Below are 108,009 nucleotides of genomic sequence, written 5' to 3' on the forward strand. Positions count from 1 at the left end.
CCGCCGTGCGCGAGGTCACCAAGCTGCGCGCCCAGGTCGAGCTCGTCCAGCCAGGCTCCCTGCCCAACGACGGCAAGGTGATCGAGGACGCGCGCAGCTACCAGTAGGAAAAGCCCCGCAACCATCGCGGAACTGACGCCAAACTGACGCCAAAAGTGCGCCAACGAGGGTTTTCCCCGGCCCGGAGCTAAGTAATTTCCGCGATACGGACAAGGGATGGCGGGGCTACGATCGCCCGGTAATCAACCTCTCAAGGAGCATCGTATGAAGAAGATCCTCGCCCTGGCGGCCTTGGCTGCAAGCATTTCGTCAGGCGCCTTCGCGCAGGGCTTCCCCAACAAGCCCATCTCCTTCGTGGTGCCCTTCGCCGCGGGCGGCCCGACGGACCTGGTGGCACGCCGTCTCGCCGAAGCCATGCGCAAGCCCCTGGGCGGCGCCAACATCGTGGTGGAAAACGCCGCCGGCGCCGGCGGCACCATCGGTGCCACCAAGGTGGCCCGGGCCGCGCCGGACGGCTACACCCTGCTGGTCTGGCACATCGGCATGGCCGCCACCACCAGCCTGTACCGCAAGCAGACCTTCAAGCCGCTCGAAGACTTCGAGTACCTGGGCGCGATCAACGACGTGCCCATGACCCTGCTGGGCAGCAACAAGCTCAACGCCAACACCTACCGCGACTTCGAGGCCTACATCCGCGCCAACGGCGGCAAGCTCAACCTGGCCCACGCCGGCCTGGGTTCCGCGTCACACATCTGCGGCCTGATGTGGCAGTCCGCCATGAAGCTCGACAAGTCGCTGACCACCATCCCCTATGGCGGCACCGCGCCGGCCATGAACGACCTCATCGGCGGCAACGTCGATGTGATGTGCGACCAGACCACCAACACCACCTCGCAGATCGAAGCCGGCCGCGTGAAGGCCTTCGCGGTCACCACCGCCAAGCGCCTGGACAACCACAAGCTGCTCAAGGACTACCCCTCGCTGCAGGAAATGGGCCTCAAGGACTTCAACCTGACCATCTGGCACGGCCTGTACGCCCCCAAGGGCACGCCGCCCGATGTGACCAAGAAGCTCAACGAAGCCCTGCAGGTGGCCCTGAAGGACCCGGCCTTCATCAAGAGCCAGATCGACCTGGGCGCCATCGTGGTGACCGACAACCGCGTCACGCCGGCCGGCCACAAGGCCTTCGTGGCCAGCGAAATCGCCAAGCTCAAGGCCGCCATCGACGGCGCCGGCCAGTACGCCGACTGATTTCGTGCCGCACGCCCGAAAGGGCGGCTCCATGCAAGCCGCCCTCGGGCGGCTTTTCTTTTTGCCACCCAAGGAGACATCGCATGGACGACAAGCCGTTTTCCGCCTCGCGCCGCCACCACCTGCGGACCCTGGCCGCCGCCACCGCCGCCCTGGGCCTGCCAGGCCTTGGCTGGGCGCAGGCCGCCTGGCCGAGCAAACCGGTGCGCATCGTCGTGCCGTTCGCGCCCGGTGGCACCACCGACATCCTGGCCCGTGTGCTGGCGCCCGAGCTGAGCAAGACCCTGGGGCAGTCCTTCGTGGTGGAAAACCGCGCCGGTGCCGGCGGCAACATCGGCGCCGAGGTGGTCGCCAAGTCGCCGGGCGACGGCTACACCCTGCTCATGGGCACGGTGGGCACGCACGGCATCAACAAGTCGCTCTACGACAAGCTGCCCTACGACCCGCAGAAGGACTTCGCGCCCATCACCCTGGTGGCCGGCGTGCCCAACGTGATGGTGATGGGCACCAAGCGGGCGCAGGCCCTGGGCATCACCAGCGTGGCCGACTTCGTGAAGTACGCCAAGGCACACCCCGGCCGGCTGAACATGGCCTCCAGCGGCAACGGCACCTCCATCCACCTGGCGGGCGAGCTGTTCAAGTCGCGCACCGGCATCTTCATGACGCACATTCCCTACCGTGGCTCCGGACCGGCGCTGACCGATCTGCTGGCGGGCTCGATCGACGTGATGTTCGACAACCTGCCCTCGGCGATGCCGCACATCCAGGCCGGCAACCTCAAGGCCTTCGCGGTGACCAGCGCGGTGCGCTCATCGGCCCTGCCCGACGTGCCCACGGTGGCCGAGGCCGGCAACCTGCCCGGGTTCGAAGCCAGCTCGTGGTTCGGCCTGCTCGCGCCCACCGGCACGCCGACCGAGGTGGTGAACCGGCTGCAGCAGGAGACCGCCAAGGCCCTGAACCTGCCGGCGGTGAAAGAGCGCCTGGTGGCCCAGGGCGCCATCCCCAGCGGCAACACGCCGGCCGAATTCGCGCGCCTGATCGACGCCGAGACCACCAAGTGGGCCGCCGTGGTCAAGGCCTCCGGCGCCCGCGTGGACTGAAGAACCCGCGCAGCGGCGCGGCCCGCAACGAAAGAAGTGCACCCTCCAGAGGCATCAAGGGTCCGGCTGCGCCGGCCCGAGATGCCGTCCCCCTCGAAGCGCCGAAGGCGCGCCACGGAGGGGGGAAGCCGCGCAGCGGCGCAGGGGGGTGTTTCTCCTCACACTCCCCAGACGATCTCGACGTTCGCCTTCTCGCAGCGCTCCAGCATCTCGATGAAAGGTGCGGCGCGCATGCGCAGGCTCACCGGGTCGACCTGCGCGTCGTCGTGTTGGCCTTCCGCTTCCGCTTTCTCTTTCTGCTTCTGACGGGCCGCGTCGTCCGCCGCCACGGCGGCCCGGATCTTCTGCACGGCCGCGTCCATTTCGCCGGGCTGGATGATGCCCGGGCCCGACAGACGCTTGCCCAGGATCTCCAGCATGCGTTGGCCGTGCTGCTGCAGCATGACGAGGTCGCCCGTTTCGCGGGACTTGAATCGATACACAGACATGAGTGCCTCCGGGGGTGGTGAGGTAAGGCCATTCTTGCACCTACACGCCATGGAAAACCAGGGGATTTGTAGGAAGGACGTCCCGACGGATGTAGGACGCATGGCCCGGGGCGTCGCCGCAGCCGAATGGGCTACGGGTTTACCCGATTGGAGTTGTATATTTTAAACCTAAACTAATTAGGCATGAAAACATCCGTTCCAGCGCTTCGGCGCATCCTGTGCATCGGTGGCGGCCCGGCGGGCCTGTACTTCGCTCTGCTCATGAAGCGGCGCGACCCCTCGCTCACCGTCACGGTGGTCGAGCGCAACCGGCCGTTCGACACCTTCGGCTGGGGCGTGGTGCTGTCGGACCAGACCCTGGGCAACCTGCGCGAGGCCGACCCCGAATCGGCCGCGCTGATCGGTGAAGCCTTCAACCACTGGGACGACATCGAGGTCTTCTTCAAGGGCGGCCGCGTGCGGTCCGGCGGCCACGGCTTCTGCGGCATCGGCCGCAAGAAGCTGCTCAACATCCTGCAGGAGCGTTGCCTGGCGCTGGGCGTGAACCTGGTGTTCGAGACCGACGTGACCGACGACCAGGCGCTCGCGGCGCAATACGAGGCCGACCTGGTGATCGCCAGCGACGGCCTCAACAGCCGCATCCGCACGCGCTACGCCGACACCTTCCAGCCCGACATCGACACCCGGCAATGCCGCTTCGTCTGGCTCGGCACCAAGAAGACCTTCGACGCCTTCACCTTCGCCTTCGTGCAGACCGAACACGGCTGGTTCCAGGCGCACGCCTACAAGTTCGACGGCGAGACCTCCACCTTCATCGTGGAAACGCCCGAGGAGGTCTGGAAGGCGCACGGCATCGACCAGATGAGCCAGGAAGACGGCGTGGCCTTCTGCGAGAAGCTGTTCGCCCCCTACCTCGACGGCCACGCCCTCATCAGCAACGCCTCGCACCTGCGCGGCTCGGCGATCTGGATCCGCTTCCCGCGCGTGATCTGCCACACCTGGGTGCACTGGCAAGAGATTGCTCGCCCCCACGCTCCACCGCTGCGCGGGTCGCTGCCCCCCGAGGGGGCTGATCCGGCTTGGGGCGGCCCGGCGCCGGATCACGGCGGCCGCAAGACCCCCATCGTGCTCATGGGCGACGCCGCGCACACCGCGCATTTCTCCATCGGCAGCGGCACCAAGCTCGCGCTGGAAGACGCGATCGACCTGGCCGACGAGTTCTCGCGCCACGCGAATGCCGACGTGGCCGAGGTGCTGCAGGGCTACGAAGCGCGCCGCAGCGTGGAGGTGCTCAAGATCCAGAACGCCGCGCGCAACTCCACCGAGTGGTTCGAGAACGTGGACCGCTACACGGGCATGGAGGTCGAGCAGTTCGCCTACTCGCTGCTCACGCGCAGCCAGCGCATCAGCCACGAGAACCTGCGCCTGCGCGACGCGAAATGGCTCGAAGGCTATGAGGCCTGGCTGCAGACCCAGGCCCAACCCGGCGTGCCGGTGAAGAAACACCCCACGCCGCCCATGCTGCTGCCGCTCACGGTGCGCGGCCTCACGCTGAAGAACCGCATCGTGGTCTCGCCCATGGCGCAGTACAGCGCGGTCGACGGCGTGGTGGGCGACTACCACCTGGTGCACCTGGGCGCTCGCGCCATGGGCGGCGCCGCGCTGGTGATGGTGGAGATGACCAGCCCCACGCCCGAAGGCCGCATCACCCCCGGCTGCCCGGGCCTGTGGAACGAGGCGCAGCAGGCCGGCCTGAAACGCATCGTCGATTTCGTGCACGGCCACAGCAGCGCCAAGATCGGCCTGCAACTGGGCCACAGCGGCGCCAAGGGCTCGACCCAGCTCGGCTGGGAGCAGATCGACGAGCCCCTGCCCAGCGGCAATTGGCCGCTGCTCTCGGCCAGCGCCGTGCCGTATGGCGAACAGAACCAGGTGCCGCGCGCCATGACGCGCGCCGACATGGACGCCATGACGGCGGCCTTCGTCGCTTCCACCCAGCGCGCGGCCGAGGCCGGCTTCGACTGGTTGGAACTGCACGCGGCCCACGGCTACCTGCTGTCCAGCTTCATCACCCCCCTCACCAACCAGCGCACCGACGACTACGGCGGCTCGCTCGCCAACCGCTGCCGCTACCCGCTGGAGGTGTTCACCGCCATGCGCGCGGCATGGCCGGCCGACAAGCCGTTCAGCGTGCGCATCTCCGCGCACGACTGGGCGCCAGGCGGCAACACGCCCGACGACGCGGTCGAGATCGCGCGCCTCTTCAAGGCCGCCGGCTGCGACCTGATCGACGTGTCCTCGGGCCAGACCACGCGCACGGCCAAGCCGGTGTACGGCCGCATGTACCAGACGCCGTTCGCCGACCGCGTGCGCAACGAGGCCGGCATCCTCACCATGGCGGTGGGCGCGATCACCGAAGCCGACCACGCCAACAGCATCATCGCGGCCGGCCGCGCCGACCTCTGCGCCGTGGCGCGCCCGCACCTGGCCGACCCGGCCTGGACGCTGCACGAAGCCGCCAAGCTGCAGACCCGCGCCATCGAATGGCCGCGCCCCTACGAGAGCGGGCGCGACCAGCTCTACCGCGAGATCGCCCGCCAGCAAGCCCTCAACGCCCCTACACCATGACCCCTCCTTCACCGCTCGACCTCGAAGCCCGCGCCCACAGCGAACACGCGCACGAGCTGCGCCTGTGGCTGCGGCTGCTGACCTGCTCGCAACTGATCGAGAAGCGCGTGCGCGCCGGCCTGCGCGAGCAGTTCGACACCACGCTGCCGCGCTTCGACCTCATGGCCCAGCTCGAACGCCACCCCGACGGGCTGAAGATGAAGGAGCTCTCGCACCGGCTCATGGTCACCGGCGGCAACGTCACCGGCATCACCGACCAGCTCGTCAACGAAGGCCTGGTGGAGCGCATGGGCGTGGACGGCGACCGGCGCGCCTTCCGCGTGCGCCTCACGCCGCACGGCCGCGCCAGCTTCGTCGAGATGGCCCAGCAGCACGAGAGCTGGATCGTCGAAGCCTTCGAAGGCCTGAGCCCGCGCGACCTGGACAGCCTGCACAAGCTGCTGGGCAAAGTGAAACAGCACCAGCTCGAACTCAACCAGCGGATCGACGAAGAATGAAACACCCCATCCCCGACCACAACCCGATGCGCGGCCAGTACGGCCCCAAGGCCACGCCCGCCCCCACCCACTTCGCGCTCCGCGTGGGCGACGACGGCGTGGCCACCGTCACGCTCAACCGGCCCGAGCGCAAGAACCCGCTGACCTTCGACTCCTACGCCGAGCTGCGCGACTGGTTCCTCGGCCTGCAGAAGGCCACCGACGTGCGCGCCGTGGTGCTCACCGGCGCGGGCGACAACTTCTGCTCGGGCGGCGACGTGCACGAGATCATCGGCCCGCTCACGAAGATGAGCATGCCCGAGCTGCTGGCCTTCACGCGCATGACCGGCGCGCTGGTGAGCGCCATGCGCGCCTGCCCGCAGCCCATCGTGGCCGCGATCGACGGCGTGTGCGCCGGTGCCGGCGCGATGATGGCGCTGGCCTCCGACCTGCGCCTGGGCACGCCGCTGACGAACACCGCCTTCCTGTTCACCCGCGTGGGCCTCGCGGGCGCCGACATGGGCGCCTGCGCGCTGCTGCCGCGCATGATCGGCCAGGGCCGCGCCAGCGAGCTGCTGTTCACCGGCCGCGCCATGAGCGCCACCGAAGGCCATGCCTGGGGTTTCTTCAACGCGCTGCACGACAGCGCCGCGCTGCTGCCCGCCGCGCACAAGCTCGCCGCGCAACTCGCGCAAGGCCCCACCTTCGCGCACGGCATGACCAAGACCATGCTGCACCAGGAGTGGGCCATGACGCTGGACCAGGCGATCGAGGCCGAGGCCCAGGCCCAGGCCATCTGCATGCAGACGCAGGACTTCCGCCGCGCCTACGAGGCCTTCGCGGCCAAGCAGCGCCCGGTCTTCGAAGGAGATTGACGTGGTCGCCTTCGAACACCCGCACGGCCTGCGCCCACCCCAAGCGCAGTGGGAACTGCCTTTCTTCGACGCCCACCACCGCGAGATGGCGCCGCGCCTGGCCGACTGGGCCGCGCTGCAGGGTGTCGATGAAACCGACGACCGCGCCGCCTGCCGCGACTGGGTGGCGCGCCTGGGCCAGGACGGCTGGCTGCGCTACTGCGTGCCCGGGGCCCACGGCGGCGCCCTGCCCTCGCTGGACTCGCGCTCGCTGGTGATCCTGCGCGAAACCCTGGCCTTCCACTCGCCGCTGGCCGACTTCGCCTTCGCCATGCAGGGCCTGGGCAGCGGCGCCATCACGCTCGCCGGCACCCCGGCCCAGAAGGCGCGCTACCTGAGCGCGGTCGCCAGCGGCCAGAAGATCGCCGCCTTCGCGCTCAGCGAGCCCGACGCCGGCTCCGACGTGGCCGCCATGGCCACGCGCGCCACGCAGGCGGCGGGCGGCTGGGCGCTCGACGGCAGCAAGACCTGGATCAGCAACGGCGACCTGGCCGACTTCTACGTCGTCTTCGCCAAGACCGACCCCGAGGCCGGCGCGCGCGGCATCAGCGCCTTCATCGTCGACGCCCGGCAACCCGGCCTGGACAGCAGCGAACACATCCACGTGATGGCCCCGCACCCGCTGGCCACGCTGCGCTTCAGCGGCTGCGCCGTCGGCCCCGACGCCATGGTCGGCCCGCTGCACGGCGGCTTCAAGCTCGCCATGCAGACGCTGGACATCTTCCGCGCCTCGGTCGCCGCCGCCGCGCTGGGCATGGCGCGGCGCGCCTTCGCCGAAAGCGTCGCGCACGCGAAGCAGCGCAAGATGTTCGGCCAGACCCTGGCCGACTTCCAGCTCACGCAGGCCCGGCTCGGCGAGATGAGCGCGCTCATCGACGCCGCCGCCGTGCTCACCTACCGCGCCGCCTGGCAGCGCGACTGCAGCGCCACGCAGGGCGCGGGCACGCCGGCCTACACCACGGCCGCGGCCACCGCCAAGCTCACCGCCACCGAAAACGCGCAGCGCGTGATCGACATGGCGCTGCAGATGTTCGGCGGGCGCGGCGTGCAGGTGGGCCAGAAGGTCGAGAGCCTGTACCGCGACATCCGTTCGCTGCGCATCTACGAGGGTGCGAGCGAGGTTCAACTGTTGATCCTTGGCAAGGCCGCATTGAAATGAGCACCCCCGCCGCGCTTCGCGCGACCCCCTCAAGGGGGCAATGCCTGCGGCCCGGCAAAGCCGGTTCCGCGGCATTTCTGGTTCAAGGCACTTCGCGCCGACGTCACTGGAATGAGTGAATGATGAAAATTGCCATCCCGTCCGCCCAGCCCGACCACTTCGTGCACGACCGCCTGCCCCCGCCGGCGCAGTGGCCGGAACTGCGCTTCGACCGGCCCGAGCTGCAACTGCCCGCGCAGGTCAACGCCGTGCACGCGCTGTTCCAGCGCGCCATCGCGGCGGGCCATGGCGACCGCCCGCTGTTCCGCAGCGAGGAGCGCACGCTGACCTACGCGCAGGCGCAGCTCGAGGTGAACCGCATCGCCAACGCGCTCACGGTGGAGCTGGGCCTGGTGCCCGGCAACCGCGTGCTGCTGCGCGGCGGCAACTCGGTGGCCATGGCGCTGGCCTGGCTGGGCACGGTGCAGGCCGGCCTGATCGCGGTGGCCACCATGCCGCTGCTGCGCGCGAAGGAGCTCGGCGCCATCCTCACCAAGGCCCAGCCCTCGGTGGCGCTGTGCGACGTGAAACTGCAGGACGAGCTCAAGGCGGCGCTCGCGGCCGATCCCGCCATGGCCGGCATGAAGCTGCTGACCTTCAACACGGCCGAAGGGGAGGCGCCACACTCGCTTGAAGCCCTGGCGCGGCGCCAGTGCGAACACGGCACGCCCTGCCCCACCGCCGCCACCGACATCGCGCTGCTGGCCTTCACCTCGGGCACCACCGGCACGCCCAAGGCCGCCGTGCACACCCACCGCGACGTGCTCGCCGCCTGCGAGACCTGGCCGCGCCACGTGCTGCGCGCCACGCCGGACGACATCGTCATGGGCTCGCCGCCGCTGGCCTTCACCTTCGGCCTGGGCGGTCTGCTGGTCTTCCCCATGTGGGCCGGCGCCTCAGTCTACTTCCCGTCCATCCCCTACACGCCCGAGGCCATGGTGCAGCTCATCGGCCGCGTGGGCGCCACCATCTGCTACACCGCGCCCACCTTCTACCGCCAGATGGCCGCGTTCGCGCGCCAGCACGGCATCGGCCGCCTGCGCATCAGCGTGAGCGCGGGCGAGGGCCTGCCCGATGCCACGCGCCAGCTCTGGAAGGAAGCCAGCGGGCTGGAGATGCTCGACGGCATCGGCGCCACCGAGATGTTCCACATCTTCATCTCCTCCCCGCCCGAGGCGGTGCGTCGCGGCGCCATCGGCCAGGTGGTGCCGGGCTACGAGGCGCGCGTGGTGGACGACGAAGGCCGGCCGCTGCCCGTGGGCGAGGTCGGCAAGCTCGCCGTGATCGGCCCGACCGGCTGCAAGTACCTGGACGAACCGCGCCAGACCCAGTACGTGCGCGACGGCTGGAACTTCCCCGGCGACGCCTTCCGCCAGGACGCCGACGGCTACTTCTTCTACCAGGCGCGCACCGACGACATGATCATCACCGCCGGCTACAACGTGGCCGGCCCCGAGGTGGAGGCCGCGCTGCTGCAGCACCCGGCGGTGGCCGAGTGCGGCGTGGTCGGCAAGGCCGACGAGGAGCGCGGCCAGATCGTGCTGGCCTATGTGGTGCTCAAACCCGGCGAAGCCGCCGACGCGGCGCAGGTCAAGGCGCTGCAGGAGCACGTGAAACAGAACATGGCGCCCTACAAATACCCGCGCGAGGTGGTCTTCGTGAACCAGCTCCCGCGCACCGAAACCGGCAAGCTGCAGCGCTTCGCGCTGCGCCAGCAAGCCCAACAACATCGAAGCCAACCGACATGATGAAACACCTGCAACCGCCCGGCTGGGCAGCACCCAAGGGCTACGCCAACGGCATCGCCGCGCGCGGCACCCACGTCTACGTGGGCGGCCAGATCGGCTGGAACGCCGCCCAGGTGTTCGAGAGCGACGACTTCATCGCCCAGACGCGCCAGACCCTGCTCAACGTGCGCGACGTGCTCGCCTGCGCCGAGGCCGGGCCGCAGCACATGGTGCGCATGACCTGGTACGTGATCGACCGGGTGGAGTACAACGCGCGCCTGCGCGAACTCGGCGAGGTCTACCGCGAGGTGATGGGCCGCCACTTCCCGGCCATGACCTGCGTGGAGGTGAGCGCGCTCATGGAAGCGCGCGCCAAGGTGGAGATCGAAGTCACGGCGGTGGTGCCGGACTGAGCCGGCGTGCACGCTGCAGTGCACCAAGACAACGACAGCGCAGGGGACTCCTGGGTGCGGCCGCGGGTTTGATTCCAGAATGGCCGGTTCCGAAGGATGGTCCTTCGGGATTCACCCCTCGGAGGAGACCCATGAAAAGCACACGACTGTGGATGGCATTGCTGGCCTGCGGGTTGGCGACGGGCGCGATGGCGCAGGCGGGCAAGGACAACCTCGCCACGCTCAAGCAGATGAAGGTCTCGGGCGTCGACCTGAACATTCCGCCGGTGCCCCAGGAAGGTCGCAATGCCGAGGCGATCCGCGCCAACCTGCGGTCCGTGAAGCTGCCCCCGGGGTTCAAGATCGAGCTGTACGCGGTGGTGCCCGACGCGCGCCACATGGCGGTGGCGCCCAGCACCAACATGCTGTTCGTGGGCACGCGCAAGACCCGCGTGTGGGCCGTGACCGACCGCAACGGCGACGGCACGGCCGACGAGGTCAAACCCTTCGCGCCTTCGCTCAACTTCAAGGTGCCCAATGGCGTGTGCTGGACCAAGGACGGCTTCCTCGTCGTGGTCGAGCACAACCGCGTGCTCAACTTCCCGGCCGCCGAGTTCTTCTACGAAGGCCCCGACGTGGCGGTGATCGAGGTGGTGGGCCAGGGCAAGCTGATCCCGGAGGAAGAGGAGTCCTTCAACCACGGCGCGCGCGTGTGCCGCGTGAGCGACGACGGCAAGCTCTACATCACGCTCGGCCAGCCGCACAACGTTCAGCCGGCGGGCAAGGTGGCGCTGTACGAGCAGGTCGGCATCGGCGGCATCGTGCGCCTGAACCCCTTCGACGGCTCCGGCCGCGAGGTGTTCGCGCGCGGCGTGCGCAACTCGGTGGGCATGGACATCAACCCCAAGGACAAGACGGTGTGGTGGACCGACAACCAGACCGACGGGCTGGGCGACGAGGTGCCGCCTGGCGAGCTCAACCGCTCCACCGCCGCCGGCCAGCATTTCGGTTATCCCTACTGGAACGGCAAGTTCAAGGTGGCCGGCTCGGCCGCCGCGCCCGACCTCAAGGACATGAAGGAGCCGGCCAACGCGGTGTTCCCGCAGGTGGAGTTCCCGGCCCACCAGGCGCAGCTGGGCATGGCGTTCTACAACGGCGGCATGTTCCCCACCAAGTACCGGGGCGGCATGTTCGTGGCGGCCCACGGTTCCTGGAACCGCACCAAGGCCACGGGCGCGCTGATCAACTACGTGCCGGTCAATGCCGATGGCACCGCCGGCAAGGCCGAGGTCTTCGCCGAAGGCTGGCTGGACGCCAACGGGGTCTACAAGGGCCGGCCGGTGGACGTGGCGCCGATGAAGGACGGCTCGCTGCTGATCTCGGACGACTACGTCGGCGCGATCTACCGCGTGACGTACTCGAATTGATGGCACACCCCCCTGCGCCGCTGACGCGGCTTCCCCCCTCCGTGGCGCGCCTTCGGCGCTTCGAGGGGGGACGGCAGCTTGGGCCGGCGCAGCCGGACCCTCGCTGCCTCTGGCTGAGGCTGTTTCACTCGGTGCGGATCGCACTTCTGCTCATGGTCGTGGGCGGCGCGGGCGCTGCCGCCACTGCCGCCGACCTCGAGGCGGGCAAGGCCCGCGCGGCCACCGCGTGCGCGGTGTGCCACGGCCCGGTGGGCCTGTCGATGCAGCCCAACGTGCCCCACCTCGCGGGCCAGCCGCTGTTCTACCTCACGGAACAGCTGCGGAACTACCGCAGCGGCAAACGCGCGAACGAGGTGATGTCGGTGATCGCCAAACCGCTGACGGACGCCGAGATCGACAACCTGGCGCTCTGGTACTCGTCCTTGCAGGTGCGGGTGGACGCGCCCTGAGGCCGGCGCGGCCGCGGGCGCGGGCGCGTCACCAGAGCGCGGAGTCGCGCATGTCGTCGAGCTTGCGGCGCTGGCGCTGCAGGCGCGCCTGCACGATCACCGCCACCACCACGCCCAACATGCCGCCGAGCAGCACCGTCTCGGCGATGGAGAGCGCGCGGCCAAGCCAGGCGGAAACGACCCAGGCGACGCCTGTCAGGCAGGCGGCCCACCCGGCAGCGGCGGCAATGATCAGGGGAAGGTGGTGGGGCATGGAGGGCAAAAGGCGGGCGTCACGGGGAAATCATTCTCGCATTCCCGCCGCCGTTTGGGGACTCTACACTGGCGGCCTCTCCAACACCCCGTTTCGGCCATGGAAATTCTGACCCTGGTGCTGGCCTTTTTCGCCGGCCTCGCTTTTCTCAATTCACTGGACCAGAAAAAACGCATCGAGCTGCTGCGCAAGCACCTGGGCCCGTACCAGATCGACGTCATGCTGGAAAAACTCGCCGAAGGCTACGAGCGGGCCCTGGCGGAGCAAGACCCCGAGCGCCGGGAACAGATCTGGAGCGTGCTGGAAGGGGCCGAGCGCTCCATCGCGAAGCAGTTCACCCGGTTCGTGCACTTTTTCGTCGATGTCGAGGCGGCCGCCACGCGCGTGAGCAAGCTGCCCTTCGCCCTGCCCTGGGCGCACCGCTGGTGTCACCGCGCCACGTTCGACCTGCGCGCGGCCTTCATGGTCCACGCGTACGCCATCACCGAGGCGGTCGACAACAACGCCCAGCGGCCGCCGCGCGACAAGGCCTACCTCATCCTGGCCGAGCTGTTCCTGATGCAGCACACCTGCCACTGGTTCTGCCGCTCGTTCAGCACCGCGTCGACGCGCCTGGTGCGCAGCCACAAGACCGGGTACCGGCAGGTGCTCGCGGCGGTCTCCCCCTACACGCGGCGGGCCTACGGCGAACTCACCAGCCTCTGAACGCGGCCGGCGGCCGGGGCATCAGCCCACGGCGTCCCGGTTGCATTTCTTGTTGAAGCTGGTCTTCGCGGCGCCCGCGAGTTTCTTCTCGGCCGCCGCCATGTCGCAGCTGGCCGCCGCGTCGCGCGTGCATTTCTTCAGGAACGAGGTCTTGGCCGCGCCGGCGAGTTTCTTCTCGGCGGCGGCGGCGTTGCAGCTCGGGCCCTCGGCAAAGGACGCGATGGGCATCAGGGCGGCAACGGCGAAAGAGCACAGGACAACAAGGCGCATGAACATCTCCAGGGACGAAAGCCCCATTGAAGGCGCTGGCGGTGACGCTGTCAAGAATACCCCCCAGGGGTAGACCACCCGACAAACCCTTAGGGTGACAGGTTCACGCTGGCGAATCCAAGCGACTACCTCGCAGGCGCATGGGTCTCAGGCGCTCTGCTCCGCGGGTGTCCCCCGGCGGCTGGTGCCGCCTCCTCCTTTACCCCGCTGCGCAGAACGCCTGAGGCCCATGCGCCAGAAGGGATGCTGGATCGCCAACGGACCGAGTGCCAATGAGGTCATCGGCGCCCAGGGGGAGCGGCGCAGCGAAGTAAAGGAGGAGGGCTGGGCGAAGCCCAGACCGGGGGACATGAGCGGAGCCGCTCCCCCTGGGCGCCGATGACCGGTGCAACGCAAAAAAACAACGTCGACCCGCCGACGAACCAGCGCCGGCCCACGAAGGAAGGGGGTCTCAATGGGAAATCATCCAGGGGCGCTTGCTCGGAAAGGCCTTCGCGCCGTTCGGCGCCGTCACCGTCGCCTTGCTGCGGCCCGAGCTGCAACAGCCGCAGCTCGCCGGGTGCTTGAGGCGCTGGTAGTCGCGCGAGGTCTTGGGTTCGTGGCGCGCGCGCTCGTTGATGCCGATGGCGGTGCGCGTGCCCCCGTCCATGAGCGCCAGCCGCGGCGCGCTCACGAAGACGCGTGCCGAAGCGGTGCCGCAGTCCGGGCAGGCGGCGGGCTCGTTGCGCTCGCTCAAGGAGCGGAACGCATCGAAGCCCCCGCAGGACGGGCAGTCGTAGTCGTAGGTCGGCATGGCGAGGGCCTCAGAGGTCCGGCGACAGCGGCATCACCACCGAGCCGTCGAGGTGCTTGATCGGGCCGCTCGCGTTCGGGTTGATGTCGAAGTCGAAGATCTGCGTCGGCAGCCACAGCGTGGCGCAGGCGTTGGGCACGTCCACCACGCCGCTGATGTGGCCCTGCACCGGCGCCGTGCCCAGGATGGAGTAGGCCTGCGCGCCCGAGTAGCCGAACTTCTTCAGGTACTCGATGGCGTTCAGGCAGGCCTGGCGGTAGGCCACGTTCACGTCCAGGTAGTACTGCTTGCCGCTCTCGTCCACGCTGATGCCCTCGAAGATCACGTAGTCGTTGTAGGTCGGCGTGATCGGGCTGGGCTTGAAGATCGGGTTCTTGATGCCGTACTTGGCCATGCCGTCCTTGATGATGGACACCTTCATGTGCACCCAGCCGGCCATCTCGATGGCGCCGCAGAAGGTGATCTCGCCGTCGCCCTGGCTGAAGTGCAGGTCGCCCACCGAGAGGCCCGCGCCGTCCACGTAGACCGGGAAGAACACCTTGGAGCCGCGCGAGAGGTCCTTGATGTCGCAGTTGCCGCCGTGTTCGCGCGGCGGCACGGTGCGCGCGCCGGTGGCCGCCGCCTTGGCCTTGGCTTCGCCCGTGAGCTTGCCCATGTGCGCCGTGCCGGCGAAAGGCGGGTTGGCCAGGCCGCTGGTGGCCGGGTCGGAGTCGATCAGCGCCTGCTCGCGCGTGTTCCAGGTCTCCAGCATCTTGGGGTCGGGCAGGCAGCCGATCAACCCCGGGTGGATCAGGCCGGCGTACTTCACGCCCGGCACGTGGCGCGAGGTGGTGAACATGCCGTGGAAGTCCCAGATCGATTTCTGCGCCTGCGGGAAATGCTCGGTGAGGAAGCCGCCGCCGTTCTTCTTGCTGAAGAAGCCGTTGAAGCCCCACAGGCTGTCGTCCTTGGCGCCGATGTCGAGTAGCTCGACCACCAGCAGATCGCCGGGCTTGGCGCCCTTCACGCCCACCGGGCCACTGAGGTAGTGCACCGTGGTGAGGTCGATGTCGCGCACGTCGTCGGCGCTGTCGTTGTTCTGGATGAAGCCGCCGGTCCAGTCGTAGGTCTCGAGCACGAAGTCGTCGCCCGGGTTGACCCAGCAGGCCATCGGGATGTCCGGGTGCCAGCGGTTGTGCACCATTTCGTTGGACGGTGCGGGGGCGTTCAGATCGACTTTGATGAGGGTCTCGGGCATGGCTTGTGCTCCTGGGGTGGACGGGAAAGGGAAAGGGGGGAATCAGACGGAGAGGTAGGACTTGATGCGCTGCTGGTCGGTGTCGGCGCGGTCGGTCTCGTGCACCAGGCGGCCGCCCTCGATGACGAACAGGCGGTCGGCCACGTCCATGGCGAACGAGAGCACCTGCTCGGAGACCACGATGGTGATCTTGCGCATCTTGCGGATCTCGTTGAGCGCCTTGGCGATGTCCTTGATGATGGACGGCTGGATGCCTTCGGTGGGCTCGTCGAGCAGCAGCACCTTGGGGTCGGTGACGAGCGCGCGCGCGATCGCCAGCTGCTGCTGCTGGCCGCCCGAGAGGTTGCCGCCCTTGCGCCGGCGCATGTCCCACAGCACCGGGAACAGCGCGTAGATCTCTTCGGGGATGGTCTTGTCCTTGGCGTTCTCCAGGCCGGTCTGGATGTTCTCTTCCACCGTGAGCGTGGGGAAGATCATGCGGCCCTGCGGCACGTAGGCGATGCCCTTGGCCACGCGCTGGAAGCTCTCCAGCTGCGAGACCTCCTGGCCGGCCACCGAGATGTGGCCGCTCTTGACCGGCAGCACGCCGATCAGGCTCTTGAACAGCGTGGTCTTGCCCATGCCGTTGCGGCCCATGATGGCCACGGTTTCGTTCTCGCGGCCTTCGAACGAGATGCCGTGCAGCGCCTGGCTCTGGCCATAGGCGACGACGAGGTCCTTGACTTTCAGCATGGTGGTGACTCCTTCAGTGGCCGAGGTACACGTCGATGACCTTGGGGTCGGCCTGCACCTGGTCCATCGGGCCTTCGGCCAGGATCTTTCCCTGGTGCATGACGGTGACCTTGTGCGCGATCTTCTTGACGAAGTCCATGTCGTGCTCGATCACGATCACGGCGCGGTTCTGGCAGATGCGCTGCAGCAGCTCGGCGGTCAGGTCGCGCTCGCGCGCGCTCATGCCGGCGATGGGTTCGTCCAGCATCAGCAGCTCGGGCTCCTGCATCAGCAGCATGCCGATCTCCAGCCACTGCTTCTGCCCGTGCGAGAGCAGGCCGGCTTCGGTCTCCAGCTTGTCGCCCAGGCCGATGTCCTCGGCCACCGCCTTCACGCGGGCCTGGATCTCCTCGGTGGCGGTGAAGGCCAGCGCCCCCCAGACCGAACGCCCCGAGGGAAAGGACACCTCCAGGTTCTGGAACACCGAGAGGTTCTCGTAGATCGACGGCGTCTGGAACTTGCGCCCGATGCCCTTGCGCACCCGCTTGTGCTCGGGCACTTTGATGATTTCCTCGTTCTTGAACTTGATGCTGCCCGCGCTGGCCTTGGTCTTGCCGCAGATCAGGTCCAGCAGCGTGGTCTTGCCCGCGCCGTTGGGGCCGATGATCACGCGCAGCTCGTTCTTGTCGACGTAGAGCGTGAGGGCGTCGATGGCCTTGAAGCCGTCGAAGGAAACCGTCAGGTCTTCCACGGAGAGGGCGAAGTCGGTGTTGCTCATGAGGTTCTCCGTGGGCTCAGACGCCTTGGCTTCGGGTGCCGTCGGGCAACTTCACCTCGGCCTTGGGTTTGGCCATCGGTGCATGAGGGGGCGGCGAAGGCGGCTGGGGCCGCGCGGCCGAGGCCTCGCGCAGCGCGGCCTGGCGCGACTTCCACCACGGCACGATCCTGCTTTCCCACAAGCCGGCCAGGCCCATGGGGAAGGCCATGGTCACGCCGATGAAAAGGCCCGCCATCAGGAACAGCCAGAGGTCGGGGAAGCTTTCCGAGAAGAAGGTCTTGCCGGCGTTGACCAGCAGCGCGCCGTACACCGCGCCCACCAGGCTCATGCGCCCGCCCACGGCGGCGTAGATCACCATCTCGATCGAGGGCACGATGCCCACGAAGCTGGGCGACATGAAGCCCACCTGCAGCGTGAACAGCGCGCCACCGATGCCCGACAGCGCGGCCGCCAGGCAGAACACGAAGATGCGGAAGTCGGCCACGTCGTAGCCCGAGAAGCGCACGCGGTCTTCCTTGTCGCGCATGGCCAGCAGCAGGGTGCCGAGCTTGCTGGTCTGGATCCAGCGGCAGACCACGATGGACAGCACCAGCAGGCCCACGCAGACGTAGTACAGGATGTATTTGGCGCTGTCGGTGCGCGTGTCCCAGCCCAGCAGGGTCTTGAGGTCGGTCATGCCGTTGACGCCGCCGGTGTAGCCCTGCTGGCCGATGATGAGCACCGTGAGGATCAGCGCCACGGCCTGCGTGATGATGGCGAAGTACACCCCGCCCACGCGACGCTTGAACATGGCGAAGCTGACGAGCCAGGCCAGCAGCGTGGGCACCACGATGACGGCGGCCAGCGCGAACGGAAAGCTCTTGAACGGCACCCAGAACGAGGGCAGCTCGGTGAGCTGGTTCCAGTCCATGAAGTCCGGGATGCCGGGGGTGGACTGGATCTTGGTGGCCTCAGGGTCGGAGGCCTCCAGCTTGAGGAACATCGCCATGGCGTAGCCGCCGAGGCCGAAGAACACGCCCTGCCCCAGGCTGAGCACGCCACCATAGCCCCACAGCATCACCAGGCCGATGGCCACGAAGGCGTAGGTGAGGTACTTGCCGACCAGGTTGAGGCGGAAGATGTCGAGGCTGAGCGGCAGCACCACCGCGAGCAGCACGGTGAGCAAGACCAGGCTGGCGAGCTGGTAGCGGGTGATCCAGGCTTTCAGGGCGTTCATGACGGACTCCGGGAGACAAAGAAATCAACGACGCACCTTGGATGCGAACAGACCCTGAGGCCGCAGCATCAGGATCACGACGATCAGCGACAGCGTGAGCATCTTGGCCATGGAGCCGGCCATGAAGAACTCGGTGATCGACTGCGTCTGGGCGATGCCGAAGGCCGAGACCACGGTGCCCAGCAGGCTGGCCGCGCCGCCGAAAGTGACAACCAGGAAGGCGTCGACGATGTAGAGCGAACCCGAGGTCGGGCCGGTGGAGCCGATGGTGGTGAAGGCCGCGCCGGCCACGCCGGCGATGCCGCAGCCGATGGCGAAGGTCAGTCGGTCGGTCTTCCTGGTGTCGATGCCGATGGCGTTGGCCATCACGCGGTTGCTCACCGTGGCGCGCACCCGCAGGCCCCAGCGGCTCTTGTGCAGCGCGACCAGCACGCCGGCGGTGACCACGATGGCCAGGGCCAGCACGAACATGCCGTTGATGGGGATGTCCAGCCCTTCGGCCGGTGCCCAGGAGCCCAGCAGCCAGTCGGGCAGCGTGGGGCTCACTTCCTTGGGGCCGATGAAGGTGCGGAAGCACTGCTGCAGCGCCAGGCTGATGCCCCAGGTGGCCAGCAGCGTGTCCAGCGGGCGCTTGTACAGGTGGCGGATCAGCGCCCACTCCACCAGCCAGCCCGCGATGAAGGCGAAGAAGAAGGCGGCCACGATGGCGAACGGAAAGTACGCCGCCACCGCGCCGGGGCTGATCGCATTGGCCAGCGTCGAGCCCAGGAAGACGGTGTAGGCGCCGATGGTCATGAACTCGCCATGCGCCATGTTGATCACGCCCATCTGCCCGAAGATGATGGCCAGGCCCAGGCCCATGAGCAGCAGCACCGCGAACAGGCTCAGGCCGGCGAAGCCCTGCATCAGGCCGATGTTGAGCAGGTCGTTGAAACTCATGTTGAAGACTCCAGGGCAAGAAGGGAGGCGGCCGCGGCGTGGGTGCGCCGCGGCAGGGTGGGTCAGCTCACTGGTAGCCTTTGGGGAACGGATCGGGTTTGATCAGTTCGGGTGACTCCGCCACCACCTTGAAGGTCGCGTCCGGCATGCCCATGGCGATGCGCGACTTGCTCCACAGGTGGTGGTTCGGGTCGAGCTTCACGTAGCCCTCGGGCGCCGTGGTGAGCTCGATGCCGGTGCGCGAGGCGGCCACCACCTTGTCCACGTCGAAGCTCTTGGCCTTCTCGACCGCGGCCTTCCACAGCCAGGGGCCGAGGTAACCTGCCTGGGTCACGTCGCCGATCACCGCGTCCTTGCCGTACTTGGCCTTGAAGGCGGCCACGAACTTCTTGTTGTTCGCGTTGTCCAGCGTCTGGAAGTATTTCATCGACGAGTAGAAGCCGGCGAAGTTCTCGCCGCCCACGCCGGTCATTTCGTCCTCGGTCACCGAGAGCGTGACCAGCAGCTGCTTGTCGCCGGTGATGCCGGCGGCCTTGAGCGCCTTGTAGAAGGCCACGTTGGAGCCACCCACCACCGCGCAGAAGATGCAGTCGGGCTTCTGCAGCTTGATCTTGTTCATCAGCGAGCCGAAGTTGGTGCTGCCCAGCGGGTAGTACTCCTCGCCGACGACCTTGCCCTTCTGGAAGTTCTCGATGTGCTTGCGCGCGATCTTCATCGAGGTGCGCGGCCAGATGTAGTCGGAGCCGATCAGGAAGAAGGTCTTGGCCTTCTTCTCCTTCTGCGCCCAGTCCAGGCTGTAGAGGATCTGCTGCGTGGCTTCCTGGCCGGTGTAGATCACGTTCTTGGACTGCTCCAGGCCTTCGTAGAAGGTGGGGTAGTACAGCAGGCCGTTTTCCTTCTCGAACACCGGCAGCACTGCCTTGCGCGAGGCCGAGGTCCAGCAGCCGAACACGGCGGCGCAGCGGTCGTTGATCAGCAGCTTCTTGGACTTTTCAGCGAAGGTCGGCCAGTCGGAGGCGCCGTCTTCCTTGATCACCTTGATCTTGCGGCCCAGGATGCCGCCCATGGCGTTGATCTCGTCGATGGCGAGCTGCTCGGCCTGGATGGAGCCCGTTTCCGAGATCGCCATGGTGCCGGTGGACGAATGCAGCTGGCCCACGGTGACTTCGGTGTCGGTCACGGCCAGCTTGGTGGTGTTCACCGAGGCCGTGGGCTGGCCGAAGCTCCAGGCCGGCAGGCCGGCCAGGCCGGCGACGCCCAGCATCTGCAGCACGCGGCGGCGGCTGGCTTCCGGGGTTTCGAGACATTCGGACGGCTGGGCATTCGGATCGGAAGGGTGCTTCATGGAGGACTCCTGGGACGTTTGGGGCGGTGGAACCGGCGGTGTGCCGACTGGGGTGAAGACTAGGGAAAGCCCTTGATCCGGCCCATACGTCAAATAACGTAGAGGCCCCGTCTGGTGGGTAGGGCCGGTTCTTGCTAGCGTCCCGGGCATGCCCTCGCCCGAGCCCGCCCACCCCGTCGCCACGCAGAAAATCTTCCGGTTCCGCCGGGAATACAACTCGTGGGTGGCCGACGAGACCATGGAGGACTACGCCCTGCGCTACACGCCGCGCAGCTTCCGCAAATGGAGCGAGTGGCGGGTGGCGAACACCGCCTTCGGCTCGCTGTCCTTCCTGGCGCTGGAGGCCATCGGCGGCGCGATCGCGGTGAACTACGGCTTCGCCAACGCCATGTGGGCCATCCTGGTGGTGGGGCTGGTGATCTTCTTCACCAGCCTGCCCATCGCCTACTGCGCCGCGCGCTACGGGCTGGACATGGACCTGCTCACCCGGGGCGCCGGCTTCGGCTACCTGGGCTCGACCATCACCTCGCTGATCTACGCGGTGTTCACCTTCATCTTCTTCGCCATCGAGGCGGTGATCATGGCGCTGGCCCTGCAGATGGCGACCGACTGGCCGCTGGCCTGGTGTTACCTGATCTCGGCGGTGGTGATCATTCCGCTGGTCATCCGGGGCATCACCCTCATCTCCAAGCTGCAGGCCTGGACGCAGCCGCTCTACCTGTTCCTGCTGGTGCTGCCCTTCGTGTGGATCGGGCTCTCGCAACCCCAGCTGTACCGCGACTTCACCAGCCTCACCGGCATCCGCTCGGGCAGCAGCGAGTTCCACCCGCTGATGTTCGGCGCGGCGGCGGCCGTCATCTTCTCGCTGGTGGTGCAGATCGGCGAGCAGGTGGATTTCCTGCGCTTCATGCCCGAGCGCAAGCGCGAGAACCGCTGGCGCTGGTGGGCCGCGGTGCTGATCCCGGGCCCGGGCTGGATCGTCATGGGCATGCTCAAGATGGTGGGCGGCGCCTTCCTCGCGTTCGCCGCCATGCAGTTCGAGGTGAACCCCGAGCGCACCACCGAGCCCACGCAGATGTTCCTGGCCGGCTTCACCGAGGCCGTGGGCCACCCCGGGCTGGCGGTGGCGATGACGGTGGTGTTCGTGATCCTGGCGCAGATCAAGATCAACGTGACGAACGCCTACGCCGGCTCGCTGGCCTGGTCCAACTTCTTCGCGCGCGTCACGCACAGCCACCCCGGCCGCGTGGTCTGGCTGGTGTTCAACGTCTGCATCGCCACGCTGCTGATGCTGCTGGGCGTGTTCGCCGGCATCGAGAAGGTGTTGGGCGTCTACAGCAACGTGGCGATCGCCTGGGTCGGCGCGCTGGTGGCCGACCTCATCATCAACAAGCCCCTGGGCCTGAGCCCCAAGGGCATCGAGTTCCGGCGCGCCTACCTGTACGACTTCAACCCGGTGGGCATGGGTTCCATGATCATCGCGGCGCTGGTGGCGAGCCTGGCCTACGCGGGCGTGATGGGCGAAGTCGCGGCGGCCTTCTCGCCCTTCATCGCGCTCGGCCTGGCGCTGCTGCTCTCGCCCCTGATCGCCTGGGCCACCCAGGGCAGGTACTACCTGGCGCGCACGCCCTCGGGCGGCTGGGCGCCCGGCGAGGCGGTGCGCTGCTCGGTGTGCGAGAACCAGTTCGAGTCGGAAGACATGGCCAGCTGCCCGGCCTACCAGGCGCCCATCTGCTCGCTGTGCTGCTCGCTCGAGTCGCGCTGCCACGACCGCTGCAAGACCAACTCGCGCGCCATCGATCAGGTGCGCGCCGCGCTCGCCGCCGTGCTGCCGCAGGGCGCGATGGTGCGGGTCAACTTCCGCGCCGGCCAGTTCCTCGCGGTCTGGTTGTCGCTGAGCGCGGTCATGGCCTTCCTGATCGGCATGGTCTACCTGCAGGAGAGCCTGCACGCGCCGGCCGAGGCCCTGCAATCGCCCTTGCTCAAGATCTACGCCTTCCTGGTGCTGCTGGCGGCGGTGTGTTCGTGGTGGGTGGTGCTGACCACCGACAGCCGGCGCATGGCGCAGGACGAGTCCGAGCGGCAGACGCAGCTGCTGATGCGGGAGATCGACGCCCACCAGCGCACCGATGCCGAGCTGCAGTCCGCGCGCGACCGCGCCGAGACCGCCAGCCAGGCCAAGACGCGCTACGTGGCCGGCATGACGCACGAGCTGCGCACGCCGCTCACCAGCATCCTGGGCTATGCGCAGATCCTGCTGAAGAACAACGAGATCTCGGTCTGGGTGCGCGAGACCATCGCCACCATGCAGCGCAGCGGCCAGCACATGCACGCGCTGATCGACGGTTCGCTGGACCTCGCGCGCATCGAGGCCGGCCGCCTCAAGCTCGACCCGGTGCCGCTGCCGCTGGGCCAGCTGCTGGAAGACGTGGAGCGCATGGTGCGCCCGCAGGCCGAGGCCAAGGGCCTGCGCTTCGTGGTGCAGCAGGAAGGCGAGCTGCCGGCCTGGGTGCGGGCCGACGCCAAGCGCCTGCGCCAGATCCTGATCAACCTGCTGAGCAACGCGGTGCGCTTCACCGACCAGGGCGAGGTCACGCTGCGGCTGGACTTTCGCCAGCAGGTGGCGCGCATCGACGTGATCGACACCGGCATCGGCATCGCCGCGCAGGACCAGAAGCGCATCTTCCTGCCCTTCGAGCGCGGCAGCGCCGGGCGGCGCGCGGCGGACACCGGCACCGGCCTGGGCCTGACCATCACGCACCTGCTCACCGACATGATGGGCGGCGAGCTGCTGCTCAAAAGCCGCCCGGGCCACGGCAGCACCTTCTCGCTGCGCCTGTACCTGCCGCCCATCCCCTCGGACCCGAAACACCCGCTGCCCATCCCCTCCACGCTGCGCGCGGTCACCGGCTACCTCGGCGAGCGCCGCACCCTGCTGGTGGTGGACGACCAGCCGCTGCACCGCCAGCTGCTCGCCAGCATCCTGGTGCCGCTGGGCTTCGTGGTGCGCGAGGCCGCGAGCGGCCAGGAATGCCTGGAGATCATCGAACAGCACGCGCCCCACGGCCTGCTGCTGGACCTCACCATGGACGGGCTCGATGGCTGGCAGACCGCCGCCGCCGTGCGCCAGCTGCTGCCCGCCTCCCGCCTGCCCATCGTGTTCGTCTCGGCCAACCTGTTCGACAACCGGCCCGAGCAGCTGACCGCGCTGGACTGCCAGGGCTTCGTCGCCAAGCCCATGATGGAGTCGGAACTGCTCGACGCGCTCCAGCACGCGCTGGCACTGGAGTGGGTGACCGAGCAGGCGCCGGCCACCCCGCCGGTGAGCTTCGTGCGCCACCGCGTCACCGGCCTGCCGCTGCCCGAAGACCTGCGCGAGGAGCTGCAGCGCCTGGCCCGCCAGGGGCAGGCCGCCGCGCTGCGCCAGCGACTGTGGCAGGCCCAGACCGCCGAACCCGCGCACGCCGCCACGCTGGCGCTGCTGCAGTCCTGCGCGGACCGCTTCGATTTCCAGACCCTGATCGAGTACCTCAGAGACACCGCGGAGCTGACGGAAGATGACATCGACACCTGACCCCATGGCCCCTGTGCCGCCGTCGGTCACGCCCCCCGTGATCCTGGTGGTGGACGACGCCGTGGACACCCTTCGCATGCTGGGCGACGCGCTGGTCGCCGAGGGCTACGTGGTGCTCGCCGCGCGCGACGCCGACGAAGCCCTGGAGCGCTTCGAGGTCGCCGTGCCCGACGGCGTGCTGCTCGACGCGGTGATGCCCGGCATGGACGGTTTCACGCTGTGCGAACGGCTCAAGGCCACGCCGGCCTGGTCGCACGTGCCCATCGTCTTCATGACCGGTCTGTCCGAAAGCGAGCAGATCCTGCGCGGCTTCGCCAGCGGCGGGGTGGACTACGTGGTCAAGCCGCTGCGCATTCCCGAGGTGATGGCGCGCCTGGCCACCCACGTGCGCAACGCGCGCGTGACCCGCCTGGCGCAGGAAGCGGTGGACGTGGCCGGCATGGGCACGGTGGTGCTGGACACGCAGGGCCGCCTGGCCTGGCGCTCGCCCCAGGCCACGGCCTGGCTGGCGCTGGCCTTCGGCCAGGACGCCGCCGCCGGCCAGCGCGCGCGCGAATGGCTGGGCGCCTCGCTGAACCAGCGCGAGACGACGCGCGACCTCGGCCGCCACGGCCGCCTGCTGGCGCGCCACATGGGCCAGGGCAACCTGGGCGAAGCCATGCTGCTGCTCACGCTCACGCCGCCCGACAGCGACGCCGCGCAGCGCCTGCGCGACATCGCGCTCACGCCGCGCGAGACCGAGGTGCTGTCGTGGCTGGCCAAGGGCAAGACCAACCGCGACATCGCCGACATCCTGGGCATGAGCCACCGCACGGTGAACAAGCACCTGGAGCACGTTTTCGAGAAGCTCGGCGTGGAGACGCGCTCGGCGGCGGCGGCGATCGCGGGCAAGCTGCTGCCGCAGGATTGAGCCTTGCCAGGGTCACGCGATCGCCGTGACCTCCCGCATCGCTGGAAGCCTGGCCGTGAAACAGGTGCCCGCCTCTTTCGACGAGCTCCGAAATCTCGAACCAGTTCAGGTCCAGGTTTGCAGCGACCTCGACGGACGACGGCTCACCGCCGTGCACGATCGCGTTGCTAACAGATTCGACAGCAGTTGCTGGACACGCCCGACATCGCACGCCACGGACCCGGACAGGTGGTACCGCTCGACGACGGTGGACGCCGGGTGCGCATCCCGCAATTCCGCCACCACGTCCCGAAGCGCGGACTCGATGTGGGCCACGGGTTCGATGTGGATGCCCATGCCGGACCCAGCCGCCCTCGGGTGAAGTCCAGCACATCGTTGATGAGCTTGGACATGCGCCGGGTAGCCCGACGCGGCACGCAACGGCGCAGAAAGGAGACCGTCCGCAGGCACACGCGGTCGAGACGCCAGGTCTGTGCGCCAAAGCACCGACGCGGCCGGGCCGGCGATCCATGCTGGAGGCGGCCCAGATGCCGCCTGCAGAAAACCCCTTCCGCCCCACCCGAGAACACCATGAACCAGCCCCTGAAACCCCTCGACATCACCGAACTGCGCCAGTCCGCGCGCCAGCACATCGAAGAGGGCGCCGTGACCGCCGGCTACAGCGCCAACCGCCAGGAAGTCATCGACCTGCTCAACGAGGCACTGGCCACCGAACTGGTGTGCGTGCTGCGCTACCGGCGCCACCACTTCATGGCCAGCGGCATCCACTCGCAAGCCACCGCGGCCGAGTTCCTGGTCCATTCGAACGAGGAACAGGGCCATGCCGACCAGCTGGCCGAGCGCATCGTGCAGCTCGGCGGCGAGCCCGACTTCTCGCCCGACACCCTGACGAAGCGCAGCCACGCCGAGTACGTCGAAGGCGCCACGCTGGGCGACATGATCCGGGAGAACCTGGTGGCCGAGCGCATCGCCATCGACAGCTACCGCCACGCGATCGAGTTCGTCGGTGCGGACGACCCCACCACCCGCCGGCTGTTCGAGTCCATCCTCGAGGTGGAAGAGGAACACGCGGACGAACTGGCCGATCTGCTGACGCAGGTGCCGGACAAGCCCCGCGCCCTCTGATCCACCACGAGGCCGGCGCTACCAGTCGAAGCCTTCGCGCTCGGCGACCGAGCGCGGGTCGCTGCTCCACACGTGCAGCACGAAGTCCGCCTCGCGCACTTCGCACAGCGTGGGCAGCCCTAGGCCCCGCGCCAGCCGCTCGTGCACGGCGTCGCCGTCCAGCGCGCAGCCATCGATGGGGCGGCGCCAGTGACACGCCAGCACCGTGCCGCCGGGCAGCAGGGATTCGCGCGCCTGCCCGGCGATGGCATCGAGCGAGGCCACGTCCACGAAGTAGCCCAGTTCGCTGATGGCGATCAGGTCGAACCGGCCCACGGGCCAATCGGCCGGCAGGTGCGCCCGCACCACCTCGACGTGGGGAAACGCGGCCAGCCGGGCGCGGGCGAGCTCCACCGCACGGGCCGACACGTCCGACACCCGCAAGCGCTCGCAGCGTTCGGCCAATTGCGCCGAGAGTTCACCGTTGGCGCACCCCGGCTCGTACCCGCTGGTGTAGCGCTGCGTGGGCAGGCAGGCCACCGTCAGCGCGCGCTTGCGCGCCTCGTACCAGCGCGATCGGAAACCCCAGGGGTCGTCGTTCTGCCGGAACAGCTCGTCGAAGTGCCACGGGCTCGGGACGTTGGGCATGGTCAGACGAAGAAGTATTCGTGGCGCCACGCCGCCCGCGCCAGCAGGTGGGGGCCCAGCACCGCGCCCACGCTGGCGCTGCGCGGCGTGAGCTGCGTGACGTGGGCCGCCAGCGCCGCCTGCTTGCGCGCGCAGGCGTCGGTGCTCAGGGCCAGGCGGCGCAGGCGGTGCCAGGGCACGCGCGCGTCGGCGGGGGCGGCCCAATGCCACATCCACACCGGCGCCGCGAGGAAACGACAGCCCACGCGCAGGCACGCGCCCTGGGTGACGCGGCCGGTGCTGTCGTGATCGGGATGGCCGTCCCCTTCCCAGGTGCTCACCACCACATCGCCAGGGCGCAGGAAGAACAGCAACCAGCCGCGCAGCAAGCCGCCTTGGGCCTGCACGTCGCCGTCCGGCAGGGCCAGCATGTGCACCTGCGGTTCCGCGATGCCCAGCCGCGCCAGGCCACGCAGCCGCTCCGCGCGGCGCTGCGCCGCCAGCTCGCAGCGGCCCGGCGGGGACAGCCCGGCGTGGCTGGCCTCCCCGTCGGTCACGGCGACGAACACCACCTCGCCCCCGCGCGCGGCATGCATGGCCACCAGCGCACCGCAGGCGAGCACCTCGTCGTCGGGATGGGGCGCTACCACCACGAGGCGCTGCGACGGCGCGAGCGCCTGCGCCATCGACAGCTCCGAGCACGGAGTGGCGGCCAGCCAGCGTTGCCAGGTGGGTTCGCTGGTGCCCTCGCCTTCGATCCGCCGAGGCGTTTCTACAGCGACCATGGCGCGCCCTCCGCTGCGGCCGTGCGCTCGCCCAGCGCGGCCAGGTCGCGTTCGGCGTGGCTCTGGCGCAGGTAGACCGGCAGGTCCGCCGCCATGCGCGCGAAGCGCCGGTCACGGCAGAACGGCGTGGCGCCCAGCGCGCGGCCCGCTTCGTCCAGCACCAGGGTGGCGCTGCGCTCGGCGCACAGCCGCACGCGCAAGGCCAGCGCGCTGGCGTCCCGCGCGGGGTGCTCGTCGATCCACCTCGCAGCCTCGCGCAGCAAGGCGGCCGTGGATTGCAAGGCCACGTCGACCCGGCCCAACGCGGCCATCCGGAAGGCGCTGCGCTGTTCGGGAGGCGCTTCGGCAATCGCCCGGCGCAAGGTGTTCGCCAGCGCGAGGGCTCCGCCATGCCAGCAGGCGGCGATGCCCGCGCCGCCCTGCCAGAAACCCGGGCGCTGCAGGTAGGCGCCTGCGTCGCCCACGCGGTGGCCCACCGCGTCCTGGAACGTGATGTCCCCGCTGGCGCTGGCCGCCATGCCGACCGCCTGCCACGCGGCGTCCGACACGCACACGCCCGGCTGTGCCATGGCCACGCGCACCAGTTGTGGCTTCGTGCCATCGGCGGACCAGGCGGTGAGCACACCGTGGCTCAGCCGCGCGGCACCGGAGCACCAGGCCTTGCGACCGTTCAAACGCACTTCGTCCGCTGCGCAGGCCTCGAAACGGGTGCGCCCGCCCGGCGCCTCCGAGGCCCACATGCCCCAGGTGGAGCCGACCGGCCGCGGCGTCCCGGGTGCGACCTCCGCCAGCACGGCCAGGGCATCGAGGTGCCCTTCATAGAGCTTGGCCAGCGACAGGTCATGCTCGGCGACCGCACACAGCAGCTGCCACCGCATCAAGGTGCGGCCCTGGGCAGGCAAAGGCACCTCGTCCAGGCCCTGGTGCACCAGTTCCGCCAGCCCCTGCGCCGGGCCGGCGTCGGGGTCCAGCCGGGCCAGCGCGCCGCTCAGTCGCGCGCGCAGGCATGCGCGGGCGCCGGGAGGGCTCATGCCCCACGCTCTGAGGACATCGGCAGGCGACCCTGGGCCAGGGCAAGCAGGGTCGAACCGAATCCGCCGGGCGCGCGGAACAGCTTGCGCGCGCTGGTCACGACGCGCGGCGCGGCCGACCACGCGATGCGCGCGCCCACCGCTTGCAGCGCCAGCACGAAGGCCACATCCTCGCGGGTGGCGAGCGGCTCGAAGCCTCCCGCCCGGTGGTAGGCCTCGGCGCTGACGCCCAGGTTGGCGCCATGGATGTGCTGGTGTCCATCGGCGTCGGTGTAGGTGGCATCGAAGTGGCGGCGCATGGGATCGCCATAGACGCCCCAGTCGGTCACGCTCACCGTGCCGCACACCGCGTCGCTGTCCAGGGCCATCTGCTCGTGCAGCCATTCGGGGGCCACGGTGGTGTCGGCATCGGTGAAGGCGAGCCAGCGCGCGCCCAGGGCCAGGGCCAGGCGCGCGCCCGCCGCGCGGGCCATGCCGACGTTGCGCACGTCGACCGAGGTGGTGACCGCGCCGGCCTCGTGGGCGATGGCCGCCGTGCCGTCGGTGCAGGCATCCAGCACCACGATGGTCAGCACCTGCTCGCCCGCCAGTCCCGGGCAGGCGGCGGCGGCCGACACCGAGCGCAGGCAGACGCCGATGGCCTCTTCTTCGTTGTTCGCGGGAATGATGATGGCCAGCAAGGCGTGCTCCGGTGCCGGAAGGCACGATGGGCCATTACATCGGTGGCGGCCCTGCGGGTCTGTTCGGTACCGCGCTGTGCCCGGCCCGGGCGGCGCGTCAGCGCGGCGACCAGGCGCCCTGGGCCGCCGCGTCCCGCGCGAAGTCCGCGAAGTCGCGCGGTGCCCGGCCCAGGGCGCGCTGCACGCCGTCGGCCAGGTGGGCGTTGCGGCCGTCCAGCACGTCGTTGAACAGGTAGCGCAGCAGCTCCACCACCTCCGGCGGCTCGCCCTGCGCCGCCATCGCGTCGGTGAAGGCGTCCAGCGGGATCGGTGTGCAGCGCACCGGCCGGCCGATGGCGCGCGCGATTTCCTCGGCCGCCTGCGCGAACGTGAGCAGGCGCGGGCCGGTCAGCTCGTAGACCTGCCCCCCATGGCCGTCCTGCGTCAGCGCGGCCACGGCCACGTCGGCGATGTCGTCGGCGTCCACGAAGGGCTCGGCCACGTCGCCCACCGGCAGCGCCAGTTCACCGGCGAGCACGCCGTCGAGGAAACCGCCTTCGCTGAAGTTCTGGTTGAACCAGGTGGCGCGCACCACGGTCCAGTCGGCGCCCGAGGCCTGCACCGCCTGCTCGGCCCGTTCCGCGCCCTCTTCCCCGCGCCCGGACAGCAGCACCACCCGGCGCACGCCGCGCTGCACGGCCAGCCGCGCGAACGCGCCCACCGTGTCCGCCGCGCCGGGCACGGCGAGGTCGGGGAAGTACGAGAGGTAGACCGAGCCCGCGCCTTGCAGGGCCGGTGCCCAGGTGGCGGGGTCGTCCCAGCTGAACGGGGGCGTGGCGCTGCGCGAGCCCATGCGCCAGGGCCGGCCGAGCGCGCTCAGGCGCTGCGCGACGCGGCGGCCGGTCTTGCCGTGGCCGCCGAGCACCAGGGTGGGTGAGGGGGTGGTCATGTCGAATCTCCTTGGGATCGGTGCCGACGAATGTGCCGGCTTGCCAGGCGTCCAGTGTCCGCAGGCCACGTGGGATCAACAATGATTCAGAAGCGCTCTTTCATGACCATTCGTCCAGGTGCATTGGACGATGGCACCGCACCGGCCGATACTCCCCGGCATGAAAGCCAAAGACCTCTGGCCCGCCATCGACCCGCTCGGCGAGGCCCTGCATTTCCTGCGCATGAGCGGCAGCTTCTATTGCCGCTCCGAGGTCACGGCGCCGTGGTCGGTGGCCTTGCCCGCGCTCGACGACTGCCTGATGTTCCACGTCGTGACGGCCGGCGAATGCTGGATCGCGGTGCCCGGTGTGGCGCCCCGGCTGCTGCGCGCCGGCGAGTTCGCGCTGGTGCCGCACGGCCAGGGCCATGCCTTCTACAGCGGCCCCGACGTGCCCACCGTCGCGCTGTTCGACCTGCCGCGCCAGACCGTCAGCGAGCGCTATGAAGTTCTGCGCCACGGCGGCGGTGGTGCGCCCACCAGCATGGTCTGCGGCGTGGTGCGCTTCGATCACCCGGCGGCCGAGCGGCTCGTGAAGCTGCTGCCGAAACTGCTCTGCGTCGACAGCGCCAGCGCGGGGCAGCACGAGTGGATGCAGCACAGCCTGCGGCTGATGATGTCGGAGGCGCGAACGCTGCTGCCTGGGGGCGAGACCATCATCACGCGGCTGGCGGACATCCTGGTGATCCAGGCCATCCGCAACTGGATGGCGCAGGACCCGGCCGCGCAGACCGGCTGGATCGGCGCGCTGCAGGACAAGCAGATCGGCCGCGCGCTCGCGCTCATCCACCTCGACCCCGCCCGGCCCTGGACGGTGGCCTCGCTGGCCTCGGAGGTGGCGATGTCGCGCTCCGCGCTCTCGGCCCGCTTCACGGCGCGCGTGGGCGAGCCGGTCATGCAGTACCTCGCGCGCTGGCGCATGCACCTCGCGCTGGCGCAACTCAAGGAAGACGACGCGCCGCTGGCCGACCTGGCGAGCCGCCACGGCTACGAGTCCGAGGCCGCCTTCAGCCGCGCCTTCAAGCGCTGGGTCGGCACCTCGCCGGGCGCGGCGCGGCAGGCCTCACGCCGCGCGGCCCGGGCCTGAGGGGCCGCCGCCGCTCAGTCCCACACCGGCGCCAGGCCGTCGGGGTTCACCAGGCGCTCGCCCCGGTCCAGCGCGTCGATGCGCGCCAGCTCGCTGTCGCTCAGGCGCAGCGTGGGCGCGAGCAGGTTGCCTTGCAGGTTCTCGCGCTTCGTGGACGAAGGAATCACCGCGAAGCCGCGCTGCAGCGCCCAGGCCAGCACCACCTGGGCCGGTGTCCAGCCGCGCGAGCGCGCCAGCTCGGTGACCACGGCATCGCCCAGCACCTTGCCGTAGGCCAGCGTCATGTACGAGGTGAGGTGGATGCCCTGCTCGCGCGCGAAGGCCACGAGTTTCGGGCTTTGCAGGTAGGGGTGCAGCTCGATCTGGTTGGTGGCGATGGCCTTCGCGCCCACCACGTCGATCGCCTGGCGCAGCAGCGGGATGGTGAAGTTGGAGACGCCGATGTGCGCCGTCAGGCCCTGGGCCTGCGCGGCCTGCAACGCGTGCAGCGAATCCGCCAGCGGCACGGCGCCCGCGGGCGAGGGCCAGTGGATCAGCGTGAGGTCCACCTGGTCCAGGCGCAGCTTGCGCAGGCTCTCCTGCAGGCTGGGCACGAGCTTCTCGGCGGCCAGGTGCTCGGTCCAGACCTTGGTGGTGACGAACAGCTCGCGGCGCGGCACGCCGCTCTCGGCGATGGCCTGGCCGACCTCGGCCTCGTTGCCGTAGATCTGCGCGGTGTCGATGTGGCGGTAGCCGAGTTCCAGTGCCTGGCGCACGGCGTCGATGACGACCTGGCCCTGCAGGCGGAAAGTGCCGAGGCCGAAGGAAGGGATGGGGGTGTTCATGGTGTGTCTTTCAAAAAAAAGGGAGTCAGTGACCAGCGTACGCCGCTGTGCGTCCGCCGCTGCGGGCCGGTGCCGGGTCGCGCGCGTCGAGGCGGCCGCTCCACACGGTCAGGCCGAACGCGCCGAGCACCACCAGCGCACCGATCCAGGGTGTGTGGCGCAGGCCGATGCCGTCCACGATCCAGCCACCGCCCCAGGCGCCGAGCGCGATGCCGAGGTTGAAGGCCGCGATGTTCAGGCCCGAGGCCACGTCGATGGCGCGCGGCGCGAAGCGCTCGGCCTGCTGCACCACATAGACCTGCAGGCCGGCCACGTTGCCGAAGGCCACGGCGCCCCAGGCCAGCACGGTCAGCACCATGAGCCAGGGGTTGGAAACGGTGAAGGTCAGCACCAGCAGCACCAGCGCGAGCAGCGAGAAGATGATCTTCAGCGCGGGGATGGGGCCCTTGCGGTCGGCCAGCCTGCCGCCCCAGAGGTTGCCCACCGCCACCGACAGGCCGTAGGCCAGCATCACGCCGCCGACCGCGCTGGCCTGGAAACCGGTGACCTGCTGCAGCATGGGCGCGAGGTAGGTGAAGGCCACGAAGGTGCCGCCGTAGCCCACGGCCGTCATCGCGTACACCAGCAGCAGGCGCGGTTGCCTGAGCACCGCCAGCTGTTGCAGCAGCGAGGCGGGCTGGCTGTGCGCGAGCTTGCGCGGCACGAACAGCAGGCTGCCGACGATGGCCACGATGCCCAGCGCGGCGACCGCGAGGAAGGTGGCGCGCCAGCCGAAGTGCTGGCCGATGAAGGTGCCCAGCGGCACGCCGGTGACCAGCGCCACGGTGAGGCCGCTGAACATGGTGGCGATCGCGCTGGCCGCCTTCTCCTTGGACACCAGGCCGGTGGCGATGGTCGAACCGATGGAGAAGAACACACCGTGCGCCAGGCCGGTGAGCACGCGCGCGGCGATCAGCGTCTCGTAGCCCGGCGAGAGCCAGGCCAGCAGGTTGCCGACGGTGAAGAGCGCCATCAGCGAGAGCAGCAGCGTCTTGCGCGGCAGCTTGCCGGTGAGCGCGGTGAGCACCGGCGCGCCCACGGCGACGCCCAGCGCGTACAGGCTGACCAGCAGGCCGGCCGAGGGCAGGCTCACGCCGAGGTCGGCCGCGATGGTGGGGATGAGGCCGACGATGACGAACTCGGTCGTCCCGATGGCGAAGGCGCTGATGGTCAGCGCGAGCAAGGCTAAAGGCATGAAACCACTCCGAAGGGCTGGAAAGGTTCGCAGTGTGGGCCGGTTCTTTCTTGAGAAAAAGCGGTTGCCTGGAACAACATTTGTGCCGAAAATTCAAGAATGAAGACCACCCTCGACGAACTGCTCGCCTTCAGGACCGTGGTGGACACGGGCTCCATCAGCGCCGCCGCCGAGCAGCTGGGCCAGACCAGCTCGGGCATCAGCCGCGCGCTCAGCCGGCTGGAGCAGAAGCTCAACACCACGCTGATGCGGCGCACCACGCGGCGCCTGGAGCTGAGCGAGGAAGGCCAGCTGTTCCTCGCGCGGGCGCGCGAGATCCTGCAGTCGGTCGAGGCCGCCGAGGACGAACTGGCCTGCCGCCACCTCAAACCCGCCGGCAAGCTGCGCGTGAACGCGGCTTCGCCCTTCATCCTGCACGTGCTGGTGCCGCTGGTGAACGACTTCCTGGCCGAGTACCCCGACATCGAGCTGGAGCTGCACAGCGGCGACAGCATCATCGACCTGATCGAGCACCGCGCCGACGTGGCGGTGCGCATCGGCACGCTGCGCGACTCCACGCTGCACGCCAGGCCGCTCACCTCGTACCGCCTGCGCCTGTACGCCAGCCCGGCCTACCTGAAGAAGGCCGGCCGGCCGACCAAGGTGGAGGACCTGATGCGCCACGCGCTGCTGGGCTTCACCCAGCCCGAGGTGCTCAACACCTGGCCGCTGCGCCACCCCGACGGCGACGGCCTGGCGATCACGCCCACCATCGCCGCCTCCAGCGGCGAGACGGTGCGCCAGCTCGCGCTCGCGGGCGCGGGCATCGCCTGCCTGTCCGACTTCATGACCGGGCCCGACCGCGCCCGGGGTGACCTGGTGCAGGTGCTGATGCGCGACACGCTGGAGCAACGCCAGCCGGTGCACGCGGTCTACTACCGCAACACCGAGCTGGCCTCGCGCATCCGCTGCTTCGTGGACTTCCTGGCGCTGCGCCTGGCCAGCGCCTGAACGCAGCCGGCAGAATCCACCGCATGCCGCCACCACCCTACAACGCCCCCCAGGACATGGAACGCCGCGACTGGATCGCCGGCCTGGAGAAGGGCCTGCACCTGATCGAGGCCTTCGACGCCGAACACTCGCGCCTGACCGCCAGCCAGGCCGCGCAGCGCTGCGGCATGACGCGCACCGCCACCCGCCGGTACTTGCTCACGCTGGTGCACACCGGCCACGTGACCACCGACGGCAAGCTGTTCTGGCTCACGCCGCGCGTGATGCGCCTGGGCCAGGCCTACCTGGAATCGGCGCGCCTGCCGCGCGCCGTGCAGCCCTACCTGCAGCGCGTGACCGCCGGCACCGGCGAGGTCGCCTACAGCGCCGTGCTGGACCACGACGAGCTGGTCTACATCGCGCGCAGCGGCACGCAGCGCCACCTCAACACCGGCTACATGCTGGGCTCGCGCGTGCAGCCGCACCTGACGGCCGCCGGCATGGTGATCCTGGCCGCGCTCGGGCCGGGCTTCTGGGAACCCTGGCTCGCGGCGCAGACGCTGCGCCCCTTCACCTCGCACACCGTGCTGGACAAGCAGCAGCTGCAGCAGAACCTGGTGCAGGCGCGCCAACAGGGCTGGGCCATTTCGGAGCAGCAGCTGGAGATGAACTACCGGGGCATCGCCGTGCCGCTGTGGGACCACAACGACGAGCTGCTGGGCGCGATGAGCGTGACCATGCCCATGAACAACGAGACCAGCGAACTCGCGGTCAAGCGCATCCTGCCGGTGCTGCAGGACACCGCGCGCAGCGCGCGGCCCCTGCTGTGAGCTCAAAGGCCCTGCCTTACTCCTTCGGCATCCTGGCCGCCAGCGCCTCCAGCATCGGCAGGCTGGCATCCAGCGAACGCTGCCACTCGGCGCCCGGCAGGTAGCTGATCACCGACGCATAGGACGACGCGGTCTTCAGGAATTCGGGATCTTTCAGGCTGCTCGCGATCGCCTGTTGCAGCCGCGCCTGGATGTCGGCCGGCACGGCCTTGGGCGCGGCGAACCCGCGGTCGGACGGCATCACCACGGCAATGCCCTGCTCCTTGGCCGTGGGCACGTCCTTGATCGCCGGCGCGCGCGTTTCCATGAACTGCGAGACGATGCGCAGCGGCACGGCCTCCTTCTCGGGCGCGGGCACCGCGGTGAGGCTGGTGAACATGAAATCGGTGTGGCCGCCCAGCAGCGAGTTCTTCGACTGGCTGGAGCCGTTGAACGGAATGTCGTTGAGTTTCACGCCGGTGGCCAGTTGCAGCTGCAGCATCGCCAGGTGGCCGTTGGTGCCCACGCCGTTGTAGCCGAAGGTCAGCGAGTTGGGCTTGTCCTTGAGCGCGGCCACCACCTGCGTGAGCGAGGTGTAGGGGCTGTTGGCGCGCGCCACCAGGAAGGTGGGGTCGCTCACCACACGGGCCAGCAGCGAGAGCTGTTTCGGGTCGTACTGCGCCTTCTTGGTCAGCGGCACGAACAGCAGCGGCGGCACATTGACCACGCCGAGGGTGTAGCCATCGCCGGCGGCCCGCTGCACATAGGCGTTGGCGATCTCGCCCGAGGCGCCCACCTTGTTGATGACCACCAGGTTCGCCTTGCCGCCCAGGTGCTTCTGGATGAAGGGCGCCAGGCCGCGCGCCATGATGTCGGTCTCGCCGCCAGCGGCGAAGCCGACGACGATTTCAATGGGTTTGTCGTCGGGCCAGGCGGCGTGGGCGGTGGTCAGGGTCGAGGCCAGCATCGCCGCCAGCACGGCGGTGCGCTTGAAGGTGTTGAACATGGGAAGAATGTCTCCGTCGGTGTTGTGAGGAAAAGGAAAGGATCAGTCGAACAGGTCCGGGTCCGAGCGGCAGATGGCGTCGTAGATGGGCTGGAAATGCAGCCACGCGATGAAGGGCGTGCCCAGGTGCGTCGACGAGTGGGCCACCGCCTCGGCGCCGATGTGCTGCAGCGGATGGCCCGTGGCTTCGGCCTTGAGCTGGATTTCGCAGGCCCGCTCCGCCGCGATGAACCACCAGGCGGCTTCGTCCACGCTGTCGCGGCCGGCCGAGAACAGGCCATGGTTCTGGTGAATGGCGATCTTGTTCTCGCCGAACGCCGCGGCCACGCTCGCGCCGGCGCTGCGCTGCACCACCACGGCACCGGCCTCTTCGGCGATCAGCGCGTGGTCGTTGTGGAAGCTGGCGGCCGTCTGCGTGATCGGGTCGAGCTTGCGGCCGAGCGCGGCCCAGGCCATGCCGTTCGTGGTGTGCGCATGGCACGAGGCCACGATGTGCGGGTTGGCCTCGTGGATCGCGGCGTGCAGCACGAAGCCGGCCCGGTTGACCGCCCAGCGGCCTTCCAGCACCTTGCCGTCGTGGTCGACCAGCAGCAGGTCGGACGTGCGCACACGGCCGAAGTCCATGGCGAAAGGATTCGTCCAGTACAGGTCCGTGTGCTCGGGGTCGCGCACCGTCACATGGCCGGCAAAACCGTATTCGTAGCGGAACCGGGCGAACACGCGGCACACCGCCGCCAGGCGTTGCTTGCGGTGCAGGCGTTCCTCGGCGAAGGTCGCGAATTGCGGCGGCTGGGGGAAGTACAGGCCTTCCTGTTCGGGTTGGTAGACGGATCGGCCGGCCTGCGCCGGCGGGTGGGTGTTCATGGTGGGTCTCTGTCCAGGTCGGGTGTTCTGGCTGGGCAGTCTATGAAGGACCCGCCGTGGGCGCCAATCACCAATCGGGCCCAGGCCATAAGCCCGCTTTATGCCCGGGGGACCCCTGGGCTCAGTTCGGGGCCGCCGCCTTGCGCAGGTGGGGCAGAAACTTGTCCAGCAGGACCGACGAAGGCGCCGTCTTGTGCCGCAGCAGCAGCGTCCGCACTTCGAGCCGGGGCAACAGGGGCCGCGCCACCAGCCCTGGCAAGGGCAGCGAGGCCAGCAGTTGCGGCTCGACGAGCGCGATGCCCGCGCCGTGGTACGCCAGCGCGATGCCGGTGATCGACAACCCCACCTGCACGCGGATGTCCGGCGTGACGCCGGCCTGGCTGAAGGCGCGGTCCACATAGGGGCGCAGCACCGCCTGCGGCAGGTAGGTGATGAGGCCGTGCGGTGCCAGTTCCTCGATGTGGATCTCGGGCCGCGCCGCCAGCGGGTGATCGCTGCGCATGACGCAGGCCACGCTGTTGTGCACCAGCACCTCGGTCACGACTTCGGAGTGCAGCACCGGTTCGTAAGCCACGCCCAGCTCGGCCTCGCCGCTGGCCACGCGGTCCAGCACCAGAGGCGAAGCGAGGGACTGCAGCGTGACGCGCGCACCCGGGCTGTCGGCGATGAAGGCCGCCACGGCAGCGGCCCCGTACCCGTTGGCAATCGGCGAGGAGGCCGCGATCGACAGCGTGCCCAGCCGCCCGCCCGCCAGGTCCTGCGCGAGCCGCTCCATCGCGTCCATGCGGCCATAGATGCCCGCCACATCGGGCAGCAGCGCCCGCGCTTCGGGCGTGGGCAACAGCCGGCCACCGGCGCGCTCGAACAACTTCATGCCCATGCGGCTTTCCATGTGCTTGAGCGTCGCGCTCACGGCCGGCTGCGTCACGTTCAACATGCGCGCGGCGGCCGTGACCGTGCCGCCGCGCATGATGGCGTGGAAAACCTCGATGTGCCTCAGGCTGAACATGGGCCGACCGCTCAACCGGCCAGGGGCAGCGCGGTCTTGTAGCGCACCTGCTTGAGCGCGAAGCTCGAGCGGATCTTCTCCACCTGGGCGATCGGCGAGAGCTGCTCCAGGATGAAGCGCTCCAGCGCCGGCATGTCGGGCACGGCCACGCGCAGCAGGTAGTCGGCGTCGCCCGTCATCAGATAACACTCCATCACCTCGTCGCGGATGCCGATGCGCGCCTCGAATTCCTCCAGCGCCTCGCGGCTCTGCTGCTTGAGGCTGATGGAGATGAACACGTTGAGGTGCAGCCCGAGTTGCTTCGCGTCCAGCAGCGCCACGTACTGGCGTATCAGCCCACGCGCCTCCAGCGCCCGCACGCGCGCCAGACAGGGCGATGGCGAGAGGTGCACGCGCCGCGCCAGCTCGACGTTGGACAGGCTGGCGTCGTTCTGAAGCTCTTCCAGAATCTTCAGATCGGTGGCATCGAAGTGGTTTGTGCCGTCTGTCTTCATGATCGAAGCATTTTATGCCTACCGACCACGTGGCCGTGCATCCGATCGACACCAACTGCCAGCGGGGCGCGCCTACAGTGCCTGATCCAGGAGAACCCACCATGAACGACGTTTCGAAGCAGCTGCATTTCAGCGAGTCCCTCTCTACCGATCCGGACCCACAAGAGACCCTCGAATGGCGCGATGCCCTGCTCTCGCTGGCGGCCAGCCAGGGGCCGGCGCGCGCGCGGCAGATCCTCGACGAACTCGCGCGCCTGGCGCGCCAGCAGCGCATCGGCTGGCAGCCCGAGCTGAACACGCCGTATGTGAACACCATCGCGGTGGAGGACCAGCCCGCCTTCCCCGGCGACCTCGCGGTCGAGGAGCGCCTGGCCTCGCTGATGCGCTGGAACGCGCTGGCCATGGTGGTGCGCGCGAACCAGGCGTACGGCGAACTCGGGGGGCACATCGCCAGCTACGCGAGCGCGGCCGACCTGTTCGAGACCGGCTTCAACCACTTCTTCCATGCGCGCAGCGAACAACACGGCGGCGACCTGGTGTTCTTCCAGCCGCACAGCGCGCCCGGGGTGTACGCGCGCGCCTTCCTGGAAGGCCGGCTCAGCGAAGCCGACCTGCTGCACTACCGCCAGGAGATCACCGCACCGGCCAGCGGCGCGCGCGGCCTCTCGAGCTACCCGCACCCCTGGCTCATGCCCGACTTCTGGCAGTTCCCCACCGGCTCCATGGGCATCGGTCCGATCAGCTCGATCTACCACGCGCGCTTCATGCGCTACCTCACGCACCGAAACCTGCAGGACTGCGCGGGCCGCAAGGTGTGGGGCGTGTTCGGTGACGGCGAGATGGACGAGCCCGAGAGCATGAGCGCGCTCACCCTGGCCGCGCGCGAGAAGCTCGACAACCTGGTGTGGGTGGTCAACTGCAACCTGCAGCGCCTGGACGGCCCGGTGCGCGGCAACGGCCGCATCATCGACGAGCTGGAAAAACTCTTCGCCGGCGCGGGCTGGAACGTGATCAAGCTGGTGTGGGGCAGCGACTGGGACGGCCTGTTCGCGCGCGACGTCACCGGCGCGCTGGTGCGCGCCTTCGCCCACACGGTGGACGGCCAGATGCAGACCTTCGCCGCCAAGGACGGCCGCTTCAACCGCGACAACTTCTTCGGCCAGAACGAGGAACTGGCCCGCCTGGCGCAGGGCATGACGGACGAGCAGATCGACCGCCTGAAGCGCGGTGGCCACGACCTGGTGAAGATCCACGCCGCCTACGCGGCCGCCGCCGCGCACACCGGCCAACCCACGGTGATCCTGGCGCAGACCAAGAAGGGCTACGGCATGGGCAGCGCGGGCCAGGGCAAGATGACCACGCACAGCCAGAAGAAGTTCGACGGCGCCGACCTGATCGAATTCCGCAACCGCTTCAACCTGCCGCTGAGCGACGAGCAGGCCACCGGCCTGGCCTTCTTCAAGCCCGCCGACGACAGCGCCGAGATGCGCTACCTGAGCGAGCACCGCGCCCGCCTGGGCGGTGCCATGCCCCGGCGCGAGACCGCCTGCGAGGTGGTGCCCGTGCCCGCGATCGACGCCTACGCCGCCTTCGCGCTCAAGGCCGACGGCAAGGAGATGAGCACCACCATGGCCTTCGTGCGCATGCTCGGCGGCCTGCTGAAAGACGGGCAGCTGGGCCCGCGCATCGTGCCCATCGTGGCCGACGAGGCGCGCACCTTCGGCATGGCCAACCTGTTCAAGCAGGTCGGCATCTACAGCAGCGTGGGCCAGCGCTACGCGCCCGAAGACATCGGCTCGGTGCTGAGCTACCGCGAGGCGCTGGACGGACAGATCCTGGAAGAAGGCATCAGCGAGGCCGGCGCCATCGCGAGCTGGACGGCGGCGGCCACCAGCTACAGCGTGCACGGCCTGGCGATGCTGCCCTTCTACATCTACTACTCCATGTTCGGCTTCCAGCGCGTGGGCGACGCGATCTGGGCCGCGGCCGACCAGCGCTCGCGCGGCTTCCTGCTGGGCGCCACCTCGGGGCGCACCACGCTGGGCGGCGAAGGCCTGCAGCACCAGGACGGCAGCAGCCATCTCGTGGCCGCCACCATCCCCAACTGCAAGGCCTACGACCCGGCCTTCGCGGGCGAACTCGCCGTCATCCTGGACGCGGGCATGCGCGAGATGCTGGTGGAGCAGCAGGACGTGTTCTATTACGTCACGCTCATGAACGAGAACTACGCCCAGCCCGACCTGCCCGAAGGCGCGGCCGAGGGCGTGCTCCAAGGTGCGTACCGCTTCGGCCGTTTCGGGCCCGACAACGCGGCGCAGCAGGTGACCCTGCTGGGCTCGGGCGCGATCTTCACCGAGGTGCTCAAGGCCGCCGCGCAACTGGCCGAACAAGGCATCGGCGTGCACGTGTTCAGCATCACCAGCTGGAGCGAGCTGGCGCGCGACGGCGTGGCGCGCGGCGAGCGCTCGCACCTCACGCAACTGCTGGCCGACAGCGCGGGCCCGGTGATCGCCGCGACCGATTACGTGCGCACCGTGCCCGAGAGCGTGCGCGCCTTCGTGCCTGAAGGCCGGGCTTTCCACACGCTGGGCACCGACGGCTTCGGCCGCAGCGACACGCGCGCCGCGCTGCGCGCCTTCTTCCAGGTCGACGCGGAGCACATCGCGCGGCAGGCGACGGCGGCGCTGGGTTAATCCGAACCTTCGCCCATGCCGAGCAGGAAGACCGCGTGCGGCCGCCCGGCGCGAGCGGCCTGCTCCAGCCAGGCCGTGGCGCGCGCCACGTCGCGCGGCACGCGCGGACCGTAGGCCGCCGGTCCCTGCATCAGCATGAAGCCCGCGCGCTCGGCGGCTTCGGCATCGCCCAGCGCGGCCAGTTGCTCGTAGAGCGCGAGCGAGCGCTCGTACTCGGCGATGTAGTGGGCGTGGTGGGCCCGCTCGATACCCATGGGTTGCGCAACGGCCGGACCGGCCGCCGCCAGCAGGAGGGCGGCGTGGAGAAGAAATCTGCGTGACATCAATGACTCCTTGTGAACGGTTCAGGACAACAGCGGCGCCAGCGCCGCCTGGATGCGCTGCTGCTGGGGCGTCGTGGTCATGGCCACCAGCAGTTGCCGAAAGCGCGGCGACTGCAGGCCCGAGCCGATGTACTGCCAGCGGTAGGCGCCCAGCAGGCCGGCGGCGAGGCGGGCGTCCTGTCCCGGCGCGAAGCGGCGCGGGTTGGTGTCGGTGAAATAACGCGCGTCGGCGGTGGCCTGTTGCCGCAGGATGCCGTCGATCGCGCCCAGCAGGCCGATCAGGTCGTCCACCGCCACGTCGCGCTCGCGCGGCGTGAGGCGCCCGTGTTCGCGCTCCCACTCCAGCTCGTCGAGGATGGCGTGCTGCGACTCCTCCTTCCAGTGGAAGAGGAACACGTCCTTGTAGAGCCCGGCGATGTCTTCCATGGGCTGGATGCTCTGGCGGTAGTGCACCTGGGTGAACAGCTCGATGTGGCAGGTGAGCGCGAGCACCGCCCAGGTGGACGCCTCCAGCACCTGCGAGGCCACGGCGTTCGCGGTGGGCAGGAACTCGTAGCCTTCGGCCATGCCCGCCGCGGCCAGGCGCTCGACGCGGCGGAACAGCTCCTGGTGCTTGAGTTCCTCGTCGGTGAAGCGCACCAGCGCCTCCAGCGCGACCTGGTCGCCGAACCAGTGGTGGCGGCTGCACGAGAGCATCTGGATGCCGATGAAGCGCTCGACCAGGCCGAACATGTTGGCGTAGGTGCGGCCCTGCACCTGGCTCAGCCGCAGCTGCTCGGCGGGTTTCAGGAAATCGAGCCGGCTGATGCGCGAGAGCCCGTCGGGCAGGAAGGGTTTGCCGAAGTCGAGCCGGCGGGCGCGGATCACGTCGTGCTCGATGTCCCAGCGCACGCGGCGCGAGGCGGCGATGCAGTGGGCGTAGCGCTCGGTGTGGACGGTGGTGTGGGTCATGCGTCTGAGTTCCATGGGGAGGGGTTCATTCAATGAAGGTCAGCTCGCGCTCGGGTGCCTGCGCGGCCTCCAGCGCGGCCACGATGTCGAGCAGCCGCGCCTCGGCCGCGCGCCAGCCGGCCTCGAACAGGGCCGGCATGGCGGCGGTCTCCCACAGGCCGACCGGGCGCTCCAGGTCCAGCTCCAGGCCGATCAGCTTCTGCCCCCGGGCCTGCGCGGCCTCGGTGCGCGCCTGCATCAGGTTGTTGATGAGCGTGGTGCTGGTCTGCGCCACCAGGCGCGAGACGCGGTCCACCCGGCGCGGCAGGCCGCCGAAGAAACCGAGCGAGAGCACGACGCGCGCATCGGCCGCCGCCGCCAGGGGCAGCGGGTCGGAGAGCACACCATCGACCAGGCGCCGCCCGCCGATGGCCACACTGGGGAACAGGATGGGCACCGCCATGCTGGCGCGCAGCGCGTCCACCAGGCGGCCTTGCGTGAGCACCACGGCCTGGCCGGTGGCGGCGTCGGTGGCGGCCACGCGCAGCGGCGTGGGCAGGTGCTCCAGGCGCGCGTCGCCGAAGGCGTTGCCGATGCGCTCGGCGATGAGGCGGTCGTCGCGCAGCGCGAAGCCCTCGCCAAAGCCCGCGAGCCTGGGCGCGATGAGCTGCAGGTAGGCGCGCCAGCGGCGCTGCTGCGTGAGCTCGGCCGACCACAGCGTGGTGGCCAGGCGCACGGCCTCTTCGCCGTGCATACCCTGTGCCACCTGCGCGCCGAACAGCGCGCCCGAGCTGCAGCCCACCACCAGATCGGGCCGGATGCCCTCGCGCGCCAGGCGCTCGGCGATGCCCAGCGCCGCGATGCTGCGCACACCGCCGCTGCCCAGCACCAGGGCCAGCCGATGGGGGAACGAGGAGAAAGGCGGGTTCTGCATGGCCACCTCCTCAGTGCGCGAGGAAATCCACCACGCGGCGGATCACCTCGGGGTTGCGCGCCACGCGGTGGTGCCCCAGGCCGTGCGTGGCCTTGAACTGCGTGCAGGGCATCGCGGCCGCGAGCGAGAGCCCGTGCTCGAACGGAATCTCTTCGTCGGTCTCGTCGTGCACCAGCAGCGCGGGCAGGCCGGCCTGGCGCGCCATCTCCAGCACCGACATGCGCCCCCAGTCGAGCCGGCCGCCGTAGCGCTGCACGAAAAGCTCGCGCACGCGCCCCAGCACCTCGGGCGTGAGGCCGATGTGCCGCGCGAACATCTCGACGAACCAGTTGCAGTGGTTGAAGGAGCTGATGAGCACCAGCCGCGAGGTGGCCACGCCCCAGTCGCGCGCGGCGAACATCGCCATCGCGGCGCCGAAGGAATGGCCGATGACGGCGTGCAGCGGACCGGCGTGGCGCGCCACGGCCGCCACGGCGTTGGCGAACTCCACCATGTCGGTGCGGTGGCCCGACGAGCGCCCATGCGCCGGCGCATCGAAGGCCACCACGCGAAAGCCCGCGTTCAACAGCGGGCCTACCATGCGACCCAGGTGCATGGCGTTCGAGCCCCAGCCATGCACCAGCAGCACCGCCGGCCCCTGCCCCCACTCGTACACCGCGAGCTCGCCCGCGCCGCACGGCAGGCGGCGCGGGCGCGTCTGCTCGCGCACCGCCAGCGGCCACTTGCCGAGCGCCGCGCGCGGCGGCGTGGCGAGCTGGCGGTAGGCCAGGCGCGCGGCCACGGCGGGCGCGCAGCGGCACAGCCAGCCGTAGGCGCGGCGCAGCGAGGGCGTGCCGCGCGTTTCGGCAAAACGGCCCACGCGCGGTGGGCGTGGGCTCGGCACCACGGCGGGGGCCGCGTGGGGCGATTCGAGATCGGGCGAGAACTGGTGTCTCATGGGGGTTCCTTCGGTCGGGCCCGCCACACGGGCGGCGTGGCAGGGTTTTGAATCTACCGACGCACCCCGTTCGCAACCACGTGAAATTGGTCATGTCCCGAAGGACATGGGCACGCGCCTACAGCCCTTGCAAGGCCGCGAGCAGCTGCGCGCTCGACACCGGTTTGATCAGCAGCGGCAGGCGGTGCCGCGCGGCCGATTCGCGCAAGGCCGCGTGCGTCTCGCCGCTGATGAGCAGCACGCGCTGGCCCCGCTCGCGCAGGGTCAGCGCGAGGTCCAGGCCCGAGGCCGCGTGCGGCAGCCGAACGTCGCAGATGGCCACGTCGCCATACGCCGCCTGCGCCAGCGCCTCGGCCGCCGTCTCCACGTGCAGCACCTGCAGGCCCCAGCCCACGAGCTGGTCGCGCGTGGCGCCGGCCACCAGCGAGTCGTCTTCCACCAGCAGCACGCGCTCCACCGCGAACGCGGGCGAGGGCACGGCGTGCTCGGGCAGGGGCAGCAGCGCGCCCGGCATCGAATGCGCTTCGTGCGCCGGCGCCGGCGCGGCCTCGGGTGGTGGTTCGGCGCGCGGCAGGCTCACCGTCATGCAGCTACCTTGCCCCAGCGCCGAGCGCACCGCGATGTCGCCGTTCATCAGCAGCGCGAGCCGCCGCGCGATCGCCAGCCCCAGGCCCAGGCCCTGGCGGCGGTCGCGCGCCTCGTTGTGCATCTGCACGAACTCTTCGAAGATGCGCGCCTGCGCCTCGGGCGCGATGCCCAGGCCCGCGTCGCGCACTTGCAGCCGCCAACACCCACCGTCACCCCAGCGCAGCGCCACCAGCACGGTGGCCCCGGCGGGCGAGAACTTGATGGCGTTGTCCATCAGGTTGGAGAGCACGCGCACCAGCATCAGCCCATCGGCCAGCGCGAAGGCCTCGGGGCGCGCCAGCGCGACGAGGCGCACGCCCGCCGCCTCGGCCACGGCGCTGTGCTGGCGCACCAGGCTCGCCACCAGCGGCGCGAGTTCGGTGGGCCGCAGCTCGGCCTGCACCACGCCCGAGTCCATGCGCGTGAGGTCCAGCACCTGCGACAGCAGGTCGTCCAGCGCGCGCCACGACTGGCCGATACCGTCGATGGCGCGCAGGGCCGCGCGGTCCTGCGCGCGCTCGGCCAGGCTCACCAGCGGCGCGAGGTACAGGCCGATGGCGTGCACCGGCTGGCGCAGGTCGTGGCTCACCGCTGCGAAGAAGCGCGACTTCGCCAGCCCCAGCGCCGCGATCGTGTCGGCCGCCGCCTCGGCGCGGCGCCGCTGCTCCACCTGGCGCATCACGCCGATCTCCTGCGCGCGCGAGAGGAACACCATGGTGATGGTCATGAGGATGCCGCCGATGCCCATCAGCACCAGCAGCGTGTGGCCGCCCAGGCCGTCGACGATCAGGCGCACCGAGGTCGGCAGCACCGCCAGGCACAGCGCGATGGTGGTGCGCACCACATCGCCGGTGAGGCGCACCGCGATCAGCGTGGCATTGCCCAGCAGGTAGCTCATGAGCACCGCGAGCATGGGCACGTTGTCGGGCACGTAGAGGAACCAGCAGGCGCTGCCCACGAAGGCCATCAGCACCCACATGTAGAGGCGGTACGCGCGCTGGCGGCGCGCCTTGGGCAGGGCGCGGAACGCCGGGCGGTTGACGTGCCACCAGCGCAGCAGGCCCATGCCCGCGATGACCGAGAACCACGCGGCCGGCTGCTGCCAGGGCAGGGCGGTGGCGAACATGAGCGCGCACAGCAGCTCGCAGGCGCGCAAGGCCCAGAGCGAGGCCACCGTGTGGGCGCTGTCCTCGGGGTCGGGCTGATCGTCCCGGCGCGCGCGGGGGGAAAGGGCGTCCCGGTGCATGCCGGCATCTTGCGCACCGGCGGGCCGCCTGTCTTCGCAATGCGCGCGCCAACGCCTGGCATGGCGTGCGAGGCCGTCAACACACCGTCATCAAAAGGTCGCACCGCTGTCATGGCAGGGCGGCAAGCTCGGCCCCGATCCGCGTCCATTGACCCCAACGAAGGCACCCTCTCATGAAGCTGCACCCCCCTGCCCTGCTCGCCCTGGCCGTCGCCAGCCTGAGCCTCTCCGCCCAGGCCCAGACCGCTTACCCGGCCACCCTCGCCGGGCACGCCTTGCTGCCCGCGCAGACCCTGATCGCCGCGCCCAAGGACGCGCCGGCCGATCTGCGCGTCAGCGGCAAGTTCACCACCGACCGCCGCGTCGAGGCCATCGGCAGCGTGGAAGGCCTGTCCGCCGGCCGGCCCACGGGGGTGTCGCTGCCCTTCAAGGGCCAGCCTGTTCAGGGCCACTCAGGCATCAAGCGCATGGCCGACGGCAGCTACTGGCTGCTGACGGACAACGGCGCCGGCGCCAAGGCCAACTCGCCCGACTTCATGCTGTTCCTCAACCACTACCGGGTGGACTTCAAGAGCGGGCAGTTCAAGCGCCTGGGCACCGTGTTCCTGCACGACCCCGACAAGAAGGTGCCGTTCCGCATCGTGCACGAGGGCACGGCACAACGTTACCTGACGGGCTCGGACCTCGACACCGAGAGCTTCCAGATCGCGGACGGCCACTTCTGGATCGGCGACGAATTCGGCCCCTACCTGATCAAGGCCGACATGAAGGGCCGCGTGAAGGCGGTGTACGAAACCCAGGTGGATGGCAAGACCGTGGTTTCGCCCGACCACCCGGCGGTGAAGACGCCCGGTGCGCAGGGCGGCGAGGTCAAGTTCCAGGTGCGCCGTTCCAAGGGCTTCGAGGGCATGGCCTCATCGCCCGACGGCAGCAAGCTCTACCCCCTGCTGGAGGGTGCCGTGTGGGACGAGGCCACCAAGGCGCCGGAAGCCATCGACGGCAGGCAGTACCTGCGCGTGCTGGAGTTCGACGTGAAGACGGAGAAGTGGACCGGTCGCCACTGGAAGTACGTGCTGGAGGCCAACCACCACGCCATCGGCGACTTCAACATGATCAGCCCCACCGAAGGCCTGATCATCGAGCGCGACAACGGCGAAGGCACGGCCGACAAGGCCTGCCCGGAAGCCACGAAGCGCGCCGATTGTTTCCACGACCTGGCCAAGTTCAAGCGGGTCTACAAGGTGGAGCTGAACGAAGCCCACGTGGGCGGCCCCCTGCGCAAGATCGGCTACATCGACCTGATGAACATCGCCGACCCGAACCAGCTGGCCCGCAAGCCGCTGAACAACGGCGTGCTCACCTTCCCGTTCTTCACCATCGAGAACGTGGACATCGTCGATGCGCGGCACATCGTGGTGGGCAACGACAACAACCTGCCGTTCTCCAGCAGCCGCGACCCCAACAAGGCAGACGACAACGAGCTGGTGCTGCTCGAAGCGGGCGACTTCCTGTCGGCGCGCTGAGCCCGGCCCGAGCGGGCTTCACAGGCGGTCGGCGTCGAGCTGCGCCGCCTGCGTGCGGTTGGACACCTGCAGCGCCTTGAAGATCTCGCTCATGTGGTTCTTCACCGTGCCCTCGCTGATGCCCAGCGTGCGCGCAATGAGTTTGTTGCTCATGCCCTGGCGCAGCAGCTGGCGCACCTCTTCCATGCGCGGCGTGAGCACCACCTCGGGCCGCCGCGCTTCGGGGGCGCGGTGCGCGAAAGGCAGCTTTCGGCCCTGCAGCGCCGCGCCGATCGCGGCCATGATCTGCGCCGAGGGCGCGCTCTTGGGCACGAAGGCGTGAACGCTGGGAATCTCCAGCGTGCGCCGCACCACGTCGGGCGACGTGAGCGCCGAGATCACCACCAGCGGCAGGCCCGGGTGGCGGTGCGCGAGTTCGGCCAGGCGAAAACCGCGCTCCATGCCGGGCATGTTCAGGTCCACCAGGGCCAGCCCGGCCGCCGGGTGCGCCTGGGCCGCGCGCATCAGCGCGTCGCCATCGCCCACCTCCAGGCAGACCACCTCGCCGAGCAGGCCGGCCACGAGGCCGCGCATGCCGTCGCGCACCAGCGCGTGGTCGTCGGCGATCAGGACCGTGGTGGGTGGCGGGGTGTCGCAGCAGCGCGAAGGGGAGGAAGCGTCAAGGCACACACCGCCATCTTGCGCAGACTCAGGCCAGCTGTCTTCGCAAACCGCGCGCCAAGGCTTGGCAATGCGCGCGCGAAAAGCTCATTCAGGCCGTGCTCATGTGTTCAACGGCGTCGATGCCGGCCAATCCAGGGCCTGATCCGGTCGGTCCACCAGGAGCTGGCACAGCACGCGGGCCAGGGGTTTCTCCGAGGCGGTCTTGGGAATGGCATCCAAGGGCAGGACCTGCTGCAGGACCACGGGCCGGGTCAAGGCGGCGTGGAGCGCCGCGACAGCGGGTTCCCGCTGGACAGGCGCTCCCGGCTTGAAGACGACCGCCGCCACCACATCCGATTCGCCGGGAACGCGGGACGCGGCAGGCACACCGAACACGAAGACGTCGTCCACCAGCGCGGTTTCGGCCAGCGCCTTTTCAATGGCCGCGGCGTCGATGAAGTCGCCATTGCGGCGGATGCCGTGACCCAGGCGAAAGTCGAAGAACAGCCAGCCCTGCGCATCGGCGTGCACCACGTCGCCCGTCCACAGCCAGCCACCGCGGCACTTGGCTTCGGACGCGTCGGGGTCGTCCACATAGGACACCTGGAAAGGCGTGCCGTCCGAGGAGCGGATCAGCAGTTGGCCCCGCTCGCCGGGTGCCACGTCCTGCCCCGCGCCGTCCACGATGCGCGTGCTCAGCGAAGGTGGCGGCTGGCCGATGCTGCCGATGGGCCCGACCCCGGCGGGCTTCATCGTCAGGCCGCCCTCGGCGGTGCCGTAGAACTCCAGCAGGCTCACGCCGAAGCGGTGTTCGAAGTCGTTCCAGATGGCCGCCGGCATGCCGGCGGACACCACCAGGCGCACCTGGTGGTCGCGATCGGCCGGCGTCGCGGGGTCGCAGTAGATGGCGGTGGTCATGCCACCGAGCAAGGTCAGGCTGGTGCAGCGGTGCTCACGCACCGTGCGCCACATCCGGCGCTTACTGAACCGCCGCGAGAAGACCACGGGCAGCCCGCGGACCAGGGCCGCGCCCAGGGTCACCAGCTGAGCGTTGGCGTGGGTCAGCGAGAGTCCGGAGTACAGCCTGTCGCCCGGGCCGTACCCGAAGGCCGTGGCGGCCATGCGGGCCGTGTCGGTGAACTTGCGGTGGCTGTACACGATGCCCTTGGGGTTCCCGGTGGTGCCCGAGGTGAAGAGGATCTGCATGTCCTCGTCGGCGGGGCGCCGAAGGGCGGCAAGCGCGGGCGACCCGGTGGCGGCGGGCAGGCTGTCGTAAGGCACCACGCCCGCGACCAGGGGCGCGGCGGGGTGGCCGAGCACCGCCATCAAACGCAGGTCGGGGCAGGCGCCACGCACCGCCAGCGCTCCCTGCAGCGCTTCGGGCTCCGCGATCAGCAGCGAACAGCGCGTCTTGGTCAGCATGTAGGCCAGCCGCTCGGGGGGCGTGCGAGGGTCCATGGGCACCAGCGTGAGCCCGGTGAGGCCGCTGGCGACCAGCATCTCCACGAATTCCGGGTGGTTGGCCATGAGAAGGGCCACCCGTTCACCGGGGCGAAAACCTTGCTGGCTCAGGCCGGTGGCAAGGCGTGTGGCGGCCCGCCACAGCTGCGCATAGGTTCGGCGCTGGGTGCCTTCCTCCTCCTTCGCCACGGCGTGGTCGACGAAGGTCAGGGCCAGATCGTCGCCGCGCTCGCGCGCCAAGGCTTCCACCAGATCGGCGATCGTGTGCGGGGTCGCGGGTGCCATGCTCAATCCGCCTTGATGCCTTTTTCCCGGATCAGCTTGCCCCACTGCGCGGATTCCTGGACGGTCAACTGGTCGAGCTCGCCGGGCATCGAGCCCTGGGGATCGATGCCCATGTCACCGAGCCGCTTGCGCAGTTCGGGTTCCTGCAGCGTGGCCTGGATGGCGCGGGACATCTGGTCCACCGCATTCGCCGGTGTGCCCGCGGGGGCCCAGACGGCGTTCCAGCCGGTGAGCTCAAAACCGGGCACCGTCTCCTTCAGGGTGGGAACTTCCGGCAGCGCGCTCATGCGGGTGCCCGTGGTGACCGCCAGGGCCTTCACCTTGCCACTGCGCACCAGCGGAACGGCCGAGGACTGCGTTTCGATCTTGACGTGGATCTGGTTGGCCATGAGGTCGGTGTTGGCCGCCGCGCTGGTGCGGTAGGGCACGTGCAGCAGATCGATGTCGGCGCGCTGCTTGAGCAGCTCCATGCCCAGGTGGGGCGCGCTGCCATTGCCGAAGGACGCATAGACCAGGGCGCCGGGATGGGCCCGCGCATGTTTGATCATGCCCGCCACGTCATCGAAAGGCACCGACGGGCTGGCGAGCAGCACATAGCCCCCCTTGGAGATCAGGCTCACCGGCGCGATGCCGCGCACCGGGTCGTAGGGGAGCTTGGCGTAGATGTGCGGATTCATGGTCATCAGCTGGTTGAATCCGAACAGAAAGGTGTAGCCGTCCGGTGGCGCGTTCAGGGCCTTGTCGGCCCCCAGGATGCCGGAGGCGCCCGGGGTCGGTTCGACCACGATGGGTTGGCCCAGGCGCCGTGCCAGCCGATCGCCGATCAGGCGCGCCATGACGTCCGGGCCGCTGCCCGGGCTGGCGGGCACCACCAGCCGGATGGGTTTGCTGGGCCAGGGGGTTTGTGCCCACAGGGGCGATGCCACCGCGAGGCTGGCCAGGCACGCCAGCGCGTGGCGGCGGGGGATGGGGGTTCGTTTCATGTCAGGGTTCCTTTGGGTGTTCAAGCTCGTCTCTGGCGGCCGGCGCCAAGGAGGGTGACGCAAGCGACGGCCTCCTCGTTCTCGATGAATCCGCCACCGTTCTCCGCGAGGGCCACGCGCGCACCCGCGACCTGTCGCGGGCCCGCCTGCCCGCGCAGCTGCTGCGTCAGCTCGGCGATCTGCATCAGACCGGTGGCGCCGATCGGATGGCCCTTGGATTCGAGTCCACCCGAGACATTGATGGGCAGCGATCCGCCGAGCGCCGTCGCGCCGGATTCGGCAAACACGCCCCCTTCGCCGCGGGCACAAAAACCCAGCGCCTCGGTCTGGAGGATTTCGCCGAACGCGGTGGCATCGTGGACCTCGGCCACGTCCACGTCCTCGGGCCCGATGCCCGCGCCTTCGTAGGCGGCCAGGGCGGCCCGGCGCGTGATGGCGAGGTCCACGTCGTCGTCGTGGCGGGGAAGACCGCTCACCAGTTGGCAAGCCAGCACATCGACGGGTGCCGCGCCGGACAGGCGCCGCAGTCCCGCCGCGTTGCAGACGAGCACGGCCGCGGCCCCGTCCCCGATCGGCGCGCACATCGGCAGCGTCAGGGGGTCGGCGATGGCACGGGCGGCCAGCACCTCGTCGATGGACCACGCATCGCGGTATTGCGCGAGCGGGTTGTGCACCGAGTGCGCGTGGTTCTTGGCCGCCACGGCCGCCAGCTGGCGTTGCGTCAGGCCGTGGCGCTGCATGTGGTTCACGGCCAGCGCCGCGTAGATGTCCATGAAGACACTTCGCTGCGGCGAAGAAGCCGCCGGGTCGGCCGGCGCGCCGGCCGCGCCTTTCAGGCGCTCCAGGTAGGCCAGCAGCTCGCCCTGGCGGGTCACATCGAAGCCGCCGCCGAAGATCTCGAAGGACTTGGACTTGTTCGCGTCGTACAGCTTCTCGGCCCCCACCGCGAGCGCCATGTCGGCGCTGCCGCTGCGCACGCTCTGGCACGCCAGCCAGAAGGCCGTCGAGGCGCTGGCACAGGCGTTCTCGACGTTGACGATGGGCACCCCGGCGATGCCGAGTTCGCGCAGCACGACCTGGCCGGCCACCATGTGCTGGCCTTGCAGGTAGGAAGCCGCCACATTGGAAAAGTACGCCATCTGCACCTGCGCCCCGGTGGCCCCGGCATCCGCCAGCGCCGCGCGCACCGCCGTGGCGGTGAGCTGGTGCAGCGTGGCATCGGCGAACTTGCCGGTCGGTGTCATGCCGACGCCCACGATGTAGACGGCAGAGCTCATGCGCCGCCTTTCAGGGCAGCGCCGGACGCGACGATGGTGTTCTCCAGAATGCCGATGTGCTCGGCCTCCAGCTCGATGCGGTCCCCGGGCTGCAGCAGCCGGCCGGTCTCCACGCCACAACCCCGCGCGAAGGTGCCCGAGGCGAACACCTCCCCGGCGTGCAAGGTGCAGGACCGGCTGGCGTAGGCGATCAGGTCCTCGAAGCCGATTTCCATGCTGGCCGTGCTGTCCACCGTCTGCGTCTCCCCGTTGAGCCGCGAGGTGACGCGCAGCTTGTACAGGTCGGGCAGCTCGTCCAGCGTGACGATGCAAGGGCCCAGCGCGTAGGCGCCATCGAAGTCCTTGCTCTTGCCCGCGGGCTGGCCTTCGGCCGCCTGCACGTCGCGGGCCGTGAAGTCGTTGAACAGGGTCACGCCCAGGATGAAATCGCGCGCCCGGTGCTGGGGAATGTCCCTGCCCGTGCGCCCCAGAACGATGGCGAGTTCCAGCTCGTAGTCGAGTTTCTGCGCGAAGGCGGGCCATTCGATGGCCTGGCCGGGCCCGGCCAGGTTCAAGGGGTTGGCGGTGTAGAAGCGCGGCACGCTGAACCAGTTGGCGGGCAGATCCAGCTGGCCTTCCTGGCGCGCCGCTTCCAGGGCCGCCGCGGGATCCGGGCTGGCCTGCGCGCGCTGGCGCGCGCGCATTGCCAGGAAGAACTTCGGGTGCGCCGTCATCGTGCCCCAGTCGCGCATCAGGGGTGGGCGTTCGAGCGGGGTCAACAACCCATAACCGCCGGGTGGCACTTCGTTCGGATGCCCGGGGCGGTGGGCCTCGGCATCCCGGCGCGCCTGCGCGAGCGCGTCTTCGCCTGCCGCGAGCAGGGCGGCCATGGACGAAAAGCGGGCGTCGCCCGCATGCCGGCTGGTCAGGCACAGGAGGGCGCCATCGCCCTGGAGAACGCCGAGCCGGGGCGGCTGCGTGGGCGCGGATCGGTAGGTGACGAGTTTCATGGCGTCTTCAGGAGGTCGGGAAGGAAGGCGACGGCGCGGGCGGGTGCCGCGCTGGTGCGCGCCAGCTTGATCGGAAAGAAGCCGACGTGGAAACCGCTGGCCGGCAGCGCTTCCAGGTTGCAGAGCTGCTGGACGATGAAGGCTTCGCACTCCGTGATGGCCTTGTGCGCGTCCCACAGATACCGGCGGTCGCCGGTGCGGCGGAAATCGGCCGCCATCGTGGGAAACGGCCGGTCCCAACCCACGGCGTCGGTGCCCAGCACCTTGGCGCCCAGGCCGGTGAGATGGAGCGTGCTTTCGCGCGTCATGCCCGGGTACTGGAAAAAGCCCGGCTCCCCGATCCGGAAGCGCTCCTGCCCCGTGCGCAGCAGCACCGCGTGGCCGGCGATGTCGCCCACGCCGGCCGTGCCCAGGGCCTCGTTCAGCATGGCGGGGGTGATCGCGCCACAAGGCTCGACCATGGCGCGCAAGTCGAGCACGACGCCCGGGCAATAGAGCTCGTCCAGGGCAATCTGATCGATCGTCCGGGCCGGTTGGCCCGCGCAGCGGGAGCCGCTGTGCATCGGCGCGTCCACGTGCGTGCCGCAGTGCGAGGACATGTCGGTCAGGACTTCCGACCCCCAGCCCTCCCCGTCCGGGAGGTCTTCGTGGGTGCAGCCGAAAAACGCGCAGAAGCGGTCCTTGCCTTCGGCTTCGTCGGGGCGCTGGTATTCGATCCGGGGAGCGACAACGCCGGCCGCTGCACTGAGCGATGGCGGCAGAAGGTCTCGGTCCTGGGGGTCCAACAAGGTGCTGAGGTCGATGAGTTTCATGTTTATACGTTCGTGTAATTTGAGTTTATACGCACGTATGACTTTATGTCAACAGGCACAATGGCCGAACCGATTTGAGCGCTCGACGGCGGGCGCGGGAGAGCACATGGCCACGAAAAAGTTGAGTCCGACCGGCAGGCGCCCACGCGCCGAGGCCGTGGGCGAATCAGAACGCCCCAACACGCAGGCGCTGATCCTGGACGCGGCGGAGCAGCTGTTCGCGGCCCAGGGCTATGGCGGGACGAGCATTCGCCAGATCGCGGAAGCCGCCGGGGTCAACCTCGGCATGTTCCATTACTACTGGGGCTCCAAGCAGGCGCTGTGTCGCGCCGTGCTGGAGCGCCGCCTCGGGCCCATCATGGCGGAGCGCATGGCCCGGCTCTCGTCCGCCGTGGAGACGAACGCCCCCATCGAGGACCTGCTGCTGGCCGCCATGGAGCCTTCGCTGCGTGTGGCGGGCGCCGCCGCGGAGCAGCGCGACGCGTTCCGGAGCTTCTATGGCCGCATGCTGGCCGACCCATCCCCCGACGTGCGGGAAGCGATGGGATCGATCGTGGACGGGTTCGCCAAGGACTTCATGCAGGAGCTGCATCGGCGTTGCACGCACCTCGACGACAAGGAGTTCTACTGGCGCATGGTGTTTCTCTTTGGCGCCTTCTTCTACGCCCACAACGCCCACGACCGGATCCTGACGCTGCTGGGTGCGGAGTTCACCGCCCCACCGATTGAAGATGCCGCGAAGTACCTGGTGCGCTTTGTCGTGGGCGGCCTGCAGGCCACGCCGCTGGCATAGCCTGCCCGGGCCGTGCCCGGCTTCCTGAGCACAAGCCGCTCAATCGATTCGCTTCTGTTCATATTCCCGCGATATTGTTCGTTTTGATCAAAACGCTGGATACTGGCAGCCGTCCCAACCAGGAGGCAGTTCCACCATGCTCACGGAGTGGTCCACCGACAGCGTGCCGGCCGCCACGCGCTTCGACGAATGGCGCGAGGCGTGTTGCGAGCACGTGTACGCGCTGACGCCGCAGCGCCAGCCGGCGGTGCACCCGCGCCCACCCTTCCATGGCGCGATCGCGCGGCGCCACCTGGGCGCGCTGGACGTGACCGACATCGTCTGCGACGGCCACCTGGTGCAGCGCCGTGAACAGGACATCGATGAGTGCCCGGGCGACACCTACTACGTGTACCTGCAGCGGCAGGGCCGCGCGTGGTTCGAACAGCAGGGCCAGCGCTGTGTGGCCGAGGCCGGCGACATCGTGATCGCCGACCCCAACCTGGCCTTTCGCACCGGCACCGACGGGGTGTTCGATTTCCGCCTCTGGCGCATCGAGCGCGCGCGGCTGCACCCCTTGCTGGCGCTGCGCTCGGGTGAGCGGCTGCCCATGCACCACATCGACCGCGCGCACACCGAGCGCGAGCTGATCGCGAACTGGCTCGACGGCCTGTTGCGGCACCACGCGGGGCTTTCCGCCACGAGCCGGGACATGGCCCTGGGCACGCTGTGCGCGCTGGTGGCGGGTGCGGTGGGGGCGGGCCCCGATCAGCACGAGCCCACGCGGCTGGCGCGGCGGCGCGCGCTGTTGCTGCGCGTGCAGCAGCAGGTGGAGCAGCGCTCGAGCGAGATGGACCTGACGCCCGAGCGCGTGGCGCGGGCGTTCGGCGTGTCGCTGCGCACGCTGCACCAGCTGTTCGCGCTGTCGGACGGCAGTTTTCACGAATACCTCACGCGCGCCCGGCTGGCGCGCGCGCACGCGCTGTTGCGCGACCCGGCGTCGCGCCACCTGGGCACGGCCGAGATCGGTTTCGCGGCGGGCTTTGGCGAGGTGTCGACCTTCTACCGGCGCTTCAAGCAGCGCTATGGCGTGGCGCCGGGGGAGTTCCGCGCGGGCTGAACGGCCCACAGGCCGGTCAAGTTCGCCCGGGAGCGGCCGATACAAGGGGCATCTTTTCTCCCCGCTTGGAAGCCCCATGGACGTTTCTCCCGCCGCCCTTGTTCACGCCGTCGCCGACATGAAGCGCGATCAGGTCACCAGCGAAGTGCAGATCCAGGTGCTGAAGAAGGCGCAGGACATCCAGTCGTCCAGCGCCATGGCGATGCTCAACGCCTTGCCGGCCGCCCTGCCGCTGGCCAGCGGCGGCTCGCTGGGCACGCAGGTCAACGCGCTGGTCTGAGCGCCCGGCTCAGGCCGCTCCGCTCGTCGCGGCCTGCCGCATCAACTCGATGAAGCGCTTGGCACCGAGGCCCATGGGCCGGTCGGTGTGCCACACCACGTCCACCCACACGCGCAGCTGGTTGCTGATGTTGTTGAAGCGGATTTCCGTCAACGTGCCGGCCGCCACCATGGGCGCGATGAGGCTGCGCGGCAGGTAGGCCCAGCCCAGACCGGCCTGCACCAGGCTGAGCGTGGCGAGGTGGCTGTCGGTGCGCCAGATGTGGCGCGAGAGCAGCAGGCGGGGGTCGCGCCCGCGCGGGTCGCGGCTGACCACGGCGATCTGGCGGATGTCGATCAGGTCGTTCAGCTGCAGCTGGCCCTGGCGCGCCCGCACCTCGGGGTGAGAAGGTGAAATCACCGCCACCAGGATTTCCTGACCCAGTTCCTGAAAGCCTTCGCGCTCATCGGTGCCCGGGCGCTCGAACACGAGCGCGAGCTGCGCGTCGCCCGCGTGCAGCATGCGCAGCGCATCGGCCTGCGGGGCGGACAGCACTTCGACGATGAGCGCGGGGAACTCGGTGGCCAGCACGGCCAGCGGCTGGCTCCAGGGTGCGGACAGCAGCTCGGGCGCGATGGCGATGGTGAGCTGGCGCTCCAGCCCCTGGTGCAGGCCTTCGGCGTGCGCCTGCAGCTGGCGCAGCTGGCTGGCGAGCTGCCGGGCCTGCGGCTCCAGCGCGCGCGCCACGTCGGTGGGTCTGGGTTCGCGCGCGCTGCGGTCGAACAACACGAGATCGAGCTCGGCTTCCAGGTGGGCAATGGTCATGCTCACGGCCGAGGGCACGCGCCCGAGCTGGCGCGCGGCGGCCGAAAACGAGCCGGCGTCGAGCACCGCGAGGAAGACGCGCACGTTGTCGCTGGAAAAGGCCATGGCGGCTAACTTATCAGATTTTCTGAAAGTATCTGACTTTTATCGTCAGCCAAGCCGACCTACCATGCGCTCATTGCCTCAGCCACACTGGCCCGGAGGCCAGGAAAATCGGAGTTCGCCATGCAAGGCATCAAACGCAAAGTCGTCTACATCACCCTCTACGAGATCATCGCCATCACCATGTCCACCACGGGCCTGGCCCTGCTGTCGGGCGCCAACATGGGCCACGCGAGCGTGGCGGCCATTGCCGCCTCGGCCATCGCGGTGATCTGGAACCTGGTCTACAACACCTTGTTCGAGCGCTGGGAGGCGCGCCAGGCCAAGCGCGGGCGCAGCGTGCTGCGCCGCGTGGCGCACGCCATCGGTTTCGAAGGGGGCCTGGTGATCACGCTGGTGCCGCTGTTCGCCTGGTGGCTGGACATCTCGCTCTGGCAGGCCTTCGTGCTGGACCTGGGCCTGATCGTGTTCTTCCTGGTCTACACCTTCGTGTTCAACCTGGCGTTCGACAAGATCTTCGGCCTGCCGGCCTCGGCCCAGCCCGCGCCGCAGGGCGCCTGAAGCAACGCCCACCAGAGGCATCGAGGGTCCGGCTTCGCCGGCCCAAGATGCCGTCCCCCCTCGAAGCGCCGAAGGCGCGCCACGGAGGGGGGAAGCCGCGCAGCGGCGCAGGGGGGTGCTTCTAGATCGTCTTGAAATCGCCGCTGCGGCCCAGGCCGGCGGCGAAGCGGCCCGCGCCGTCGGCGCCCTGCTCCCAGTGCGCCTCCACGCCGTTGTGCCATTCACGGCGCATGGCTTCGCGCAGGGGCAGGCCGTAGGTTTCGTGCACGGTGCGGCGGTCGGCGCGCACAGCGGCCTGCGGGAAGCGCGCGATCTCCTGCGCCATGGCCTCGGCGGCCGCGCGCGCACCGCCCTCGCCCACCACCTTCTCGCACATGCCGATGGCCAGCGCTTCGGTGGCCGGCACCTTGCGGCCGGTGAGGATGATTTCCATCGCGCGGCCCTGGCCCACGAGCCGGGGCAGGCGCACGGAGCCGCCGTCCAGCAAGGGGATGCCCCAGCGCCGGCAGTAGACGCCGAAGTAGGCGGTGTCGGCCATGACGCGGATGTCGCACCACAGCGCGAGCTCCATGCCGCCGGCGACGGCCGGGCCTTCCACGGCGGCGATGACGGGTTTGGAGAGTTCGAGCCGCGTGGGCCCGAGCGGGCCGCGCGGCGCGTCGTTGGCGCCCATGGGGAAGGCCAGGCCGCGCGAGATGTCGGCGTCGAACTTCTCGCGGTCGTTCAGGGTGCTGGCGTACTTCAGGTCCCAGCCGGCGCAGAAGGCGCCGCCCTCGCCCCAGAGCACGGCCACGGAGGCGCTTGAGTCCTTGTCGAAGGCCTGCAGCGCGGCCACGAGGGCATCGGCGCTCTCGGGGTCCATCGCGTTGCGCGCTTCGTCAAACCGGCTGTGGACGATGGTCCAGACCGGGCCGTTCTTTTCGGTTCGCACTGCCATGTGTCATGTCTCCTGCTGTCCGGCGGCGCGCCGGCGGGTGGTCAATGAATGCTCGATGAGCTGCCTGGGGGAAAGCTTGGCGAATTGCAGGCGCCCGGCCTGGTGCAGCACCAGCGTGCCGATGAGCTGCGCGAAGGTGGCCATGGCCTCGGCGTCGGGCGGGCTGTGGCGGCTGCGCCGGGCGTGCGGCGAGAGCAGCACCAGGGTGTCCATCAGCGCCTTGTTGAGCGCGAGGTCGTGTTCCTTGCCGACGCCGAGTTTCTTCAGGCCGTTGAAGGCGTAGAGGCCGAGGTTCACCTCGTAGGGGCGCGCGAGGTAGTGGTCGAGAAAGGCCTTGGCGGCGCGCTCGTGCGGCAGGCCCGCGCCCGCGCCGCTGGCGGCGGCGGACACGTGGGCGTGCAGGTCGGCCAGCGAGGTGGCGAGCAGCTCGGCGTAGATCAGCTCCTTGCTCGCGAACAGCGGGTAGATGGCGCCGGTGGTGCAGCCGGCGCGCTGCGCGATCTGGCGCATGGTGGCGCCCTGCAGGCCCTCTTCGCCAAACACCTCGCTCGCGGCGGCGAGGATGGCCACGCGCTTCATGTCGCGCACGCTGGACGCCCAGGGGCCGGTGGAACTCGATGGGGGAGGGTTCATGTATCAACGGTACGTTTCAGTAACGTTGTTATATTACCGCCGAAAAAAGAGCCGCGCAAGGGCCGCGCGGCGGGTGGGGTGGGCTCAGGCGTCGAGCACGAGGCGGCCCGAGCGGCAGCGCGAGACGCAGACCATCATGGACTTGTTGGCCGCGCGCTCCTGCTGGGTGAGGATGAGGTCGTGGTGCTCCACGTCGCCCGAGATGACCTTGGTCTCGCAGGCGCCGCACACGCCTTCGCGGCAGCTGTGGTCCAGGGTCACGCCGGCGTCGAGCAAGGCGTCGAGCAGCACCACGCCGGGCGCGACCTGCACGGTCTTGCCGGACTTGCGCAGTTCCACGCTGTAGCCCACCGCGGCCGTGGTGTCGGCCACGGGCGCGCCGGCGGCGAAGCGTTCCAGGTGCACGTTCGCCTGGCCCAGTTGCGCGCAGGCGCGTTCGTAGGCGTCGAGCATGGGCGCGGGGCCGCAGGCGTAGAAGTGGGTGTCCTTGGCGTGGCCGTCGAGCAGTTGCACGAGGTCGGGTGGCCCGCCGTGTTCGTCGTCGAAGTGGCAGCGCAGCGATAGGGCGGGGTGCGCCCGCACCAGGGTCTCGATGTCGGCCACGAAGGCCGCTTCCTTGCGGCTGCGCGCGCAGTAGATGAGCCAGGCCGGGCGCTGCAGTTCGGCCAGGCGCTGGAGCATGGCGAACACCGGTGTGACGCCGATGCCGCCGGCCAGCAGCACGCTGCGCGGCGCGTCTTCCTGCAGCCGGAAGTGGTTGCGCGGCGCACCGATGGCGATGACCTGGCCCACGCGCAGCTGCTCGTGCACGTAGCGCGAGCCGCCCCGGCTGTGCCGGTCGTTGAGCACGGCGACCACGCAGCGGTGGCTCTCGCCCGGGTTGGTGAGCGAGTAGCTGCGCACCAGGCCCTTGCCCAGGTGCAGGTCGATGTGGGCACCGGCCTCCACCACGGGGAAGGCGGTGCACGGCGCCACGGGACGCAGCTCGACGCTGACGATGCCCGTGGCCTCGTGCCGGAGGTTGTGGACCAGGGCCTGCAAGGGGATGGACGACATCGCTGGCGCCTCACATGATGTGCAGCCCACCGTCGACCATCAGCGTGGTGCCGGTGATGAAGGACGCTTCGCCCGAGGCCAGCCACACGATGGGCCAGGCGATTTCTTCGGGCGAGGCCCAGCGGCCGATCAGCGAGCTGTCCTTGCGCTCTGTCTTGAGCTGCTCGACGCTCTTGCCCGCGCCCTGCGCGCGGCCGACGTGGAAGTCGGTCAGTGTGGAGCCGGGGCAGACGGCGTTGGCGCGCACGCCGTGCGGCGCTTCCTCGAAGGCCAGGCTGCGCGTGAACGCGAGCTGAGCCGCCTTGGTCGCGTCGTACAGCGCCATGCCCTTGCGCCCGGTCACGGCGTAGCAGGACGAGACGTTGACGATGGCGCCCGCGCCGCTGTGCCGCAGGGCCGGCAGGGCCGCGCCGCAGTAGTTGGACATGCCCACCAGGTTCACGCCCACCATGGCCTGCCATTCGGCGGCCGTGGCGTTGGCGGCGGCGGTGTAGTTGCGCATGGCCGCGTTGTTGACCAGGATGTCGAGCCCACCCCATTGCCCGGTGCACTGCGCCACCGCCGCTTTCGCGGCGGCCTCGTCGGCCACGTTGGCGGCAACGGTGCTCACGCGCGCTTGCGGCATGGCCTGCAGGATGCTTTCCTGGGTGCGCGCCAGGGCCTGGGCGTCGGCGTCCACCAGCAGCACGGCCGCGCCTTCGCGGCAGAACAGCCGGGCCGCGGCGGCGCCGATGCCGGCGCCCCCGCCGGTGATCAGCGCGGTCTTGCCCGCCAGACGGGGTTCGCGTTGGGGTTCGCTCATGGGTCGCTCACTCCGCCTTGGCGCCGGTGGCCTTGATGACCTTGCCCCAGCGCACGATCTCGGTGCCGATCCAGTCGCTGAACTGCTTGGGCGAGCCCGCGATGATGTCGAACTCCATCTCGTGCAGGCGCTTCTGGATCTCGGGCGAGTTCAGGATGCGCACCATCTCTTCGTTGTAGCGGTTGATGATGGCCGGCGGCGTGCCAGCGGGTGCGAGCAGGCCGATCCACGAGGTGGCCTCGAAGTCCTTCAGGCCGGACTCGGCGAGCGTGGGCACATCGGGCGTGCTGGGAAAGCGCTTGGGGCCGGTGGAGGCCAGCAGCTTGAGGCGGCCTTCCTTCACGAAGCCCTGCACGTTGCCCGGCACGAAGAAGCCGGCCTGGATGTTGCCCGCGATCAGGTCGGTGACGGCCGGGCCCGCGCCCCGGTAGGGCACGTGCGTCATGTGGAAGCCCGCCGCCGACTTCATCATTTCCATGGTGAGGTGCGAGGCGCTGCCCATGGCGATCGAGCCGTAGGTGTATTTCGTCGGGTTGGCCTTGGCCTTGGCGATGAAGTCCTTGACGTCGGTGAAACCGGAGGCGGGGTTCACCGCCAGGTATTGCGGCGCCTTCACCGCGAGCGTGATCGGGGCCAGGTCCTTCACCGGGTCGTAGGGCATCTTGTCGAACAGCGTGACGTTGATCGCCAGCGGACCGTTGTAGCCGATCAGCAGCGTGTGCCCATCGGGCGCGGAGCGCGCCACTTCATAGGCGCCGATGTTGCCGCCCGCGCCGGGCTTGTTCTCGACCACGAAGGGCTGGCCGAACGCCTTCTGCAGCTCGGGGCCGATCAGGCGCGCGAGCACGTCGTTGGTGCTGCCGACGATGGGCACGATGATGCGCACCGGCTTGCTCGGGCGCCAGTCGGCGCCTTGCGCCCAGGCCGAGGTGGCCGCGCAGGCCGCGAGCGCGACGGCGGCCGCGAGTTTGAGATGGGACTTCATGGGTGTCTCCTGTGTTGGTCTGTCGTGGGGGAAAAGGGGAAGCCGCTCAGAGGCTGAAGACCGGTTTCTTCGTGGCGTCGGCGAGTTCCTCGCGCGCCCAGGCCACCGGGTCCTGCTCCTTGGGCAGCAGCACGCCGGCGGGGCGCACGTGCTGTGCGCTGGCGTCGAGCGCGGGCGGCGTCTGGCCCTGCTCCAGGCCGAGCGCGGCTTCGTGCAGCATGCGGCGCGCCATCACGATGGCCTTGTCGGTGGGCAGCAGTTTCTCGGCCTCGTGGTCCTGGATGGTGCCCATGCTTTCCTGCAGCGAGTAGTCCTGCGCGGAGAAGCCGAAGACGCCGCTGTAGGAGCGGTCTTCGCGCTGGGCCACGCGGTCCATGCCGTAGTCGTTGTCGCGGTTCTGCTTGGGGATGAAGCTGCCCGGCGCCTCGTACTCGACGTGGATGCCCTTGCCCTCCTGCATCGCGGTGCGCTCTTCCTCGGTGAGCGGCTGGCCGGGTTGCCAGTTGATGCTCCAGGCCCAGCAGTTGTGGTCGTCGATCGGCACCCACACATGGCCACCCAGCGCGTGGTCGCCGAACGGCGCGATGAGCGTGAACCAGGGGAACAGCCACTGCGTGATGCGCCAGTAATAGGAATCGGGCTCGCCGTTGCGGCGGCCGAACAGGCTCAGGCCGAAGGGCGTCTGCTCGATCTCGAACTTCACGTTGCCGTCGGCCTTGATGTAGTCCAGCGCCTTGACGCCCTGGTGCATGGGATCGGTGTCGACCTCGAAGCGGTGCACGTAGGACACGTGGGCGGTGTCGATGCCGCCTTCCATGGCCTGCAGCCAGTTGCTGTATTGCAAGCGCTTGGAGACGAACACGTGTTCGGGCGGCAGCGTGCACCACTCCAGCTCGGGCGGAGCGGGCTGCTGGTCGGCCGGGCCCATGTAGGTCCAGACGATGCCGCCGCGCTCGACGCAGGGATAGCCCTTGATGTGCATGCGCGCGCAGGCCTGCGGCGCGGAGGGCACGTCCACGCACTGTCCATCGCCGTCGAACTTCACACCGTGGTACGCGCAGCGGATGCCGTTTTCCTCGTTGCGGCCGAAGTAGAGCGAGACGCCGCGGTGCGAGCAGAACTCGCCGATCAGGCAGGCCTTGCCGTCGGTGTTGCGAAAGGCCAGCAGCTTCTCGCCGAGCAGCTGCACGCGCACCTGCGGCCCGTCGGCCTCGGGGATTTCGCTCGATGCCAGCGCGGGCACCCAGTAGCGGCGCATGAGGTTGCCCATGCGGGTGCCGGGACCGACGCGGGTGAGCGTTTCAGACATTTCCTTGTTCACTGGGGGACTCCGTGGGGTGGGTTGCTTGTACGTCAGGTGAGACAGATGTCCATTTTTAAATGGCACTTGATCCATGTCAAAGAAAATGAGCCGACTGTCCATCAGGCGGACGCATTTCATACAATGTGGGCTCCAACACCCGGGAGATGGCGATGAGCATCGACAAGAGCAACGAAGGCGTGCGCGCCGTGGACCGCGCGCTGGACATCCTGATGGCCTTTCGCGCGGGCGACCGGCAGCTGAGCGCGAGCGAGCTGCTCAAGCGCGTGGACCTGAGCCGCCCCACGCTGTACCGGCTGCTGCGCACGCTGGAGCTGCGCGGTTTCATCGTGTCCGTGGGCGAGCCGCAGCGTTTCCAGCTCGGCCCGTCGGTGGCGCACCTAGCGCACATGTGGACCTCGGGCCTGGACCTGGCCACGCTGTCGCAGCCCATGATGCGGCGCCTATGGGAGCAGACGGGCGAGACGGTGGCGCTGCTGGTGCACCACGGCGAGGAGCGGGTGTGCGTGGCGGAGATGCCGAGCGCGCAGCCGCTGAGCTTCAAGCGCGGCGTGGGCCACAGCGAGAAGGTGATCCTGGGCGCGAGCGGGCGCGCCATTCTCGCGTTCGCGCCCGATGCGCTGCACTACATCGAGGGCCGCATCCCGAAGGCGCGCCAGAAAGCCTACCTGGACGAGCTGGTGCGCATCCGCGAGGCCGGCTACGCGATCAGCCGCGACGAGCTGATCCGGGGCGCGGTGGCGATCGCCGCGCCGTTTTTCTCGGCCGGCTCGAAGGTGGTGGGCTCGCTGGCGGTGTATGGCCCGAGCGCGCGCGTAGACGATGCGCAGGTCCAGCACATCGCCCAATGCCTGCTGGAGGCCGCCCGGGATCTCTCGCAGAAAGCCGGCGCCGGCCCATAGCGCCCGGGCCTATCATGGCCGCTTCGTGCCCCCGAGGAAGGAACCGCCCATGAAAGCCATCGCCGCCCTGTGCAGCGTCTCTGTCCTGCTGGTGTTCGCCGCGCCGACGTTCGCCAACGAATCCCCTTCCGCCTGCCAGGCCAAGCGCCGCAACATCGAGGCCCAGCTGGCCAACGCCACCGAGCACGGCCGCAAGCAGGAAGTGGCGGGGCTGAAGAAGGCCTTGCGCGCCAACCAGGCCAACTGCACCGACGCGTCGCTGGAGAAAGAGCGCGGCGCCGAGATCAGACAGGCGCAGAAGAAGGTGGCCGAGCGCGAGAAGAGCCTGCGCGAGGCTCAGCAGAAAGGCGACCCGAAGAAGCTGGCCGAGCGCCAGGCCAAGCTGGACGAGGCGCGCCGTGAACTGACCGAGGCCGAGCGTCCGATCGAGCGCTGAACGGCCTGCGCGCCGCCGTTCAGACGGTGGTTTCCATCAGGCAGCGGGTGACGCGCGGCGGTTCGTCGCCGAGGTGAAAGGCGAGCTTGCGGTCGCGCAGCGCGACGTCGGCGGCGGTGACGCGGTCGAAGCGGCGCAGGTGGTCCGTCCACGACTCGTCGACGATGACCTCGACGAAGCGGCCCGGGTCGTTGATGTCGTGCAGCAATTCCCAGGACAGGGCGCCGTGGCGCAGCCGGCCGCGCCGGCTTTCGTTGAGCATCAGCAACCGGAATTCCGCCGCGCGCGCGGGGTCGACGCGGTACTCGATGCTGACCATCACATGGCCATGCCCCGGCGGCTCGGGGGTCGACGGGGCGGGGAAGATGCGCTTGGGGGTGAGGTCGTCTTCCAACCCGGCGTCGGGCATCCAGCGGTTGACGGCCGCCATGGCGCTGATGCCGCTGACGGCGGCGATGCCCAGGCAGATGGGCACGCTGGTCCAGGTGGCGACCTGGCCCCAGAGCGCGGCGCCCGCCGCGCTGCCGCCCATGATGGACATCTGGTAGATCGACATGCCGCGCGCGCGCACCCAGTCGGGCAGGCCCATCTGGATCGACACGCTGAGCGTGTTGGCCACGGTGATCCAGGCCGCGCCGCCGAGGAACATCGCGGGCACGGCGATCCAGAGCTGGTGGGTCACGGCCATGACGGCCATCGCCGTGGCCTGCACCGCGGCGCCGCGCAGCACCAGGCCGTCGCGCGAGTAGCGGCGGCGCAGGCGCGGCAGGAAAGCGGTGGAGGTGATGGCGCCCGCGCCCATGGCGGCCAGCAGCAGGGTGAAGGTGCCGGCGCCGCCGTCCTGCATGCCGCGCGCGATCAGGGCCAACAGGGCCATCAGCGCGGTGGAGTGGAAGAAGAAGATCGAGATGCGCAGCAGCACGCCCTTGAGCAGGTAGGACTGCGCCACGTATTGCAGGCCCACGCGCATCGCCGAGCCCAGGCGCTCGCGGCCCAGCGGGTTGGGGGTGTGCTCGCGCTTCCAGCGGCTGATGATGATGGCCGCCCCGATCGACAGCAGCGCGTTGAACAGGAAGACCCAGGCGCTGCCGGCGCTGGCGATCAGCGCGCCGGCGACCAGCGGGCCGATGATGCGCGAGGCGTTCATCGACACGCCATTGAGCCCGAGCGCCGCCGGCAGCTGCGAGCGGGGCACGAGCTCGGGCACGATGGCCGAGAAGACCGGCCAGCGCATCGCCATGCCGATGCCGTTGGCGAAGATCAGCACCAGCAGCAGCGGGGGCGTCATCACGTCGAGGAAGATGACCACGCTCAGCAGGCTGGCCACCGCCGCCACCCACAGCTGGGTGAAGAGGAAGTAGCGCTTGCGGTCCAGGTTGTCGGCCAGCGCCCCGCTGGGCAGGCCGAGCAGGAACACGGGCAAGGTGGCGGCCGTCTGCACCAGCGCCACCCACAGCGGCTTGGTGGTCAGCGAGGTCATCATCCAGGCCGCCGCCACCTCGCTCATCCACATGCAGATGTTGGCCATGAGCCAGGTGGTCCACAACATGCGGAACACCGGCAGACGCAGGGGAGCGATGGGCGAGAGGCTGTCGTCGTCGGCTTGGGACATGGTGGGGCCACTGTAAAGGACAAAGCCAGGGCCGCTGCGCCCGGGAAAGGGGTTCTTACAGCCCTCTTTGCGACACCACGCCCGGTCGGGCCGAGTAGCGGACCAGGCCGTCCAGGGCCTCGATCTCCACGCGCGCCTGGCGCCGGCCATAGACCTCGGCCTTGAGCCATTCGAGCTCGGCGTCCAGGCGTTCCTGGTCGGCCAGGGTGCAGTACCAGACCTTGGCATCGCCGTCCCACCGGTAGCCCCGGGCCTTGAGCAGGTCCTTGGACTCGAACGGCGAGCCGGTGGCGCGCAGCTTGAAGCTGGCCTGGGCCGCCACCGAGATCAGCCGGTTCAGGCCGGTGGCCGGGCCCTGCGGGCCCACGGGCCGCGAGAGCACCTGCAGCAGGGCGTGGCAATCCACCTGCGCGCGGTGGGCGTCGTAGAACCAGCCGTGGTTCTGCGCCAGCGCGCTGAGCTTGGCCGACTCGGCGCCCGCGGCCTTCCAGTCGATGTCCGCGAAGGAGCAGGCCCAGGCCTTGGCCGCGAAGCCGGGGAAGCGCGCTTCCACGAAAGGGCGGTCGAAGCCGGCGTTGTGCGCCACGATGAGATCGGCCCGGGCCACCAGGGCCTCGACCTGCGCATCGTCCAGCCGGTGCCCCGCCACCATGTCGTCGCTGATGCCGGTCACCTGCTGGGCCACGGCCGGGATCGGCATGCCCGGGTCTTCAAAGCCTTCGAACAGCGTCACCGGCCCGAACGGCAGGCCCGAAGCGAGGTCCACGTCCACCAGCAGCATGGCCAGTTCGATGATCTTGTCGGCCTGGTGCGACAGGCCGGTGGTCTCGGTGTCGAGCACCAGCACCCGCCGGACCTGCGCGGCCAGCGGCGGGGGGCCGAAATCCATGAGGGGGACGAGTCGGCGCAGGACGCGGAAGTCGGGGTCCTGCTCCAGCCGCCGGGCCATGTCTTCCAGCGTCAGGGCCGACGCTGTCGGCGCTGTCGGCGCTGTCGGCGCTGGCCGCCTGGCGCGGGATGGAGCGGGGGCGGGGACGGGCGCAGGTTGCGCCTCGCCCGGCGCGTCAAATTCAAAACTGGATTGGTTCATCAACGAAGGCCATCGCCCGGCGCCCGGACTGGGGCGCCATCGCAAAGCCCCCATTATCGTGAGCTTCGCCGACCCTCGCCTGCCGTGCGCTACCCGGCCGCCCGTTCGATCAGGCCCCGGTACCGTTCCCCGAACCCGGCCAGTGCCTGCAGCAGCCGGTCGATGTGCGCCTCGGTCATCGGCAGCGAGAGGTAGATGTCGCCGCGCGCGCAGACCAGCACGCCTTCCAGCTGCAGCGCGCGGTGCAGCAGCTTGCCGATGGCGGCGCTGGCGGCCGGGATGTCGCCCGGCGAATGGATGGGCGCGCTGCCGCAATGGGGCGAGAGGATCGACCCCACGCCCGTGGCCTGCATGGGCAGGCCCATGGCGCGGTACTGCGTGTTGATGCGTTCGCGCACGGCATCGCCCCAGTCGGTGAAGCGGGCCGCGCGCTCCGGGGTGTAGACGGTGCCGATCCCCGCCACGCCGGCGTGCAGCGAGAAGACGTTGTTGTTGAAGGTGCCGGCGTGCTTGAGCCCCTGGGCGTCGGCGGGGTCGAAGCGGCGCATGATGTCCGCGCGGCCACCGAAGGCGGCCAGCGGCAGGCCGCCGCCGAGGTATTTGCCCAGGGTGGTGAGGTCGGGCGTCACGCCTTCGCGGCCCTGCATGCCACCCGGCCCCAGGCGCGAGGTCTTCACCTCGTCGAAGACCAGCAAGGCGCCGGCCTGGTCGGCCAGGCGGCGCAGGCCGGCGAGAAAACCGGGCAAGGGGGCGATGTTGCCCCCCGCGCCCAACATGGGCTCGACGATGATCGCGGCCAGGTCCTTCCCCACTTCCCGCGCGCGCGCGGCGACCGAGTCCAGGTCGTTGAAGCGCGCCAGCCGCACGTCGAAGGGCACGTTCATGGGCGAGGCGCGGTCGGAGAAGGTCAGCACGCCGCCGTGGTAGCCCTGCTCGAAGGCCAGGATGGTGGAGCGGCCGGTGACGGCGCGGCAGGTGACCAGCGCGAGCAGGTTGGCTTCGGTGCCGGAGTTGCAGAAGCGCACCTGTTCGATCGATGGGAAGCGCGCCGCCAGCAGCGCCGCGAGCCGCTGTTCCTCGGCGATGGGCGCGGCCATCACCCAGCCGCGTTCCAGCGCGGCCTGGACCGCCGCGCGGATGACCGGGTCGCTGTGACCGAACAGGCCGGCGGAGAACTCGCCGACGAAGTCGACGCAGCGGTGGCCGTCCACATCGATCGATTCCGCGCCTTCGGCCGAGGCCATGTAGACCGGGTAGGGGTCGGCGTGCAGCACCGAGCGCGTATTGCCGCCCGGCAGGTGGATGCGCGCGCTCTCGGACAGCGCGCGGCTTCGCGGCGTGCGCGCGAGAAAGGCGGGCGTCAGCGCCTCGCGGGCAGCGTGGATGTCTTGGTGGAGCGAGGAGAGTGAGGGCATGGTCCGTCCGGTTCAGCGCAGGTTTTCATCAACGTAGTCGGCCAGCCGGAAGGCCGTGCCCACCATGGGCAGGAACCAGGGCTTGCCGCGGTAGAAGGGTATGCGGGGCAGCGTCACCCGGTCGAAGTCGGTCGGCCCCTTGATCGCACCGGCGATCTTCAGGCCCACCTGTGTGCCCAGGTAGGGCATCACGGTGATGCCGCCGCCGCAGCAGGCGGCCACGTAGTGCACGCCGTCGAACTCACCGGCGTGGGGCAGCGCATCGCCGCTGAAGGCCACGTTGCCCTGCCAGGCGCGGGCCACGCGCACCTCGGCCAGTTCGGGAAAGCGGCGCACCAGGCCGGCGTGCAGCAGCCGGGCGTTGAGTTCGAAAGGCGTGGTGGTGAAGCGCGAGCGCCCGCCGAAGAGCACGCGCCGGCCATCGGGCGTGAGCCGGAAGTAATGCATGATGCGCCGCGTCTCCGAGAAGGTGCGGCCGTTGGGCGAGATGCGCCGCGCCAACGCGGGAGGGATCTCGTCGGTCACGATGATGTGGCTCGCCACGGGCACCAGGCGGTGGTGCAGGCGGGGCACGAGGTTGTCGGTGTAGCCGTTGGTGCAGACGGCCACCTGGCGCGCGCTGAAGCGGCCGCGCTCGGTGTCGAGCGCCCAGCCGCTGCCGTCGCGAGCCAGGCGCTGGACGCGGCTTTGATCGACCAGGGTGATCGCCGGATGGCGCTGGCAGGCCCGCAAGTAACCCTGGTACAGCAGCGCCGGATGCAGCTTGGCCGCCGCGTTGAAGACCAGGCCGCCGTGGTAGTAGTCGCTGCCGATCTCCTCGCGCTGCTGCTCGCGGCCGATGAGCCAGCAATCTTTCGCGCCGCTGCGCTGCAGCTTGTCGAAGCGCGCCTGCAGCCACTGGTAGTGGTGCGGCGCGCAGGCGCCCAGGAAGCGGCCGCGCCGCTCGAAGTGGCAATCGATGTTCTCCCGCTCGATGAAGCGCTCCAGGTGCGCGAACGAATCGCGCGCCCAGCCCACCACCATGTCGACCACCTCGGGCGGGTAGTCGAGGGCCTTGCCGGTCAGGCTCTTGCCGATGCTCAGGCCCGCGCTGAGCGCGCCCCCGCTGCGGGTGCTGGCCCCGTCGCCGAACAGGCCGGCTTCGAGCACCACGACGGACAGGCCGTGCCGCGCGACTTCGAGCGCGACGGCCAGTCCGGCGTAGCCGCCCCCGACCACGGCCACGTCGTGGCTGCGCCCGGGATCGCTGCCCTGCAGGGGGGCGGGACGGAACTCATTCCACCAGTACGGTTCGGCGCGGAAATCGGTGGTGAAGAGGTCGTCGCTGCGGTTCATGCGGTTCGTGTGGGTGGACCCCGAGGGGCGATGCGCCTATTGAAAGGCCGCCGTCACGAGGCGTCAAAGTCCGATTGGCGCGGAGTTGATGCCTCAACGTTATGGACGCCAGCGCGCCGCGCGGCTCATGCCACCAGGGAATGAAGATGCTGCGAATTAACATTTGCCTGGGGCTTGCCCCTGCGGGGATGATCCGGGCACCTGGCGCGGCCAGCGCGCCCGGCCTGTCCTGGAACCTTTCACGGAATCGATGCATGAACCAAGCCCTGTACCAATGGAGTGCCACGCAGATCGCGCAGGCCGTGGCCCGGCGTGAGCTGGGCGTCCGCGAAATCACGCGCGCGGTGCTGGAGCGCATCGAGGGCGTCGACCCGAAGATCACGGCCTACGCGCGGGTCGATGGCGAAGGCGCGCTGGCCACGGCCGACCAGCTGGACGCGCGCCTGGCGCGCGGCGAGCCCCTGGGCCCGCTGGGAGGCGTGCCCTTCAGCGTGAAGGACCTGCTGGCGACGGCCGGCCTGGAGACCGCCTTCGGCTCGCACCTGCTCGCGGGCAACGTGCCGGCGCGCGACACGGTCGCGGTGGCGCGCCTGCGCGCGGCCGGCGGCGTGCTGCTGGGCAAGACGACGACGCCGGAGTACGGGCACAAGGCCCTGACCTCCAGCCCGCGCCACGGCCACTCGCGCAACCCCTGGCACTTCGGGCATTCGCCGGGCGGCTCCAGCGGCGGCTCGGCCGCGGCCGTGGCCTCGGGCCTGGGCCCCTTGTCGCTGACGACCGACGGCTCCGGCTCGGCGCGCATCCCGGCGTCGGCCTGCGGCGTGCTCGGGCTCAAGCCCACGCTGGGCCGCATTCCGAACGAGAACGCGGTGGAGCTGTTCACCAACTTCATCACCCTCGGGCTGGCGACGCGCACGGTGGCGGACCTGGCGCTGGGCCTGCAGGTGACGGCGGGCCCGGCGGCGGAAGACCCCTGGTCGCGCGGTGCGCCCGCGCCGGACTTCCTGGCCTGCGCGCAACGCGGGCGCGAGGGATTGCGCGGCCTGCGCGTGCTGGTGATCGAGCGCATGGGCAACGAACGCATCTCGGCGGGCATGGCGGCGGCGCTGGAGCGCACGGTGCGGGCGCTGGAGGACGCGGGCGCCACGGTGCGGCGGCACGAAGCGCCGGTGGACAACGGCCGCCAGCTGCTCGTCACCATGATGCGGGCCTACCAGAACATCCGCCTGCGGCCCATGCTGGCCACGCACCGCGACCTCATGGACCCGACCCTGGTCGAGGCGCTGGAGGAAGGCGCCTCGCAGACGCTGGCCGACGTGCAGCGCGCGCCGGCCGATCGCAGCGCGCTGTACCGCTCGGTCGAAGTGATGCTGGCCCGGCACGACCTGCTGCTCACGCCCACCGTCTCGTCGGCTGCGCCGCGCGTGGACCAGGGTCAGAACGAGCCGCTGGTGATCGACGGTGTGGCGGTGGGCGCGCTGCGCGCGCAGTGGTATTGCTACACGGGCCTGTTCAACCTCACCGGCCACCCGGCACTCAGCGTGCCCGCGGGTTTCGACGCCGACGGCCTGCCGCTGGGCATCCAGCTCGTGGGGCCGTGGAACGGCGAAGCGCGGCTGCTCGCCGCCGCGGCCGGCCTGGAGGCCGCGATGCCCTGGGCCGCGCACTGGCCGGCGCTGGACGGCGCGGGCGGCCCCCTGCCCTACCCACCCGCGCGCTGAGGCCTCAGGCGGCCAGCACCGAGGCAGCCCTGGCCGCGCCACCCGGCGTGTGCGCCACGCCGAGCGCGGCCATCGCGCCTTCCAGCGCGCCGAGCACGCCCAGCGTCATGTGCATGTTCACGTGGCCCATGTGGGCGATGCGCAGGAAGCCGTCGGCCCCGGGATCGCCCTCGGGCACCATGCCGATGCCCACGCCCAGCGTCACGCCCGCGTGGGCCTGCAGCCATTGGCGCAGCCGCGTGGCCATGGGGGTGGGGAAGTGCACGGTCGTCACGGCGTGCGAGCGGCTGTCGGGGTCGGGCACGTTGAGCCAGATGTCGGCCGACGGGTCCGCGCCCCAGACCTCGAAAGCGGCGGCCACCGCGCGCGCCAGGCGCGCATGCCGCCGCCACACGGCCTCCAGCCCTTCCTCGTGCAGGATCATGTCCATCGAGGCGCGCAGCGCGAACAGGTGGTGCGTGGGCGCGGTGCCACCGAAGCGCTGGTAGAACAGCTCGGGCTGGGTGCGCAGCGTCCAGTCCCAGTAGGGCGTGCGCCAGCCCGACGACTGGCCAGCCAGCCGCGCCTTGTCGCTGAGCCACACGAAGCCCAGGCCGGGGGGCGCCATCATGCCTTTCTGGCTCGCGCCGACCAGCACGTCGATGCCCCAGCGGTCCATCTCGACCACGTCGCAGCCGACGGAGGCGATGCCGTCGACGGCGAGCAGGGCCGGGTGGTCCGCCGCATCGATGGCGGCGCGCACCGCTGCAATGTCGTTGCGCACCGAGGTGGTGGTGTCGACGTGCGACATCAGCACCACACGGATGCGGCGCTCGGTGTCGGCGCGCAGCGCGGCCTCGACGCGGGCCGGCTGCACGGCGCCGCGCAGGCCGAAATCCAGGCGCGTCACCGCCACGCCCAGCGCCTCCGCCGTCTGCGCCCAGCCTTCGCCGAAGCGGCCCGTCACCAGGGCCAGGGCGGCGTCGCCCCGGCTGAAGAGGTTGGTGTTCGCCGCCTCCCAGGCGCCATGGCCATTGGCGATATAGACCGCCACGTGGTGCCGCGTGCGCACCAGGGCCTTCAGGTCATCGTAGAGCGCGGGGACCATCTCGGGCAGGGCGCCGGCGTAGATGTCGGGTGCGGAGCGGTGCATCGCGTTGAGCACGCGGTCGGGGATCACCGAGGGTCCGGGAATGGCGAGGTAGTGGCGGCCAGTGTCGGGCATGGGCAATGAAGGTGAGGGGGAACTCAGTCGGTGCGGGTCGCCGCCGCTCGCTCGCGCGAGGGCAGCCGCAGGGCCAGGCGCGGCAGGTCCGTGGCACGGCCTTCGGCGATGTCCGCGACGCGCTGGGTCAGGATTTCCAGGAAGCGGTCGCTCAGGCGCGCGTTGCCGCGCTCGCGCGGACGCATCCACGAAAAGGTGAACTCGATCGAAGGCACGAAGGGGATGCCCACCACGCGCGGCCAGTGGCCGCAGTGCACGTTGATCGGCTCGACCAGCGCCACGCCGCAGCCGCGCGACACCAGGGCATTGGCTTCGGCCGACGAGAACACCTCCATGTGCATGCGCCGGCTCACGCGGCTCTGCTCGAACACGGCGTCGGTGATGTGGCGCATGCGGCTCTCGCGCTGGAAGGAAATGAAGTCCACGCCGTCCAGGTCTTCCGGCACGATGCGCTCGCGGGTGCTGAGCGCATGGCCCTGCGGCACGACGCAGATCGCATCGGTGTGGAACAGCGGCGCGCTGTGCAGGGCCGGGTGATGAAACTGGGTGACCGAGAAACCGATGTCGACGTTCTGAGCAAGCAGGTCCTGTCCCACCGAGGAGGAGGTTTCGAGCGCGACGTTGACCTCGGGGTACTCGCGCGAAAAGACCTCCACGGCGTCGGCCACCAGCGTGTGGCCGAGCGAAGCGGCGGTGACGATGCGCAGGTCGCCCGCGCGGATGTTGCGCAGGTCCTGCGCGAAGCGTTCGATGGCGGTGACAGAGGTCAGCAGGCGCCGCACCTCCTTGTACAGCAGCCGCGCGTCGTCGGTGGGCGTGAGCCGCTTCTTCTCGCGCACGAACAGGGTCAGGCCCAGGTCGGACTCCAGCGCCGCGAGCATCTTGCTCATCGCGGGCTGGGTCACGTACAGCCGCTCGGCGGCGGCGGTCACGGTGCCGGACTCCATGAACTGCCGGAAGGCTTCCAGCTGGCGGTGGTTGATGCGCATGTCGTGTCGTCTCCCTCGTTCTTCACGCCCACGCAGCGCGGTGGCGGCTGCTCACGAAGGCATGGCCCTCGCATGTTGCCATCCCGTGGGCCATTCCACACAAGGCCAGTAGTCGCCATCGCGCTGGCGGTAGGGCGAGACCGGGCCTTCGAACGGCACCGCGCCCGAGCTGCGCACGTACAGGATCTCGCCGGCCAGCGGCGCAAAGCCGGCATGGAAGTGCTGCGTGGATTTGAGCACGATGAGCGGACAGTCCGCGCAGTGAACGCCCACGCCGGCGAAGGCGTCGGGGTGGAAGGTCTGCGTGCGCACGTCGTTGAGCACGATGCGCACGCCCTCTTCGGTTTCGAGCAGCACAAGGTTGCCCACCGGCATGCGCTGGCCCGCCACCGTGGTCTGCTGCTGGTCGCGCGCGATGCGTTGCACGCGCACGCGCAGGTCCAGCGGCGTGCCCGAGCGCGGCCCGAACTTGCCGCCCACGCGCAGGTGCAGCGCGGCGCCCTCCTCCACCCCCAGGCACAGCTGCACGGCCATGGGGTCGTACAGCAGCCCGATGAGCGCGCCCCGGGCCCGCTGGCGGATCAGTTCGACCAGCAGTTCGGTGTGGTCGGCGCCCGCGCCGATGCCGGGGTTGTCGGACACGTCGGCGATGACGACCGGCTTCGCGCCGCTGCGCGCCAGGGCCTGGGCCACGCCGTCGGCGGCGCCCAGCCAGCGCGTGCGCGTCTGCTCGCGGATCGACCAGATGCGCTGGGCCATCTGGTCGGCCAGCGCCTGCGCGGCCGCCACGTCGCCATCGGCATAGACCAGCATGCGCGAGCCCAGGCCGGGCACGTCGCCCAGGGCGAAGGCATGGCAGAAGCTGACGGACAGGATGCCGTCGCGCTGCTCGGCGGCTTTCATCTCGCGCACGAAGTCGTTCATCGGCGCGCGCGTGGTGTGCCAGACCGACAGCATGTGGCACTCGGCGCGCGCGGCCACGGGGCGCACCTCGCCGGCCAGGGTCCGGGCCGCGAGCCGCCACAGTTCGTCGGCGCACGCGACGATGTCGGTGTGCGGGTATTCCTTGTAGGTGACGATGAGGTCGGCGTGATCGACCATGCGGTCGGTGACGTGGCAGTGCGGGTCCAGCTCGCAGCCGATGACGGCCTGCGGCGCGATCTCATGCGCCGCCTGCAGCAGCGCGCCTTCGCAGTCGGGCTCGCCGTCGGCGATCATGCCGCCGTGCAGGTTGAGCAGGATGAGGTCGAGCGGGCCGGCCTCGCGCAGGTCCTGCACCAAGCGGTCGCGCAGGCGGGCCCAGGTGCGCGCGGTGGTGACGCCGCCCGGTTGGGCGCTGGCCATCAGCCCTTCCACGACGGTGTGCCCGGCGGCCTCGGCGTGCGCGCGCCACTGGTGCAGCGGCGCGGTGAAATGCGCCGGCGGGTGGCGCGTGGCGTCGCCATGGAAAAGGCCCCCTTGCTCGAAGTCGGCCATCACGGTGGGCACCGCGGCGAAGGAGTTGGATTCGGTGGCGATGCCGCCAATGAAGACTCGGCTCATGGGAGGTGCCTCCATTCAAATGTCGACCTGGATCAGCAGGGGGCCACGCGCGAGCAGGCCTTCGGCCAAGGCCGCGGCCAGCTGCGCGGCGTTGTGCACGCGGCGCCCCGGCACACCCATGCCCTCGGCCAGCTGGACGAAGTTCAGATCGGGCGCACCGATGTGCAGCGCGGCTTGCATGGCCGGCCCCGGTGGGTGCACCTGCATGCGCGCGGCCTCCAGCTCCAGGATGCGGTACGCGCGGTTGGCGATGATCAGCGTGATCACGGGCAGCTGCTCGCGCGCCTGCGTCCACAAGGCCTGGATCGTGTACATGGCCGACCCGTCGCCGATGAGGGTGATCACCGGGCGACCGCCAGCGGCCAGGGCGGCGCCCGTGGCCGCCGGCGCGCCGTAGCCGATGGAGCCTCCCATGTTCTGCAGGCACAGGTGCGGTGGCGCCGACGCGGTGGCCGAGGCAATGGCCACCGCATGGGTCAGGGCCTCGTCGACGACGATGCACCCCTCCACCAGCGAGGACGCCAGCGCCTGGCCGATCCAGCTGTCCCCGCCGGGCGCCGGCTCGGCCTGGTGGCGCCGCACGCCCGCCGCCGAATGCGCGCCGAGGCGATTGGCCAGCGCGAGCAGCGCCGCCTGCGCATCGGCGTGCGGCGCCGCGAGCTCCACCAGCGCGCAGCCGGGCGGCCAGAGCCGGCCGGGTTGATCGGGCCGGGCGAAGAAGGCCACGGGCGCGCGCGCACCGGCCAGCACCATGGCCGGCACACCGGCGAGGCGCCGCAGCGCGGCATCGGCGGCGAACGGCAGGCGCTCCACGCAGACCCGGCCCAGGCCCCGTTCGAGCACCGGGTTGGTGGTCTGGCCGACCAGGGCCGCCCCCGTCGCGGCGGCGATGCGCCCGGCCGCTTCCAGCGCCTCGCCGCGCACCGCGCCGAAGCCGAGGAACAGCACGGCGCCGGGCAAGCGCAGGGCTGCGGCGGCCGCGTCCAGCGTGGCGGCATCGGGCAATGAGGGCGGCGGCTCCGCGGCCCGCGCCGCCACGGGCCGCTCGGTGGCCTCGGACCAGGCGGTGTCGGCCGGCAGCAGCAGCGTGGCCACACCCGGCACGGGCCCGCGCGCCTGGGCGATGGTCGAGGCGGTCTCGGCCGCGATGTCCGCGCCGGGCAGCGCGGTGCGGGTGGCCACGCCCACGGTGCGCGCGAGCGCCTCGATGTCGGAGGTCAGCGGCGCGTCCAGGCGGCGGTGCGCCACCGCGTGGTCGCCGACGATGTTCACGACCGGCGAGAGCGCGCGGCTGGCGTTGTGCAGGTTGGACAGCCCGTTGGCCAGACCCGGCCCGAGGTGCAGCAGGGTCGAGGCGGGCCGGCCGGCGATGCGCGCGAAACCGTCGGCGGCACCGGTCGCCACGTTCTCGTGCAAGGCGAGCACCGCGCGCAGGCCGGGTTGCGTGTCCATGGCCGCGAGAAAGTGCATCTCCGAGGTGCCGGGGTTGGCCAGGCAGAGGTCTACCCCCTGCGAGACGAGTGTCCTGACGACGGTCTCGGCTCCGTTCATGTGGTGGTCTCCTGGGGGCTTGGTTGAGCGCGGTTGGGGGGCGCCGCCATGCTAGGCGCAGCGCTTTTCAGGGGATAGGGCCGGGGCGAAGGTATTTGATTCAAAAAAGTTATGTTCGAGTGGGCGCAAGGGCGATCCGGCAGCCCGCGCAGCCTCGGACGGGGTGGACCGACACATGGGGAGAACCCTAGCTCCTCTCCTCGGAGAAAGGGCTTTTGGCGGGCGACAACGAGGCTGCCCCGGGCGTCGTGGCCGCCCTCGCAAAAGATCATGAAGAATAATTATGAAATCAGCCCGCAAAGGAACTTTACAGAAGCTCGCCCGTTCGCGGACAGTGACGCACCGCCTCCGCTGCTGCGAAGCGGGCCAGATCACTCACATGGAGACATCGATATGCGCGCCAGACTCAGCTTGTTGCTCATTGGCTTGACCACGTTGGCCTCATCCCCGCCGCTGCTGGCGGACGTCGTGCACGCCACCTGGGGAGGTGGCGGCGCGAAGATGCTGCGCGAGAAAGTCCAGGAGCCCTTCACCAAGGCCACCGGCATCGCCGCCCGCATGGTGGAGGTGCCGAACACGGCCGGGGCCGTGCGCTCACCGGCCGCCAAGCAGTACAGCGTGGTGGATGTGACCTTCTTCGAAGGCGTCGCCATGGCCGACACGGACCTGCTGGAGCCCTTCACCGACGAGGAGCTCCCCGAGGTCAGGAACCTCACGCCCGAGACGGTCCTGCGCAACAAGGACGGGCGCATTGTCGGCGTCTCGACCTACTACTCCTACTACGGCATCGCGTACAACGCCAACTTCGCCAAGGCCGAGGACTTCAGCTCCTGGAAGAACCTGGCCGACCCCAAGTGGAAGGGCAAGCTCAGCGTGACCCGCCCGGTCTACGGCTCGGCCTACGACCTGACCATGATGGCGCGCGCCAACGGCGGCGACGCGGCCAACATCGAGCCCGGCATGCCCCTGCTCAAGGGCCTGATCGACAACGCGCTGACCACCTACACCTCGCTGGCGCACGTGAACACGCTGCTGGGCACGGGCGAGGTCATCGCGCTGCCGATGTACTCCACGCGCATCTGGCACCTCAACCGCGAGGGCATGAAGCATCTGAAGATGGTGATCCCCAAGGAAGGCGGGCTGATGCTCTCCTACCTCGCGGTCTCGCCCAAGGGCTCGGGCAACCGCAAGGAAACCATCGCCTACCTCAACAAGCTGGTCAGCGCCGAGTCGCAGGTCGCCACCGCGATGGCGGGCGGCAACCTGCCGACCAACCGCAACGCCAAGCTGCCGCCGGAGTACGTGGAGTCGCTGGGCACCACGCAGGAGGAACTCAAGACCCGCCTGTACGTGCCGGACTGGCGGCAGATTTCGACCCACCACGAAGAGCGCATCAACAAGGTCGAGCAGTTGATGTCGCGGGCGGGCAAGGCCCCCAAGTAAGCCCGCCTTTCAGGCGGCCCAGGCCCGTGCCCGGGCCGGCGCGGGGCAATGCCAGCGCCGGTCTGCGTGCGGACAACAGATGTCCCAACCAGTACAGGAATGCGGTGAGTGCTCAATTGAATGAACGCCAGATCGGCGCCATCCGGATCGAAACGGTGGCCAAGTCGTACGGAGACACGGAGGTGCTCTCGGCCGTGGATCTGTCCATCGAGCCCGGCAGCTTCGTCACGCTGCTGGGTCCTTCCGGTTGCGGCAAGACCACCTTGCTGCGGCTGATCGCGGGATTCATCTCGCCCAGCCGCGGGCGCATCTGCATCGATGGCGCCGACATGGCCGGCATCCCGACGCAGCGCCGCCCCATCGGCATGGTGTTTCAGAACCTCGCCCTGTTCCCGCACCTGAACGTGTTCGAGAACATCGCTTACGGTCTGCAACTGCGCCACCGGCCCAAGGACGAGATCGCGCGCCGGGTGGCGCAGTTCATCGAGATCGTGGGGCTTGCCGGCCTGGGCGAGCGCCGCATCGCGCAGCTCTCGGGCGGGCAGAAGCAGCGCGTGGCGCTGGCGCGCTCGCTGGTGCTGGAGCCGTCCATCCTGCTGCTCGACGAACCGCTCTCGGCGCTGGACCTGCAGCTGCGCAAACAATTGCAGGTGGCGCTCAAGGACATCCAGCGCAAGCTGGGCACCACTTTCGTCTTCGTCACGCACGACCAGGAAGAGGCCACCCTGATGTCCGACACCATCGTGGTCATGAGCCAGGGCCGCGTTCAGCAGGTGGCCAACCCCTCCACCATCTATGCCGCGCCGGCCAACCTGTTCGTCGCCAAGTTCGTCGGCGAACTCAACGAGCTGCCCGCCCGCGTCACGGCCGTGGGCACCAGCCTCGCGCTGCAGACCGAGGCAGGTGAGATGAGGGTGCCGGCATCGGCCGCGCAGGGGTTCACACCCGCCGTGGGCGATGCGGCCGCGCTGTGCCTGAGGCCCGAGAGCCTGGTGGTCTCCAGCGGCGAGGTGCCCGCGCACCATGTCCGGCTGCCGGCGCAACTGGTCGATGTGATCTCGCTGGGCCCGGTCTCGCGCCTGGTCCTGCAGGCCGCCGGGCGCCGCCTGACTTCCATCGTGATGTCCGAACAGCGGCCACGCGACCTCGCACCAGGATCGGCCTGCCACCTGCACTTCGATCCGGACAAGGCGCGCGTGTACGCACCGCTGGCCGGTGCCAGCGCCCGGGCCTTCGGAGAGGCCGCGTGAACGCCAGCGCCGAACGCCTGCCGCCCTCGCGGCTGTTGCTGCTGCTGCCGGTCGCGATCGTGCTCGGCCTGTTCTTCACCTCGGTGGTGATGCTGTTCTCGAACGCCTTCATCGAGCGCGGCACGGTGTCGCTGCGCTACTTCCAGCAGATCCTGGACCGGCCCGACTACCAGCTGGCCTTCGCCCGCACGGTGCTGTCCTCCATCCTGGTCTCCTTCTCGGCGGTGCTCCTGGCTTACCCGATCGCGCTGCTGCTCTGGCGCGCGGGCGACCGCTGGCGCAACCAGCTGCTGATCGTGGTGCTGGTGCCCTGGCTCGTGAGCCTGGTGGTGCGCTCCTACGGCTGGATCATCCTGCTGGGCCCCAAGGGCTTCATCAACGCCATGCTGGCCTGGATCGGCGTGCTCGACGAGCCCTTGCCGCTGATGTTCAACGACTTCGGGATCATCGTCGGGCTCACCCACGTGCTGATGCCCTTCGCGGTGATCTCCATCCTGTCGTCGCTGCTGGCGATCGAGTCGAACCTGGAAGAGGCCTCGAACGCGCTGGGCGCCACCGGCCTGCAGACCTTTCGCCGGGTGGTGCTGCCGCTGTCGCTGCCCGGGGCCTTCACCGCTCTGATGGTGGTCTACCTGGCCTGCATCGGCGCCATCGTCACGCCGCTGCTGCTGGGCGGCGTGACGCAGAAATTCGTGGGCTCGCAGATCTACCAGGAAGTCATGTCGACCTACAACATGAACAAGGGCGCCGCCTGGTCGCTGTGCCTGCTGGCCATTTCCTTCCTCTCGCTCGTGCTCTTCAAGGCCATCGAGCGGCGGGCTTTGCGCGGACAGGCATGAGCATGACGGACAACCACCGCTTCACCCGCTACCTCGGCATCGCGCTGCTGCTGGCCTTGCCGCTGCCGATCTTTATCGTCTTCGGCGCCTCGTTCAACGGCACGGGCTACTTCCAGTTCCCGCCGGAAAGCCTGTCCTGGCGCTGGTACATCGAGGCGCTGACCGACCCGCGCTGGCTGCGTGCCGCCTGGACCAGCCTGTGGATCGCCGCGGTCGCCTCGGTGGTGATCACCGCCGTCAGCTTCATGACGGCCTACTTCACCATCCGCTACGCGCCGCGGCTCAACCACCTGCTGGAGCTGCTGATCTTCGCGCCGCTGTTCTTTCCGCACGCGGCCATGGGCGTGGCCACCGTCGTGCTGCTCGCCAAGTTCGACATCGTCGGCACCTCGCTGGCCATCGTGCTGGCGCACCTGATGGTGGTGCTGCCCTTTTCCTACCGCCCGGTGCACATCGCGCTGCGCTCCATCGACCCGGACCTGATCCGCGCGGCCGAAGTCATGGGGGCGTCCGAGTGGCGCGCGCTGTGGGACATCGTGCTGCCGCTGTGCCGCTCCGGCCTGCTCACCTCGCTGCTGTTCTCGGCCATCATTTCCTTCGACGAGGTGACCGTGACCATGTTCCTCGTCGGTCCGAACATCACGACGCTGCCGGTGCAGATCTTCACCTTCATCCAGGACGAGGCCACGCCCGTGCTGGCGGCGATCTCCACGCTGTCGGTGCTGGTGACCTTCCTGGCGATCCTGCTGCTGGAACGGGTCGCGGGCCTGACCTTCTTCGTGCAGCGGGACGCGGGATGAAGGTCCCTCCTCAGTCTTCCCGGATCGCCGCGCCGCGCAGCCGCAAGGCGTTGCCGATCACCGAGGCCGAGCTCAGGCTCATGGCCAGCGCGGCGATCATGGGCGACAGCAACCAGCCCGTGAACGGGTACAGCAGGCCCGCGGCCAGCGGAATGCCCAGGGCGTTGTAGAGGAAGGCGAACGCCAGGTTCTGCTTCATGTTGGCCACGGTCGCGACCGAGAGCGCGCGGGCCGTGGCGATGCCGCGCAGGTCACCCTTGACCAGGGTGAGCTGGGCGCTGTTCATCGCCACGTCGGTGCCCGTGCCCATGGCGATGCCCACATCGGCGCGGGCCAGGGCCGGCGCGTCGTTGATGCCGTCGCCGGCCATGGCCACCACGCGGCCTTGCGCCTGGAGCTGTTCCACCAGCTGGAGCTTGTCGGCGGGTTTCACTTCGCCGTGGATCTCATCGATGCCCAGGCGCTGTCCCACCGCGCGCGCGGTGGTCAGCCCGTCGCCCGTGGCCATGATCACGCGCACATTCGCCCGACGCAGCGACTTCAGCGCATCCGCCGTGGTGGCCTTGACCGGGTCGGACACGGCCAGCAGGCCGGCCAGCGCCTGGTCCACCGCCAGGTGCATGACGCTGGCGCCCTGCGCGCGCAGCGCTTCGGCCTCGGCGGCCAGGGGCGAGGCGTCCACGCCCAGCTGTTGCATCAGCGCGGTGTTGCCCAGGGCCAGGCCCTTGCCGCCCACCACTCCCCGCACCCCGATGCCGGACTCGGAGTCGAACTGCTCGGGCTTGTCCAGCACCAGGCCCTGTTGTTTCGCGGCGGTCACGATGGCGTGGGCCAGCGGGTGTTCGCTGCCCTGGTCCAGGCTGGCGGCGAGGCGCAGCACCTCGTCCTCGGAGAAGCCGCCATGGCCCACGGCGCGTTCGAAGCTCGGGCGGCCTTCCGTGAGGGTGCCGGTCTTGTCGACGATCAGCGTGTCCACCTTGCGCAGGTTCTCGATGGCGGCGGCGTCGCGGAACAGCACCCCGTGGGTGGCGCCGCGCCCGGTCGCCACCATGATGGACATGGGCGTGGCCAGGCCCAGCGCACAGGGGCAGGCAATGATGAGCACGGCCACCGCATTGATGAGGGCATAGACCCAGCTCGGCTCGGGGCCGAACAGGCCCCAGCCGAAGAAGGTGAGCAGCGCCGCCGCCACGACGCCCATTACGAAGTAGCCCGCCACCTGGTCCGCCATGCGCTGCATGGGCGCGCGCGAGCGCTGAGCCAGAGCGACCATCTGCACGATCTGCGAGAGCACGGTGTCCGAGCCCACGTGCTCGGAGCGCATCACCAGGGCACCGCTGGTGTTGAGCGTGGCGCCGATCAGCTTGTCGCCGGCCTGCTTGCTCACCGGCAAGGGCTCGCCGGTGAGCATGGATTCATCGACCGAGCTGCGGCCCTCGACCACGGTGCCGTCGGTGGGCACCTTCTCGCCGGGGCGCACGCGCAGCAGGTCGCCCACGTGCACGTGGGCCAGCGGCACGTCTTCCTCCTGCCCTTGGGCCGTGATGCGCCGCGCGGTCTTGGGTGCCAGGCCCAGCAGCGCGCGGATGGCGGCCGAGGTCTGTGACCGCGCCTTGAGTTCCAGCAGCTGGCCCAGCAGGGTCAGCGAGATGATCACCGCCGCCGCCTCGAAGTAGACCGCGACACGCCCCATCGAAACAAAGGAGTCGGGGAACACCTGCGGCGCCACCGTGGCCACCACGCTGTAGACGAACGCCGCGCCGGTGCCCAGCGCGATCAGCGTCCACATGTTGGGGCTGCGGTTCATCACCGACTGCGCGCCGCGCACGAAGAACGGCCAGCCGGCCCACAGCACGATCGGGATGCTCAGCACCAGTTCGATCCAGCTCTGCGTGGCCATGTCGAACCAGCCGAGGTTGTGGCCGAACATCGCCAGCACGGCGACCACCACCGTGAGGGGCAAGGTCCACCAGAACCGCCGCTGGAAGTCCACCAGCTCCGGGTTCTCGTCGTCGTCCAGTTCGGGCAGGACGGGTTCCAGCGACATGCCGCACTTGGGGCAGTTGCCCGGGTGGTCCTGCCGGATCTCCGGGTGCATGGGGCAGGTGTAGACCGTGCCCGGCTTGCCTTGCGCCACGGGCGCAGGCGCGGGCGCCGCGGGGTGGTGGTGATGTGCGTGCTGGTCCATGTCGGTTCCTCCTGAAAATTCGAATCCCTGGTGTTGGTCCGGTGCTCAGCGATCGGGCTGGCCGGCCTGGTGCACCTGGACACCGCGCATCCAGGCCATGAGGTCGATGGGGCTGGAAGAACGTTCGCCGGCGACCTCGTCGCGCGGCAGGCGCCCCTTCCGGAGTTGGGGCTTGTGCTCTGGCTGGTGCTGGGCCGGGCTGTGCAGCGAGAGCTTGTCGAGAATGGCGCAATGGGGCTGGTCGTTGCCATGGCAAGCCTGCACCAGCACCGACAGCCCGTCCATCATCTGCTCGATCTCGCGCCGCTTTTCTTCCAGGTCGGCCAGGTGGCGTTGGGCCACGGCCTTGACCTCGCGGCTGCTTCGCCGCGAGTCGCTCCACAGGCCGATGAGCTCGGCGATCTGCGCCACCGAAAAACCCAGCCGGCGCGACTGCCGGATGAACCGCAGCACCGAGACCTCGCGCTCACCGTACAGGCGGTAACCCGATTCGCTGCGCTCGGCCGCGGGCAGCAGGCCGATCTGTTCGTAATGGCGGACCATCTTGGCCGACACGCCGGCCGCGGCGGCCGCTTCGCCAATGTTCATCAAGGGGGTCATGGTGTGTTCCGTGAGGTCGGGTGGGGAATGGAATGTGGAATGAAGGGAGGATGCAGCTTGACACCGTGGGAAGGTCAAGGCCCCCACCGAGGGCCTTGACGAACGGTCGTCAGGCCGGTGGGTAGCCGGCTTCGCTGAGCGCGTCGATCAGCGCGGCGCGGTCTTCGTCGCTGCGCACCTGGACCTTGCGCTGCGGCAGATCGAGCTGGATGTCACAGGCCGCGTCGAGGCGCTTGAGGGCGATGCTCACCTTGGAGGCGCAGTGGCCGCAGGTCATTTCGGGGAGGTGGAACTCGTGCATGGAAGACTCCGTGAAAGTTGAGGGAATCCGCACTCTGGGCATTGCCACGGAGGCAAGGTCAAGTGGCGCCGGTGGTTGACCTGACCACCGTGTCAAGGCTGAGCATCCGAGGTCTCAACCTACCGGAGACCCCCTTGAACACCACCACCCTTGCGCTCACCGAGCACCAATTTCCCATCGAAGGCATGACCTGCGCCTCGTGCGTGACCCGCGTGGAGAAGGCCTTGGAGGCCGTTGCCGGCGTCAGCGAAGTCAGCGTCAACCTGGCCACCGAACGGGCCACCGTGAACGCCACCGCCACCACCACGGGCGCCAGCCTGGCGGCTGCGGTGCAAAAAGCCGGGTACAGCATGGGCGCTGAAACCTTTGAATTGACGATTGAAGGCATGACCTGCGCTTCGTGCGTGGGCCGCGTCGAAAAAGCCCTGAAGGCGGTGCCCGGCGTGCAGGCCGCCGAAGTCAACCTGGGCACCGAACGGGCCACCGTGGGAGCGGTGGGGACGTCACCCAATGCCCTGGTCGCCGCGGTGGACGCGGCCGGCTACCACGCCACACCGTTCGAGGAAGGCGCCGCCGCACCACCCGCGGCCCGCCCAGGCGAACCCTGGTGGCCCGTGGCGCTGGCCGCCGCGCTCTCGTTGCCCCTGGTGCTGCCCATGGTCGGCATGCTGTTCGGCGCCGACTGGATGATCAATGGCTGGCTGCAACTCGCGCTGGCCACGCCCGTGCAGTTCTGGCTGGGCGCGCGCTTCTACAAGGCGGGCTGGAAGGCCGTGCGCGCCGGTGCCGGCAACATGGACCTGCTGGTCGCCCTGGGCACCAGCGCGGGCTATGGTTTGAGCCTGTACCTGCTGTTCAAGCACGCCGAGCACGGCACCCCACACCTGTACTTCGAAGCTTCGGCCGTGATCATCACGCTGGTGTTGCTGGGCAAGTGGCTGGAGGCCCGCGCCAAGCGCCAGACCACCGCCGCCATCGCGGCCCTCAACGCCCTCAAGCCCGACGTGGCGCGGGTGCGCATGCCCTACGGCGATGTGGACGTGCCCATGGCGCGCGTGAAACTCGGGGACATCGTGGTCATCCGCCCGGGTGAACGCATCCCGGTGGACGGGATCGTCACCATTGGTTCCAGCCAGGTGGACGAATCGCTGATCACCGGCGAGAGCCTGCCGGTGGCCAAACACGCGGGCGACAAGGTCACCGGTGGCGCGGTCAATGCCGAGGGCCTGTTGCTGGTGGAGACCACGGCCGTGGGCGCCGAGTCCACGCTCTCGCGGATCGTGCGCATGGTCGAATCGGCCCAGGCGAAGAAGGCCCCGATCCAGCGCATCGTGGACCGCGTGAGCGCGGTCTTCGTGCCGGTGGTGCTGGTGATCGCCGCGATCACCCTGCTGGGCTGGGGCCTGGCCACGGGCCAGTGGGAGCAAGCCATCCTGAACGCGGTGGCGGTGCTGGTGATCGCCTGTCCTTGTGCGCTGGGTCTGGCCACGCCCACCGCCATCATGGCCGGCACCGGGGTGGCCGCGCGCCACGGCATCCTGATCAAGGACGCCGAGGCACTGGAGGTGGCGCACCGCATCGACACGGTGGCCTTCGACAAGACCGGCACGCTGACCGAAGGCAAGCCGCAGCTGGTGTCGGCCCTGCCGGCAGCCGGCCATGAGGCGGCGCTGCTGTCGTGGAGCGCGGCCATCCAGGCCGGCAGCGAACACCCGCTGGCGCGCGCCGTGATGGACGCCGCGAAAGCGGCCGGCGTGCCCACGCTCTCGGCCGCCAAGGTGAGTGCCGTGCCCGGGCGCGGCATGTCGGCCGAGGTGCAGGGCCGCGCACTGCGCCTGGGCAGCCCGCGTTACATGCAGGAGCTCGGCGTGGACACCACCGCGCTGGCCGGGCCCTCGCAGCAGCTCCAGGAAGAGGGCCGCACGGTGTCCTGGCTGGCCGACGTGACGGAGTCGCCGGTGCTGGTGGGCCTGCTGGCGTTTGGCGATGCCCCCAAGGTCAGCGCCATCACCGCGGTGAAGAGCCTTCAGGCCATGGGCGTGCGCACGGTGATGCTCACGGGCGACAACCGGGGCAGCGCGGCGGCGGTGGGCGGTGCGCTGGGCATCGACCACATCGAGGCCGAGGTGCTGCCGGCGGACAAGGCAGCGATCGTGAACCGGCTCAAGGCCGGCGGCCGGTCGGTGGCCATGGTCGGCGACGGCATCAACGATGCGCCGGCCCTGGCGGCAGCCGATGTGGGCATCGCCATGTCCACCGGCACCGACGTGGCCATGCACGCGGCCGGCATCACGCTCATGCGCGGCGACCCGGCGCTGGTGGCCGATGCGATCGACATCTCGCGCCGCACCTACCGCAAGATCCGCCAGAACCTGTTCTGGGCCTTCGCGTACAACGTCATCGGCATCCCGCTGGCCGCGGCGGGCTTGCTCAATCCGGTGGTGGCGGGTGCGGCCATGGCGCTCAGCAGCGTGAGCGTGGTGAGCAACGCGCTCCTGCTGCGAGGCTGGCGCGCGGGCAACGATCGCGCTTCGTCTGTGCGTTGACCATGGAAGTCGGGGCGCACCGTGCGGTGCCACCGGCTTCGCTCAAAGCCTCGACAGAAACAAAAAAGCCCACGTGACCGTGGGCTTCAATGACAAGCAAACGCTTGGTTTTTTGGTTGCGGAGGCAAGATTTGAACTTGCGACCTTTGGGTTATGAGCCCAACGAGCTACCAGGCTGCTCCACTCCGCGTCAAGCCTTGTATTCTATCACGCTTTGTCAGCGTCGGCCGCCGGGGCGGCATCTTCTGCACGATCCACCAGTTCGACCAGTGCCATCGGCGCGTTGTCGCCCACGCGGAAACCCATCTTCAGGATGCGGGTGTAGCCACCGGGACGGGCCTTGAAGCGCGGGCCCAGTTCGTTGAACAGCTTCACGACCACATCGCGGTCGCGCAGGCGGTCGAACGCCAGGCGGCGGTTGGCCAGCGTGGGTTCCTTGGCCAGGGTGATCATGGGCTCGACCACGCGGCGCAGCTCTTTGGCCTTGGGCACCGTGGTCTTGATGGCTTCGTGCGTGAGCAGCGAATTCATCATGTTGCGCAGCATGGCGAGGCGGTGCTCGCTGGTGCGGTTGAGTTTGCGAAGTCCGTGTCCGTGACGCATTTTTTCATCCTTTCAGTGTTTTGCCCCCAGCCGTATCAGGTACTGGGAGTTGGTCCGGGTCTGGCCTCCTTGGCCAGACGCTGCGGTCTTTAGTGCTTGTCCAGGCCGGCAGGCGGCCAGTTTTCAAGCTTCATGCCCAAGGTCAGGCCGCGCGAGGCAAGCACTTCCTTGATTTCGTTGAGCGACTTGCGACCCAGGTTGGGGGTCTTGAGCAGCTCGTTCTCGGTGCGCTGGATCAGATCACCGATGTAATAGATGTTCTCGGCCTTGAGGCAGTTGGCCGAGCGCACTGTCAGTTCCAGCTCGTCCACAGGACGCAGCAGGATCGGGTCGAATTGCTGCGAGCTGCGCTGCGCCGGGGCATCGAACGCCGAGAGTTCCACGCCTTCGAGCTGCGCGAACACCGCGAGCTGTTCGACCAGGATCTTGGCCGAGGCGCGAACCGCTTCTTCCGGACCGATGGAGCCGTTGGTCTCGATCTCGAGCACCAGCTTGTCCAGGTCGGTGCGCTGCTCGACGCGGGCGCTTTCCACCGTGTAGCTCACGCGCTTGACGGGCGAGAACGAGGCGTCGAGCACGATGCGGCCGATCGAACGCGTCTGGTCGTCGTTGCGGCGCAGGCTGCCTGGCACATAGCCACGGCCCTTTTCCACCTTGATCTGCATGTCCAGCTTGGCGCCGGCAGACAGGGTGGCAATCACGTGCCCGGGGTTGACGATCTCGACGTCGTGCGGCGTCTGGATGTCGGCAGCCGTCACGACACCTTCACCATCCTTGCGCAGACTCAGCGTGACTTCGTCGCGGTTGTGCAGCTTGAACACCACGCCCTTGAGGTTCAAGAGCATGTTGACAACATCTTCCTGCACGCCGTCGATCGACGAGTACTCGTGCACGACACCCGCGATGGTGACTTCGGTCGGCGCGTGGCCGGTCATGGACGACAGCAGAACCCGGCGCAGGGCGTTGCCCAGCGTGTGGCCATAACCACGCTCGAAGGGCTCGAGCGTGACTTTGGCGCGATTGGTCGAGACTTGCTCGACGTTGATGGTCTTGGGCTTCAGCAGATTGTTCAGCATTCAAACTTCCTTCAGGACCCTCGGCTCGTTACACCGATAAGGCAGACGGAGCATGGCCCGACCGCACCGCGAGGATGCCGGCCGGGAACGGAATTAACGGGAGTACAGTTCGACGATCAGCGATTCGTTGATGTCGGAGCCGAACTCATCGCGGTCGGGCGACTTCTTGAACACGCCTTCGACCTTGTCGGTCGACACGTCGACCCAAGCCGGGAAGCCAATCTGCTTGGCCAACTCGAGGGCTTCGATGACGCGGCCTTGTTTCTTCGACTTCTCGCGCACCGCGATCACGTCACCGGCCTTCACCGAGTACGACGGGATGTTGACCGACTGGCCGTTCACCGTGATCGCCTTGTGCGACACGATCTGACGGGCTTCGGCGCGGGTGGAGGCAAAGCCCATGCGGAACACCACGTTGTCCAGGCGCGCTTCGAGCAGGAACAACAGGTTCGCGCCGGTGTTGCCACGGCGGCGATCGGCTTCGGCGAAGTAGCGGCGGAACTGGCGCTCCAGCACGCCATAGGTGCGCTTGACCTTCTGCTTCTCGCGCAGCTGCACGCCGAAATCGGAGGTGCGCTGGCCCGAGGTGCGGCCGTGCTGGCCGGGCTTGGAGTCGAACTTGGCCTTGTCGCTGATCGAGCGGCGGGCGCTCTTGAGCAACAGGTCGGCGCCTTCACGGCGGGAAAGTTTGGCCTTGGGGCCGAGGTAACGTGCCACGTTGGTTTCCTTGGTTTCACTGCCGCAACCGGTTGTTGCGGGAGCCATCCCTCAGGGGAGATGGCGGTGGGCTTAGCAAAAATGCCACCGCAGGCGACTGCGGTGGCGCTCGAAAAAAGCCTTCAATTATACCGCGATCAGCGCGGTCGTGCCTCAGATGCGGCGGCGCTTCTGCGGGCGGCAGCCGTTGTGCGGCACCGGGGTCACGTCGGAGATCGAGTTGATGCGGATGCCCAGGGCGCCGAGGGCGCGCACCGAGGATTCGCGGCCAGGGCCGGGGCCCTTGATCTCGACGTCCAGGTTCTTGATGCCTTGTTCAATGGCGGCGCGGCCAGCCACTTCCGAAGCCACCTGGGCAGCGAAAGGCGTGGATTTGCGCGAGCCCTTGAAGCCCTGGCCACCCGACGAAGCCCAGGACAGTGCGTTGCCCTGGCGGTCGGTGATGGTGATGATCGTGTTGTTGAACGAGGCGTGCACGTGTGCAATGCCGTCGGCAACGTTCTTGCGGACTTTCTTGCGAACGCGGGCGGATGCGCTGCTGGAGGGAGACTTGGCCATGAGGGTCCTTCTAACCGTTTATTTTTTCAGCGACTGGGCGGCCTTGCGGGGACCCTTGCGCGTACGGGCGTTGGTCTTGGTGCGCTGACCACGCAGCGGCAGACCACGGCGGTGGCGGAAGCCACGGTAGCAACCGATGTCCATCAAACGCTTGATGTTCATCGTGGTTTCACGACGCAGGTCACCCTCGATCGTGAACGTACCGACCTGGTCGCGCACTTTTTCGAGTTCCGCGTCGCTCAGATCCTTGATCTTCTTGGCGTAGTCGATGCCGCAGGCTTCGCAGATCTTGCGAGCGCGGGTGCGGCCAATGCCGAAGATTGCCGTCAAGCCGATTTCGGCGTGCTTGTGCGGCGGAATGTTGATGCCTGCAATACGAGCCATGTTGGGTCCTCTTAACTAACCGGTCAGCCTTGACGCTGCTTGTGACGCGGATCGGTGCAAATGACTCGCACGACGCCATGCCGTTTGATGATCTTACAGTTGCGGCACATTTTCTTGACCGAAGCCGAAACTCTCATAGTCTTCTCCTAGATATTCCTAAAACATTCAACAACTGACCATTCACTTCGAGCGGAACACGATTCGCGCTCGGGTGAGGTCGTAGGGCGTGAGCTCTACCTTGACCTTGTCCCCCGGCAGGATCCGGATGTAATGCATCCGCATCTTGCCGCTGATATGCCCCAGCACCACATGACCGTTTTCGAGCTTGACCCTGAAGGTCGCGTTGGGGAGGTTTTCAATCACCTCACCCTGCATCTCGATCACATCGTCCTTGGCCATAAGCGAAGTTCAAGGGGAGGTTTTGAAACTGGCCTTCTTGAGCAGCGATTCGTATTGCTGCGACATCATGTAATTCTGAACCTGGGCCATGAAGTCCATGGTGACCACCACGATGATCAACAGGGAGGTGCCGCCGAAATAGAACGGCACGTTGTACTTCAGGATCAGGAACTCGGGCAGCAGACACACGGCGGTGATGTACACAGCGCCAGCCAGTGTCAGCCTCAACAAAATTTTGTCGATGTAGCGGGCGGTCTGGTCACCCGGGCGGATGCCTGGAATGAACGCGCCACTCTTCTTCAGGTTGTCGGCCGTCTCGCGGCTGTTGAACACCAGTGCGGTGTAGAAGAAGCAGAAGAAAACGATGGCCGCGGCGTACAGCGCCACGTAGATCGGTTGACCGGGTGACAGCGCCGCCGCGATGTCGCGCAACCAGCGGGTCGAGTCACCGGTGCTCACCCAGCTCACCACCGTGGTGGGCAGCAGGATGATGGACGACGCGAAGATCGGCGGAATCACGCCAGCCATGTTCAGCTTGAGCGGCAGGTGCGAGGACTGGCCTCCGTACACCTTGTTGCCCACCTGACGGCGTGCGTAGTTCACCAGGATCTTGCGCTGGCCGCGTTCCACGAACACCACGAAGTAGGTGACCAGGATCACCAGCGCGATGATGAAGATCGACACCAGGATGTTCATGGCACCGGTGCGCACCAGCTCCAGCAGACCACCAATGGCGCTCGGCAAACCGGCCGCGATACCCGCGAAGATCAGGATCGAGATGCCGTTGCCCAGACCGCGCTCGGTGATCTGCTCACCCAGCCACATCAGGAACATGGTGCCGGCCACCAGGCTGACCACGGCCGTCAGGCGGAAGCCCATGCCAGGATCGATCACCAGACCAGGCGAACCTTCCAGGGCCAGGGCAATGCCCATGGCTTGGAAAATGGCCAGGGCCAGCGTGCCGTAGCGCGTGTACTGCGTGATCTTGCGGCGTCCGGCCTCGCCCTCTTTCTTCAGCTGCTCGAACGTGGGCACCACGTAGGTCATGAGCTGCATGATGATCGAGGCCGAGATGTACGGCATGATCCCCAACGCGAACACGGTGAAGCGCGAGAGCGCACCGCCCGAGAACATGTTGAACAGGCTCAGAATGCCGCCCTGCTGCCCCTGGAACAATTGCGCCAGTTGCGCGGGGTCGATGCCGGGCACAGGAATGTGTGCACCGATGCGGTAGACCACCAGCGCCAGCAACAGGAACACCAGCCGGCGACGCAGGTCGCCGAACTTTCCGGTTTTGGCCAGGGACGTGGATCCAGTTGCCACAGGAATCTTCCGTTCGAGTCCGATCAGGCCGCCAGGGAGCCGCCAGCGGCTTCGATGGCCTGCTTGGCACCCGCGGTCGCGGCGATGTCCTTGAGGGTCACGGCACGCGTGATCTCGCCGGTCTTGATCACCTTGACGCGCTTGGCCAGGTGAGGCACCAGGCCAGCCTGCTTGAGCACGAGCACATCGACCTCGCTCACGTCGAGGGCGTTGAGGTCGGCCAGCGTGACTTCAGCGTTGAACTGCAGTTGCGCCGACTTGAAGCCGCGCTTGGGCAGACGGCGCTGCAGCGGCATCTGACCGCCTTCGAAACCGACCTTGTGGTAGCCACCCGAACGGGACTTCTGGCCCTTGTGGCCACGACCTGCCGTTTTGCCCAGGCCCGAACCGATGCCGCGGCCGACACGGCGCTTGGCATGCTTGGCGCCTTCGGAAGGCTTGATGGTATTGAGTTGCATGTCAGTGACTCCGATCAGACGATTTTGACCAGGTAGCTGATCTTGTTGATCATGCCGCGCACGGCGGGCGTGTCCTGCAGCTCGCTGACGCTGTTGAGCTTGCGCAGGCCCAGGCCACGGACGGTGTCGCGGTGGGATTGCTTGGTTCCAATGGGGCTGCGCACCAGTTGAACCTTGACGGTGTTTTGAGTGGTCATGATCGCTCCAATCAACCCAGGATCTCTTCGACGGACTTGCCACGCTTGGCAGCCACGTCGGCAGGGGTCGTCGAATTCTTCAGTGCGTCCAGCGTGGCGCGCACCAGGTTGTAGGGGTTGCTCGAGCCATGGCTCTTGGCCACGACATCGGTGATGCCCAACACTTCGAACACCGCGCGCATCGGGCCGCCAGCGATGATGCCGGTACCCTTGGAAGCCGGCAGCATCATGACGTTGGAAGCGCCGTGCTCGCCGTGCACGCTGTGGTGCAGCGAGCCGTTCTTGAGCGACACCTTGATCATGTTGCGACGGGCCTGTTCCATGGCCTTCTGCACGGCCACCGGCACTTCACGCGCCTTGCCCTTGCCCATGCCCACGCGGCCATCGCCATCACCGACCACGGTCAGCGCTGCGAAACCGAGAATGCGACCGCCCTTGACCACCTTGGTCACGCGGTTGATCGCGATCATCTTCTCGCGCAGACCGTCTTCGTTCGCTTCTTTGTTGATGTTTGCCGTAAATTTAGCCATTTTGTGTATTCCGTTTGATCAGAACTGCAGACCGGCTTCACGAGCCGCGTCTGCCAGGGCTTTCACCCGGCCGTGGTAAGCAAAACCGGAACGGTCAAACGCCACCTTCTCGATGCCGGCGGCCTTCGCCTTTTCGGCGATGCGCTTGCCCACCAAGGCAGCGGCAGCGGTGTTGCCACCCTTGCCAGCGCCACCGATCTGGGCACGCACTTCGGCTTCGGCGGTCGATGCAGCAGCCAGCACGCGGCCGCCGTCGTCGGAGATGACGCTGGCGTAGATGTGCAGGTTGGTGCGGTTCACGCTCAGGCGCACGGCGCCTTGTTGCGCAATGCGGATGCGCGTTTGGCGGGCGCGGCGGAGACGTTGCTCTTTTTTGGTCAACATGATCCTGGTCCTTATTTCTTCTTGGTTTCCTTGATCACGACCTTTTCATCCGCATAACGGATGCCCTTGCCCTTGTAAGGCTCGGGGGGGCGAACGGCTCGCACCTCGGAAGCGATCTGGCCCACGCGCTGGCGGTCGGAACCCTTGATCAGGATTTCGGTCGGCGTCGGGGTTTCCACCTTGATGCCGGCGGGCATGTCCATCACCACGGGGTGGGAGTAGCCAACCGTCAGGTTGAGCTTGGCACCCTGTGCCTGGGCCTTGTAGCCCACGCCCAGCAGCGTCAGCTTCTTCTCGAAGCCCTTGCTCACACCATTGACCATGTTGTTGACCAGCTGGCGCATGGTGCCGGACATGGCATTGGCTTCGCGCGATTCGTCCACGGGGACGAAGGTCAGCGTGCCGGCCTTGTTCTCAACCTTGACCAGCGTGTTCAGCGTCAGCGCCAGGGCACCCAGGGCACCCTTGACATTGATCTGGTTGTCCTTGACGGCGACTTCCACCCCGGCTGGGACGGTGACCGGCAGTTTTCCAATACGTGACATTAATTTCTCCTCAATGCCCGCATCAGGCGACGTAACACAGGACTTCGCCACCGACACCGGTAGCGCGTGCCTTGCGGTCGGTCATCACGCCTTGCGGCGTGGTGACGATGGCCACGCCCAGACCGTTCTGAACCTGGGGGATGGCGTTGCGGCCACGGTAGACGCGCAGGCCGGGACGGCTCACGCGCTCGATGCGCTCGATCACGGGACGACCGGCGTAGTACTTGAGAGCGATCTCAAGTTCGTTCTTGCCGTCGGTGCTCTTGACCTGGAACCCGTCGATGTAACCCTCGTCCTTCAGGACCTGGGCGATCGCGGCCTTGACCTTGGAAGCCGGCATCGTCACAACGGCCTTCTCGACCATCTGTGCGTTGCGGATGCGGGTCAACATGTCAGCAATAGGATCACTCATGCTCATTTGTGGTTCTCCTAATGCTTACCAGCTGGCTTTGGTGATGCCGGGGATTTCACCGGCAAACGCCATTTCACGGACCTTGGCACGGGCCAGGCCGAAGTGGGCGAAGGTGCCACGCGGACGACCGGTGATCTCGCAGCGGTTGCGCTGACGGGTCGGGTTCGCGTTGCGGGGCAGCTTCTGCAGCGCCAGGCGGGCTGCATCGCGTTCTTCTTCGCTCTTCTTGGCGTCGTTGGACGTCGCCTTGAGTTCGGTGTATTTCTTGGCGAACTTGGCGGCGAGCTTCTCGCGCTTGAGTTCACGTTGGAGTAGTGCTTGTTTAGCCACGCGCCACCTCAGTTCTTGAACGGGAAACGGAAACCGGCCAGAAGAGCCTTGCACTCTTCGTCGTTCTTGGCGGTCGTCGTGATGCTGATGTTGAGACCGCGCAAGGCATCGACCTTGTCGTACTCGATCTCAGGGAAAATGATCTGTTCCTTGACGCCAACGTTGTAGTTGCCGCGACCGTCGAACGAACGGCCGGAGATGCCACGGAAGTCGCGCACGCGGGGCAGCGCCACGGTGACGAAACGGTCCAGGAATTCGTACATGCGCGCGCCACGCAGGGTGACCATGCAGCCAATGGCCTGCTGTTCACGGATCTTGAAACCCGCGATGGCCTTGCGGGCCTTGGTCACGACCGGCTTCTGGCCAGCGATCTTGGTCAGGTCGCCGACGGCGTTGTCCATGACCTTCTTGTCGGCCACGGCCTCGCTCACACCCATGTTGAGCGTGATCTTGGTGATGCGCGGCACTTCCATCGTCGACTTGTAGCCGAACTTCTTCATGAGGTCCGGGGCGATGGTGTCGCGGAAAACTTCTTGCAAACGTGCCATGGTCATGCCACCTTGATTTCTTCGCCGCTGGACTTGAAGACGCGCACTTTCTTGCCGTCGGCCAGGAGCTTGATGCCCACGCGATCCGCCTTGCCGGTGGCGCCATTGAAGATGGCGACGTTGGACTGGTGGATGGGCATGGTCTTTTCGATGATGCCGCCGGTGATGCCCTTCATGGGGTTCGGCTTGGCATGCTTCTTGACGAGGTTCACGCCTTCGACAACCAGGCGGCTGTCGTCGCTGCGCTGCAGCACCTTGCCGCGCTTGCCCTTGTCGCGACCGGCAATCACGATGACTTCATCGCCACTACGAATCTTGTTCATGATGAGTCCTCAGAGAACCTCGGGCGCCAGCGACACGATCTTCATGAACTTCTCGGTGCGCAGTTCGCGCGTGACCGGTCCGAAGATGCGGGTGCCGATGGGCTCCAGCTTGGCGTTGAGCAACACTGCTGCGTTGCCGTCGAATTTGATCAGGGCGCCGTCCTGACGACGGATGCCCTTGGCGGTGCGGACCACCACAGCGTTGTAAACCTCGCCTTTTTTGACGCGGCCACGGGGCGCTGCTTCCTTGATGCTGACTTTGATGACGTCGCCCACACTGGCGTAACGACGCTTGGAGCCGCCGAGCACCTTGATGCACATCACGGACTTCGCGCCCGTGTTGTCAGCAACATCGAGTCGAGATTGCGTTTGAATCATTTGATTTAAGTCCCAACTTGAATCCCCCCAGCCACCACGGCCGGGAGTGATCAGTCTTGGGCCCGTCGTTGAAGGCTTGCCGGGCATTGCACCCGGCTCACCCCCTTCGGTGGGCAGATAGCTCTTCGCCTTTTCAAGCGAAGCCGCGAATTATGGCATGGATGCGGCCGGCGCGTCAACTGGGGATGCAGAAACCGGCAGATACCGGGCGCACAGGGCCTGGAAAGCCGCCAGTTCCGGGTCGCCGGACAGCTCGTCGGCCAGGATCGCCGCCACGGCGGGCGCCAGGCGGGCGGCCTCGGTGGCATCCAGGAACAGGACGCGCCAGCGCCGGGCCAGCACATCCTCCACGGTCTGGGCGTACTCGAAGCGGGCGGCATAGCGCACCATGGCCTCGGTCAATCCGGCACCCAGCAGGTTCGCCTGCCCCGGGCAGGCCCCCACCTGCGGGGCTTCGGTCCCATATAAGTGAAGACCGGGTGGCGCATACAGCGGCGTGACCGGGCTGGCGGTGGCCCCGGCGCCCAGCAGCACGTGGCCGGCGCTCTGGCCACCGGCGCGGTGCGGCAGCAGGCGGCTGGCGAAGCAGCGCTCCAGCACGTCCTCGGCCATGGCGCGGTAGGTGGTCCATTTGCCGCCGGTGACGGTGACCAGGCCATTGGCATCCACCACGATGGTGTGTTCGCGCGACAACACCTTGGTGCCGCCCTCGGCCGCCTCGGCCGCCGCCACCAGGGGCCGCAGGCCGACCCAGAGGCTTCGGATGTCCGCGCGGCGCACCGGCCGGCTCAGCGCCTGGCTGGCTTCGCTGAGGATGAATTCCAGCTCTTCGGCGAAGGCGTCCGGTTCGCGCGGCAGGTCGCGGCGGGGGGTGTCGGTCGTGCCCAGCACCAGCTTGCCGAGCCAGGGCACGGCGAACAGCACCCGGCCATCGCGGGTCTTGGGCACCAGCAGGGCGTGGCCGCCGGGCAGGAAATCGCGGTCCACCACCACGTGCACCCCCTGGCTGGGGCTGACCATGTGGGAGGGCGTGCCACCCTGGTTCACCGGCGGCTGGGTGCGGTCGCGCAGGGCGTCCACCCAGACGCCCGCGGCGTTGACCACGCAGCGGGCCTGCAAGGGGAAGGTACCGCCGCCGCGCCGGTCGGTCACGTCCAGCACCGACATCGGTTGATCGGCGCCTGCGAGCTGGCGCACCGCCGTGACCTCGGCGTAGTTCAACACGCGGGCGCCCGCGGCCTCGGCGCTGCGCGCCAGCGCCAGCGCCAGGCGGGCGTCGTCGAACTGGCCGTCCCAGTACTTCACCCCGCCCCGCAGGCCGTCAGGCTTGACGCCGGGCAGGGCCTGCAGTGCCTGCGCCCGGTTGAGGAATTCGGTGCGGCCCAGGCCCGCGCCGCCGGCCAGCAGGTCGTACAGCTTGAGGCCGAGGCCGTAGAAAGGCGTCTGCCACCATCGATAGGACGGCATGACAAAGGGCAGCGGCTGCGCCAGGTGCGGCGCGATGCGCAGCACCGTGGCGCGCTCGGCCAGGGCTTCTCGCACCAGGGCCAGGTTGCCCTGCGCCAGATAACGCACACCACCGTGCAGCAGCTTGGTGGATCGCGAGGAGGTGCCACCCGCGAAGTCGTGCGACTCCAGCAGCACCACGGAGAAACCGCGCAGCGCCGCATCGAGCGCCACCCCCAGGCCGGTGGCCCCGCCACCGACCACCGCGAGGTCGTACACGCCATGGCGGGACAGCGATTCAAGCAGTTCTGCGCGTTTCATGGGGAGGTGGATGGTCCTCCGCACCCAGGCGGCGCGGAGGACGGTTGCTACAAAAGCCGATGCATCACATCAGCGGACCTTGCCATTCTTCCATGCGTTGAGCAGCTGGTCGTAGGCGATGGTCTCTCCCTTGGGCTTTTCGTTGGCCAGCTTCTTCCAGGGCGCGGCCTTGTCGCTCAGGTACTTGTTGGGATCGCCCTTGGGGTTGAGCTTGGGCGCGCAGCGCTCCATGCCGGCGCGCTCCAGGCGGCTCATGACCTGGTCCATCTGCTCGGCCAGGTTGTCCATCGCGGCCTGGGGCGTCTTCTCGCCGGTCACGGCCTGGGCCACGTTCTGCCACCAGAGCTGCGCGAGCTTGGGGTAGTCGGGCACGTTGGTGCCGGTGGGCGTCCAGGCCACGCGGGCCGGGCTGCGGTAGAACTCGACCAGGCCGCCCAGCTTGGGCGCGAGGTCGGTCATGGCCTTGCTCTGGATGTCGCTCTCGCGGATCGGGGTCAGGCCCACGATGGTCTTCTTCAGCGAGGTGGTCTTGGCGGTCACGAACTGCGCGTACAGCCAGGCCGCCGCGGTCTTGTTCTCGTCGTGGCCGTTGAAGAACGACCAGGAGCCCACGTCCTGGTAGCCGTTCTGCATGCCCTGCTTCCAGTAGGGGCCGTTCGGGCCGGGCGCCATGCGCCACTTGGGCGTGCCGTCGGCATTCACCACCGGCAGGCCGGGCTTGGTCATGTCGGCGGTGAAGGCGGTGTACCAGAAGATCTGTTGCGCGATCTGGCCCTGCGCGGGCACCGGCCCGGCTTCGCCGAAGGTCATGCCGGTGGCTTCCTTGGGCGCGTACTTCTTCATCCAGTCGATGTACTTGGTGAGGGCGTAAACAGCGGCCGGCGAGTTGGTGGCGCCACCGCGCGAGACGCTCGCGCCCTGCGGGTTGCAGCCATCGGCCGAGGCGCGGATGCCCCATTCGTCCACCGGCTTGCCGTTGGGGATGCCGATGTCGGCGGTGCCGGCCATGGACAGCCAGGCGTCGGTGAAGCGCCAGCCCAGCGACGGGTCCTTCTTGCCGTAGTCCATGTGGCCGTAGATCGGCTTGCCGTCGATGGTCTTGACGTCGTTGGTGAAGAACTCGGCGATGTCTTCGTAGGCGCTCCAGTTCAGCGGCACACCCAGGTCGTAGCCGTACTTGGCCTTGAACTTGTCCTTCAGGTCCTGGCGCGCGAACAGGTCGGCGCGGAACCAGTAGAGGTTGGCGAACTGCTGGTCGGGCAGCTGGTAGAGCTTCTTGTCGGGCGCGGTGGTGAAGCTGGTGCCGATGAAGTCCTTGATGTCCAGGCCGGGGTTGGTGTACTCCTTGCCCTTGCCGGCCATGTAGTCGGTCAGGTTCATCATCTTGCCGTAGCGGTAGTGCGTGCCGATCAGGTCGGAGTCGCTGATCCAGCCGTCGTAGATCGATTTGCCCGACTGCATGGAGGTCTGCAGCTTCTCGACCACGTCGCCTTCCTGGATCAGGTCGTGCTTGACGGTGATGCCGGTGATCTCGGCGAAGGCCTTGGCCAGCGTCTTGCTCTCGTACTCGTGCGTGGTGATGGTCTCGGACACTACCGAAATCTCTTTCACGCCTTTGGCCTTGAGCTTGGCGGCCGCGTCGATGAACCACTTCATCTCGGCCGCCTGCTGGGCCTTGGTGAGGGTGGAGGGCTGGAACTCGCTGTCGATCCACTTCTTGGCGGCGGCCTCGTCGGCCCACGCGGGCAAGGCACCCATGGCCAGCAACGCGGCCAGGGCCAGGGTGGTGTGTCGCAATTTCATGTCGTCTCCTCTAGCGGTGTGCTTCCCCGGTGTGTGAGAGATCTCGGCCCCGGGGAAGCATTGGGCCGAATCCACAAAGAAAACCGGCTCGCTCAGCCCTTGCGCATCACCAGCAGCAGCCAGCCCATGGAGAGCACGAAGGCGATCCAGATGCTGGGCTCCTGCTCCAGCGAGAACCACTGGGCGAACCAGCCCGCCAGGCCGATGAAGGCCAGGTTGATGTAGGCCACGCCGAGCAGGCCGATGAACAGGCGGTCGCCGCGCGAGGTGACCATGGGCAGGAAGCCCTTGCGCTCGACGGTGGGCGCCTTGACTTCCCACAGCGTCATGCCGGCGAGCATGAGCGCGATGCAGGTGAAGAACACGGCCACGGGTGTGGTCCAGACCATCCACTGAAACATGGTGAAGCTCCTCAGACGCGGCCCATCGCGAAGCCCTTCGCGATGTAGTGCCGCACAAACCAGATGACGATGGCGCCCGGCACGATGGTGAGCACGCCGGCCGCGGCCAGCGTGGCCCAGTCCATGCCGCTGGCGCTCACGGTGCGCGTCATCGTCGCCACGATGGGCTTGGCGTTCACGCTGGTGAGCGTGCGCGCCAGCAGCAGCTCGACCCAGCTGAACATGAAGCAGAAGAACGCCGCCACCCCCACGCCGGCCTTGATCAGCGGCAGGAAGATGGTGAAGAAGAAGCGCGGGAAGCTGTAGCCGTCGATGTAGGCCGTCTCGTCGATCTCGCGCGGGATGCCGCTCATGAAGCCTTCCAGGATCCACACCGCCAGCGGCACGTTGAACAGCAGGTGCGCCATGGCCACGGCGATGTGCGTGTCCATCAGGCCCAGCGTGGTGTAGAGCTGGAAGAAGGGCAGCAGGAACACGGCCGGCGGCGTCATGCGGTTGGTGAGCAGCCAGAAGAACACGTGCTTGTCGCCCAGGAAGCGGTAGCGCGAGAACGCGTAGGCCGCCGGCAGCGCCACGGTGAGCGAGATCACGGTGTTGATGCCGACGTAGATCAGGCTGTTGATGTAGCCCGAGTACCAGGACGGGTCGGTGAAGATGGTCCGGTAGTTGGCCCAGGTGAACTCGGCCGGCCACAGGGTGAAGGACGAGAGGATTTCCTGGTTGGTCTTGAAGCTCATGTTGACCATCCAGTAGATGGGCAGGAGCGCGAAGACCAGGTAGGCGATGAGGAAGAGCGTCCTCTTCCTGAAACGGCGCTTATCCATGACCCTGCTCCTTCTCCGACGTGCCCAGGCTCTGCATCCAGTTGTAGAGCACGAAGCAGAACAGCAGGATGATGAGGAAATAGATCAGCGAGAACGCCGCCGCCGGGCCGAGGTCGAACTGGCCCACCGCCTTGGTGGTGAGGTACTGCGAGAGGAAGGTGGTGGCGTTGCCGGGGCCGCCGCCGGTGAGCACGAAGGGCTCGGTGTAGATCATGAAGCTGTCCATGAAGCGCAGCAGCACCGCGATCATCAGCACGCCGCGCATCTTGGGCAGCTGGATGTAGCGGAACACGGCCCACTTGCTCGCGCCGTCGATGCTGGCGGCCTGGTAGTAGGCGTCGGGGATGCTGCGCAGGCCCGCGAAGGCCAGCAGCGCGACCAGCGGTGTCCAGTGCCACACGTCCATGATCAGCACCGTCCACCAGGCGTGCACCGGGTTGCCGGTGTAGCTGTAGTCCATGCCGGCCCACTGCAGGAAGTAGCCCATGAGGCCGATGTCGGCGCGGCCGAAGATCTGCCAGATGGTGCCGACCACGTTCCACGGGATCAGCAGCGACAGCGCCACCAGCACCAGCACGGCCGAGGACTTCCAGCCCTGCGCCGGCATGGACAGCGCCAGCGCGATGCCCAGCGGGATCTCCACCAGCAGCACCGCCAGCGAGAACTGGATCTGCCGCCACAGCGCCAGGTGCAGCTCTTCATCGCGCATCACGGCGGCGAACCATTCGGTGCCCACGAACACGCGGCGGTCGGGCGAAAGCACGTCCTGCACCGAGTAGTTCACCACCGTCATCAGCGGCAGCACGGCCGAGAAGGCCACGCAGAGGATCACCGGCAGCACCAGCCACCAGGCCTTCTGGTTCACGGGTTTGGTTGTATTGCTCATGCCACCAGCACCTCGTCCTTGTAAAAGCAGGTATGCCGCCCGAGCACGCGCAGGTGCACGGTCTCGCCCACCCCGGGCGCGCTGGCTTCGGGCGCCAGCCGGCACTTGAGGCGGTGTTCGCCCGCCTCGCAGGTCACCATCACGTAGGTGCCGATGTCCTGCACGCGCGTCACCGTCGCGGGCAGCGTGTCGGGCTCGCCCGCTTGGCCGATCGCCAGGTACTCGGGGCGGATGCCAAGCTTGACCGGCCCTTCGGGCAGCACCTGGCCGTTGGTGAGCGCCAGCGGGTGCTCCAGCACCACCACACCGCCGCGCACGCTGGTCGCGGGCAGGAAGTTCATGCCGGGCGAGCCGATGAAGTGGCCCACGAAGGTGTGCGCCGGCCGCTCGAACAGCGCCGCCGCCGCGCCCACCTGCACCGCCCGACCGCGCGTCATCACCACCACCTCGTCGGCGAAGGTCAGCGCCTCCACCTGGTCGTGCGTCACGTAGATCAGCGTGAGCTTGAGTTCGTGATGGATCTGCTTGAGCTTGCGCCGCAGCTGCCATTTCAGGTGCGGGTCGATCACGGTCAACGGCTCGTCGAACAGCACGGCCGACACGTCCGAGCGCACCAGGCCCCGGCCCAGCGAGATCTTCTGCTTCTGGTCGGCGGACAGGCCGGCCGCGCGCTGGTCGAGCTGGTGGCTCATCTCCAGCATCTCCGCGATGCGGCCCACGCGGTCTTTGATCTCGGGCTCGGGCACCTTGCGGTTGCGCAAGGGGAACGCGAGGTTCTGCGCCACGGTCATGGTGTCGTAGATCACCGGGAACTGGAACACCTGGGCGATGTTGCGTTGCTGCGGGCTCTGGCGCGTCACGTCCACGCCGTTGAAGCGCACCGTGCCTTGCGACGGCGCGAGCAGGCCCGAGATGATGTTGAGCATGGTGGTCTTGCCACAACCGGAGGGGCCGAGCAGCGCGTAGGCGCCGCCGTCCTCGAAAGTCATCTGCAGCGGCAGCAGCGCGTAATCCTCGTCCGCCTTGGGATGGGGCCGGTAGGCGTGCGCCAGGTCGAGTTCGATGCGTGCCATCAGCCCGCCCTCCCCGCGCGCGCCGGGGCCTGCACCAGCGGGCCCTCGGCATCGAAGACGAACAGCTGATCGGGCCGCAGGTACAGCGTGATGGGATCGCCCAGCGGGCAGTCATGCACGCCGGTGAGCTGGGCCACCAGCTCGCCCACGGCCGTGTGCACGTGCACAAACGTGTCCGACCCCGCGATCTCGGCCAGCTCCACGCGCCCGGGCACCGCCACGTCGCCGGGCCGCTGCACCACCCGCAGGCCACCGGCGCGCAGGCCGAGCGTGAGCCGCGCGGGCGCGTCGGCCGGCAAGGCCAGGGGCCAGACCTCGCCGCCGGCCACGCGCACACCGCCCGCGACCGCCTCGGCGGCCATCAGGTTCATCGGCGGGTCGCTGAAGGCGCGCGCCACGCGAATGCTCCTGGGCGCATGAAACACCTCGGCCGTGGGGCCGTACTGCAGCAGCTCACCCGCGTCCATCACCGCCGTGTGGCCCCCGAGCAGCAGGGCCTCGCCCGGCTCGGTGGTGGCGTAGACCACGGTGGAGTCGCTGGTGGCGAACAGGTGGGTGAGCTCCTCGCGCAGTTCCTCGCGCAGCTTGTAGTCCAGGTTCACCAGGGGTTCGTCGAACAGCATCAGCGGCGCCTGCTTGGCCAGGGCCCGCGCCAGCGCCACGCGCTGCTGCTGGCCGCCCGAGAGCTCGGCCGGCAGGCGGTCGAGGAAGGGTTCGATGTGCAGGCGCGCGGCCAGCTCGCGCACGCGCTGGTCCACGCCGCGCTCGCCGCGCAGGCGCATGGGCGAGGCGATGTTCTGCGCCACCGTCATGGAGGGGTAGTTGACGAACTGCTGGTAGACCATGGCCACGTTGCGCTGGCGCACCGGCACCCGCGTCACGTCCACCCCGTCGGCCAGCACCCGGCCGATGGTGGCCGTGTCCAGCCCGGCCATCACGCGCATCAGGCTGGTCTTGCCGGCCTGGGTCGCGCCCAGCAACACCGTCACCTCCCGCGGGGCCAGGTTCAGGCTCTGGGGATAGAGGTGGGCCGTTGGCCCGACGGTCTTGCCCACGTGCTCCAGTGACAGCTGCATTCGAGTCCCAGTGTGAAAAAGCGCACACCCGAAAGCAGGCGGCGATTCGTTTTGCCGATTATGTTGTTCGTTTATGTTCCTTTTTATTCGGTACTTACCCTGAGGAGGGCCCAAAAGAATTCCGTTATGTTCGGGTGGCCTTTTCACCCACGACCGCCCGCCCCGATGAACCTCAACCCCCGCCACACCCAGCTGCTCGACGAAGTGCGCGCCCACGGTCCCCAGACCATCGAAGCCCTGGCCGAGCGCTTCGGCGTCACGCTGCAGACCGTGCGCCGCGACGTGCAGCGCCTGGCCGAGGCCGGCCTGCTGTCGCGTTTTCACGGCGGGGTGCGGCAACCGGGTTCGACCACCGAGAACATCGCCTACCGCCAGCGCCAGGCCATGCAGGCGGACGCCAAGACGCGCATCGCCCGCGCCGTGGCCCGGCGCGTGCCCAACGGCTGCTCGCTGATCATGAACATCGGCACCACCATCGAGGCCGTGGCGCGCGAGCTGCAGCACCACCGGGGGTTGCGCGTGATCACCAACAACCTGCACATCGCCTCGCTCATGAGCACCAACCCCGACTGCGAGGTGATCGTGGCCGGCGGCCTGGTGCGCGGCGCCGATCAGGGCATCGTGGGCGAGGCCACGGTGGACTTCATGCGCCAGTTCCGGGTCGACATCGGCCTGATCGGCATCAGCGGCATCGAGGCCGACGGCACGCTGCGCGACTTCGACTACCGCGAAGTGAAGGTGGCGCGCGCCATCGTCGAGCAGTCGCGCGAGGTCTGGCTGGCCGCCGACCACAGCAAGTTCAACCGCCCCGCCATGGTCGAGCTCGCGCGGCTGGACGACATCGACGTGGTCTTCACCGACGTGGCGCCGCCGCCGCCGTTCGACGAGCTGCTGGCCCAGGCCAACGTCGAGTGCGTGCGCGCCGGCATCGGCACCGACAACGCCTGACCAACACTGTTCTCCCGGAAGACGCCATGACCTACCTGCTCGCCCTCGACCAGGGCACCTCCAGCTCGCGCAGCATCGTGTTCGACCGCCAGGGCCGCGTGGTCACCATGGCGCAGCGCGAGTTCCGCCAGATCTACCCGCAGCCGGGCTGGGTGGAGCACGACCCGCGCGACCTCTGGCAGACGCAGCTGGAGACCGCGCGCGAGGCCTTGAAGCAGGCGAAGCTGCGCGCCGACCAGATCCAGGCCGTGGGCATCACCAACCAGCGCGAGACCACACTGGTGTGGAACCGCCAGACCGGCGAGCCGGTGTACAACGCCATCGTCTGGCAGGACCGTCGCGCCGAGAACACCTGCGCCGAATTGCGCGAGCGCGGCGCGAGCGACACCGTGCTGCAGAAGACCGGCCTGCGCATCGACGCCTACTTCTCCGGCACCAAGCTCAAGTGGATCCTGGACCACGTGCCCGGGGCGCGCGCGCAGGCCGAGCGCGGCGAGCTCGCCTTCGGCACCGTGGACAGCTGGTTGATCTGGCAGCTCACCGGCGGCGAGCGCCATGTGACCGACGTGAGCAATGCCTCGCGCACCATGCTCTTCAACGTGCACACGCGCGAGTGGGACGACGAGCTGCTGGCCCTGCTCGACATCCCGAAGCGCCTGATGCCCGAGGCCCTGCCCTCCAGCGCGCACTTCGGCCGCATGAAGGCCGAGTGGCTGGGCGCGCCGCTGGAGATCGGCGGCGTGGCCGGCGACCAGCAGAGCGCGCTCTTCGGCCAGGCCTGCTTCACCGCCGGCATGGCCAAGAACACCTACGGCACCGGCTGCTTCATGCTGATGCACACCGGCGAACGTTTCCAGGTCAGCGAGAACGGTCTCATCACCACCGCCACCGCCCAACCACCCGGGCCACAGCAGTACGCGCTGGAGGGCAGCGTGTTCATCGGCGGCGCCGTGGTGCAGTGGCTGCGCGACGGCCTGAAGGCGATCCCCTCCAGCAGCGAAGTGCAGTCGCTCGCCGAGAGCGTGCCCGACGCGGGCGGCGTGGTGCTGGTGCCCGCCTTCACCGGCCTGGGCGCGCCCTACTGGCAACCCGAGGCGCGCGGCAGCATCACCGGCCTCACGCGCGGCACCACCATGGCCCACATCGCGCGCGCCGCGCTGGAGAGCATCGCCTTCCAGAGCGCGGCCCTGCTCGACGCCATGAGCCGCGACGCGCTGGCCGCCGGCGGTGTGCCGGTGAGCGAACTGCGCGTGGACGGAGGCGCCTGCGCGAACAATTTGCTGATGCAGATCCAGGCCGACCTGCTGGGCATTCCGGTGGTGCGGCCGGCGGTGATCGAAACCACCGCGCTCGGCGCGGCCTACCTGGCCGGCCTGCACAGCGGCATCTACGGTGGGCTGGACGAACTCTCGAAACAATGGCGCGCCGAACGCACCTTCCACCCCACGCTCTCGCGCGAGCGCGCGGCCGAGAAGATGGCGCAGTGGGAACACGCCGTGCGCCAGACCGTCGCGCCCTGATGCGACGCGCGACAATGGCGCGATGAGCAACACCTCCACCCACCCCACCATCACCTTCATCGGCGGCGGCAACATGGCCAGCGCCATCGTCGGCGGCCTGGTCCGCCAGGGCCATCCCGCCAGCGCCTTGCAGATCGTCGAGCCTTGGGACGAACAGCGCGCGAAGCTGGCGCAGCAGTTTCCCGGCGTCAGCGTGCTGCCGGCGGCCGGCCCCGCGCTCCAGCCCTCGGGCCTGGTGGTCTGGGCCGTGAAGCCGCAGACCTTCAAGGAAGCCGCGCTGGCCAGCGCGCCGCACCTGAAGGAGGCGTTGCACCTGAGCGTGGCCGCCGGCATCACCAGCGAGAGCATGGCCGGCTGGTTGCAGACGCAGCGCATCGTGCGCGCCATGCCCAACACCCCGGCCCTGGTCGGTCTGGGCATGACCGGCCTGTTCGCCCGCGCGGGCGCCAGCGACGCCGACCGCGCGCTGGTGGAGGCCGTGGTGAAGACAACTGGCGACCTGGTGTGGGTGGCCGAGGAGGCCCAGCTGGACGCCGTGACCGCGCTCTCGGGCTCGGGTCCGGCCTACGTGTTCTATTTCCTCGAAGCCATGCGCGACGCGGGTGCCCGCATGGGCCTGCCGCCCGAGGTGGCCTACCAGCTCGCGGTGGGCACCTTCGTCGGCGCGGCCACGCTGGCCCAGCGCTCGGAGGACCCGCCACAGACGCTGCGCGAGCGCGTCACATCCAAAGGTGGTACGACCTACGCCGCGCTCACGTCGATGGACGCGGCGGGTGTGAAAGCCCAGTTTGAAGAGGCGCTGTTCGCGGCACAGAAACGCGCCGAGGAGCTTGGGCGCGAGTTCGGGAAGTAAACGTTACGTTGTTTCTCTCGCTGCTCGCGGACGCGGCGCACTCTGCTCCGCGGCTGTCCTCCGGCCGGCTGCGCCGGCCTCCCCCTTTACGCCGCTGCGCAGAGCACGCCGCATCCGCGAGCGGGTGTCACAAACGAGAAAGCCGCTCCTGCGCCGGTGGGCGTGGTGTGTTCTGCGCAGCGGCGTAAAGGAGGAGGCGGCACCAGCCGCCGGGGGACAGCCGCGGAGCAGAGCACACCGCGCCCGCCGGCCGCGAGGTCCAACGATCGAAACTCAAAGCAACCCGAGCACCACGCCCACAAACACCGTGAAGCCCAACCAGTGGTTGAGCCGGAAGGCCTTGAAGCAGCCCTCGCGCGTGCGCTCCTTGATCAAGGTGAAGTGCCAGACCACCTGGGCCAGCGCCACCACCAGCATGGCGCCCCAGACCCAGGGATTCACCACCGCCCAGAGCGTGGCCGTCCAGATCGCCAGGAACACCAGGTAGAAGCCCGTGACAGCGGGCACATCGGCCCGGCCCAATGTGATGGCCGAGGTCTTCATGCCGATGCGCAGGTCGTCGTCGCGGTCCACCATGGCGTACTCGGTGTCATAGGCCAACACCCAAAACAGGTTGCCCACCA

111 protein-coding genes and 1 tRNA gene (1 of these 112 only partly in view) are annotated in these 108,009 nt (G+C 68.8%); 34 read left to right on the forward strand and 78 right to left on the reverse strand.

The features are described from left to right. The first annotated feature begins 264 nt into the window (after positions 1-264). Positions 265-1,251: a tripartite tricarboxylate transporter substrate-binding protein gene (locus AC1Q9M_RS20135; RefSeq protein WP_382322024.1), complete on the forward strand. Its 987-nt coding sequence runs from the start codon at positions 265-267 to the stop codon at positions 1,249-1,251. Between the two features lie 83 nt (positions 1,252-1,334). Beyond that, the gene (locus tag AC1Q9M_RS20140) at positions 1,335-2,351 is read left to right on the forward strand and encodes a Bug family tripartite tricarboxylate transporter substrate binding protein (RefSeq protein ID WP_382322026.1); all 1,017 of its coding nucleotides are present in this window, start codon (positions 1,335-1,337) and stop codon (positions 2,349-2,351) included. A gap of 158 nt (positions 2,352-2,509) precedes the next feature. Here the strand turns inward: AC1Q9M_RS20140 and AC1Q9M_RS20145 are convergent, their stop codons facing one another. After that, positions 2,510-2,839 (reverse strand): DUF1840 domain-containing protein, encoded by a 330-nt coding sequence (locus AC1Q9M_RS20145; protein WP_382322027.1) that lies wholly within the window; start codon positions 2,837-2,839, stop codon positions 2,510-2,512. Between the two features lie 183 nt (positions 2,840-3,022). Here AC1Q9M_RS20145 and AC1Q9M_RS20150 point away from each other — a divergent pair, with 183 nt between their 5' ends. The 8 genes from AC1Q9M_RS20150 (at position 3,023) to AC1Q9M_RS20185 (ending at position 12,050) form a co-directional block, all read left to right on the forward strand. After that, the gene (locus AC1Q9M_RS20150; protein WP_444687506.1) at positions 3,023-5,467 is read left to right on the forward strand and encodes a bifunctional salicylyl-CoA 5-hydroxylase/oxidoreductase; all 2,445 of its coding nucleotides are present in this window, start codon (positions 3,023-3,025) and stop codon (positions 5,465-5,467) included. After that, complete coding sequence (locus AC1Q9M_RS20155) at positions 5,464-5,964, forward strand: MarR family winged helix-turn-helix transcriptional regulator (protein WP_382322030.1); 501 nt, start codon at positions 5,464-5,466, stop codon at positions 5,962-5,964. Before AC1Q9M_RS20150 ends, AC1Q9M_RS20155 begins: the two co-directional genes overlap by 4 nt. Next, positions 5,961-6,818 carry an enoyl-CoA hydratase family protein gene (locus AC1Q9M_RS20160; protein ID WP_492435425.1) on the forward strand — a complete coding sequence of 286 codons (858 nt, stop codon included), beginning with the start codon at positions 5,961-5,963 and terminating at the stop codon, positions 6,816-6,818. Before AC1Q9M_RS20155 ends, AC1Q9M_RS20160 begins: the two co-directional genes overlap by 4 nt. 85 nt (positions 6,819-6,903) lie before the next feature. Then, a complete protein-coding gene (locus AC1Q9M_RS20165; RefSeq protein ID WP_492435697.1) occupies positions 6,904-8,016 on the forward strand; it encodes an acyl-CoA dehydrogenase family protein in 1,113 nt (370 codons plus the stop codon). A 122-nt stretch (positions 8,017-8,138) separates the two neighbouring features. Beyond that, positions 8,139-9,803 carry a benzoate-CoA ligase family protein gene (locus AC1Q9M_RS20170; RefSeq protein ID WP_492435426.1) on the forward strand — a complete coding sequence of 555 codons (1,665 nt, stop codon included), beginning with the start codon at positions 8,139-8,141 and terminating at the stop codon, positions 9,801-9,803. Next, entirely contained in the window at positions 9,800-10,195 is a 396-nt protein-coding gene (locus AC1Q9M_RS20175; protein ID WP_382322031.1) for a RidA family protein, read from the forward strand. Before AC1Q9M_RS20170 ends, AC1Q9M_RS20175 begins: the two co-directional genes overlap by 4 nt. 131 nt (positions 10,196-10,326) lie before the next feature. Next, positions 10,327-11,601: a PQQ-dependent sugar dehydrogenase gene (locus AC1Q9M_RS20180; RefSeq protein ID WP_444687508.1), complete on the forward strand. Its 1,275-nt coding sequence runs from the start codon at positions 10,327-10,329 to the stop codon at positions 11,599-11,601. 131 nt (positions 11,602-11,732) lie between these two features. After that, positions 11,733-12,050: a c-type cytochrome gene (locus tag AC1Q9M_RS20185; protein WP_382322033.1), complete on the forward strand. Its 318-nt coding sequence runs from the start codon at positions 11,733-11,735 to the stop codon at positions 12,048-12,050. A gap of 28 nt (positions 12,051-12,078) precedes the next feature. On the opposite strand, the gene AC1Q9M_RS20190 is transcribed toward AC1Q9M_RS20185, so the two are convergent. Next, on the reverse strand, positions 12,079-12,303 hold the full coding sequence (locus AC1Q9M_RS20190) for a hypothetical protein (RefSeq protein ID WP_382153949.1): 225 nt from the start codon (positions 12,301-12,303) through the stop codon (positions 12,079-12,081). A 99-nt stretch (positions 12,304-12,402) separates the two neighbouring features. Here AC1Q9M_RS20190 and AC1Q9M_RS20195 point away from each other — a divergent pair, with 99 nt between their 5' ends. Continuing rightward, positions 12,403-13,008, forward strand: coding sequence for a hypothetical protein (locus tag AC1Q9M_RS20195; RefSeq protein ID WP_382322034.1), 606 nt, complete (start codon positions 12,403-12,405; stop codon positions 13,006-13,008). 21 nt (positions 13,009-13,029) lie between these two features. Here AC1Q9M_RS20195 and AC1Q9M_RS20200 read toward each other — a convergent pair whose 3' ends face one another. The 8 genes from AC1Q9M_RS20200 to urtA all read right to left on the reverse strand — a co-directional run bounded on the left by AC1Q9M_RS20200 (position 13,030) and on the right by urtA (position 20,297). Continuing rightward, the gene (locus tag AC1Q9M_RS20200) at positions 13,030-13,278 is read right to left on the reverse strand and encodes a PsiF family protein (protein ID WP_291120365.1); all 249 of its coding nucleotides are present in this window, start codon (positions 13,276-13,278) and stop codon (positions 13,030-13,032) included. A 451-nt stretch (positions 13,279-13,729) separates the two neighbouring features. Beyond that, a complete protein-coding gene (locus AC1Q9M_RS20205; protein ID WP_382322036.1) occupies positions 13,730-14,071 on the reverse strand; it encodes an FmdB family zinc ribbon protein in 342 nt (113 codons plus the stop codon). A gap of 10 nt (positions 14,072-14,081) precedes the next feature. Further along, on the reverse strand, positions 14,082-15,308 hold the full coding sequence (fmdA, locus tag AC1Q9M_RS20210; protein WP_382322038.1) for a formamidase: 1,227 nt from the start codon (positions 15,306-15,308) through the stop codon (positions 14,082-14,084). Positions 15,309-15,350: 42 nt separating this feature from the next. Next, positions 15,351-16,040, reverse strand: coding sequence for an urea ABC transporter ATP-binding subunit UrtE (gene urtE, locus AC1Q9M_RS20215; RefSeq protein WP_444687510.1), 690 nt, complete (start codon positions 16,038-16,040; stop codon positions 15,351-15,353). Between the two features lie 13 nt (positions 16,041-16,053). Beyond that, positions 16,054-16,797: an urea ABC transporter ATP-binding protein UrtD gene (urtD, locus tag AC1Q9M_RS20220; RefSeq protein ID WP_444687511.1), complete on the reverse strand. Its 744-nt coding sequence runs from the start codon at positions 16,795-16,797 to the stop codon at positions 16,054-16,056. A 16-nt stretch (positions 16,798-16,813) separates the two neighbouring features. Further along, complete coding sequence (gene urtC, locus AC1Q9M_RS20225) at positions 16,814-18,013, reverse strand: urea ABC transporter permease subunit UrtC (RefSeq protein ID WP_492435430.1); 1,200 nt, start codon at positions 18,011-18,013, stop codon at positions 16,814-16,816. A gap of 24 nt (positions 18,014-18,037) precedes the next feature. Continuing rightward, entirely contained in the window at positions 18,038-18,952 is a 915-nt protein-coding gene (urtB, locus tag AC1Q9M_RS20230) for an urea ABC transporter permease subunit UrtB (protein WP_444687513.1), read from the reverse strand. A 67-nt stretch (positions 18,953-19,019) separates the two neighbouring features. Further along, entirely contained in the window at positions 19,020-20,297 is a 1,278-nt protein-coding gene (urtA, locus tag AC1Q9M_RS20235; protein ID WP_444687514.1) for an urea ABC transporter substrate-binding protein, read from the reverse strand. 148 nt (positions 20,298-20,445) lie between these two features. On the opposite strand from urtA, the gene AC1Q9M_RS20240 reads away from it, so the two are divergent. Together AC1Q9M_RS20240 and AC1Q9M_RS20245 are read left to right on the forward strand one after the other, a co-directional pair. Continuing rightward, positions 20,446-23,871, forward strand: a complete 3,426-nt coding sequence (locus AC1Q9M_RS20240; protein ID WP_492435432.1) for a hybrid sensor histidine kinase/response regulator — start codon at positions 20,446-20,448, stop codon at positions 23,869-23,871. A gap of 4 nt (positions 23,872-23,875) precedes the next feature. After that, a complete protein-coding gene (locus AC1Q9M_RS20245; protein ID WP_382328182.1) occupies positions 23,876-24,781 on the forward strand; it encodes a response regulator in 906 nt (301 codons plus the stop codon). Positions 24,782-24,886: 105 nt separating this feature from the next. On the opposite strand, the gene AC1Q9M_RS20250 is transcribed toward AC1Q9M_RS20245, so the two are convergent. Further along, complete coding sequence (locus AC1Q9M_RS20250) at positions 24,887-25,117, reverse strand: hypothetical protein (protein ID WP_382322048.1); 231 nt, start codon at positions 25,115-25,117, stop codon at positions 24,887-24,889. 234 nt (positions 25,118-25,351) lie between these two features. Here AC1Q9M_RS20250 and AC1Q9M_RS20255 point away from each other — a divergent pair, with 234 nt between their 5' ends. Then, entirely contained in the window at positions 25,352-25,906 is a 555-nt protein-coding gene (locus tag AC1Q9M_RS20255; protein WP_382322050.1) for a ferritin-like domain-containing protein, read from the forward strand. Positions 25,907-25,924: 18 nt separating this feature from the next. Here the strand turns inward: AC1Q9M_RS20255 and AC1Q9M_RS20260 are convergent, their stop codons facing one another. The 5 genes from AC1Q9M_RS20260 to AC1Q9M_RS20280 form a co-directional block, all read right to left on the reverse strand. Further along, on the reverse strand, positions 25,925-26,533 hold the full coding sequence (locus tag AC1Q9M_RS20260) for a class I SAM-dependent methyltransferase (protein WP_492435435.1): 609 nt from the start codon (positions 26,531-26,533) through the stop codon (positions 25,925-25,927). Between the two features lie 2 nt (positions 26,534-26,535). After that, positions 26,536-27,297 carry a PIG-L deacetylase family protein gene (locus AC1Q9M_RS20265; protein WP_492435437.1) on the reverse strand — a complete coding sequence of 254 codons (762 nt, stop codon included), beginning with the start codon at positions 27,295-27,297 and terminating at the stop codon, positions 26,536-26,538. After that, positions 27,285-28,328, reverse strand: coding sequence for an acyl-CoA dehydrogenase family protein (locus AC1Q9M_RS20270; RefSeq protein WP_444687520.1), 1,044 nt, complete (start codon positions 28,326-28,328; stop codon positions 27,285-27,287). Before AC1Q9M_RS20270 ends, AC1Q9M_RS20265 begins: the two co-directional genes overlap by 13 nt. Continuing rightward, a complete protein-coding gene (locus AC1Q9M_RS20275) occupies positions 28,325-29,008 on the reverse strand; it encodes a glycosyltransferase family 2 protein (protein WP_382322055.1) in 684 nt (227 codons plus the stop codon). Before AC1Q9M_RS20275 ends, AC1Q9M_RS20270 begins: the two co-directional genes overlap by 4 nt. Before the next feature lie 97 nt (positions 29,009-29,105). Continuing rightward, positions 29,106-29,936: a Rossmann-fold NAD(P)-binding domain-containing protein gene (locus AC1Q9M_RS20280; protein ID WP_382322056.1), complete on the reverse strand. Its 831-nt coding sequence runs from the start codon at positions 29,934-29,936 to the stop codon at positions 29,106-29,108. Between the two features lie 160 nt (positions 29,937-30,096). Here AC1Q9M_RS20280 and AC1Q9M_RS20285 point away from each other — a divergent pair, with 160 nt between their 5' ends. Further along, positions 30,097-31,062 (forward strand): AraC family transcriptional regulator, encoded by a 966-nt coding sequence (locus tag AC1Q9M_RS20285; protein ID WP_444687521.1) that lies wholly within the window; start codon positions 30,097-30,099, stop codon positions 31,060-31,062. Between the two features lie 14 nt (positions 31,063-31,076). Here the strand turns inward: AC1Q9M_RS20285 and dkgB are convergent, their stop codons facing one another. Next, complete coding sequence (dkgB, locus tag AC1Q9M_RS20290) at positions 31,077-31,886, reverse strand: 2,5-didehydrogluconate reductase DkgB (RefSeq protein ID WP_382322058.1); 810 nt, start codon at positions 31,884-31,886, stop codon at positions 31,077-31,079. 25 nt (positions 31,887-31,911) lie between these two features. Continuing rightward, positions 31,912-33,120, reverse strand: a complete 1,209-nt coding sequence (locus AC1Q9M_RS20295; protein WP_492435440.1) for an MFS transporter — start codon at positions 33,118-33,120, stop codon at positions 31,912-31,914. A 99-nt stretch (positions 33,121-33,219) separates the two neighbouring features. Between AC1Q9M_RS20295 and AC1Q9M_RS20300 the strand changes: the two genes are divergently transcribed. Together AC1Q9M_RS20300 and AC1Q9M_RS20305 are read left to right on the forward strand one after the other, a co-directional pair. Next, complete coding sequence (locus AC1Q9M_RS20300) at positions 33,220-34,110, forward strand: LysR substrate-binding domain-containing protein (RefSeq protein ID WP_492435442.1); 891 nt, start codon at positions 33,220-33,222, stop codon at positions 34,108-34,110. A 23-nt stretch (positions 34,111-34,133) separates the two neighbouring features. Further along, a complete protein-coding gene (locus AC1Q9M_RS20305) occupies positions 34,134-34,919 on the forward strand; it encodes an IclR family transcriptional regulator domain-containing protein (protein ID WP_382322060.1) in 786 nt (261 codons plus the stop codon). A 16-nt stretch (positions 34,920-34,935) separates the two neighbouring features. On the opposite strand, the gene AC1Q9M_RS20310 is transcribed toward AC1Q9M_RS20305, so the two are convergent. From AC1Q9M_RS20310 to AC1Q9M_RS20325, 4 genes are all read right to left on the reverse strand, one after another. Next, entirely contained in the window at positions 34,936-35,904 is a 969-nt protein-coding gene (locus AC1Q9M_RS20310) for a tripartite tricarboxylate transporter substrate binding protein (RefSeq protein ID WP_492435445.1), read from the reverse strand. Positions 35,905-35,946: 42 nt separating this feature from the next. Then, complete coding sequence (locus AC1Q9M_RS20315) at positions 35,947-36,768, reverse strand: class II aldolase/adducin family protein (protein ID WP_382322062.1); 822 nt, start codon at positions 36,766-36,768, stop codon at positions 35,947-35,949. Positions 36,769-36,889: 121 nt separating this feature from the next. Next, the gene (locus tag AC1Q9M_RS20320; protein ID WP_492435447.1) at positions 36,890-37,777 is read right to left on the reverse strand and encodes a LysR family transcriptional regulator; all 888 of its coding nucleotides are present in this window, start codon (positions 37,775-37,777) and stop codon (positions 36,890-36,892) included. A gap of 11 nt (positions 37,778-37,788) precedes the next feature. Beyond that, on the reverse strand, positions 37,789-38,271 hold the full coding sequence (locus AC1Q9M_RS20325; RefSeq protein ID WP_382322064.1) for an Lrp/AsnC family transcriptional regulator: 483 nt from the start codon (positions 38,269-38,271) through the stop codon (positions 37,789-37,791). A 101-nt stretch (positions 38,272-38,372) separates the two neighbouring features. On the opposite strand from AC1Q9M_RS20325, the gene mdeB reads away from it, so the two are divergent. Continuing rightward, positions 38,373-40,964, forward strand: a complete 2,592-nt coding sequence (gene mdeB, locus AC1Q9M_RS20330; RefSeq protein ID WP_492435450.1) for an alpha-ketoglutarate dehydrogenase — start codon at positions 38,373-38,375, stop codon at positions 40,962-40,964. Here the strand turns inward: mdeB and AC1Q9M_RS20335 are convergent. The 5 genes from AC1Q9M_RS20335 to AC1Q9M_RS20355 all read right to left on the reverse strand — a co-directional run bounded on the left by AC1Q9M_RS20335 (position 40,961) and on the right by AC1Q9M_RS20355 (position 45,961). Then, complete coding sequence (locus AC1Q9M_RS20335) at positions 40,961-41,287, reverse strand: hypothetical protein (protein ID WP_492435452.1); 327 nt, start codon at positions 41,285-41,287, stop codon at positions 40,961-40,963. The genes mdeB and AC1Q9M_RS20335 overlap by 4 nt on opposite strands. A 21-nt stretch (positions 41,288-41,308) precedes the next feature. Then, positions 41,309-42,238 carry a hypothetical protein gene (locus AC1Q9M_RS20340; protein WP_382322078.1) on the reverse strand — a complete coding sequence of 310 codons (930 nt, stop codon included), beginning with the start codon at positions 42,236-42,238 and terminating at the stop codon, positions 41,309-41,311. Between the two features lie 25 nt (positions 42,239-42,263). After that, positions 42,264-43,151: a patatin-like phospholipase family protein gene (locus AC1Q9M_RS20345; RefSeq protein ID WP_492435454.1), complete on the reverse strand. Its 888-nt coding sequence runs from the start codon at positions 43,149-43,151 to the stop codon at positions 42,264-42,266. A 10-nt stretch (positions 43,152-43,161) separates the two neighbouring features. Then, entirely contained in the window at positions 43,162-44,088 is a 927-nt protein-coding gene (locus tag AC1Q9M_RS20350; protein WP_492435456.1) for an alpha/beta fold hydrolase, read from the reverse strand. Between the two features lie 118 nt (positions 44,089-44,206). Then, entirely contained in the window at positions 44,207-45,961 is a 1,755-nt protein-coding gene (locus AC1Q9M_RS20355; RefSeq protein ID WP_492435458.1) for a sensor histidine kinase, read from the reverse strand. A 173-nt stretch (positions 45,962-46,134) separates the two neighbouring features. Here AC1Q9M_RS20355 and AC1Q9M_RS20360 point away from each other — a divergent pair, with 173 nt between their 5' ends. Continuing rightward, positions 46,135-47,484 (forward strand): esterase-like activity of phytase family protein, encoded by a 1,350-nt coding sequence (locus AC1Q9M_RS20360; RefSeq protein ID WP_492435460.1) that lies wholly within the window; start codon positions 46,135-46,137, stop codon positions 47,482-47,484. A gap of 18 nt (positions 47,485-47,502) precedes the next feature. Here the strand turns inward: AC1Q9M_RS20360 and AC1Q9M_RS20365 are convergent, their stop codons facing one another. The 6 genes from AC1Q9M_RS20365 to AC1Q9M_RS20390 all read right to left on the reverse strand — a co-directional run bounded on the left by AC1Q9M_RS20365 (position 47,503) and on the right by AC1Q9M_RS20390 (position 53,933). After that, entirely contained in the window at positions 47,503-48,153 is a 651-nt protein-coding gene (locus AC1Q9M_RS20365) for a response regulator transcription factor (protein ID WP_382153834.1), read from the reverse strand. 93 nt (positions 48,154-48,246) lie between these two features. Further along, on the reverse strand, positions 48,247-49,872 hold the full coding sequence (locus AC1Q9M_RS20370) for a class I adenylate-forming enzyme family protein (protein ID WP_492435462.1): 1,626 nt from the start codon (positions 49,870-49,872) through the stop codon (positions 48,247-48,249). A 2-nt stretch (positions 49,873-49,874) separates the two neighbouring features. Continuing rightward, the gene (locus tag AC1Q9M_RS20375) at positions 49,875-50,855 is read right to left on the reverse strand and encodes a Bug family tripartite tricarboxylate transporter substrate binding protein (protein WP_382322082.1); all 981 of its coding nucleotides are present in this window, start codon (positions 50,853-50,855) and stop codon (positions 49,875-49,877) included. 20 nt (positions 50,856-50,875) lie between these two features. Next, positions 50,876-52,132, reverse strand: a complete 1,257-nt coding sequence (locus tag AC1Q9M_RS20380; RefSeq protein ID WP_492435464.1) for a thiolase family protein — start codon at positions 52,130-52,132, stop codon at positions 50,876-50,878. After that, the gene (locus AC1Q9M_RS20385) at positions 52,129-53,121 is read right to left on the reverse strand and encodes a fumarylacetoacetate hydrolase family protein (RefSeq protein WP_492435466.1); all 993 of its coding nucleotides are present in this window, start codon (positions 53,119-53,121) and stop codon (positions 52,129-52,131) included. Before AC1Q9M_RS20385 ends, AC1Q9M_RS20380 begins: the two co-directional genes overlap by 4 nt. Then, positions 53,118-53,933: a cyclase family protein gene (locus tag AC1Q9M_RS20390; RefSeq protein ID WP_492435468.1), complete on the reverse strand. Its 816-nt coding sequence runs from the start codon at positions 53,931-53,933 to the stop codon at positions 53,118-53,120. The genes AC1Q9M_RS20385 and AC1Q9M_RS20390 overlap by 4 nt, the downstream gene beginning before the upstream one ends. Before the next feature lie 106 nt (positions 53,934-54,039). Between AC1Q9M_RS20390 and AC1Q9M_RS20395 the strand changes: the two genes are divergently transcribed. From AC1Q9M_RS20395 to AC1Q9M_RS20405, 3 genes are all read left to right on the forward strand, one after another. After that, positions 54,040-54,726, forward strand: a complete 687-nt coding sequence (locus tag AC1Q9M_RS20395; protein ID WP_444692075.1) for a TetR family transcriptional regulator — start codon at positions 54,040-54,042, stop codon at positions 54,724-54,726. A gap of 136 nt (positions 54,727-54,862) precedes the next feature. After that, complete coding sequence (locus AC1Q9M_RS20400; RefSeq protein ID WP_492435470.1) at positions 54,863-55,825, forward strand: helix-turn-helix domain-containing protein; 963 nt, start codon at positions 54,863-54,865, stop codon at positions 55,823-55,825. Positions 55,826-55,901: 76 nt separating this feature from the next. Then, the gene (locus AC1Q9M_RS20405) at positions 55,902-56,105 is read left to right on the forward strand and encodes a putative motility protein (RefSeq protein ID WP_291112721.1); all 204 of its coding nucleotides are present in this window, start codon (positions 55,902-55,904) and stop codon (positions 56,103-56,105) included. A 9-nt stretch (positions 56,106-56,114) separates the two neighbouring features. Here the strand turns inward: AC1Q9M_RS20405 and AC1Q9M_RS20410 are convergent, their stop codons facing one another. Continuing rightward, positions 56,115-57,014, reverse strand: coding sequence for a LysR family transcriptional regulator (locus tag AC1Q9M_RS20410; protein ID WP_444687542.1), 900 nt, complete (start codon positions 57,012-57,014; stop codon positions 56,115-56,117). A gap of 120 nt (positions 57,015-57,134) precedes the next feature. Between AC1Q9M_RS20410 and AC1Q9M_RS20415 the strand changes: the two genes are divergently transcribed. Continuing rightward, positions 57,135-57,572: a PACE efflux transporter gene (locus AC1Q9M_RS20415; protein ID WP_444687543.1), complete on the forward strand. Its 438-nt coding sequence runs from the start codon at positions 57,135-57,137 to the stop codon at positions 57,570-57,572. Between the two features lie 121 nt (positions 57,573-57,693). Here the strand turns inward: AC1Q9M_RS20415 and AC1Q9M_RS20420 are convergent, their stop codons facing one another. From AC1Q9M_RS20420 to AC1Q9M_RS20445, 6 genes are all read right to left on the reverse strand, one after another. Further along, positions 57,694-58,509 carry a crotonase/enoyl-CoA hydratase family protein gene (locus AC1Q9M_RS20420; RefSeq protein WP_382322089.1) on the reverse strand — a complete coding sequence of 272 codons (816 nt, stop codon included), beginning with the start codon at positions 58,507-58,509 and terminating at the stop codon, positions 57,694-57,696. 3 nt (positions 58,510-58,512) lie between these two features. Beyond that, a complete protein-coding gene (locus tag AC1Q9M_RS20425; protein ID WP_444687544.1) occupies positions 58,513-59,142 on the reverse strand; it encodes a TetR/AcrR family transcriptional regulator in 630 nt (209 codons plus the stop codon). Between the two features lie 84 nt (positions 59,143-59,226). Continuing rightward, the gene (locus AC1Q9M_RS20430; RefSeq protein ID WP_492435474.1) at positions 59,227-60,198 is read right to left on the reverse strand and encodes a PDR/VanB family oxidoreductase; all 972 of its coding nucleotides are present in this window, start codon (positions 60,196-60,198) and stop codon (positions 59,227-59,229) included. 10 nt (positions 60,199-60,208) lie between these two features. After that, on the reverse strand, positions 60,209-61,000 hold the full coding sequence (locus tag AC1Q9M_RS20435; protein ID WP_382322092.1) for an SDR family NAD(P)-dependent oxidoreductase: 792 nt from the start codon (positions 60,998-61,000) through the stop codon (positions 60,209-60,211). 7 nt (positions 61,001-61,007) lie between these two features. Further along, the gene (locus AC1Q9M_RS20440; protein ID WP_382322093.1) at positions 61,008-61,985 is read right to left on the reverse strand and encodes a Bug family tripartite tricarboxylate transporter substrate binding protein; all 978 of its coding nucleotides are present in this window, start codon (positions 61,983-61,985) and stop codon (positions 61,008-61,010) included. Between the two features lie 46 nt (positions 61,986-62,031). After that, entirely contained in the window at positions 62,032-63,306 is a 1,275-nt protein-coding gene (locus AC1Q9M_RS20445) for a Rieske 2Fe-2S domain-containing protein (RefSeq protein WP_444687547.1), read from the reverse strand. A 152-nt stretch (positions 63,307-63,458) separates the two neighbouring features. Between AC1Q9M_RS20445 and AC1Q9M_RS20450 the strand changes: the two genes are divergently transcribed. Next, positions 63,459-64,208: an IclR family transcriptional regulator gene (locus AC1Q9M_RS20450; protein WP_492435477.1), complete on the forward strand. Its 750-nt coding sequence runs from the start codon at positions 63,459-63,461 to the stop codon at positions 64,206-64,208. A gap of 49 nt (positions 64,209-64,257) precedes the next feature. Beyond that, complete coding sequence (locus tag AC1Q9M_RS20455; RefSeq protein WP_492435479.1) at positions 64,258-64,644, forward strand: DUF1090 domain-containing protein; 387 nt, start codon at positions 64,258-64,260, stop codon at positions 64,642-64,644. Between the two features lie 19 nt (positions 64,645-64,663). Here the strand turns inward: AC1Q9M_RS20455 and AC1Q9M_RS20460 are convergent, their stop codons facing one another. The 4 genes from AC1Q9M_RS20460 to AC1Q9M_RS20475 form a co-directional block, all read right to left on the reverse strand. Further along, a complete protein-coding gene (locus AC1Q9M_RS20460; protein WP_492435481.1) occupies positions 64,664-66,256 on the reverse strand; it encodes an MFS transporter in 1,593 nt (530 codons plus the stop codon). Between the two features lie 55 nt (positions 66,257-66,311). Next, positions 66,312-67,346 (reverse strand): 3'-5' exonuclease, encoded by a 1,035-nt coding sequence (locus tag AC1Q9M_RS20465; protein WP_492435483.1) that lies wholly within the window; start codon positions 67,344-67,346, stop codon positions 66,312-66,314. Between the two features lie 89 nt (positions 67,347-67,435). Next, entirely contained in the window at positions 67,436-68,761 is a 1,326-nt protein-coding gene (locus AC1Q9M_RS20470) for an aspartate aminotransferase family protein (RefSeq protein ID WP_492435485.1), read from the reverse strand. A gap of 12 nt (positions 68,762-68,773) precedes the next feature. Next, positions 68,774-70,096: an NAD(P)/FAD-dependent oxidoreductase gene (locus AC1Q9M_RS20475; RefSeq protein WP_492435487.1), complete on the reverse strand. Its 1,323-nt coding sequence runs from the start codon at positions 70,094-70,096 to the stop codon at positions 68,774-68,776. 254 nt (positions 70,097-70,350) lie between these two features. Between AC1Q9M_RS20475 and AC1Q9M_RS20480 the strand changes: the two genes are divergently transcribed. Continuing rightward, on the forward strand, positions 70,351-71,817 hold the full coding sequence (locus AC1Q9M_RS20480; RefSeq protein ID WP_492435489.1) for an amidase: 1,467 nt from the start codon (positions 70,351-70,353) through the stop codon (positions 71,815-71,817). A gap of 4 nt (positions 71,818-71,821) precedes the next feature. On the opposite strand, the gene AC1Q9M_RS20485 is transcribed toward AC1Q9M_RS20480, so the two are convergent. From AC1Q9M_RS20485 to AC1Q9M_RS20500, 4 genes are read right to left on the reverse strand one after another with little or no spacing between them, the layout of a single operon-like run. Beyond that, complete coding sequence (locus tag AC1Q9M_RS20485) at positions 71,822-73,021, reverse strand: pyridoxal-phosphate-dependent aminotransferase family protein (protein WP_492435491.1); 1,200 nt, start codon at positions 73,019-73,021, stop codon at positions 71,822-71,824. Positions 73,022-73,044: 23 nt separating this feature from the next. Then, positions 73,045-74,010 carry a LysR substrate-binding domain-containing protein gene (locus AC1Q9M_RS20490; protein ID WP_492435493.1) on the reverse strand — a complete coding sequence of 322 codons (966 nt, stop codon included), beginning with the start codon at positions 74,008-74,010 and terminating at the stop codon, positions 73,045-73,047. 51 nt (positions 74,011-74,061) lie between these two features. Next, positions 74,062-75,552, reverse strand: coding sequence for a M81 family metallopeptidase (locus tag AC1Q9M_RS20495; protein ID WP_492435495.1), 1,491 nt, complete (start codon positions 75,550-75,552; stop codon positions 74,062-74,064). Between the two features lie 15 nt (positions 75,553-75,567). Next, on the reverse strand, positions 75,568-77,103 hold the full coding sequence (locus AC1Q9M_RS20500; protein ID WP_492435497.1) for an acetolactate synthase large subunit: 1,536 nt from the start codon (positions 77,101-77,103) through the stop codon (positions 75,568-75,570). 393 nt (positions 77,104-77,496) lie between these two features. Here AC1Q9M_RS20500 and AC1Q9M_RS20505 point away from each other — a divergent pair, with 393 nt between their 5' ends. The 4 genes from AC1Q9M_RS20505 to AC1Q9M_RS20520 all read left to right on the forward strand — a co-directional run bounded on the left by AC1Q9M_RS20505 (position 77,497) and on the right by AC1Q9M_RS20520 (position 81,435). Continuing rightward, positions 77,497-78,546, forward strand: a complete 1,050-nt coding sequence (locus AC1Q9M_RS20505; protein ID WP_492435499.1) for an extracellular solute-binding protein — start codon at positions 77,497-77,499, stop codon at positions 78,544-78,546. A 104-nt stretch (positions 78,547-78,650) separates the two neighbouring features. Then, positions 78,651-79,796 carry an ABC transporter ATP-binding protein gene (locus AC1Q9M_RS20510; protein ID WP_492435501.1) on the forward strand — a complete coding sequence of 382 codons (1,146 nt, stop codon included), beginning with the start codon at positions 78,651-78,653 and terminating at the stop codon, positions 79,794-79,796. Beyond that, positions 79,793-80,635, forward strand: a complete 843-nt coding sequence (locus AC1Q9M_RS20515; protein ID WP_382153757.1) for an ABC transporter permease — start codon at positions 79,793-79,795, stop codon at positions 80,633-80,635. Before AC1Q9M_RS20510 ends, AC1Q9M_RS20515 begins: the two co-directional genes overlap by 4 nt. Positions 80,636-80,637: 2 nt before the next feature. Continuing rightward, positions 80,638-81,435, forward strand: coding sequence for an ABC transporter permease (locus AC1Q9M_RS20520; protein WP_492435503.1), 798 nt, complete (start codon positions 80,638-80,640; stop codon positions 81,433-81,435). 10 nt (positions 81,436-81,445) lie between these two features. Here AC1Q9M_RS20520 and AC1Q9M_RS20525 read toward each other — a convergent pair whose 3' ends face one another. From AC1Q9M_RS20525 to AC1Q9M_RS20535, 3 genes are all read right to left on the reverse strand, one after another. Next, a complete protein-coding gene (locus AC1Q9M_RS20525; RefSeq protein WP_492435504.1) occupies positions 81,446-83,623 on the reverse strand; it encodes a copper-transporting P-type ATPase in 2,178 nt (725 codons plus the stop codon). Between the two features lie 45 nt (positions 83,624-83,668). Next, positions 83,669-84,223 (reverse strand): Cu(I)-responsive transcriptional regulator, encoded by a 555-nt coding sequence (gene cueR, locus AC1Q9M_RS20530; RefSeq protein ID WP_492435506.1) that lies wholly within the window; start codon positions 84,221-84,223, stop codon positions 83,669-83,671. Positions 84,224-84,332: 109 nt separating this feature from the next. Beyond that, the gene (locus tag AC1Q9M_RS20535; RefSeq protein ID WP_382153745.1) at positions 84,333-84,524 is read right to left on the reverse strand and encodes a heavy-metal-associated domain-containing protein; all 192 of its coding nucleotides are present in this window, start codon (positions 84,522-84,524) and stop codon (positions 84,333-84,335) included. A 134-nt stretch (positions 84,525-84,658) separates the two neighbouring features. On the opposite strand from AC1Q9M_RS20535, the gene AC1Q9M_RS20540 reads away from it, so the two are divergent. Further along, positions 84,659-87,070 (forward strand): heavy metal translocating P-type ATPase, encoded by a 2,412-nt coding sequence (locus AC1Q9M_RS20540; protein ID WP_492435509.1) that lies wholly within the window; start codon positions 84,659-84,661, stop codon positions 87,068-87,070. 113 nt (positions 87,071-87,183) lie between these two features. Here the strand turns inward: AC1Q9M_RS20540 and AC1Q9M_RS20545 are convergent. The 26 genes from AC1Q9M_RS20545 to AC1Q9M_RS20670 all read right to left on the reverse strand — a co-directional run bounded on the left by AC1Q9M_RS20545 (position 87,184) and on the right by AC1Q9M_RS20670 (position 104,065). Further along, positions 87,184-87,260: transfer RNA gene (locus AC1Q9M_RS20545), tRNA-Met, on the reverse strand. Between the two features lie 17 nt (positions 87,261-87,277). Next, on the reverse strand, positions 87,278-87,673 hold the full coding sequence (gene rplQ / locus AC1Q9M_RS20550) for a 50S ribosomal protein L17 (RefSeq protein WP_297396129.1): 396 nt from the start codon (positions 87,671-87,673) through the stop codon (positions 87,278-87,280). Positions 87,674-87,762: 89 nt separating this feature from the next. Beyond that, positions 87,763-88,749 carry a DNA-directed RNA polymerase subunit alpha gene (locus AC1Q9M_RS20555; RefSeq protein ID WP_297396132.1) on the reverse strand — a complete coding sequence of 329 codons (987 nt, stop codon included), beginning with the start codon at positions 88,747-88,749 and terminating at the stop codon, positions 87,763-87,765. Between the two features lie 93 nt (positions 88,750-88,842). Further along, positions 88,843-89,466, reverse strand: a complete 624-nt coding sequence (gene rpsD / locus AC1Q9M_RS20560) for a 30S ribosomal protein S4 (protein ID WP_297396134.1) — start codon at positions 89,464-89,466, stop codon at positions 88,843-88,845. Positions 89,467-89,619: 153 nt separating this feature from the next. Next, complete coding sequence (gene rpsK / locus AC1Q9M_RS20565) at positions 89,620-90,024, reverse strand: 30S ribosomal protein S11 (protein ID WP_066267872.1); 405 nt, start codon at positions 90,022-90,024, stop codon at positions 89,620-89,622. A gap of 18 nt (positions 90,025-90,042) precedes the next feature. Further along, entirely contained in the window at positions 90,043-90,408 is a 366-nt protein-coding gene (rpsM, locus tag AC1Q9M_RS20570; protein WP_137917294.1) for a 30S ribosomal protein S13, read from the reverse strand. A 23-nt stretch (positions 90,409-90,431) separates the two neighbouring features. Further along, positions 90,432-90,545 carry a 50S ribosomal protein L36 gene (gene rpmJ, locus AC1Q9M_RS20575; protein WP_009514917.1) on the reverse strand — a complete coding sequence of 38 codons (114 nt, stop codon included), beginning with the start codon at positions 90,543-90,545 and terminating at the stop codon, positions 90,432-90,434. A gap of 43 nt (positions 90,546-90,588) precedes the next feature. After that, a complete protein-coding gene (gene infA, locus AC1Q9M_RS20580) occupies positions 90,589-90,807 on the reverse strand; it encodes a translation initiation factor IF-1 (RefSeq protein WP_086118896.1) in 219 nt (72 codons plus the stop codon). Positions 90,808-90,816: 9 nt separating this feature from the next. Then, positions 90,817-92,130, reverse strand: coding sequence for a preprotein translocase subunit SecY (gene secY / locus AC1Q9M_RS20585; RefSeq protein WP_297396159.1), 1,314 nt, complete (start codon positions 92,128-92,130; stop codon positions 90,817-90,819). 23 nt (positions 92,131-92,153) lie between these two features. Continuing rightward, on the reverse strand, positions 92,154-92,588 hold the full coding sequence (gene rplO, locus AC1Q9M_RS20590; RefSeq protein WP_137917291.1) for a 50S ribosomal protein L15: 435 nt from the start codon (positions 92,586-92,588) through the stop codon (positions 92,154-92,156). A 14-nt stretch (positions 92,589-92,602) separates the two neighbouring features. Beyond that, positions 92,603-92,785, reverse strand: a complete 183-nt coding sequence (gene rpmD, locus AC1Q9M_RS20595; protein ID WP_159589446.1) for a 50S ribosomal protein L30 — start codon at positions 92,783-92,785, stop codon at positions 92,603-92,605. 11 nt (positions 92,786-92,796) lie between these two features. Further along, entirely contained in the window at positions 92,797-93,315 is a 519-nt protein-coding gene (rpsE, locus tag AC1Q9M_RS20600; protein ID WP_159589444.1) for a 30S ribosomal protein S5, read from the reverse strand. Positions 93,316-93,333: 18 nt separating this feature from the next. Beyond that, positions 93,334-93,699, reverse strand: coding sequence for a 50S ribosomal protein L18 (gene rplR, locus AC1Q9M_RS20605; protein ID WP_382153742.1), 366 nt, complete (start codon positions 93,697-93,699; stop codon positions 93,334-93,336). Between the two features lie 11 nt (positions 93,700-93,710). After that, a complete protein-coding gene (gene rplF / locus AC1Q9M_RS20610) occupies positions 93,711-94,244 on the reverse strand; it encodes a 50S ribosomal protein L6 (RefSeq protein ID WP_382325751.1) in 534 nt (177 codons plus the stop codon). Positions 94,245-94,266: 22 nt separating this feature from the next. Further along, positions 94,267-94,662 (reverse strand): 30S ribosomal protein S8, encoded by a 396-nt coding sequence (gene rpsH / locus AC1Q9M_RS20615; RefSeq protein WP_382153739.1) that lies wholly within the window; start codon positions 94,660-94,662, stop codon positions 94,267-94,269. Positions 94,663-94,680: 18 nt separating this feature from the next. Then, entirely contained in the window at positions 94,681-94,986 is a 306-nt protein-coding gene (gene rpsN / locus AC1Q9M_RS20620) for a 30S ribosomal protein S14 (RefSeq protein WP_382153736.1), read from the reverse strand. Between the two features lie 8 nt (positions 94,987-94,994). After that, complete coding sequence (gene rplE / locus AC1Q9M_RS20625; RefSeq protein WP_297396180.1) at positions 94,995-95,534, reverse strand: 50S ribosomal protein L5; 540 nt, start codon at positions 95,532-95,534, stop codon at positions 94,995-94,997. Positions 95,535-95,536: 2 nt separating this feature from the next. Beyond that, a complete protein-coding gene (rplX, locus tag AC1Q9M_RS20630; RefSeq protein ID WP_066267894.1) occupies positions 95,537-95,857 on the reverse strand; it encodes a 50S ribosomal protein L24 in 321 nt (106 codons plus the stop codon). Positions 95,858-95,866: 9 nt separating this feature from the next. After that, complete coding sequence (gene rplN, locus AC1Q9M_RS20635) at positions 95,867-96,235, reverse strand: 50S ribosomal protein L14 (RefSeq protein WP_009514936.1); 369 nt, start codon at positions 96,233-96,235, stop codon at positions 95,867-95,869. 150 nt (positions 96,236-96,385) lie between these two features. Continuing rightward, positions 96,386-98,002 carry a glycerol-3-phosphate dehydrogenase/oxidase gene (locus AC1Q9M_RS20640; RefSeq protein ID WP_492435517.1) on the reverse strand — a complete coding sequence of 539 codons (1,617 nt, stop codon included), beginning with the start codon at positions 98,000-98,002 and terminating at the stop codon, positions 96,386-96,388. A 69-nt stretch (positions 98,003-98,071) separates the two neighbouring features. Continuing rightward, complete coding sequence (locus AC1Q9M_RS20645) at positions 98,072-99,805, reverse strand: ABC transporter substrate-binding protein (RefSeq protein ID WP_382153730.1); 1,734 nt, start codon at positions 99,803-99,805, stop codon at positions 98,072-98,074. A 92-nt stretch (positions 99,806-99,897) separates the two neighbouring features. Next, entirely contained in the window at positions 99,898-100,206 is a 309-nt protein-coding gene (locus tag AC1Q9M_RS20650) for a DUF2160 domain-containing protein (protein ID WP_492435520.1), read from the reverse strand. A gap of 11 nt (positions 100,207-100,217) precedes the next feature. Beyond that, positions 100,218-101,030, reverse strand: a complete 813-nt coding sequence (locus tag AC1Q9M_RS20655; RefSeq protein WP_382322111.1) for a carbohydrate ABC transporter permease — start codon at positions 101,028-101,030, stop codon at positions 100,218-100,220. Next, positions 101,023-101,916 (reverse strand): carbohydrate ABC transporter permease, encoded by an 894-nt coding sequence (locus AC1Q9M_RS20660; protein WP_382153722.1) that lies wholly within the window; start codon positions 101,914-101,916, stop codon positions 101,023-101,025. The genes AC1Q9M_RS20655 and AC1Q9M_RS20660 overlap by 8 nt, the downstream gene beginning before the upstream one ends. Beyond that, entirely contained in the window at positions 101,913-102,989 is a 1,077-nt protein-coding gene (locus AC1Q9M_RS20665) for an ABC transporter ATP-binding protein (protein ID WP_382322112.1), read from the reverse strand. The genes AC1Q9M_RS20660 and AC1Q9M_RS20665 overlap by 4 nt, the downstream gene beginning before the upstream one ends. Further along, on the reverse strand, positions 102,989-104,065 hold the full coding sequence (locus AC1Q9M_RS20670; protein ID WP_492435523.1) for an ABC transporter ATP-binding protein: 1,077 nt from the start codon (positions 104,063-104,065) through the stop codon (positions 102,989-102,991). The genes AC1Q9M_RS20665 and AC1Q9M_RS20670 overlap by 1 nt, the downstream gene beginning before the upstream one ends. A 165-nt stretch (positions 104,066-104,230) precedes the next feature. Here AC1Q9M_RS20670 and AC1Q9M_RS20675 point away from each other — a divergent pair, with 165 nt between their 5' ends. From AC1Q9M_RS20675 to proC, 3 genes are read left to right on the forward strand one after another with little or no spacing between them, the layout of a single operon-like run. Then, positions 104,231-105,013, forward strand: a complete 783-nt coding sequence (locus AC1Q9M_RS20675) for a DeoR/GlpR family DNA-binding transcription regulator (protein WP_382153716.1) — start codon at positions 104,231-104,233, stop codon at positions 105,011-105,013. Between the two features lie 26 nt (positions 105,014-105,039). Then, complete coding sequence (gene glpK, locus AC1Q9M_RS20680; RefSeq protein WP_492435526.1) at positions 105,040-106,533, forward strand: glycerol kinase GlpK; 1,494 nt, start codon at positions 105,040-105,042, stop codon at positions 106,531-106,533. A gap of 22 nt (positions 106,534-106,555) precedes the next feature. Further along, entirely contained in the window at positions 106,556-107,386 is an 831-nt protein-coding gene (proC, locus tag AC1Q9M_RS20685; protein ID WP_492435528.1) for a pyrroline-5-carboxylate reductase, read from the forward strand. 273 nt (positions 107,387-107,659) lie between these two features. Here proC and ubiA read toward each other — a convergent pair whose 3' ends face one another. Further along, on the reverse strand, positions 107,660-108,009 hold the end of the coding sequence (gene ubiA, locus AC1Q9M_RS20690) for a 4-hydroxybenzoate octaprenyltransferase (RefSeq protein WP_492435530.1). Its footprint extends 523 nt past the window's final position; 350 of the gene's 873 nt are visible here — the last part of the coding sequence; its start codon lies off the right edge, out of view — the gene reads right to left on this strand; it ends in the stop codon at positions 107,660-107,662.

Source organism: Hydrogenophaga sp. GW823-FHT04C09, from assembly GCF_058796355.1.

Excerpts from the sequence above, each read along its gene's own strand:
- AC1Q9M_RS20375 (WP_382322082.1), bottom strand. The coding sequence starts at position 50,855 with ATGAAACGAACCCCCATCCCCCGCCGCCACGCGCTGGCGTGCCTGGCC.
- AC1Q9M_RS20450 (WP_492435477.1), top strand. The coding sequence starts at position 63,459 with ATGAGCATCGACAAGAGCAACGAAGGCGTGCGCGCCGTGGACCGCGCG.
- AC1Q9M_RS20640 (WP_492435517.1), bottom strand. The coding sequence starts at position 98,002 with ATGAAACGCGCAGAACTGCTTGAATCGCTGTCCCGCCATGGCGTGTAC.
- AC1Q9M_RS20385 (WP_492435466.1), bottom strand. The coding sequence starts at position 53,121 with ATGAAACTCGTCACCTACCGATCCGCGCCCACGCAGCCGCCCCGGCTC.
- AC1Q9M_RS20160 (WP_492435425.1), top strand. The coding sequence starts at position 5,961 with ATGAAACACCCCATCCCCGACCACAACCCGATGCGCGGCCAGTACGGC.
- AC1Q9M_RS20500 (WP_492435497.1), bottom strand. The coding sequence starts at position 77,103 with ATGAACGGAGCCGAGACCGTCGTCAGGACACTCGTCTCGCAGGGGGTA.
- AC1Q9M_RS20495 (WP_492435495.1), bottom strand. The coding sequence starts at position 75,552 with ATGAGCCGAGTCTTCATTGGCGGCATCGCCACCGAATCCAACTCCTTC.
- urtC (WP_492435430.1), bottom strand. The coding sequence starts at position 18,013 with ATGAACGCCCTGAAAGCCTGGATCACCCGCTACCAGCTCGCCAGCCTG.
- AC1Q9M_RS20655 (WP_382322111.1), bottom strand. The coding sequence starts at position 101,030 with ATGGATAAGCGCCGTTTCAGGAAGAGGACGCTCTTCCTCATCGCCTAC.
- AC1Q9M_RS20310 (WP_492435445.1), bottom strand. The coding sequence starts at position 35,904 with ATGTTCAACACCTTCAAGCGCACCGCCGTGCTGGCGGCGATGCTGGCC.
- rplN (WP_009514936.1), bottom strand. The coding sequence starts at position 96,235 with ATGATTCAAACGCAATCTCGACTCGATGTTGCTGACAACACGGGCGCG.
- AC1Q9M_RS20170 (WP_492435426.1), top strand. The coding sequence starts at position 8,139 with ATGAAAATTGCCATCCCGTCCGCCCAGCCCGACCACTTCGTGCACGAC.
- AC1Q9M_RS20645 (WP_382153730.1), bottom strand. The coding sequence starts at position 99,805 with ATGAAATTGCGACACACCACCCTGGCCCTGGCCGCGTTGCTGGCCATG.
- AC1Q9M_RS20240 (WP_492435432.1), top strand. The coding sequence starts at position 20,446 with ATGCCCTCGCCCGAGCCCGCCCACCCCGTCGCCACGCAGAAAATCTTC.
- AC1Q9M_RS20520 (WP_492435503.1), top strand. The coding sequence starts at position 80,638 with ATGACGGACAACCACCGCTTCACCCGCTACCTCGGCATCGCGCTGCTG.
- fmdA (WP_382322038.1), bottom strand. The coding sequence starts at position 15,308 with ATGCCCGAGACCCTCATCAAAGTCGATCTGAACGCCCCCGCACCGTCC.
- AC1Q9M_RS20535 (WP_382153745.1), bottom strand. The coding sequence starts at position 84,524 with ATGCACGAGTTCCACCTCCCCGAAATGACCTGCGGCCACTGCGCCTCC.
- AC1Q9M_RS20380 (WP_492435464.1), bottom strand. The coding sequence starts at position 52,132 with ATGAGCTCTGCCGTCTACATCGTGGGCGTCGGCATGACACCGACCGGC.
- AC1Q9M_RS20485 (WP_492435491.1), bottom strand. The coding sequence starts at position 73,021 with ATGCCCGACACTGGCCGCCACTACCTCGCCATTCCCGGACCCTCGGTG.
- AC1Q9M_RS20155 (WP_382322030.1), top strand. The coding sequence starts at position 5,464 with ATGACCCCTCCTTCACCGCTCGACCTCGAAGCCCGCGCCCACAGCGAA.
- AC1Q9M_RS20245 (WP_382328182.1), top strand. The coding sequence starts at position 23,876 with ATGGCCCCTGTGCCGCCGTCGGTCACGCCCCCCGTGATCCTGGTGGTG.
- glpK (WP_492435526.1), top strand. The coding sequence starts at position 105,040 with ATGACCTACCTGCTCGCCCTCGACCAGGGCACCTCCAGCTCGCGCAGC.
- AC1Q9M_RS20390 (WP_492435468.1), bottom strand. The coding sequence starts at position 53,933 with ATGAAACTCATCGACCTCAGCACCTTGTTGGACCCCCAGGACCGAGAC.
- AC1Q9M_RS20260 (WP_492435435.1), bottom strand. The coding sequence starts at position 26,533 with ATGCCCAACGTCCCGAGCCCGTGGCACTTCGACGAGCTGTTCCGGCAG.
- AC1Q9M_RS20280 (WP_382322056.1), bottom strand. The coding sequence starts at position 29,936 with ATGACCACCCCCTCACCCACCCTGGTGCTCGGCGGCCACGGCAAGACC.
- AC1Q9M_RS20195 (WP_382322034.1), top strand. The coding sequence starts at position 12,403 with ATGGAAATTCTGACCCTGGTGCTGGCCTTTTTCGCCGGCCTCGCTTTT.
- AC1Q9M_RS20410 (WP_444687542.1), bottom strand. The coding sequence starts at position 57,014 with ATGGCCTTTTCCAGCGACAACGTGCGCGTCTTCCTCGCGGTGCTCGAC.
- AC1Q9M_RS20665 (WP_382322112.1), bottom strand. The coding sequence starts at position 102,989 with ATGGCACGCATCGAACTCGACCTGGCGCACGCCTACCGGCCCCATCCC.
- AC1Q9M_RS20465 (WP_492435483.1), bottom strand. The coding sequence starts at position 67,346 with ATGAACCAATCCAGTTTTGAATTTGACGCGCCGGGCGAGGCGCAACCT.
- AC1Q9M_RS20180 (WP_444687508.1), top strand. The coding sequence starts at position 10,327 with ATGAAAAGCACACGACTGTGGATGGCATTGCTGGCCTGCGGGTTGGCG.
- AC1Q9M_RS20175 (WP_382322031.1), top strand. The coding sequence starts at position 9,800 with ATGATGAAACACCTGCAACCGCCCGGCTGGGCAGCACCCAAGGGCTAC.
- AC1Q9M_RS20405 (WP_291112721.1), top strand. The coding sequence starts at position 55,902 with ATGGACGTTTCTCCCGCCGCCCTTGTTCACGCCGTCGCCGACATGAAG.
- AC1Q9M_RS20480 (WP_492435489.1), top strand. The coding sequence starts at position 70,351 with ATGAACCAAGCCCTGTACCAATGGAGTGCCACGCAGATCGCGCAGGCC.
- cueR (WP_492435506.1), bottom strand. The coding sequence starts at position 84,223 with ATGACCCCCTTGATGAACATTGGCGAAGCGGCCGCCGCGGCCGGCGTG.
- AC1Q9M_RS20300 (WP_492435442.1), top strand. The coding sequence starts at position 33,220 with ATGAAGACCACCCTCGACGAACTGCTCGCCTTCAGGACCGTGGTGGAC.
- AC1Q9M_RS20675 (WP_382153716.1), top strand. The coding sequence starts at position 104,231 with ATGAACCTCAACCCCCGCCACACCCAGCTGCTCGACGAAGTGCGCGCC.
- AC1Q9M_RS20400 (WP_492435470.1), top strand. The coding sequence starts at position 54,863 with ATGCTCACGGAGTGGTCCACCGACAGCGTGCCGGCCGCCACGCGCTTC.
- rplO (WP_137917291.1), bottom strand. The coding sequence starts at position 92,588 with ATGCAACTCAATACCATCAAGCCTTCCGAAGGCGCCAAGCATGCCAAG.
- AC1Q9M_RS20150 (WP_444687506.1), top strand. The coding sequence starts at position 3,023 with ATGAAAACATCCGTTCCAGCGCTTCGGCGCATCCTGTGCATCGGTGGC.
- infA (WP_086118896.1), bottom strand. The coding sequence starts at position 90,807 with ATGGCCAAGGACGATGTGATCGAGATGCAGGGTGAGGTGATTGAAAAC.
- AC1Q9M_RS20425 (WP_444687544.1), bottom strand. The coding sequence starts at position 59,142 with ATGAACCCTCCCCCATCGAGTTCCACCGGCCCCTGGGCGTCCAGCGTG.
- AC1Q9M_RS20350 (WP_492435456.1), bottom strand. The coding sequence starts at position 44,088 with ATGAGACACCAGTTCTCGCCCGATCTCGAATCGCCCCACGCGGCCCCC.
- AC1Q9M_RS20335 (WP_492435452.1), bottom strand. The coding sequence starts at position 41,287 with ATGTCACGCAGATTTCTTCTCCACGCCGCCCTCCTGCTGGCGGCGGCC.
- rpmD (WP_159589446.1), bottom strand. The coding sequence starts at position 92,785 with ATGACCACTCAAAACACCGTCAAGGTTCAACTGGTGCGCAGCCCCATT.
- rpsM (WP_137917294.1), bottom strand. The coding sequence starts at position 90,408 with ATGGCTCGTATTGCAGGCATCAACATTCCGCCGCACAAGCACGCCGAA.
- AC1Q9M_RS20345 (WP_492435454.1), bottom strand. The coding sequence starts at position 43,151 with ATGCAGAACCCGCCTTTCTCCTCGTTCCCCCATCGGCTGGCCCTGGTG.
- AC1Q9M_RS20135 (WP_382322024.1), top strand. The coding sequence starts at position 265 with ATGAAGAAGATCCTCGCCCTGGCGGCCTTGGCTGCAAGCATTTCGTCA.
- AC1Q9M_RS20250 (WP_382322048.1), bottom strand. The coding sequence starts at position 25,117 with ATGGGCATCCACATCGAACCCGTGGCCCACATCGAGTCCGCGCTTCGG.
- AC1Q9M_RS20200 (WP_291120365.1), bottom strand. The coding sequence starts at position 13,278 with ATGCGCCTTGTTGTCCTGTGCTCTTTCGCCGTTGCCGCCCTGATGCCC.
- rpsH (WP_382153739.1), bottom strand. The coding sequence starts at position 94,662 with ATGAGCATGAGTGATCCTATTGCTGACATGTTGACCCGCATCCGCAAC.
- AC1Q9M_RS20505 (WP_492435499.1), top strand. The coding sequence starts at position 77,497 with ATGCGCGCCAGACTCAGCTTGTTGCTCATTGGCTTGACCACGTTGGCC.
- AC1Q9M_RS20270 (WP_444687520.1), bottom strand. The coding sequence starts at position 28,328 with ATGAGCCCTCCCGGCGCCCGCGCATGCCTGCGCGCGCGACTGAGCGGC.
- rplF (WP_382325751.1), bottom strand. The coding sequence starts at position 94,244 with ATGTCACGTATTGGAAAACTGCCGGTCACCGTCCCAGCCGGGGTGGAA.
- AC1Q9M_RS20420 (WP_382322089.1), bottom strand. The coding sequence starts at position 58,509 with ATGGCAGTGCGAACCGAAAAGAACGGCCCGGTCTGGACCATCGTCCAC.
- AC1Q9M_RS20455 (WP_492435479.1), top strand. The coding sequence starts at position 64,258 with ATGAAAGCCATCGCCGCCCTGTGCAGCGTCTCTGTCCTGCTGGTGTTC.
- rpsE (WP_159589444.1), bottom strand. The coding sequence starts at position 93,315 with ATGGCTAAATTTACGGCAAACATCAACAAAGAAGCGAACGAAGACGGT.
- AC1Q9M_RS20525 (WP_492435504.1), bottom strand. The coding sequence starts at position 83,623 with ATGGACCAGCACGCACATCACCACCACCCCGCGGCGCCCGCGCCTGCG.
- AC1Q9M_RS20360 (WP_492435460.1), top strand. The coding sequence starts at position 46,135 with ATGAAGCTGCACCCCCCTGCCCTGCTCGCCCTGGCCGTCGCCAGCCTG.
- AC1Q9M_RS20315 (WP_382322062.1), bottom strand. The coding sequence starts at position 36,768 with ATGAACACCCACCCGCCGGCGCAGGCCGGCCGATCCGTCTACCAACCC.
- AC1Q9M_RS20475 (WP_492435487.1), bottom strand. The coding sequence starts at position 70,096 with ATGAACCGCAGCGACGACCTCTTCACCACCGATTTCCGCGCCGAACCG.
- AC1Q9M_RS20490 (WP_492435493.1), bottom strand. The coding sequence starts at position 74,010 with ATGCGCATCAACCACCGCCAGCTGGAAGCCTTCCGGCAGTTCATGGAG.
- proC (WP_492435528.1), top strand. The coding sequence starts at position 106,556 with ATGAGCAACACCTCCACCCACCCCACCATCACCTTCATCGGCGGCGGC.
- rplX (WP_066267894.1), bottom strand. The coding sequence starts at position 95,857 with ATGAACAAGATTCGTAGTGGCGATGAAGTCATCGTGATTGCCGGTCGC.
- AC1Q9M_RS20320 (WP_492435447.1), bottom strand. The coding sequence starts at position 37,777 with ATGTTCAGCCTGAGGCACATCGAGGTTTTCCACGCCATCATGCGCGGC.
- AC1Q9M_RS20265 (WP_492435437.1), bottom strand. The coding sequence starts at position 27,297 with ATGGTCGCTGTAGAAACGCCTCGGCGGATCGAAGGCGAGGGCACCAGC.
- AC1Q9M_RS20205 (WP_382322036.1), bottom strand. The coding sequence starts at position 14,071 with ATGCCGACCTACGACTACGACTGCCCGTCCTGCGGGGGCTTCGATGCG.
- AC1Q9M_RS20165 (WP_492435697.1), top strand. The coding sequence starts at position 6,904 with ATGGCGCCGCGCCTGGCCGACTGGGCCGCGCTGCAGGGTGTCGATGAA.
- rplR (WP_382153742.1), bottom strand. The coding sequence starts at position 93,699 with ATGTTGACCAAAAAAGAGCAACGTCTCCGCCGCGCCCGCCAAACGCGC.
- AC1Q9M_RS20285 (WP_444687521.1), top strand. The coding sequence starts at position 30,097 with ATGAAAGCCAAAGACCTCTGGCCCGCCATCGACCCGCTCGGCGAGGCC.
- urtE (WP_444687510.1), bottom strand. The coding sequence starts at position 16,040 with ATGCTGAAAGTCAAGGACCTCGTCGTCGCCTATGGCCAGAGCCAGGCG.
- AC1Q9M_RS20435 (WP_382322092.1), bottom strand. The coding sequence starts at position 61,000 with ATGAGCGAACCCCAACGCGAACCCCGTCTGGCGGGCAAGACCGCGCTG.
- AC1Q9M_RS20340 (WP_382322078.1), bottom strand. The coding sequence starts at position 42,238 with ATGACCCACACCACCGTCCACACCGAGCGCTACGCCCACTGCATCGCC.
- AC1Q9M_RS20325 (WP_382322064.1), bottom strand. The coding sequence starts at position 38,271 with ATGAAGACAGACGGCACAAACCACTTCGATGCCACCGATCTGAAGATT.
- AC1Q9M_RS20470 (WP_492435485.1), bottom strand. The coding sequence starts at position 68,761 with ATGCCCTCACTCTCCTCGCTCCACCAAGACATCCACGCTGCCCGCGAG.
- urtB (WP_444687513.1), bottom strand. The coding sequence starts at position 18,952 with ATGAGTTTCAACGACCTGCTCAACATCGGCCTGATGCAGGGCTTCGCC.
- rplQ (WP_297396129.1), bottom strand. The coding sequence starts at position 87,673 with ATGCGTCACGGACACGGACTTCGCAAACTCAACCGCACCAGCGAGCAC.
- AC1Q9M_RS20415 (WP_444687543.1), top strand. The coding sequence starts at position 57,135 with ATGCAAGGCATCAAACGCAAAGTCGTCTACATCACCCTCTACGAGATC.
- AC1Q9M_RS20660 (WP_382153722.1), bottom strand. The coding sequence starts at position 101,916 with ATGAGCAATACAACCAAACCCGTGAACCAGAAGGCCTGGTGGCTGGTG.
- AC1Q9M_RS20460 (WP_492435481.1), bottom strand. The coding sequence starts at position 66,256 with ATGTCCCAAGCCGACGACGACAGCCTCTCGCCCATCGCTCCCCTGCGT.
- rpsK (WP_066267872.1), bottom strand. The coding sequence starts at position 90,024 with ATGGCCAAGTCTCCCTCCAGCAGCGCATCCGCCCGCGTTCGCAAGAAA.
- AC1Q9M_RS20145 (WP_382322027.1), bottom strand. The coding sequence starts at position 2,839 with ATGTCTGTGTATCGATTCAAGTCCCGCGAAACGGGCGACCTCGTCATG.
- AC1Q9M_RS20670 (WP_492435523.1), bottom strand. The coding sequence starts at position 104,065 with ATGCAGCTGTCACTGGAGCACGTGGGCAAGACCGTCGGGCCAACGGCC.
- rpmJ (WP_009514917.1), bottom strand. The coding sequence starts at position 90,545 with ATGAGAGTTTCGGCTTCGGTCAAGAAAATGTGCCGCAACTGTAAGATC.
- AC1Q9M_RS20650 (WP_492435520.1), bottom strand. The coding sequence starts at position 100,206 with ATGTTTCAGTGGATGGTCTGGACCACACCCGTGGCCGTGTTCTTCACC.
- AC1Q9M_RS20190 (WP_382153949.1), bottom strand. The coding sequence starts at position 12,303 with ATGCCCCACCACCTTCCCCTGATCATTGCCGCCGCTGCCGGGTGGGCC.
- AC1Q9M_RS20430 (WP_492435474.1), bottom strand. The coding sequence starts at position 60,198 with ATGTCGTCCATCCCCTTGCAGGCCCTGGTCCACAACCTCCGGCACGAG.
- AC1Q9M_RS20395 (WP_444692075.1), top strand. The coding sequence starts at position 54,040 with ATGGCCACGAAAAAGTTGAGTCCGACCGGCAGGCGCCCACGCGCCGAG.
- AC1Q9M_RS20295 (WP_492435440.1), bottom strand. The coding sequence starts at position 33,120 with ATGCCTTTAGCCTTGCTCGCGCTGACCATCAGCGCCTTCGCCATCGGG.
- urtD (WP_444687511.1), bottom strand. The coding sequence starts at position 16,797 with ATGAGCAACACCGACTTCGCCCTCTCCGTGGAAGACCTGACGGTTTCC.
- AC1Q9M_RS20355 (WP_492435458.1), bottom strand. The coding sequence starts at position 45,961 with ATGCACCGGGACGCCCTTTCCCCCCGCGCGCGCCGGGACGATCAGCCC.
- AC1Q9M_RS20440 (WP_382322093.1), bottom strand. The coding sequence starts at position 61,985 with ATGAAGTCCCATCTCAAACTCGCGGCCGCCGTCGCGCTCGCGGCCTGC.
- dkgB (WP_382322058.1), bottom strand. The coding sequence starts at position 31,886 with ATGAACACCCCCATCCCTTCCTTCGGCCTCGGCACTTTCCGCCTGCAG.
- urtA (WP_444687514.1), bottom strand. The coding sequence starts at position 20,297 with ATGAAGCACCCTTCCGATCCGAATGCCCAGCCGTCCGAATGTCTCGAA.
- AC1Q9M_RS20305 (WP_382322060.1), top strand. The coding sequence starts at position 34,134 with ATGCCGCCACCACCCTACAACGCCCCCCAGGACATGGAACGCCGCGAC.
- AC1Q9M_RS20370 (WP_492435462.1), bottom strand. The coding sequence starts at position 49,872 with ATGGCACCCGCGACCCCGCACACGATCGCCGATCTGGTGGAAGCCTTG.
- mdeB (WP_492435450.1), top strand. The coding sequence starts at position 38,373 with ATGAACGACGTTTCGAAGCAGCTGCATTTCAGCGAGTCCCTCTCTACC.
- AC1Q9M_RS20140 (WP_382322026.1), top strand. The coding sequence starts at position 1,335 with ATGGACGACAAGCCGTTTTCCGCCTCGCGCCGCCACCACCTGCGGACC.
- AC1Q9M_RS20555 (WP_297396132.1), bottom strand. The coding sequence starts at position 88,749 with ATGCTGAACAATCTGCTGAAGCCCAAGACCATCAACGTCGAGCAAGTC.
- rplE (WP_297396180.1), bottom strand. The coding sequence starts at position 95,534 with ATGGCACGTTTGCAAGAAGTTTTCCGCGACACCATCGCCCCGGACCTC.
- AC1Q9M_RS20255 (WP_382322050.1), top strand. The coding sequence starts at position 25,352 with ATGAACCAGCCCCTGAAACCCCTCGACATCACCGAACTGCGCCAGTCC.